The following is a 109,577-nucleotide window of genomic DNA, read 5'->3' as shown; positions in this document are numbered from 1 at the left end:
ACCCTGAGCCTGACCTTAACCGATGGATCAGACAATACCAGCAATCCTGCGACTGCCACCATCCAGAAAGACGCCACAGCACCGGCTGGTTATAGCGCCAGTATCACGCCAGCGACTATTGATAAGAGCAATGAAGCTGCAGTGGGTATTCAGCTAAGCAATGCCGAGGTTGGCGCAACTTATAGTTACAGTATTAGCAGCAGTGGTGGCGGCACGGCGGTGACGGGCTCGGGCACAGTGAGTACTGCCTCTGCGTTAATCGGTGGAATTAATGCCACAGCACTGCCAGAAGGAACGCTGACGCTGACAGTGACGCTGACGGATGCAGCAGGCAATAGCGGCGATGCGAAAACAGCGACGGCGACAAAAAGTTATGCAGCAGCGCCAGTGATAACACAAGGCGAAGCTATAGCCGTCAGCATGAGTGAAGATGGCGCACCCAATGCCTTTAGTCTGACGCTCAATGCGACAGATGCAAATAGCAGCGACACTTTAAGCTGGAGCATCAAAACCGCAGCAGGCCATGGCGAGGCCAGTGTCAGCGGTGCAGGCAACAGCAAGGTCATCAGCTACGTACCGGATACTGACTTTAGTGGCAGCGACAGTTTTGAGGTGCAGGTGTCGGATGGTGCTCTGACTGACAGTATTGTAGTGAATGTTACTGTGGAAGCGAAAAATGATGCGCCAACACTCGCCGAGGAAAACTCCTGGCGGGTGATTGGAACTGCAGGCTTTTCAGCACAAGAAACCTATACCAACAGAATCGCTGTGTCTGCTTCAGGGAAAATTTATGTGGCGCACTTGTCGGCCGGCATACTCAGTATCAAAACATGGGAGCAAGGCCAATGGTTGCAGCTTGGTGAATCCTTAACAGCCTTTGGTCGTGAAGAAAGCTTGAGTTTGGCGTTGTCTCCTGATGCTGTCCCTTATGTGGGGTATGTTAGCAGCAATGGCACCACCGTGAGGCGTTTTAATGGCAGTGAGTGGGAGCTGGTTGGCATCGAAGGTATGAACAAAAATGCGACAGCAGTGCCGAAACTCATTGTTGAAGAGGATGGCATTCCATATGTGGCTTTCGTCAGTTCTCCAGTCAAAACTACCATAATGAAATTCACTGATGGTGCATGGACGCTGGCAGGGGAGCTGAATATGTCCAGGTCTTCCTTTGAGTTCGCGGTGGCGAAGGGTATTGCTTATCTGGCCTTTGGTGGTAACGGGGAGCCAGTGACAGTGACGGCTTTCGAGAATGGTGAGCCGTATTCATTAGGTCAGGAAGGTCTTAATAGTTATAACGTGAGCAGAAGGTCTCTGGCGACAGATGCCGATGGAAAGCCTTATCTGGCCGTATTTCACGTTGTGGAGCAGCGTGCAGAAATTACACTGTTGACATTGAATGCCAGTGAGCAGTGGCAGGCTGTAGGCCAGGCGTTGGAAGTCAATTACATTAACTCTATGCAGTTGGTTTTTGCAGCAGACAATACCCCTTGTTTGGGTATTGTTGCTGGTGGTGGAACTGCGGTTGTGAGGCAACGTGACGGCAAGATGGAGCAAGTGGGTGAGTCAGATTTTTATGTTGGTAGTAGCGGCAGTTTTAGTCTGGCGCTTGGGGCCGACGGCACGCCTTATGTGGCGTATCAGGACAGGGCCACTAACAATAAAACGACAGTGCAGACTTATGGTATTGCCGAGCTTGGCTCCGAATTGTATGTGAGTGAAGATGCAAAAGCCTTGCAGTTGTTAAAGGGCATTACTCTTTCTGATGCAGAGGGTGATGCCATTACTTTAACCCTATCTCTGTCAGACACCAAAGCAGGCACGATATCTGGCACAGCTTCAGGTAATGCAACCCTAGCTTACAACAAAGACACTGGTGTACTGACACTAACCGGCACTGTGGCTGATGTAAATGCCAGCCTGGCCAGCATAGTCTTTAGCCCTGCTGCCAATTATTCCGGTAGCTTTAACTTTACACTGGAATTGTCAGATGGTCAGGCAGCTATCAGTAAAGTAACCACCTCTGTAGTGGTGGCTAAGGTGAACGATGCGCCCGTGATTACAGGTGCGCCACAGACCTCGGTTAATGAAGATGAACCCTATAGCTTCACCCCGGCTGCCACTGATGTGGACGGCGACAAGCTGACCTACGGTATCAGCAATAAACCAGTCTGGGCCGAGTTTGACGCCAGCACTGGTAAGCTCAGCGGCACGCCGGGAAATGAGCATGTTGGGACTACTCAAAATATTGGGATTAGTGTAACAGATGGCGCATTCACAGTTTATTTGCGCTCATTTAACCTGACCGTAGTGAATGTGAATGATGCTCCGGTCTTTACCGCCATACCTAATATCACTCTGAACGAAAACGAGGATCTGACTTATACGCTGGATTTGTCGTCTTACCTGACAGACGCAGATGGGGATGAGCTGAGTCTGAGCATATCGGATAGCATCAATCAGTTGGCTAGTGAGTACTCTTTTGATGGTATGAAACTAGAGATGAACTTTGATGGGGTCAAATCGGGTTCGGTTGATGTAAGTCTTTCTGCGGCAGATGGCAAGGGGGGCTCCGCCACTACAACATTTAAGCTGACCGTGGTTGCAGAAAACGACATTCCTGTCGTCGAAGGCACGCCTGAATCGGTAGAGATGAATAGCTCTCAAGTGAAGGCCGTGTCATTGGTAGGACTGGTCAGTGATGAAGAAAGTAGCTTTGGTCGTGGTTTAACCCTGACAGCACAGGATTGGTCGTACGGCACCATCACAGAAAAAGATGGCATTCTAACGTTAAAAAGCAATGCTGACGCCAACGGCCAACAAAGAGTGAATTTGACACTGACCGATTCTGGCACAGCTAGCAACGAGGATAACAAAGCCAGTGTTCAGATTGAATTAGAGATCAGGGTCAACTTAGTTCAGCCATCGCTTGCCCTTACCGGGTCTTGCATTACAGAGTTGAAGGTCTATCTAAGCCGGCCTTTTGAATTGGATTTAAACAGTTGCTTTAAGGGGCCTGTGGGTCAGCAACTTTCAATGAGTGCTGTCTCGACAAAACCTGCGGCAGTGCAGGTATCCATCGATGCTGTCAGCAACAAGCTGACTTTAACAGGCAGCAAAGCTGGCGAACTGGCTACTGTCACAGTAACCGCTGCGACGACCACAGGAGCTACGCAAGATCTGATCATGGCTGTTCAGGTTGTGGATGCTGTTGCACCAGTGATCTCAAAGCTTGAGCGGGTGGAATTAAATACCACAGGTACTCTGACAGTAGTGACAGAGCTGCAATTGCTGGAAAAAGTTGAAGGCAATAGCCTGTTGGAGAAAAAACAAAACCTGGTGCAAAGCGGCACTGGTATCCCGGTGATCTCGAAGATAAACGGACATGCGAGGGGCTCTGCAGAGTGGCACAAACGTGTGTCCGCCAGCGGTGAGCTACTGCTTGGGTCGGGGAACCATACCATTACCTGGCAACTGACCGATGTGGCTGGTGGGAAATCAACAGAAGTGCAGCAAGAACTATGGTTATGGCCGCAACTGTCAGTTTCTTTAGATAAAAGCGAAGTGGTTTATCCAGGTGACTTTGATATCACTTATTCACTTGATGGGCAATTACCAACGGATCCTGATTTTTCTACTCAGAGAAGGAATAACCTACGCTCATTTCTGGGAACTGGATTCTTATCAGGAAGCTGTATCGACTATGGCTATTATGTGATTTCGACAGATTCGGAGGCTTATGACAAAGGTAGAACCTATAGCCCGCCCATTCTAACTCGCGGCAGCGGTTTCGGATCTAAGCCAACAACTGATATCAGTTGCAATGCATCGCTGACCGTCTTCGGCTATACGGCATACAGAAACAGGCATCCGGATCCGGAGTCCAGTGCTGTGAGTGTGACTATTAAACCTGAGGCTAAAGCAAATCAACCGATATCAGCAGTAATACAGTTCAAATCTTCACTTGTGCTAAGTGGAGTTACTTCTACCGAACTTGATGTGGCTGATAATTCAGCAGTGTTCAACACCTCTGTAATGACGCTCCTTGGAATTACTTCTGATGATATTAGCACTACAACTGGCATCTCAGGGTCAAGAGTCTCTATCAGTAGCCTGACATCAGGACTGTCTCTATCTGCTCCGACAGAACAAGTGGGTTTGACTGATGTGGTCAGTTATCCGGTGACATTGATTAAAACGGACCAAGGCTATCAATTACAGCTGCCTGATGGGTTAGAGCCAGGCGTTTACCAGCTGGCTCTGGAGTATAGCAATGAGTATGGCCAAAAAGGCAGCAGCAACTTAGTGTTGTCTGTGGTGGAGAGTCTGCCTGAACTGCTGCCAACCAATGATACAGATAGTGATGGCCTGCTGGATACCGAAGAGGGACTGCGGGATAGTAATGGTAACGGTATTGTCGATTATCTTGATCTCAATACGCTAGCGTCACAATTGCAATTAAGCCTGCAAGACAATGCTGCGTTGCAATGTCAGGCAGGCCGGTTATGCGCTTTGGGTGCTTATGCCCTGGCAGCAGGAGCTGATGGTGCTGCGTTGACACAGACGGAATGGCAACTGGTCAGTAATGTAGGGCCAGATGAAGATTATCAGCCAGTCAGCGACATTTTTGACTTTGTTATCAGACAGTTACCTTCAGTAGGTAGCAGTACTGCTGTGGTGCTACCGTTATCGCAGCCTGTGCCAGCCGGCGCTGTGTACCGTAAGTTTGCCAATGGTCAGTGGAACAGCTTTGTCGAAGATGAGCTGAACCAGCTGCATTCAGCACCTTCAAATGCAGCCGGGGCTTGCCCGTCGCCACGTTCGCCAGCCTATCGGCCGGGGTTGAATGCAGGTGATTATTGTATGCAGCTGACACTGCAAGACGGTGGCCCAAATGATGCTGACGGTATTGCCAATGGTGAAATTTTTGACCCGGGTGTGTTGGCACTGCAGGGCAATCAATTACCAGAGCCGCAAGCGGATGTTTTAACGCTGAAATTAAACAGCAGCGGTGTAATCAACCTGCTGGCGAATGACACAGATCCGGACGGTGACACGCTGGAGCTGACAAATGTCCGGGGTTTCAGCGGCACTCTGCAGTTTAGTGCGGATGGTTTGGTGCAACTGAGCCCACCGCAGGATTTTGTCGGTACTCTGAGTTTCAGCTATCAGGTTGCTGACAGCGAAGGGGCATTGGCTGAATCGACACTCGAAGTGACTATCAGTCCTAACTCCTTGCCTGTTGGGGTGGCTGATATCGCCAGAACGACCAATAACGTCACTATTACTATAGATGTACTGGCTAACGACACTGACGCGGATGGTGACCGCCTATCCCTTCAAAGTGGCAGTGCTGGCGAGGGGCAGGTGCTGGTAGTGGATAACAAATTACGATATGTGCCCAAAGCAGGCTTTGTCGGAACTGATACGGTCAGTTATCGTGTTGCCGACGAATGGCAGGGGGTGGCTGAAGGTAGCTTAACGGTTACGGTTGAGGCATATCCTGAAGTTGAGCCGCAGACTAAATCCAGTGGTGCTGGTATCGGCGGATTAATGCTCGGCTTACTAGCCGCGGCTGCCTGGCGGCGTAAAACCTATCAGCGCTGTGGAGCTCTGCGCTGATAGGTCAGTTGATGTTTGATGTAGTCACGATGCGCTGATGATCAGCGCATCGTGACAAATTCCTCGGCAGAAGTTGGATGTATCGCCACGCAGTTATCAAAGTCAGCTTTGGTGGCGCCCATTTTGATCGCCACGCCAAAACCCTGCAGCATTTCATCCGCGCCAAAACCTATCACATGCAAACCTACCACTTTTTCGGTTGGGCCAGCACAGACTAGTTTCATCCGTGTTAGTTGACGGTGTTGGGTTAAAGCCGTGTACATTGCGGCAAATTCGCTGCGGTAGACTTTAACCTCGCTGTCACCAAACTGTTGACGGGCTTCGTCTTCGCTAAGGCCTACAGTGCCGATAGGAGGATGCGAAAATACCACGGTTGGCACTGTGTGGTAATCCAGTTTGCTGTCGGGTTTGTTGTTAAATAACCGCTCGGACAAACGCCGTCCCGCGGCGACCGCGACCGGTGTTAACGCTAAGCGACCTGTATTATCGCCTACTGCGTAAATGCCCGGCACATTGGTATTCTGATACTCGTCGGTTGGGATATAGCCCTGGCTGTCTAACTTCACCCCAGCCTTTTCTAGCTGCAGCTTGTCATTGGCTGGCTCGCGGCCTATAGCCCAAATCAGACAATCCACACTAAGACTGCCACCAGTGGAAAGCTGGACAGTTAAAGAGCCATCAGCGTTTTTACTGACGGAGCTGACTTCAGTGTGCGGATGCAGTTTCGGGCCCTCTTTGGCCATCAGTTCAACCAAGGTGTCGGACAGCATCGAATCGAAGCTGCGCAGAGGTTTGTCTTTGCGCACTAGTAAATGAGTTTCGCTGCCTAAGGCTTGCATCACACCGGCAATTTCTACCGCTATATAACCAGCCCCTACAACAGCTACCCGCTTGGGCTGGCTTTGCAAGGCAAAAAAGCCGTCACTGTCGATGCCAAGTTCCGCACCTGGTATCTCGGGACGCACGGGGCGACCACCTGTGGCTATGGTAATATGGCCGGCACTGTAGAGTTTGCCATCCACTTCTACTGTGTTTTGATCAACAAAACGGGCAAAACCCCGAATCACTGTTACCCCATTTTTGGCCAGCACTCTGTCGTAAGAGGCATGAATACGCGAGATGTAAGCTTCGCGGCTTTCGACCAATTTACTCCAATTTAACGCAGGCATTTGTACATCTAAACCATAATCCGGCGCATATTTAAAGGCATCTGCAATTTGCCCGGCAAACCACATGGCTTTTTTCGGCACGCAACCCACATTAACGCAGGTGCCACCTAAATACTTAGCTTCGATAATGGCACATTTCTGGCCATGACTGGCTGCTCTGTTGGCGCTGGCAATACCGCCACTGCCGCCACCTATGGCGATGTAATCAAAATGTTCAGTCATGCTCGGATTTCCACAGAAAGAAGAATTGAACTGGTTATATGGCGTCTGACCGGTGAACTCAAGTCAATTTGCGATAAAGTCAGTACGGACGCACAGAAAATGCTTGAGAACAGCAAAAAAGCCCCAATACTGCTGTTATAAAAGCTGAGACGAGAGCAATCATGACCCAAGCCTTACCTGTATTTAGTCAAATAGAGCCATCACAAATCAAAGCCCGTGTAGAGCAACTGATCGCGGCATGCACTGCAGATATCGAAGCCGTTGTGCAACAGCCGCACCCAAGCTGGCAGTCGTTGATTATCGCGCTGGAGGACAACAGCGATGAGCTCAGCAAATTCTGGTCGCCCGTGTCGCATTTAAACTCGGTAAAAAATAGCCCCGAACTACGGGAAGCTTATGAAAGCTGCCTGCCGCTGTTGTCTGATTTCAGCACTTATGTCGGCCAGCACGAAGGTTTGTATCAGGCCTATTTAAAACTGTCGCAAAGTGCGGAATACGCCACTTTAACTACAGCCCAGCAAAAAGTGATTCAAAACGCATTGCGCGATTTTAAGCTGTCCGGTATTGGTTTATCCGACGAGAAAAAACAGCGCTACGGCGAAATTCAAAGTCGTTTATCTGACCTGGCCTCCAGTTTTTCTAACAATACGCTGGATGCGACTCAAGCCTGGTTTAAACATATTGAAGACGAAAGCCTGCTGGCTGGTTTACCTGAAGATGCCAAATTAGCAGCGGCTGAAGCGGCAGAGCAAAAAGAACTGTCCGGCTGGGTGTTTACGCTGGAATTCCCAAGTTATATCGCCATTATGACCTATGCCGACAATAGCGATTTACGCGCTGAGTTGTATCAGGCCTATTGCACCCGCGCTTCAGACGAGGGCCCAACAGCGGGCCAGTTTGATAACAGCACCATTATTGAAGAAACCTTAGCCTTGCGACACGAATTAGCGCAGTTGCTGGATTTTAATAATGCAGCCGAAGAATCATTGGCGACCAAAATGGCCGAAAGCCCGGCTCAGGTGCTGGAGTTTTTAGCCGATTTAGCCCGTCGTGCTAAACCTCAGGCATTGCAGGATCTGGCCGAACTCAAAGCTTTTGTCAAAGCTGAATTTGGCGTGGACGAGTTAAACGCCTGGGATGTGACCTATTACTCTGAGAAGCTAAAACAAGCCAAATATTCTATTTCTGACGAAGCTCTGCGGCCTTATTTCCCGGAAACCAAAGTAGTGCCGGGTTTATTCAGCGTGCTGAATAAATTATTTGGCATCCGTGTGCAAAAGCGCGAAGGGGTGGATGTCTGGCATCCGGATGTGAGTTTTTACGATATTTTTGATGCCAAAGGCGAGCTGCGTGGCAGTTTTTATCTGGATTTATATGCCCGGGCGAAAAAACGCGGTGGGGCCTGGATGGACGATTGTCAGGGCCGGCGCTGGAAAGCCGATGGCAGCTTGCAACATCCGGTGGCTTATTTAACCTGTAACTTTAATAAGCCAGTAGGCGGCAAACCTGCGTTGTTTACTCATGACGAAGTGGTGACTTTATTCCACGAATTTGGCCATGGTTTACACCATATGCTAACGCAAGTGGATGCCTCTGCCGTCGCGGGCATCAGTGGCGTAGCCTGGGATGCGGTGGAATTGCCCAGCCAGTTTTTAGAAAACTGGTGCTGGCAGCCAGAAGCTTTGACGTTAATTTCCGGTCATTACCAGACAGGCGAAGCGTTACCCCAGGATATGCTGGACAAAATGCTGGCGGCAAAAAACTTCCAGTCGGCGCTATTTTTGGTGCGTCAGCTCGAGTTTGCCTTGTTTGATTTCCGTTTACATGCCGAATATGACCCGGCCTTGGGTGGCCGTGTGCAGCAGATCCTGGACGATGTCCGCCAGCAGGTGTCTGTGATTATTCCGCCACGGTTTAACCGCTTCCAGCATGGGTTTAGCCATATTTTTGCTGGTGGTTATGCCGCAGGTTATTACAGCTACTTATGGGCTGAGGTGCTGTCTGCTGATGCCTTTGGCCGCTTTGAAGAAGAAGGTATTTTTAATCCGGCTGTGGGTCAGGACTTCCTGCACTGCATTCTGGAAAAGGGCGGTAGTGCCGAACCCATGGAACTGTTTAAAGCTTTCCGTGGCCGCGAACCTTCTAATGCGGCGTTGTTGCGGCATATGGGTATAGCAGCCTGAGGGTCTAATCAGCTTTAGCCTTTGTTGTTGATTTAGGAAAATGTTCTATAGTTAGCCTTCGCAACAGACAAAGGCGAAGGCGATGAAGATTAAACCATTGATAAAAAAGCTCGGCCAGAATCCCTGGTTGAATATGCTGATCTTTGTGGTACTGCTGATCTCGGCTGGCAACGAAATCTGGCAAAGTATTCAGCAGTTTGAGTTGGGGGCTCATCATGGCGTCTTTTTATATGCACTGATGCAGTGCCTGAAAACTCTGCCTGATTTATTTGAACCCTTAGAATCACTGCAAGGCAAAGAGTCAGAACGTTAAACCCTGTGTGGTCGGCAGTACAATCCAAAGTGAAAAAGGTGATAGAACGGATGGCATATCCAGAGCAGTTTTCCATTATTTATCAACGAGCTGCCGAGCGTAAAGGCGGTAAAGCGGCATTGCAGTCTCTGTTAACTAAACCCCGCACTGCAGCGCAATTGCAGCAACTGACCGACGCTGACTGTTTAAGTGAGTTCAGTAAGAAAATTTTTCAGTCTGGTTTCGTCTGGTCTGTGGTGGAGAAAAAGTGGCCGGGTTTTGAAGAGGTATTTTTTGGTTTTGAACCGGAGAAAATGCTGCTGATGAGCGATGAAATGCTGGCAGCCAAAGCAACTGACCCCCGTATTATCCGCAATGCAACTAAAGTGTTTGCAATACGGGATAATGCATTGATGATACAGCAAGTCGCTGATCAATATGGCAGCTTTGGTGCCTTTTTAGCGCAGTGGCCGGGTGAGGATATCATTGGTTTATGGGGATATCTGAAGAAGCATGGCGCTCGTCTTGGAGGCAACACAGGAGCTTATGCCTTGCGTATGCTGGGCAAAGATACCTTTATCATCAGTCAGGATTTGGAAGCTTATCTGCGCAATGTTGGTGTGATTGAGGGGGGCTTAAGCAGTCAGAAAAATCAGAAAGCCATCCAGCATCAATTTAATCTGTGGCAACAGCAGTCGGGTTTAAGTTTGCAGGAAATCAGCAAAGTGGTCGCCTTTAGTTGTGGTGATAACTATGTGGGTTTACAGAGGTAGCCGAAGAGAGTTGAAGCGCTGTCCCTTTAATAACTTGTTACAACTTTGATTCAGATGTAACTCATTGCTTGGTTACTACTCAGCAAGCTCCATGTTAACTTGGTGTATTGAACACGAAAAAACAAGGAGCCCCCTATGCTGGAAATTAAAGGCCTGACTAAAACTTACGACAACGGCGTCAAAGCGCTGAATAATGTCAATTTATCCATCAGCAAAGGTATGTTTGGCTTGCTGGGCCCAAATGGTGCCGGCAAATCGTCGCTGATGCGCACTATCGCTACTTTGCAACAGCCTGACAGTGGCAGTATTGTATTTAATGGCATAGACGTATTAAAAGACCCGCAAGCGCTGCGTAAAACATTAGGTTATTTACCGCAGGATTTCAGTGTCTATCCCCGTATCAGTGCCTTTGATCTGTTAGACCATCTGGCTGTGCTAAAAGGCTTTACTGAGAAAAAACAGCGAAAAGAGCTGGTTGAAGGATTGCTGGCTCATACCAACTTATTCCAGCACAAAGACAAAGCCGTCAGTGGTTTTTCCGGTGGCATGCGCCAGCGTTTTGGTATAGCTCAGGCTTTGTTGGGCAATCCGGATCTGTTGATTGTCGACGAACCTACAGCAGGGTTAGATCCGGAAGAACGCAACAGATTTCATAACTTGCTGGTGAGCCTGGGTGAAGAAAAAGTCATTATTTTATCCACCCACATAGTGGATGATGTGGCTGAGCTTTGTCCTGCTATGGCGGTGCTCTCTGGTGGACAGATTTTATTGCAGGGCAATCCGCTGGATTTGATTCAGCAGGTCAGTGGCCACATCTGGACTAAAACCGTATCTCAGCAAGAGGCGGCAGAGCTGGAAAAAATATTACCCGTGATCTCCAAACGCTTATTTGCAGGTCGTACTGTATTGAATGTATACGCAGAGCAGGCGCCAGAGGGGTTTGTGGCCACAGCGGCTGGCCTTGAAGATGTGTACTTCTCCTGTTTATCGAACCATCGCTCAGCACAAGCTGCAGCTTAGGAGAGGTTATGTTTGCTCTGATGACCCGTTTTGAGCTGCGTTATTACCTGCGTCAGCCCTCTTTTTATGTCGTAAGTTTATTGTTGTTTTTAATCAGCTTTTTGTCTGTTGCCTCAGACAATGTCAGTATAGGTGGCGGCGGTGAAGTATTTAAAAATGGTCCTTATGCCATAGGCCAAACCTTGTTGACCTTAAGCATCTTTGCCATGTTTCTGGTGGTGAATTTTGTTGGCAGCAGCGCAGTGCGAAATCAGCAACATCAGATGGAAGAGCTGATTTACACTAAACCTGTATCGCCTTTTGCTTACCAGTTCGGTCGCTTTTTTGGTAGCTATCTGGTAGTGCTGTTGGTCTATATCGCTGTACCTTTGGGTATGCTGCTGGCGAGTTTTATGCCCTGGGTCGATGCCAGTCGTTTTGGACCTACTGATCTTTGGTTTTACGCTTACAACTATCTGGTGTTATCGGTTCCCAGCTTTTTTATTATCTCCGCGCTGTTTTATGCCATAGCGACACGGTTCCGTTCTATGATGGCGTTGTACCTGATCGCTGTTGTTTTGCTGGTGTTGTATATAGTTTCCGGTGCCGTAGCGCGTCTACCTGAATACCGGGCTTTATCCGCTTTGTTAGATCCTTTTGGTTTACGCACCTTTTTTGATCTGACCCGCTACTGGACTATCCAGGAGAAAAATACCCTGCTGGTGAGTTTTGAGGGCGTGTTATTGCAAAACCGGCTGTTATGGTCGGGTATTGCTGTGATTTTACTGGCGTTTTCCGGCTTATTTAAACTGCCGAAACTGGACCGCAAAGACAGCAAAAAAGCGAAAAAAATCACATTAAAACAACCCGAACTTTCACTGGAAAATTTACAGAAAAAAGCTTCTGCCACTGCGCTTTTGCCCGCTTTTATGGTCCGGCTGAAGTTTGAAGTGAAACAAGTGTTGTTCACCGCACCTTTTATTATCCTGGGTTTAATTACTGTGGCTCAACTGATAGGCCCATTGTTTGCTGATATTGGCTGGTATGGCACCTCAAGCTGGCCTCTGACTCAGACCATGGTGGACCATATCATAGGCTCAATCAGCTTACTGATGATTATTGTCATCGTTTATTACAGTGCTGAGGTGGTGTGGCGTGAACGTAACTCAGGTATGGGCGATATTATCGACACTATGCCAGTGCCCAACTTAACCTTTTGGACCGCCAAGCTTATGGCGATGGTCCTGGTGATGGCTGCCTTGCTCCTTATTGGTATCGTCACCACTATGGGTTATCAGTTGATTAAAGGTATCGAGGATTTCGAGGTAAGCCAATACCTGATCCGTCTTGGTTTTTTTGTATTGCTGCCTCTGGTGATGAGCGCAGTGCTGGCGTTTTTCCTGCAGGTACTGAGCCCGAATAAATTTGTCGGTATGGGGCTTTTTGTCGGTTACTTCTTAAGTTCACTGGTGATGGCATCCTGGGGGCTCGGTCATAGCCTGTATAACTTTGGTAATTCGCCTGCTTTAGGTTTTTCTGATTTAAATCAGTATGGCAACAGATTAACCACCCATTCGGTTTACATGCTGTACTGGGGCGCTATCAGTACCATCTTATTTGTACTGGGTTACGGTTTGTATCACAGAGGCCCGTTGCAAAGCCTGAAACTGCGCTGGAGCAAGCTGGGTTATCACCTGGGACAAACCGGCAAAGTGGTGATTGCCGCTTCAGCACTGATCGCGGTGGGGACTGGTGCTTTTATCTACCAGCAAACCATTCTGCTCAACAATTACGTTACAGCAGATGAAATCACAGACCTACAAGCCGACTACGAAAAAGCCTTTATTCAGTACGCCAACTTGCCAGCTCTGGTCACAACAGAGGTGAAAGCACAGATTGATCTGTTTCCTTCTGAGCAAAAAGTGCAGGCCCGGCTGCAAATCCAGTGGCAAAACAAGTCACAACAGCCGATCGAAAAAGTACTGGTGAACTGGCCGGAAAATACAGAACACCTGAGCATTGGCATAGAGGGGGCTCGTTTAAGTGAGCGGGATACGAAGTTCCGGACTTCGTGGCTGACATTCAATCCGGCAGTTGCACCTGGCGCCAAAGTCGCAGGAGTTATTGAATTAACCCGCGAATCCAAGGGCTTACGTGAAACCGGCTACGATGTGACAGTCGTTGAAAATGGTACTTTTATTAACAACTGGGAGCTGCTACCGACTTTTGGTTATCAGGACCGTTTCGAATTGCAGGACAGGCACGAACGCCTGAAGCGTGATTTAGAGCCAAATGAGCGTGCCAATAAACTGGAAGATTCGAAGTTTTATACGCAGAACTTCTTTGGCCCGGACGGTGATTTTATTCAGTTTGACGCCACTATCTCGACAGAAGCCGATCAGGTGGCGTTAACACCTGGCTATTTACAGAAACAATGGCAACAGGATGGCCGTAATTACTTCCATTACAAAATGGATCAGCCGATGGTCAATTTCTATTCCATTAGCTCAGGCCGTTATGAAGTGAAAAAAGCACAGCACAATGGTGTGGCTATTGAGGTGTATTACCACAAAGGCCACCCATGGAATGTCGATCGAATGATTGAGTCGGTGAAAGACTCGATTGATTACTTTACTGCGGCGTTTGGCCCTTATCAGCATAAGCAACTACGTATTATTGAGTTCCCGGGTTATCGTAGTTTTGCCCAGAGTTTTGCCAACACAGTGCCTTACTCTGAGCAAATAGGCTTTATTACTGATCTGCGCGACCCTGAGAATATCGACCCTGTGTATTACGTTACTGCGCACGAAGTGGCCCACCAATGGTGGGGGCATCAGGTCGGTGCTGCCGATGTACAAGGCAGTGCGGTGATCTCAGAGAGCCTGTCGCAGTATGCCGCTTTGATGGTGATGGAGAAAAAATACGGTGCGGATAAAATCCGTAAGTTCCTGAAAATCGAGCTGGACCGTTATTTACAGGGCCGTTCAACTGAGCGTATCGGAGAGCAACCTTTATTGCGCTCTGAGGGTCAGGGTTATATCCATTACCAAAAAGGCTCAGTAGTGATGATGGCGATTAAAGACCGTTTAGGTGAAGAGCGCTTAAATGCCAACTTAAAGGCCTTTAACGAACGCTATCGCTATCGTAACGACCCTTTCCCAACCACTTTGGATTTGGTCAGTTATTTAAGTCAGAACACAACGGCGGAAGAAAAGGCTTTTATTGATGACTTATTTAATAACATCACCTTGTATGATTTAAGGGTGAAAGACGCCAAAGTGACAGAACTGGCTGATGGTAAGTTCCAACTGAATTTGATTTTACATGCTGACAAGTTGGTCGCTGATGAAAAAGGCACAGAAACAACTCAGGCATTAGCAGAGCAAATCGATATTGGAGTCTTCAGCGTTGACCCGGATCAAATCAGTGGGGAAAGTGGCGTGATTTACCTGAAGAAACATCAGTTGCTGACAGGTGAAAACAGCATTGAGCTGGTGCTGGAACAGAAGCCGCTTTATGTCGGTGTGGATCCTTTTGTCCGTCTGATCGACCGTGACGGCGCAGATAATATCCGCAAGCTGTAAATTAGAGCAGATCTTTAATTCGGGTCAGAGTAAAATTAAATTCTGAATTTAATGAAAACTGACCCGAATGAAGGGCTTATGCCAGGCACCTGTTTTTATACATCTCCTGATTTCCCGCCTGCTCTTGCAGTTGGTTTGCAACAGAACTTCGGCTTATTGGCCACAGAGTCGCCACGAGGCTGGTATTTATGCTGGACAGGCGATGCTTTGGTGCTACGCAACACCGAGCTGAATAAGCAAGGCGATATCCTGGTCGACTTTGCCAGTGGTGCTGCTACCTACAGACGTAAGTTTGGTGGTGGTAAAAGTGAAGCCATAGCCAAAGCTGTAGGTTTAACCAAAAAACCGGGTTTAACCGTAGTAGACGCCACCGCAGGTTTAGGCCGCGATGCTCTAGTGCTGGCCAGTCTGGGCGCCAAAGTGACCTTAGTCGAGCGTCAGCCCGCAGTAGCGGCATTATTGGCCGATGGTTTACGTCGTGCAAGTCTGGATCCGGATTTAGCACACTGGTTACCAGAACGTATGCAACTGGTGTTTGCGCCGTCACAGCAGGCGTTAACCCAATTGCCTGTGCCGGACGTAGTGTATTTAGATCCTATGTTTCCGGCTCGTGAAAAGTCGGCTTTGGTGAAAAAAGAAATGCAGGCTTTTCATCAGGTGGTTGGCACAGATGAAGATGCAGATGCCTTGTTTCCGCTGGCCTGGCAACTGGCCAGCAAAAGAGTAGTGGTGAAACGGCCTGGTTATGCCGGGTTTTTAGCAGGGCAAAAGCCCAGTATGCAGATCGAAGGCAAAAACAATAGATTTGATGTGTATGTCAAAGCAGCCCTGGATTAACTCAATCAACAGGAATAACTGAATTAGCTGGATAAAAAGGGATAGATTGATGATCAAGATTGGCGATACCTTACCCAACGTAACTTTTGCACGTTTAACTGACAATGGTCCGGTGAACCTGACTACGGCGGAAGTATTTAAAGGCGAAAAAGTGCTGCTGTTTGCCGTACCAGGCGCTTTTACTCCAACCTGCAGCGCAGCTCATTTACCGGGTTTTATCGAGCATGCTCAGCAGTTTTTTGATAAAGGTGTCGACCGTATTATCTGTACCTCGGTCAATGACGCCTACGTAATGGATGCCTGGGGCAAGGCGCATAACGCCACTGACATCGTATTTTTAGCTGACGGTGCAGGCAAGTTTGCCAAAGCCATTGGCTTGGATACAGATACCGGTGATTTTGGTGGTGTGCGCTCCAGACGTTACGCTATGGTGGTCGATAATGCCGTGGTGACAGCGCTGAATGTCGATGAGCCGAAGCAGTTTGAAGTCAGCAAAGCTGAAGTGATGTTAGAGCTGGTTTAAACCAGCTCCAAAGCCGTTTTTATTGAAGGCCAGACTTCATCAGCGCTGGCCTGGTCTTCTGCTGTTAAACTTTGGCCTGATAACACCAACACTTTGCGGCCAACACCAGCGGCTTGTGCCGCTTGCATATCAGCTTTTTTATCACCCAGCATCAGGCTTTGGCTCGGATCAATCTGATATTTCTCTATGGCTTGTAATAACATGCCCGGCGCAGGTTTACGGCAATCACAGTCGATTTGATAAGGCGGATTGGCATTGACCGGATGATGAGGGCAAAAAAACACATCGGTCAGAGTGACGCCATGAGCCTCAAACTGAGCTTTCATCCAGTCGGTTAAGGCATGAAATTGCTGCTCATTATAATAACCGCGGCCTATACCAGATTGGTTGGTCACTACGACCAGTAAATAACCCCGTTGCTGCAAATGACGGCAGGCGTCAAACACACCGTCGATAAACTCGAACTGTGAAGGCTCACTGACATAACCGTGGTCGATATTAATCACACCGTCTCTGTCCAGAAAGGCGGCTTTTTGCTTTTGCTTCATAGTTGCTGCTCAGTAACAACTTTATCGAACATAGCAGTCACAGCTTCTACAGTTATTTTTTGCATAATATCGCTGCCTTTGACGCGGGTGCCCCATTTTAATTCTGCCGCGGTTTTGCCCTGCTGCGCCAGCAAGGACTGGTGATAGACCTCGACCACATACTGGCGGAATAAATAGGGCCCGGTGCGATCCGGATTACTGTGGCCATACAAACCTATCACCGGAGTGCCTACAGCCACCGCCATATGCGCAGGGCCAGTGTCGGGCGCTAAGACTACACTGGCGTGTTTTAATAACGCCAGTAGCTGTTTTAAATTGGTTTTGCCGGTCAGATCTGTGATCGGCTGCTGGGCTGAGGCCAAAATAGCCTGACTTAAATTGCGCTCCAGCTCTGTCGGGCCACCGCATAAAATCACCGCAAAACCCTTGGTATGGGCATAATCGGCCAAAGCCGCATAACGTTCTGGTAACCAGTTGCGTTCAGCTTTAGAAGCGGCTGGGCTGATGATCAACACTCGTGAGTTGCCAGTGGCTGCCAGTTGCTGTTTAGCCCATAACTCGTCGGCTTCAGGTATAGGCAATTGCCATGTTGGAGTTGTGCCAAGCTGTTGTTCTGTCACGCCAATAGCTTTGGCAAACTGGCGAAAACCATCCAGTACATGGCGGCGTGGTGCTGGCTCAATACGGTGGCGCATAAAAAGCGCATGTAACTCTTTGGCTGTGTGCCAGTCAAACCCTATCTTTTTACGGGCCTTGATACAAAGTGAAGCGACATTCGCGCGAAAGGCCACCTGCATATGCAACAGCACGTCAAAATAGTCGTGTTTTAAATCCTGCTTGAGCTGGCTGTAGGCGGCTTTGCCCAGCTTTTTATCAAAAACGACAAAACGCACACCGGGTAAACCCTCCAGCAAACGGGCTTCGACTTTGCCAATGATCCAGGTGATCTGCGCTTGTGGATGCTGACGCTGAATAGATTGCACCACAGAGACAGCATTGCAGACATCGCCAATGGCGGATAAACGCAGAATACAAATAGATTGAATAGGCTGCGACAAATCAGTGAGTTCCCTGTAAATCCTGAATTTTCCGGATCACTTTGCTGGTGGAGCGGCCATCCACAAAGGTCAGCACCTGCACTTCACCGCCGTTTGCTATAACCACGTCCGCACCTACTATGGTTTCGATACTGTAGTCACCACCTTTGACTAAAACGTCAGGCAAAATAGTGCTGATTAATTTCAGCGGCGTGTCGTTTTCGGCAAGGTCATCACCAAAAGGTACCACCCAGTCAACACTGGCCAAACTTGCCAGCACTGTGGCACGGTCTTCTAAGCTATTGATAGGACGCTGTTCGCCTTTTAAGCGGCGCACTGAAGCATCTGAATTCAGGCCTACCACTAAACGGTCACCCAAAGCCTTAGCCTGAGCTAAATAACGCACATGGCCAGCGTGTAAAATATCAAAGCAGCCGTTGGTGAAAACTATTCGCTCGCCGTTTTGACGGGCAAACTGAATATGCTGCAGCACTTTGTCAAAAGGCGTCTGGTAAAAATCGCCCTGACGGAATAAATCTTTATTCAGCTTAGCGGCCAGCTCTTCAGGAGAAACTGTCGCCGCTCCTACTTTACCGACCACTATGCCAGCCGCCAGGTTCGCTAACTGAGTGGCATCATGCAGCGGCATACCTGCGCTTAACATCACAGCTAAGGTGGCGATGACGGTATCGCCAGCACCTGTCACATCACTGACTTCCAGCACCTGGGCCGGGAAGTGATGATGCTCGGTAGCGGTAATCAGGCTCATGCCTTGTTCGCTGCGGGTTAATAAAATCGAAGCTAAACCGGCTTTTTGCATCAGCTCACGGGCTGAACTGAGCATTTCTTCTACAGAGCCTGTTTTGCCGCCTGCGGTTTTAAATTCACCTAAATTGGGTGTAATTACATCAGCACCGGCATACACAGACAAATCGGCTTGCTTGGGGTCCACCAATACAGTTTTGCCCGCCGCTTTGGCCAGTTGGATCATTTTAGAAATCTGCTGCAACGAGCCTTTGTTGTAATCACTGAACAGGATCACATCGTAGTTTTGATACACAGCAGCAAATCGCTCTGCCAGGAGTTCAGCATCGTCGCTACTGAACATTTCTTCCTGATCCAGCCGCACTATTTGCTGTTGGCGCGACACCACCCGCATTTTGGCGATGGTAGGTTTATGACTTTGGCTCAAAAGCTCAGAGTGAATTTGTTCACCGGCCAGCAGTTGCTGCAACGATTCGCCCGCGCTGTCGTGACCAATAATACCTAATAAGCCTACTTTACCGTCCAGATGGGCGATATTACGTGCCACGTTGGCAGCGCCACCGGCTTTGTCTTCTATTTTGCTGATTTTCACCACAGGCACAGGGGCTTCAGGCGATATACGCTGCGAGTCGCCATTAAAATAGCGGTCCAGCATCACATCACCTACCACCAGCACAGACGCAGAAGACAAATTTTGCAGCAGGCTTAAATTGATCATTAGTGAGTACCTACGATAGCCATGTCTAAAGCTTCACAGAGCCAGTGACCAATAAACATATGCACTTCCTGAATGCGGGCGGTTTCGTCGTTTTTGACGATAATAGCCAGCTTAGCGATGTCTTTGACTAAACCCCCATCACGGCCTGTTAGAGCAACAGTAAAAGCACCTAAATCATTGGCGGCTTTTAACGCCAAGTTGATATTTGGGCTTTTGCCTGAAGTTGTCAGGCCAATTACCACGTCTTGTGGCCGCACTAAACCTAACACCTGGCGCTCAAATACGCTGTCAAAATGGTAGTCGTTTGCATGAGCTGTCAGAATAGAAGTGTCTGTGGTTAAGGCAATGGAAGCCAGCGGGCCACGTTCTGCTTTGTAACGCACCATAAACTCAGCGGCTAAATGCTGACTGTCGGCCGCGCTGCCGCCATTACCCATCCATACTACTTTGCCGCCTTGTTTTAAGCAGTTCTGTACTGCTTCTAACAGTTGCATGGCTTGCTCATGATAGGCTTCCACTGTGGCAAAGGCGTCACGGTGACGTTTTAAACTATCTAAAAAGCTCTGTTTTAAACTGGGTTTTAAATCTGACATAGGAGGCTCTGTTTAGCGCTGTGATTAAAGGCATTTTAACGGATCTTGTTTATTGCAAAAGAACTTTTTATCCATAGGCTCTGTCTTCAGGGCTATTGCTGGAAAAAAAGCTCTGTCTTTAGAAGGCGTTCAGGTAAAATCGTTGCACAGAAGCAGAATAAAGTGGAAGAAAAACATGGGACAGTTTGCAGGATACCCAATCTGGTTAATTAATCTGGATTCCAACCCTGAGCGTTATGAATCAGCCAAAAAGCAGCTGCATAAGCTGGGTTTGGAAGCAGAACGCTTCAGCGCTATTTATGGCAAAAACCTGAGCCAGGCTGAAGTGGCCGCTTGTTATGATCCTGCGTTAAACCAGAAGAAATTCCGCCGTCCTTTGTCGCCAGGCGAAATTGGCTGTTATTTAAGTCACCGCACTTTATGGCAGCGTATGGTGGATGAAAATATCGCCATGGCCTTTATTCTGGAAGACGATATAGATTTAGAGCCTGAATTTCTGACTGTGCTTACAAAAATTACCCAATTAAAACACTGGGATATGATCAAATTAGCCGATGACAGAGCAGGCACTGGCGAGCAGAAAAAAGACCTGGGTGATGGTTATACCTTGGTGAATTTTGCCAAAGTGCCGAACTGCACTACGGGTTATGCTTTAACGCTGCAAGGTGCAAAAAAGCTGCTGAGCCGGCCAAAGTTTTTCCGTCCTGTGGATGTGGATCTGCAGTTTTACCCCGAGCTAAACCTGACGGTGTATTCGATGTTGCCTTACCGTTTATGGTCGGCCAGCCGTTTTGAAAGCGAAATCGACAAAATGAGTGGCGGTACCCGCAAAGGTGGTACTTCGTTTTGGCGCAATCTGAAATACAGGTTCCAGCTAAAATCTATCCGCAGTAATCATCTGTCCGGTGATCTGTCACAGGTGCAATTTACGCCAGCCCAACAGGACGAGGTTTAAGCATGCGCAGCCGTAAAATTTCCTGTTTTGTGATTTCCTGCAATGAAGAAGACCGGATTGAAGCTTGTTTACAGTCGTTGGCGGGTTGGGTTGACCAACTGATAGTGGTCGACTCCGGCAGTAAAGACAGAACAGTAGAAATAGCAGAAAAATACGCTGACAAAGTTTATCAAACCGACTGGCCTGGCTTTGGCCCACAACGTAACCGCGCTTTAGCCTGGTGTGAACATGATTGGGTATTAAGCATAGATGCTGACGAAGTATTAACGCCTGAACTGAAAGTGGAAATTGATCAGGTTCTGTCAGAACCCGAGCTGGACGCCAACTTTATCAAAATGCCATGGCACACCTACTTTTTTGGCAAGTTGCTGAAACATGGTCGTTACTCCACTCCTCAAGGCAAATTGTTTTTAAAAACAGGTGCTAGTTTTAAAGACCGTCAGGTGCATGAAACCCTGTTATTGCCTTATGAAAAAGTGCGGGTACTAAAATCGGCCATTATTCACCATAGCTGGCGCAGTTATCAGCATTGTCAGGAAAAGCATGTGAAATATGCTTGTTTGGGCGCTGAAGATAAATTTGCCCGTGGTAAAAAAGCCAGTTTGGGTTTTGCTATTTTGCGCTTTTTCACCGATTTTATTCAGCAGTATGTGCTGCGTTTGGGTTTCCTCGACGGCTGGCGTGGTTTACTGATGGCTATAGTGCTGGGCCAGTATGCGTTCCATAAATACGCCGCTTTAGCCACTATGGTGGCTGATAAAAAAGCAAAACAAATGAAAGGCTAATAGCAGTTTGGTGTTGAGAATTTTCAGCTAAAGCTCATAGAACTCTTTCAATGAAAATACTACATGTGATGATTAGCCGTCTTTCATTGCCGCCGCGAGATTATGGCGGCACTGAGCGTATTGTTTGGGGTTTACTTATGGCGCAGCAGGCTGCAGGCCATGAAGTGCGCTTATTGTGGGGCAATGCTGCTGACTTACCCAAAAACGCCACGCGTTTTGACGCCACTAAATCTATGCGCGAGCAAATTGGTAGCTGGCCTGACATAGTGCATTTTCATCAGCCTTTTACCGGTGAGCTGGATGTGCCTTATATCAGCACAGAGCATGGCAATGCCGAAGGACCACGCAGTTATGGTCAGAATACGGTGTTTTTAAGTGCCCGTCATGCCGCCAATCATAACGCTGAGTGTTATGTGCATAACGGTTTGGACTGGACTGAATATGGCCAGCCTCATTTAGGCAAAGCGCAAAATTATTTCCATTTTTTGGGCAAAGCCAAATGGCCGATTAAAAATCTCTCCGGCGCAGTGGCGGTATCCAAACAAGCCAAAGCTAAGCTGCATGTGTTAGGTGGTATGCGTTTTAGCTTAAGCAGTCGTGGTTTTTACTTTCACCCTGATCTACATTGTCGCTTTCATGGCATGGTGGGAGGAGAGAAAAAAAACCAGTTAGTGCGTCAGTCCCAGGGGCTGATTTTTCCAGTGCGCTGGCATGAGCCTTTTGGTCTGGCCATTATTGAATCTTTGTATCTGGGTGCTCCTGTATTTGCCACTCCTTACGGCGCTATACCTGAAATTATTAACCGCACTGATATTGGTTTTTTGTCGATCAGCTATACCGAATTGGCTGATGCAGTGCACAGTGTTCACAAGTACGACAGAGAAGCATGTCATCAGTATGCAAAAAACCGCTTTGACCATTTGACTATGGCAGCGGCTTACCAGCAGTGTTACGACAAAGTGATAGGCGGTGCTGTTTTGAATAAAAAGGCGCCCTACTGTGAACAAAGTTGGCACCAGTTGCTGCCTGTAACGGAATAACAAACTTGAAAAAGCACAACTCGATCTGGTTCTTGCTTGGACGCTGTGGGTATTCAGTACTGTTGCTGCTGCTTACTCCCTTCGTGTTGCTGTATCTGCTGCTGCGCTCACGCAAAGACCCAGCCTACCGCCAGCGTTTTGCCGAGCGTTTTGCGCTGAAGCTGCCAGCAGCTTCCGCCAAAGACGGCATAGTGTTGCATACAGTTTCAGTGGGCGAGTTTAACGCGGCCAAGCCTTTGATTAAAAAGCTGTTATTGCAGTATCCGCATTTGCCTCTGATTATTACCTGCACCACACCTACAGCTTCTTCTGCTATCCAAAAATTACAGGCGGAGCAGAGGGAATTGGGCAGAACTGTTGAACATTGTTACCTGCCTTTTGATTACCCTGTGCTGATGCGTCTTTGGCTGAGATGGATGCAGCCGCAGTTGTTGCTGATTTTAGAAACTGAGCTTTGGCCTAATTTGGTCGCGAATTGCCAAGCGCTGTCTATTCCGACTTTAATCGTCAATGCCCGTTTATCGGCCCGTTCAGCCAAAGGCTACCGGCGTTTTAGCGCTCTCACTCAACCTATGCTGCAGAACATCAGTCAAATTCTGACGCAGGACAAAAACAGCGCCCGCCGGTTTTTGGCCCTGGGTGCAAAACATGTGCAAGTTGCGGGTAACTTAAAATTTGAACTGGATGTGCCAAAAAGCAGCACTCAACTGGCGCAGAGTTTAAAACCTTTGTTGCAAGGCCGGACAGTCTGGGTGGCGGGCAGCACTCATGCCGGTGAAGATGAGCTGCTTATTCAGGCGTATCAGCAGTTAAAAGTGCAGTTCCCACAGTTGTTGCTGGTGCTGGTACCACGACATCCAGAGCGTTTTGATTTGGTCGCTCAGTTGTTACAACAGCAGCAGTTGAAGTTTGTCCGTCGCAGCCTGAATGGTTTACCAGATGCCAGTACTGAAGTGTGGCTTGGCGATTCAATGGGCGAGTTATTAAGCTGGTATCAATTGGCCGATTTTGTTTTTATCGGCGGCAGCCTGATTGAACGGGGTGGTCATAATCCGCTGGAAGCTATGGCCTTTGGCAAAGCCGTATTATCCGGTCCTTATGTATTTAATTTCCAACTGGTGTTTCAGTTACTGCAACAGCAACAGGCTTATTTTCAGGTCAACACAGTGGTGGATCTGGTCAGCACTGTGACTCAACTGATGCAGCAACCAAAACTTGCCATTCAAACTGGCGAAAAAGGCTTAAAACTTTATCAGCAGCAACAAGGTGCTGTGGCGCGGATTGTGGCTCAGGTCAGCAATTTATTACCTAGGGCTGATATCAAAAAGTTAAACCTAGGCAATAGATTAGCCTGGTTTGACCCGCACTTTTATCCGAACTTTGAGTTGGCTTATTTTCAGCCTGATCACTGGCAACAGCAGGGCTTGGTCACAGGCCAATCCAAAGGCCGTAATACGGTCTGGTTTGTGCGTGATGCCGAAGGGAAAGAGGCGGTGCTACGGCATTACTACCGTGGCGGTTTAGTGGGTAAAATCAACAAAGACAAGTTTTGGCCGGAAGCCCCAGGCCAAAGCCGGGCTATGGCGGAATTCGGTTTACTTTGGCAAATGCGCTTATGGGGGTTGCCTGTGCCACGGCCTTGCGCTGCTTTGTATCAAAAACATGGTTTTAGCTTTGGTTTTTATACTTATAGTGCTGATATTTTGATTGAACGTATCCCAGGCACCACAGATCTGGCGCATCTGTTGCAACAGCGGCCTTTAACTGACACCGAATGGCAACAGCTTGGTGCCTTAATAGCCCGCTTTCATCAGCATCAGGTCTATCACTCCGATTTAAACTGCCACAATATTCTGCTGGACAGCCAGGGCCAGTTTTGGCTGATCGACTTTGATAAATGCGCTATTCGCACAGCGGCCGATTATCCGGATCAAAGCTGGAAAACACAGAATCTGCAGCGTCTGTTACGCTCACTGAATAAAGAACAACAGCAACTGCCAGTGTTTCATTGGCAGCAAGACCAATTCGCCGCGCTGGAGCTGGGTTATCAGCAACAGCGGCAAAAACCAGATCCAATACAGAGTACAAATTAATGCAGCAGTGGGACGTGATAGTGATAGGCGCAGGCGCCGCAGGTTTATTTTGCGCTATTGAAGCGGCCAAAAGAGGCCGTAAAACCCTGGTGCTGGATAACGGTAAACGTATAGGCCGTAAAATTCTGATGTCTGGTGGTGGCCGTTGTAACTTCACCAATATCTACGCCAGCCCGGCCAATTATTTATCGCAAAACCCGCATTTTTGTAAGTCGGCGCTAAGCCGTTATACCCAATGGGATTTTATCGCTTTGGTGCAGCAATACGGCATTGCTTATCACGAAAAAACGCTGGGCCAGCTATTTTGTGACGACAGCGCCAAAGATATTGTCGATATGCTGCAACAAGAATGCGACAAAGCGGGCGTGTCTATTGCGCTGCAACAAGACATTCAAAACGTCAGTTTTGCCGATGGGGTTTATACAGTCACAACGCCGCAACTTAGCCGTAGCTGTCAGAGCTTAGTGGTGGCTTGCGGCGGTTTAAGTCTGCCGAATTTAGGTGCTACTGCTTATGGTTTTCAACTGGCGGAGCAGTTTGGTTTAAATGTATTGCCAGTGCGTGCAGCTTTAGTACCACTGACTTGGCAACCAGCCGACAAAGCTGTATTTGAAGAAATCAGTGGTGTGTCGTTGCCTGTTACGGCGCAAGCCAATGATGTGGTGTTCCCGGAAGATATGTTGTTTACTCACAGAGGCTTAAGTGGCCCGGCTATTTTACAAATTTCCAGCTACTGGCAACCGGGTGACGAGCTGATTATTAACTTAGCGCCGCAGCAGGATTTAAACGCATTCCTGCTGGAGCAACAGCAAAAACACCCGGAGCAGGAACTTAAAACTATCCTGTCGCGCCTGCTGCCTAAACGTTTAGTCGAAAAACTGCTGGAGCTGAATCTGTTTCAAAATCAGCCCATTAAAGCGCTGCAAGGTAAAGCTATCCAGCGTTTAGCTGACAGCCTGACCCATTATGTGTTTAAACCCAACGGTACCGAAGGCTACCGCACCGCCGAAGTGACTTTAGGTGGGGTCGACACCAACGAACTTTCGTCCAAAACCATGGAAGCGAAAAAGCAGCCTGGCCTGTATTTTATCGGCGAAGTGGTAGATGTCACCGGCTGGTTAGGGGGCTATAACTTCCAGTGGGCTTGGGCCTCAGGTTGGGTAGCGGGGCAGTATTGTTAGTTGTTGTGTACTGACAATAAAGTTGAGCCTTAGACTAGCTCTGCAGAGCTGACTGAAATTCCTACTAACGATTTTCGTAATACCGATGGCACCAATAGCGGTTTGACCTTGCCTTCATTTCAGGGCAGTGTAAAGGCAAGATAATTCAGCAGGAGAACCTAAGGATGTTCAAATTAAAGTTGGGATTGGTGGCCGGATTGGCTTTCACTTGCCTGGATAGCGTGGCGGCAGAGCCACTACAGCCATCGCAAATTGTGACTCAGGCCCAAGCCAAAGCTGAAAAGGGGGATGGTTATGTGTTTTATAGCTATTTCACTAAGCCTACTTTTGGTACTCAGGATGCGTTGACTGGGGTGGCTGTAATTGAGCCAGGGAAAGAGATCCATCCTCCTCATATTCATGCTGAAGAAGAGTATTTGATGGTGATTGAAGGGGAGGGCGTCTGGTCACTGAAGGACAAAGACATTCCAGCGAAAGCCGGTGATATTTTATATGCAGCGCCCTGGGATTCGCATGGCATCCGCAATACAGGCAATAAACCGCTCAAGTTTGTTGTGATGAAATGGCATAGCAAAGGCCTGCCAGTGCCTGCAGAGCTTGCCGCTCAGAAACCTTAATCAGCAGACGAAAAGCCGGTCAAGCAAGACCGGCTTTGTCGTATGGGTTTAGCCTTTTGACACGGTAAGTTTGTCTACTACACCCACCACATCTTTGGTGTTTTTGGCTTTGGCGATGGCCAGATCTTTTTCCGCATCTGAGTCCACAGTGCCGCTTAGTGTAACTACACTGTTGCTTACATCCACGTCAATGCTGGTGCCACTGGTTTCTGGTTCAAACAGCAAACTGGTTTTCACCACAGTGGCAATTTTTGCATCTTTTAACGCACTGATGGCTTTGGGGTCTGTGTTGCGCTTACCATCATTTTTCACTATCAGTTGGTTTTCGACTGAGCTGACGCCGTCCAATCCTGCCACCAGCTCTGCAGCTAAGGCTTTATCGACATCGCTCTCTACTTCACCAGTTAAGGTAACTACACCGTTTTTCACATCAGTGTCGATGGTAAAAGCATTCAGGTTGCCGTTCAGTAACAAGGTGGTTTCGGCTTTGCCGTCTATCCAGGCATCTTTTGCGCCATCTTTCCAGTCGTTGGCAGCCATCGCGGATAGCGAAGCCAGAGTTAGAGTCATCATCAGGGCTAATGTTGGGTGTTTCATCATGTCACTCCTTTTGTTAGTGAGACCATGAGTGATTGCCAATTTAATGCCAAAATTTAACTCCATGATATTTAAAGGATATATTGGTGGGTTCATTGGGTGTTAATTTTTTGTTTGTAAATTTGTCTTAGCGATAGGTAAAAGTTTCATAGCTGATCAGCGGGGGCTGAACTCTGCCAGTTGGTCTGCTGCTATTTGCAAACTGGCAGTAAAATGCAGCAAGCTATGCTGATACAGGCCCAAATCCAGCTTTCTGATCACGGCTTTTTGCAGTTGCAGTTGTTTAACGAGTTGGTGCTGTATAGTGGATAGTGAGGCAGGGCTGCGTTTGTTGTCATACCAGGCACCAAGTTCATCCCATGCTGTCATCGCCTGTAAAGCTTTACACTGTGACTGTGCTGCAGGTAGCAAATACAACATGTGTTGATGTAGCTCTGCTAAGGCACAAAAGTGTCGGCGCAGATTGTGGTGGTCTGTGGTCTCTGCGTGATGCTGATAAAATCGTCTGGCTTTGCTGAATAACAGGCGAAAAGCAGCGATCAGTGCTGTCTGAGTCGCGTTTCTGGTTAGATGCGGTGAGCTTTGTGGCATGGCGTCGGTACCCATAGCTGTTAACACTTTGTGGATTCATTATCAATTCATGTACCAAGATGTAACTTCATGATCTAACCATGTTTTTGAATTTTTAGGTCCGGGAAGCTGAGCGCCGATCGGTAAGTTTTACTCAGGACTCCTGTTAAATTTACAGTCAGCACGCTCTAACTATGGAAAGTATCTATGACCCAGCCTGTTTTGTTCCTGCACCTTCAGGATGCTGAATTAACCAGCCAGTTGTTGCGCTCGGATGTAGTCCGGCGTTTTGTAATTTATAAAAGTCAGTCGGACCAGTGTTGGGTAGAACAATTGCTCAGACAACGCTGTGATTTAGCTTTTATTGAAGTCGACAACACAGAAGCTGCGCAATACGAGCTGTTACAGCAGAGCAACAGATTGGCTGAAATCGACTTTATCCTGATCAGCAAAGGCATTCCGGATTTAGCTGTGGACCATTTGATGCGCTCCGGCGCTGGTTATCACTTCCGTCAGCCGCTGGATCTGGCTGCAGTACTGGATGCGGTGCAGGATTTTTACCAGCAGTTATCATCGGTCACGGTCAAACGCAAAGTTCAGAGCAGTGATCTGGATCAGTTTGGATTATTGGTGGGATCGTCTGCCGCTATGCTGAGATTGTACAAAACCGTGCGCAAAGTGGCGGTGACCGAAGCCAATGTGTTGATTGTAGGTGAAAGTGGCACTGGCAAAGAGCTGGTCGCCAATACGCTGCATTTGGCCAGTCACAGGGCCGATCAATCTTTTGTCGCCATCAATTGTGGCGCCTTGAGTTCGGAGTTGATTGACAGCGAACTTTTTGGTCATGTCAAAGGCTCTTTCACCGGTGCTTTGCGCGATCATCAAGGGGTATTTGCTCAGGCTGAACATGGCACTTTGTTTTTGGATGAGGTGACAGAAATGCCGCTGGAGCAGCAGGTGAAATTACTGCGGGTGCTGGAGAGTGGTGAATACCGACCGGTGGGTAGTGATAAAGTGTGCAGGGCCAATGTCCGGGTCATAGCCGCAACCAACCGTGATCCGCTGCAGGCTGTAGCTGATGGGGTGTTACGGGAAGACTTGTATTTCAGGTTATCGCAGTTCCCGGTGAAAGTGCCGGCGTTGTGCGAGCGCGAAGGCGATATCAGCGGTTTAGCACAGCATTTTCTGGCTTACTGTAATGCCCGTGAACAACAACAGAAGCAGTTGTCTGATGCGGCCCTGACGGTGATCAGGCGGCATAGCTGGCCTGGTAATGTGCGTGAGTTGAAACATGCGGTGGAACGGGCTTTTATTCTGGCCGACCGTCTGATAGAACCAGAACATCTGCTGCTGGAACGGGCTACGCCTGGTGTGGCTGCTGATATTCCAGCCGATATGCCGCTGGATGAGCTGGAAAAAGCCGCTATTTTGGCAGCATTAGAGCGCAATGGTGGCAACAAAACCGACACCGCGGAACAATTGGGGATCAGTGTAAAAACCTTGTATAACAAACTGGAAAAATACCAGCAGCAACGCTGAAGTTCTGTCTTCAGCGGCAAAGAAAAGGGGCGGTCAGGCCGCCCCAGTGGATTAACAGTCTTTATCTTCGGCGTCAGTCTTTTCTTTGGCCGCTTCACACAACTCTTTGGCTTTTTCTGCAGTTTTGTCCGCAGCATCTTCCATTGCATCCGCAGTTTTATCTGCTGCGTCTTCCAGCTTCTCGCCAGCTTGTTCAGCCTTTTCTTCAACCTGAGCTTTCAGTGCGTCCATTTTGTCTTCAGCTTTTTCAGCATCGTTTTCGCTACAAGCCACAACAGAGGTTGCTAACATGACTGCCAACGCCAGTTTAAACAATGAGTTTTGAGTTTTCATTCCATGCTCCTTTAGCCCTTTGGGGCTGATTACAATTTAGGGGTTTTGCCACGCAATGCATTCGCGACTAGTGAAATAACCAGCAAGACCACAAAAATCATAAAAATAATTTTTGCTATACCTGCTGCAGCGCCTGCAATGCCAGCAAAACCCAATATACCGGCCACTATGGCCACAATAAAAAAGGTTAAAGCCCAGCCTAACATAGTTACTCCCCGGTGCGTCAGCACCCAGTTAAAAGTGCTTTTGCATTAGTTGAAGGTACTTTGTACGTTAAGCCAGCATCATGCCAATATCAGGTTTTACACTTTAAGTTACTGTTATCGCTTATTTTATACAAGATTTATGAACGCAAGCTGTCTTAGCCCTGTGTTTAGCTGATGGTAAAATTTACAGGTCTGGCAGTAACAGTTGCAGGGTAGCGTTGAAGCCTGAAGCTACTGCAACTCAATTCGTGGCATAATCCCCACTGTATAAAAGTATGATCATGAGTAAGCAATGGCAAAAAAACTAAGTGTGGTGCAACTAAAACAACAAGCCAATGTGTTGAAATCACTGGAAGTTGTGGAGCAGGCTGCTGCACCGCTTTATCCGGATTTTGTCGGCTGTTGGTTCAGTATGGAGTTTGAAAACTTTCCTGCGTCCTTGCTGGTGCGTTGTCAGTTCAACTCCGAAGCTGCTCTGGCTGTAGCACAGCAGCAAAAGTTGGATCTGTATTTTCAGAAACAGATCCATAAACAATTGTTTAAATGCGGCATTTTAGTCAAAGACATTAAAAAACATGTGGTATTGACCACATTATCCCCAGATGATTAAGCCGTGAAACAAAAGCCTGCTTTGGCTGCCCGTCAATTTGAGGTAGCATAAACGCCATTTGGTTTTAAAAAACTTGGCGTATGACGGCTGATTTTGTGTTTCCTGTCTCAGCAGAGCAGTTACAACTCTGGTTTCACCCTGCCACCTTTCACAAGGCTCGGGCTTATTTTCTGGCCGGAAAAGTGGTGCAGCTAGATTACGAGCCTGATTTTTCACAAATCCGCAGTCAGGTTTGGGGCGATGGTTTTAGCCCTTTTAAACAGCTTATTTCGATCTCTGAGCGCGATGGGCAACTGCAACTGACCGATTCCTGCACCTGCTCTGAAGGCAACAGATGCAAACATGTGCTGGCGGCTTTGCTGAAACTGAAACATCAGCTCGATCAGTTGCAACAAAAAGCGGTGCAACAACCAGTACGGCAACTCAATCAATGGTTTAGCGAAGCCGAACAATTTAATCCGCCAAGCCAAACCACGCAGGCTGACGAGACAGTGCTGTATGAATTGCGCCCCAGTAGCTTAGGGTTGCAGTTACTGCCCAAACGCGTGAAACAAGCTAAAAATGGCAGTTACAGCAAAGGTAAAATTATTGCGCAAAGCGAGCTGGCCGGGCAGGTCAGGCCACTCTGGCTGGCCGAAGATGACTACAGACTATTGCAGCAGTTTTTTGCCTTTGATTTACGCCGTCAGGCCTTACTGGAAGATCAGTGGGGTTATCAGTTGCTACTTAAACTGCTCGATACGGGCCGTTGTGTGCTGGATGAAGAGCGCCGGGACTTGATCTGGGGCGAGACGCTGCCACTGCAATTACGTTGGTTAAAAAGCAAAGCGGGTTGGCAGTTATTACAACTGATGCCTAAAGACCGTGAACTGGAACTGGTGTACACAGACCCGCCTTGTTACCTCGACTTAGTCAACAATCAGCTTGGTTTACTGCAAAGCGACATCACGGGCCGTGAGTTGAAACTCTTAATGCGGATGCCACCCGTGCCTGCTGCGGTATTGCAGGACAGCATGAAACGGCTGCAGCAGATTTTCCCCAGCCTCAATTTGCCTGTGCCGGACGACAGTGCGGTGCAAAAAATTGAAAGCAAACCTGTGCCTGTGTTGCAGCTAAAAATGCTGACGCAAAAAAACAAAGTCAGCAAAGCTGTGGCCCTGCTCCAGATGGCCTATGGCCCGCATGTATTGCCATTGGATGTACAACAATCCCAAACTCAGTTGCAACTGGATAACCAGATTGTTTTTATCCGCCGCGACCGGGACAGTGAAATCAAAGCGCTAGAAACTCTGTCGCAGTATGGTTTGCGTTCAGTGCCAGTTGAGCCGTCAACTACACCCTATTTTGACTGTGGCGAGGGGCCGGAAAACCCGCTGTTATGGCAACCTTTATTGCAGGCTATTCCCGAGCTCAAACAACAAGGTTGGCGGATAGAACAGGACAAAGCCTTTAATCAGGCGGTGATCCACGCCAAAGCTTATCTGGAAGTGACAGACAAACACAGTGGCGGTTTTGGTTTGGCGATTCAGGTCGAAATTGATGGCCAGCAAATTCCGCTCTTACCTTTAATCACGCAGTGGTTACGTAGTTATGGTTTGCCTGCGGCCGATCAAACCTTATGGCTGAGTTTACCTCAAGGCAAATTACCTTTGCCGGTCAGCCTGATCCAGCCTTTGATCGACACCATAGTTGAACTCTTGAACCTGAAAAAAGCACCCAGCGAAATAGAATTACCGGATTACAAAGCGGCTTTATTGCCAGGCCCTGGTGCTGAAGAGATCCGTTATTTAAATGCAGGTCGATTGCAGCAGTTGGTGACTCAACTGCAGCATTTTGATGGGATTGAGGATATTGCAGCGCCTGTTGGTTTAAAAGCCCAGCTGCGGCCTTATCAGCAGCAGGGCTTAAGCTGGCTCTGTTTCCTGCGCCGTTTTGGTTTGGGTGGCATTCTGGCCGACGATATGGGCTTGGGGAAAACAGTACAAACGCTGGCCTTTTTGCTGCATCAGCAAGAGTCGGGGTTATTAAAGCATCCGGCTTTAATCGTCTGTCCTACCAGTTTATTGGGCAACTGGGCGCAGGAAGCGGCCCGTTTTGCCCCTTCACTGAAAGTGCTGACTTTATATGGCCCTAAACGTCAGGCGCTGTTTGACCAGCTGGAAAACTACGATTTGATAGTCACCAGCTATCCACTGTTGGTGCGGGATTTAGCCTACTACCAAACCCATCATTTTAGCCTGATGGCTTTGGATGAAGCTCAGCATATTAAAAATGCCGGTTCGCAGTCGGCGCAAAGTGCACGCCTGGTCAAAGCCGACTTTAAGCTGGCGCTCACAGGCACGCCACTGGAAAACCATTTGGGCGAACTCAAAGCCTTATTTGATTTTGTCTTACCGGGTTTATTGGGCACTGAAGCCCGGTTCCAGCAGGTGTTTCGCAAACCCATCGAAAAATCAGCCGATGCAGAAAGGGCTCATGCGCTGCGTCAGCGGATTGCTCCTTTTATGTTACGCCGCACTAAAAAGCAGGTTGCGACTGAATTACCGGACAAAACCGAAATTCTGCAGTTGCTGGAGATGGAGTCGGATCAGCGCAACCTGTACGAAAGCATCCGTTTAATTATGGAAACCAAAGTGCGGGAACTGTTTTTGCGCAAAGGCGTTGCGGCCAGTCAGATGGAGTATTTGGACGCGCTGTTAAAGCTGCGTCAGGCTTGTTGTGATGCACGCTTATTGCCGATAGAACAGGCACAGTTGGTGCAGAATAATGCCAAGTTGCAGTGGCTGCGTGATACCTTACCCGAAATGATTGAAGAAGGTCGTAAGGTGCTGATCTTCAGCCAGTTCTCCAGCATGCTAAGCCTGATAGAGCAAGAACTACAGTATCTGGATATCAGCTACAGTAAGCTGACAGGTCAGACCAAAAAACGGCAGGAGCAAATAGACGAATTCCAACAGGGGAACAATTCTGTATTTTTAATCAGCTTAAAAGCCGGTGGCACAGGTTTAAACCTGACCGCCGCTGATACTGTCATCCACTACGACCCCTGGTGGAATCCGGCCGCTGAAAATCAGGCAACAGACCGCGCTTATCGGATAGGTCAGGACAAGCAGGTGTTTGTCTATAAACTGATTATCAGCAAAACTGTGGAAGAAAAAGTGCAGCAGTTACAGCAGTTTAAACAAGGGCTGGCGGATCAGATATTTAGTCTGGGTCAAAGCCATATATGGCAGGGTGAGGCGCAGGATTTATTGGCGCTGTTTAGCGAAGACTAGTCTGCCCTTCGTACTTAACGCCGCAGCTTTGTTGACTGCGCGTTCTCGCCCCAGTCACATAGACTACTATGCTCCTGGGGTCTCGTACACTTGTCGTCTCGCTGCAACGCTAATTACTTTGGGCTGGTCGACTCTGCGCCGGTTAATTAGGGTGAGGATAATGGGAAAAAAGTTATGAAGATCAGAGCTATATTATTTTCCCTGCTCTGTTGTGTCAGCACTGTTGTACTGGCGGCTGAATCTTATGAGCGCATCGCGCCTTTGGTTGAAAAGGCGATAGCCGACAAGCAGTTACCGGGCGCTGTAGTGCTGGTGGGGCGTGGTGAACAGATCCTGTATCATCAGGCTTTTGGTTTTAAAACCTATTCGCCTGCCGCTGCTGTCACCACAGACACTGTGTTTGACTTAGCCTCCTTAACTAAACCTGTAGTGACTACCACCCTCATCATGCAACTGCTGGAGCAGGGCGAATTGCGTTTAACCGATCCTGTCGGCAAGTACCTGAAGCAGCTTAACAATGCTGAAGTGAAAAACATCACTGTGCTGCAATTGCTGACCCATAGTTCAGGTTTAGCCGATGGGTTTGACCGGCGTGAATTCTGGCAGGGCAAAGCAGGCTTAGAGCAACAACTGGCAAAGCTGAAGTTAAACACCAAACCGGATCAGCAGTTTATTTATTCAGACATAGGTTTTATTTTATTGGGCTTAGTGGTTGAGCAAATCACCGGCCAGCCATTACATCTATTAGCAGAACAACGCATTTTCCAGCCTTTACAGATGAAAGACAGCCGCTATTTGCCTCTGGATCAGCCGTCACAACAGAGTGCTTATCTGCAACGTATAGCCCCAACCGAACACCTGAGAGGGGATGCGGATTATCAAAAGCTGCTGCCGAATTATGCTCAGCCTTATTTACAGGCTGTGGTACACGACCCAACAGCGCTACGTTTAAATGGGGTTGCAGGCCATGCCGGAGTTTTTGGTACGGCAAAGGATATCGCCTTATTTGCTCAAATGCTGTTAAACGGCGGTGAGTTAAAAGGCCAAAGACTCTTATCACCACTGGCAGTGCAACGTTTACTCACTCCGGTGGTGATTGGCAACCAAAGCCGGGCTTTAGGCTGGGATATGCAAACAGCTTATTCAGCACCTAAAGGGGATTTATGGCCAGCAGGCTCTTTTGGTCACACAGGTTTTACCGGCACCAGTATCTGGATAGACCCAGCCAGCCGCACCTACGTTATTTTGTTATCAAATCGTGTGCACCCCAACCGCACCGGCTCCATCACCGACCTGCGCGCTAAACTGGCGAATATAGTGGCTGCTGGTATTGGGTTTTGAGTTTGTGTTGATAGTGCGAAGGATGAGTAGTATTGCGCAACTACCCTGACTATCATGGTAGATAAAGGGTGGCTGAAATTAGCAACCTATGTCTTAAACCGGAGTTTAAAATGGAAAAAATGACCAGATGTCCTACCCATCCCGGCGTTGTTTTTAGGGTCACTATTTTAGAAGAACATGGCATATCTGTAACCAAAGCAGCCAAAGCTCTTGGCTTGTCACGTACAACGATGAGTAACTTCTGTCATGGTCACACTCCCTGCACACCAGAGATTGCTCAACGTATCGCGTTATCTATAGATAGTAATGTGGCTGTGTGGATCAATCTGCAAGCTCAGTACGATGCATGGTTTGCTGAAAACCGCGAAAAACCTCATGTCGAGAAGTTGCTTACGACTGCAGCTTGATTATTTCACCACACTCAAAAAATAATTTGAGTAATCACTTTAAACACCAACCCAATCCCAACCAAAAATACCACTGGTCTGGCTGCTGCTTTAGCCTGAAGTTGTAGCTATTTGTTAAAAAATAAGGCGGCTGGAAATTCAAACACAACACTCTGATTTTGCCGCTTAATCTGCGTCATTTGCGAAAAATCGGCCATTGCATTGTCATTGATCTGTTCTATCTTGTACTGGGATTTGTAACTTGGCATCACGGAAATGATGCAAATAAAACAATAAATTTACAAAGACAAGAGCAAGGACAAACGAATGAAACTACTGAAAATGGCGGCTGCCGGCTTGGCGCTGCTGAGCTTACCGCTTTCTGCTGCATTAAATGGCCATCCTGTGGTGTTGGTGCACGGCTTTCAGCCCGGTAATTTAGCCGAGCGGCCTGTAGGGGCTGATGTAACCAGTAATGGCGCCGACTATTGGGCTGGTTTTTGGTTAAGCCGCGCCGATGCGCGTATCGACTGGCCATCGCAAGAACGTATCACAGGCAAAATTGCCACCGACTATGTCTGGCCTAAATTGCAACAGCTATCCCGCTCCGGTCTCTGCAACAGCGGTTGTATTTTTGTCAGCCACTCGACAGGGGATTTAGTCACCCGTTATATCATCGATAATCAGGCTTTATGGCTGAAAAACGCTGGCTTACAGCCGCTGAATATTATCGCCAGCTTTGACTTTGCTGGCGCTGGTGGCGGAGTAGAACTGGCCGACCTCGCCGTTAATGTAGCCGGAGGTGGTAGCTGGACAGATGCAGCCTTACGGGCCGCTTTATCTTTATGGTTAGGCCAAATACCCACGCCTTCCAACATTGGCGTACTGAATGATTTGCGGGTTAATACAGCGCGTCAGTTGGCAAGTTTCCCTACCAGCCGGGTGCCTCGTTTACGTTTTGCCGGAGCAGGTTCTGACTTCTTAAATGCCACAGGACCATTTTTACCCGGTACAGACGATGGCGTGGTCGCCAGCCATTCCAGTTGTGGTGCTTCTGCTGTCGGCTCTTTTGACAGCTGCAGTGCAAGCGTGGCTTTTGATGGCAAACTGGCTAGTCAAAGCACTGGCGTTAAGGGTTTTATGCCTTATCACTATCCTATGCTGATGGGCAATGACTATAGCCACAGTGGCCTGATTGAAGACAGCCGCGACGGTGAAGTGACAGCTGCTAATGCCAGAGCCACTTATTTAAACGCTGAGGCTTTGCAGTTCCAGACCTATCAACAATCAAGAGGCTGGTGGGTGTTTGCCTCTAATTATTTATTAGTCACAGGCTCAGATCGCCAGAGTATGTCGTCTTTAGTCAGTCAGGCCGCTGATTAATGCACAAGAAAGTATTGGTTAGTCTGCTGCTGGTGCTGATAGCACTGGCGGCTTTTTGGTTTTGGCCTGAAGCTGAAACTGCTGTGGTGGCGGTGGATAAACCACAGCCTGATGCTGTTGCTGAACCTCAGCAAAAAGCTGTTGTGCAAACTGCCGCACCAGTGCAAATGGATCAGTATCAGCAACAAGAATTGCAGCAAAGTTTTAGCTTGTTATCGCAAGCTTATGCGGCTGAACTCAGCTACCCAGCCTATTCCAGGCCTTTAACTCCGGCCGATCATCAACTGCTGAACCCCAATCACTTTGACACTGTGGCCTTGCCGCTGGAAGGTGGTGCCAGCGCCAGTCTGGTGTTGCCTAAATACCGCTTTACCTACCCGGACGCTGTCGAATTTAAACTGGTGATGCATGGCCTGTCAGCACAGCAAGTCAAAGCCGAATTACGTGAGCAGCAAAGCGGCAAAGTGTTGGCGCAGGCCGATTTAACTGCAGGTGCAGATTCTGCTGAATGGGCACATCAGTTTGAGGCCAGAGAAAACTGGGACGGCGCTATGGAACTGGTGGTGCTGTTTGAGGCGCAAGGCAAAACCCAACAACTGCAAACAGGGCTGGATTACAGCGATCCGGTGGCCACTATCACAGGCATTGGCAGCAGCAGTTCGCGTGGCCCTGACTTAGTGATCCCTGTAGAGCTGGAGGTAAAAAAAGCCGGTATGTACCGCTTAAGAGCCAATTTATTTACTGAAAATAAACAGCCTTTAGCTGTGCTGACAGCTGAAGAACAGTTAACCGAGGGTTCAGCCAAGCTCGAGCTGCGGGCTTTTAAACAGGTATTGCAGCAACAAGGCGGGCCTTATTGGCTTGGTACTTTTGTGTTGGAATTACGCTCCGCCATGCCGGGCGAAGCCAACAGATACGGCGACAGCAAAGAGCCAGGATTTGTGGTGGAGGCCATCAACTTTGGTCAGTTGAGCGATGAACCTTTTGTACTTAGTGACGAAGAAAAACAACGGCTGGAGTTTTTACAGCAGATGGCTGGAGCGAAGTAGCGAAGCCTTAATTATTTTAAAAAATCCGTCTGCAATAATAAAAGTTAATTCTGTCCCAAAAATTAATATTCTTAAGTGATTGAACTACCATCTAAAACACTTTAGCTTGGGGTTTAAAGGTTGCTTGGTGTTGGTGGAAATTAATACTTGCTTGCCTTTCGACAAACTATTTTTATACATGCTGAGATTTAGGGAAAAGCAATGGCAGAAGAAAAATACATAGGCTACATCAAATATGAAGGCGAGCTTGTTAAAGACGGTCTGATGGATGCGAGGCGTCAGGCTAAATCATTACTTGCTTTCGACTCAGCAGTTCGCTATTTCATCGCTAAACAAGCCCCAGATTTTAGAAACTTGGATTTTGAAATTCCAGTAAGAGTTCGTAAAGGGTCATGGGAGGCGCTAATTCCAGAGACTGTTGCAGGGTGGGTTCAGGCTGGATTAGGTGTAGTTGCTACGGCCTATTTCACAAAAGCAGCTCAGAAAATGGCAGAAAAAGATTTTGCTGATTATGGAATAACTGATCTTTTTCGAAAAGCTGTTGAGGCAATCAAGTGGTTTGTTCGTATCGGTAAACATATGGGTGATGTGGCCATTCGTGAATTTAAAAACGTTAAATTCACAGATGACCGGTCTATGATTGGTATCATAAATGAGAATGGTGAAACTCTTTTTGTACCGAAATACATATTAGATCTTTATGTGAATACAAATCCTAAGCTGATTGAGGATCTAGCTACTAACGTCCAAGAGGGGAGGAATTTAGCCATTGGCTCGGTACAAAATGGTGTGGTTGATGAGGAAACGATAGGCCCAGCTGACAAAAAAATCTTTTGTGACGAGGATGACGAACCCGAAGATGTGTTATTTCCAGAGCTTGTTCATGGAGATTATGTTGCTCTAGAAGGAGAGGTTACGCGAGAGAACAAGATGTCAAACTCGATGGGCTTTAAGTACAACGAGCATGTTCTGACTGCATATCCAGAGGTGGGGAGCATAGTTCGTTACAAGCCATTGCTATTCTTGAAATGCCGTCTCTATGGCACTGTCAGCCGCCTTGATGAAAAGGGACGAATCGGAGCAAGACGACCAAAATTGTATTTCTCAAACCTTGAACCATTGGAAGAACAGAGTATTAACTTAGATTTATTTGATTAAGTGCACTTAAACCCAACTCACTACACAGGACTGCTTTTATGAAAACCGGAGCTCAACTAGTGGCTGAGGCCAAAACGAAAATTCAGGAACTGACGGTACAGCAACTGGCGGCTTTGCTGCAAAGCAGTCAGGCCCGCATTATTGATGTGCGGGAGCCTGCCGAGTTTGCCGCTGGTCATATCCCTGGCTCGGTCAATATGCCGCGCGGTGTATTGGAAATGCAATTACCACAACACCCTGCTGTAGCGCAGCAGAAGGATGCGGTGTTGGCGTTAACTGAACTGGCTGCTGAGCCTTTGTATTTAATTTGCCGCTCTGGTGCCCGCTCGGCCTTGGCTGCTGAGTCTTTGCAACGTATGGGGTTTCGTGACATTTACTCCATAGCAGGTGGAATACAGGCCTGGGCAGACAGTGGTTTACCGGTCCGGCAGTAAACCAGGGGCTGAGCACCGCCATAGACTTTAGTCGCATTCCCCCGCAGATGGTTTGACAGTTGCTTACATAACAGAAACACTGCCAGAAGCGAAATAACGCAGTGCTGACAGCTCTGCTATGTTTTCTTTTGCCAGTAAGTCTTCTGGCCTGCGTCGAATGGGAAGTCGTTATGGAACATCTGCGTGCTGCAATAGTTTTTGTCGGGCTCTGGTTAGTGGTTCAACTGTTGTATCTGTGGTTGCAGCTCAATAGCTGGTTGCTGGTGCTGTTGAATCTGTTGGCAGTGACAGGGTTCCTGTTGTGGACCAGCCGGAAAAAAGCGCCAGTTCAGGCTGTCGCGCAGTCCAATGCGCTGGCCGACAGTGCTCATCATATTACCGAAGCTACATCCAAAATGGCGATAGGTGCAGCAGAAGTTTCCTTTTATATCGACGGTTTAATTAAAGATATCAAACACAGCAGCGACGATTGCGGCCAGATTGGCAGCGCTGCAACAGGCTTAACCGATACCAGCGGTCAACTGACAGATAACCTGCAGCAAATCAGCCATAGCATTACTCATACGGCCAATGCGTGCAGCACAGCCGATCAGCGACTGCAAAAAAGTGTGGATAATATCAATCAGTTAGCTAATGCAGTCAGTGATGCAGCGGCCCAATTGGAACAACTCAAAGGCAGTGCCGACGATATTCAGCGTATTACTGAAGTGATCACAGATGTGGCCAATCAAACCAACTTATTGGCATTAAATGCGGCTATTGAAGCCGCCCGTGCCGGCGAACAAGGCCGTGGTTTTGCTGTAGTGGCGGATGAAGTGCGGTCTTTGGCAGGCAAAACCTCAGAAGCAACCAAAGACATAGCAAAAATGCTGGCTGATATTCGCAGCCAAAGTGAACAAACCGCTGCAGTGATGACCCAATTGGTGCAGTTAAGTGCTGATGTGCAGCAGGAATTGCAGTCTGTAGCGGCAGGCTTTAACGGCATCAATACCGAAGTGGGGCAAGTGTCTGCTGCGCTGGAGCAAATAGAGCAGGTCAGTACTGGATTGGAAAATACCAGCCAGCAATTGGGCCAGTCGATTCAGAGTATTAATAAAGCCTTGTCGGCGATAGAACACAAAGGCAGCACAGTGGCGGATCAGGCCATTGAATTGTCGGTAGAAACTGAAAGTATTTATCGCGAACTCAGTACAGTCACCAATCAGAGTTTCTTTAACCCTGTACTGAAAGAAGCGCAGCAAGCCGCTGCGGCCATTGGGGCTTTATTTGAAAAAGCTCTTAGTGACGGCAAGCTTACAGAACAACAGTTATTTGCTGAGCAGTATCAGCCTATTGCTAATACTAATCCGCAAAAATTCCATACCGCTTATGACAGTTTTACCGACCAGTTTTTCCCTTTGATCCAGGAGCCTATTTTGGAGCGTCACAGCAATGTGTTGTACGCTGGCGGTGTTGATCGCAAAGGCTATTTCCCGACCCACAATAAAAAATACAGTCAGGCCTTAACCGGCAACTACGAAAAAGACTTACTGCAAAACCGCACCAAACGTATCTTTAGCGACCGCACCGGTAGCCGTTGTGGCAGTAATACCCAGCCTATGCTGTTGCAAACCTATAAGCGGGATACCGGCGAAATTTTGCATGATTTGTCGGTGCCTATTCTGGTGAAAGGCCGGCATTGGGGCGGGTTTAGAATAGGCTTTAGGAGAGTGTGAAAAAAGTCTTGATCGTGACAGATGGTCAGCCAGAACAAGTTGCTCAGAGCGGTTTATTGCTGTTACCTGAGCAGGCCTCTTACTTCACCGCCATTTTTATCGACTTGGCTGGTGGGCGCAGAAGGCTAATGCTATGCCAAAATGAGTAGGGGGCTGAAAATGACTACCTATAACCCACAGCCAGTGCATTTTACTGACGCCGCAATCTCATAACTCATTAACCTAAACCCCATCCCCTCAAACTGCCAGAATTTTGCCTGAATATCTGGCTGAATCATTTGTTGGATCAGTAACATAGCTTGTATCGAACCTATGATGCCAAGCAAAGGCGCTAACACCCCTAAGCTACTGCAATTGCCGGATTGATCGGTTAAATCCGGGAATAAACAGCGATAGCAGGGGCTTGGGCTCTGGGCAAAAGGCCAGAGCATCAACTGGCCTTGTTGGCCTATAGCGGCCGCGCTAATCAGGCTGATTTGATGTTGCTGACAGAGCTTGTTGATAAGCTTTCGGCTTTGGAAATTGTCGGTACAGTCCAGCACCCAGTCGGCCTTTGCCAATAACTCATTGGCATTGTCGGCGCTAAAATACTGTTCAATAGCGGCGATCTGCACATAAGGATTGAGCTGTTTCAGTTGGCGCGCTGCTATTTTGGCTTTGTTCATGCCTTTGTCGCTGTCACGGAATAAAACCTGCCGTTGCAGGTTGGATAATTCTACTTTGTCGCCATCGACTAAAGTAAGCTGGCCCAGGCCGGACGACACCAGATACTGACTGGCAGCATGGCCTAAACCACCACAGCCTATCAGCACTACTTGGCTTTGTTTTAGCTTGAGCTGAGCGGCTTCGCCAAAATCGGGCAACATCAACTGGCGGCTATAACGGATAAATTCTAAATCAGTAAGCATGCTGTGCCTCCGTTATAAATTGCTGCATCTGTTGCACCCAAAGTTTGGGATCTGTGGCCTGAGCAAAAGCCTGTACCACAGCTAAGTGCCTGATACCCGTTGCCAGCACAGCTTTGGCATTGCTTTCATTAATGCCACCAATAGCGACCAGCGGAATATCGGGGAATAAGGCGGGATAACGAGCCAGTTTTTGCAGGCCCTGTAACTTACCGGTCATTTCTTTGGTTTGGGTGGCAAAAATGGCACCTATCGCCAGATAACTGGGCTGGAGTTGCTGCGCTCTTAATAGTTTATAAAAACCATGGCTGGATACACCCAGCCGCAGTCCTGCTTGTTGCAAAGCTGCTAAGTTGGCGCTGTTGATATCTTCCTGACCTAAATGTACGCCATAAGCGCCGAGTTCCAGCGCCAGTTGCCAGTGATCGTTAATAAATAGCTGAACATCAGGGTGCTGACAAAGCTGGATGGCTTGTTGGATTTGTTGGCGTAGCTGCTGCGGATTTGTGCTTTTAATCCGTAACTGCAGGGTTTTTACTCCTGCAACTAAAGCCCTTTCCAGTTCTGCTACTGAAGGCACTATCACATACAAAACTAAAGCCGCTTTGAGGGGCGCAAAGGCCTGAGCTGGCGGCAGCAGCTTGTCAGTGAGCAACTCTGGTAAATACTCCGGCTTAGCTGGAAAACCCCAGTGGCCCAAAGTACCTGAACACTCTGTGATGGCAACTGGCTGGCTTAAGCCTTGATTGATATAAGTTTTAGCCACTACAAAAGCATCTTCCAGTGCATAACCTAAAGCCAAAGCTGCCGCCAAAGCACTGCTTAAACAACAGCCTGTGCCGTGGTTAAAATGGTGTTGTTGGCGGGTGCTGCTCAGACGGATGTAGTTGGTATAAGCCGGATAGCCGAGATAGCGAAAATTTTCGCTAATAAAAAGCAGATCTGTGCAAAGAGTAGCCTCCGCATGGCCGCCTTTCACCAGTACTGCTTTTACTCCGGTGTTTAATAGCAGCTTTACCGCCTGCTCAGTATCCGGGCTTTGAGTAAGAGCTTCCAACTCCTGCAGATTGGGGGTTAACAGATCAATGTGTGGCAATAAATGCTGGACCACCGCCTGATATAAATCGGGTTCAGCCATTGTTGAACCTGAACTGCTGATAGCAACAGGGTCATACATCACCAGTAAGTCAGGCAGGCTTTTTCTAAGCTGCTGTAAAAAATCAGCCAGCCATAACACCTGAGCAGCATTGACCAGCAGCCCAATTTTAATCACCGAAGGCTTAGCATCTTTGAGTAAAGCCATAGCTTGTAGGTGCAGCAACTCAACATAAACCGCCATACAGGCATCGACACCAGAGCTGTGCTGGGCGGTAATAGCTGTAACTAAAGTGCATAAGTGCAAGGGCTGCTCTGGCGTGGAAAAACTCTGAATAGTTTTTAAGTCGGCCTGAATACCAGCGCCCGCGCTATTGTCTGAACCTGCAATACTCCAAATCACAGCGGTGTTATTGACTTGAGTCATAGCGCCTCCTGCAACCAAAACGGCATACCAAGCACAGGAGTCGAAGGGCTGGCGAAATCCTGTTTCGGCATAGCACCGGCTAAAAATGCAGAGCGTCCTGCAGCGACTGCCTGTGAAAAAGCCAAAGCCATCAATACAGGATCTTTGGCTAAAGCCACGGCAGAATTCAGTAATACGCCATCAAAACCCATTTCCATCACCTGACAGGCATGGCTGGGTACACCTAAACCTGCATCCACTATTAAAGTGGCGTCCGGCAAACGTTCTCGTAAAGTGCGCAGCGCATAAGGGTTGAGCACACCCAAACCTGAACCTATAGGCGCAGCCCAGGGCATCAGCACTTTGCAGCCCAGTTCATACAACCTTTTGCATAACACTAAATCGTCGGTGCAATAGGGCAATACCTCAAAACCATCGGCCAGTAGGTGTTCGGCTGCTTGCAGCAATAACATCGGCTCGGGCTGCAGGTTGTAGTCATCGCCTATCAGCTCCAGTTTTATCCAGTTGGTTTGGAATATCTCCCTCGACATTTGCGCCAAAGTCACAGCTTGTTGCACTGAATGGCAACCTGCGGTATTGGGCAATAACTGTAACTTTAACTCGCGTATCAGTTGCCAGAACTGCTCACCGCCTTGCTGTTCTGGCGCCTGGCGACGCAAGCTTAAGGTTACAGCTTCGCAGCCACTTTGTTGCAGGGCTTGCTGCATCAAGGCCGGGCTAGGATACAAGGCGCTGCCTAAAATCAGCCTGCTGTTAAGCTGAGTACCGTAGATATTAAAATCTGAGTGCATACTTAACCTCCGGCTATAGGGCTGACAATATCCAACTGATCACCGGCTTGAAGCACTGTGTTTGGATACTGATTTGCCGCAATAAAACAGCCATTTAATGCCACTGCAAAAGGGGATTTAAAACGTGGTAGTAGATGGCTTAACTGGTTGGAGTCTAGGCTTTCTTTTTTGCCATTAAGCCAGATGCTTAGCTCTGTTTTCATCTGTTCAGCCATAACACAGCTCCTTTGCTTCACTAAGTTGTAGCAACGCCTGCTCGACCACTTGTTCAGCCAAAGCCGGGCCCAATAAATAGCCGTGACGGTATAAGCCATTGACCCGAATCAGACCTGGCTGGTCTGAAATCACTGGTCTGTTATCCGGCAAAGCAGGGCGGGCCGAAGCCTGTACGCTAAAAATTTCTGCCTCAGCAAAAGCAGGGTCGACTGAATACAAGGCCGAAAGCAGTTCCAAAGTCGAACGCACCGAAGGACCGGATTGATCGGCTGATTCCAGCTCTGTCGCGCCCACCACAAAAAGTCCTTCGCCTTTAGGTGCGACATACAGCGCATAACGCGGATGGAATAACCGTACAGGACGGCTAAGTTGTACTGCCGGTGCTTTAACTCTTAGCACTTCACCTCGTACAGGCCGTAATTGAGGCAACTCAGTGGCCGCACCTAAACCCCGGCAATCAATAACCAGATCGGCGTGTTGCAACTTGCCATTACACCAAAGCTCGTCGCCTTTAAACTCAACAGAAGATTGAGCCTCCAGCGCTACACCACGTTGCTGCAATAACTGCAGGGCATGCTGTAAAAACGCCTGATTATTGAGCTGTCCTTCACCCGGCAAAAAACAACCATGCTGAAAACGCCCGGCCAGCGAAGGCTCAAGTGTGGTCAGTTCAGTTTTAGTCAGCCATTTGGGTGGATAGTTGGGCTGGGTTTTAATTTGGCTGACCAAATGCAGTAACAGGTGCTGTTGCTGTGGGTGCGCCAGCAGCAAAGCCCCTTGCTGTTGCAGGCCAAAATCCGGCAGTTGCTGTTGCAGCTGTTGCCAGAGCTGCATACTGCGATAGCCGAGCTCGACTAAATCCTGTTCTAAAAGCACAGATTCAGCCAAAGGCGACAGCATAGCGGCAGCGGCAAAAGCAGCTTTGGGTTGATAGAGCTCTTGGTCAGGGCTAAAACTCCCCTTTTCCAGCAGGCGAATTCGGGCTGGCTTTGGCCAAAGTCCGGGTTCGGACAAAGCCAAAGCGCATAAACGACCCATTAAACCGCCGCCCAGAATAAGCAGCGTCGGGCTCATAGTTGCGGCTCCTCCAGCTTGGTATCTGTGCCGTGGTAAAGCTCTGCACCCGACTGACGGAACTGCTGCGCCTTTTTCTGCATTTCTGCCTGTTGCTGCGCTGCATCCAACTGCTTTACCTCAATGCTGGCGGCATAGTCGCGCACATCCTGACTGATTTTCATCGAACAAAACTTCGGGCCACACATAGAACAAAAGTGCGCGACTTTGCCGGATTCCTGGGGCAGAGTTTGGTCGTGATAAGAGCGGGCGCGTTCCGGGTCTAAACTTAAATTAAACTGATCCTGCCAGCGAAACTCAAAACGGGCTTTGGATAACGCATCATCGCGAATTTGTGCACCCGGATGACCTTTGGCCAAATCGGCAGCGTGGGCGGCTATTTTGTAAGCAATCAAACCTTCCTTGACATCGTTTTTATCAGGTAAACCCAAATGCTCCTTTGGCGTGACATAACAGAGCATAGCGCAGCCATACCAGCCAATCTGAGCAGCACCAATGGCGGACGTCAGATGATCGTAACCCGGCGCTATATCTGTGGTCAGGGGGCCTAAGGTATAAAAAGGCGCTTCGGCGCAGTACTCCAACTGCAACTGCATATTTTCACGAATAAGCTGCATAGGCACATGACCAGGGCCTTCCACCATCACCTGCACCTCTTTAGCCCAGGCGCGGTGCGTTAGTTCACCTAAGGTTTTCAGCTCAGCAAACTGAGCTTCGTCATTGGCATCGGCAATAGAACCAGGACGTAGGCCATCCCCCAGACTAAAGCTGATATCGTAAGCGCGCATAATGTCGCAGATATCGTCAAAGTGTTGATATAAAAAGTTTTCTTTATGATGCGCCAGACACCATTTGGCCATAATAGAACCGCCACGGGATACTATGCCGGTCAGGCGTTTGGCCGTCATAGGCACGTAAGCTAGGCGCACTCCGGCGTGAATCGTAAAATAGTCCACCCCTTGTTCGGCCTGTTCAATTAAGGTGTCGCGGAATAAGTCCCAGCTTAGGTCTTCGGCTATACCACCGACTTTTTCCAGCGCCTGATACAAAGGTACAGTGCCAATAGGCACAGGGCTGTTGCGGATAATCCATTCGCGGGTTTGATGAATATAACGGCCAGTGGATAAATCCATCACTGTATCAGCGCCCCAGCGTGTGGCCCACAGCAGCTTTTCCACTTCTTCTTCAATGGACGAACTAACGGCTGAATTGCCGATGTTGGCGTTCACTTTCACCAGAAAGTTACGGCCAATAATCATAGGTTCAATTTCAGGGTGATTGATATTGGCAGGTAAAATGGCGCGACCAGCCGCTATTTCCTGCCGGACAAATTCAGCGGTAATTTGTTTGGGTAAGTTGGCACCAAAACTCTGGCCCGGATGCTGGGTTCTATGCTGAGTTCGGGCTTCAGTAGTTGCAGCCAGATTAGCGCGGCTTAAGTTTTCCCGAATGGCCACGTATTCCATTTCCGGAGTAATAATGCCACGACGGGCATAAGCCAACTGTGTCACTGCCACACCAGCTTTGGCTTTGCGTTTTTCTGTTAAAGCTTCAAATCTTAAGCTTTGCAGGCTGTCATCCAGCCACTGTTCTTTGCTGTAGACAGAACCGAAGTCTGTCACCAGCTCCGTATCGCCACGCTGTTTGATCCAGTCGGTACGAAGGGCTGGCAAACCTTTACGGATATCAATTTGAGCATCAGGGCAGGAATAAGGGCCGGACGTGTCGTAGACCCGAACTGGTGCATTGGGCTGAAATAACGGATTATCTTTGCTGCCACCAATTAAACTCGGCTGCAGTTCAATTTCACGCATGCCGACTTTCACGCCCGGCAATTCACCTTCGATATAGACCTTGCGGCTGGCGGGATAAGGTTGGCCCTGAAACTGCTGAATAAATTGTTCGGCAGCAGCGCGGGTGGCGCGACGGTTTTGATTTTCTGACATATAAACTCCGGTGAAATAATTAAATAGTTAATTTTCAACAGAGCTTGGGAAAAGCGTGGACAGCCATCAACAGATGAGCCGAATGAGTGCGCCAACAGGCAGACGGCTCACCGCCGCTGTTGGCGCTCTTGTTTCCCTCCGCAGGTATTATCCTGTTCAGGTTCCACGGATTCCGCCCAGGGGCGGTCTCAGCTGACAAACCAGGTTTGTGCAGCACTCCGACAAGCTAAGTGTGACCAGCATAAACAGCTTTTTTTCGGACGGCAAGGGGGAATTGGTGGATGTGTTGTTTCTAACTTGTGTTTTTTGTGAGCTAATGTGTGGCAATTATTGACTTAACGTATCCCTAAAAACAGGGGTAAAAACATAGTTTTCTGTTCCCCAGTGTCCTGAGTAAAACTCAGATCTTATGCGACTTAATCGAAAGCTCAAAACCACAGGCATGGGCATATTTCACCAGCGTAGACCAGCTCGGGTTAGAGTTACCTTTTTCTAAGCGGCTGATATTGCTCTTTTGTGTCTGCATCCTTTGTGCAACCTGTTCTTGTGTGAGCCCGGCTTGAGTGCGCATGGAGAGGAGTTGATCAATAAAGTTAAATTCAGCGTCCAACTGCTCGTATTCAGCTTTCACTTCCGGATTATCTAAAGCACGTTGTTTTAGTTTTTGCAGACTCATAACTGTTGAACCTCTTTTTGTCGTTCGCGGGCAAGTTCCAGCTCATTTTTCGGTGTTTTTTGAGACTTTTTTACAAAGGCATGCAACACATAGATATGCTTGCCTTTTAAGTAACAAAATAACCCGCGCCCAATCCCTTCCTGGGCTTTAGCTCGTATTTCAAATAAGCCATTGCCCATAGATTCCGTATGCGGTGGGTTCAGATTTGCTCCATGTTTTTCCATTAACTCTAATAGCTTAATCATCCTTGCCTGAATTTTGGCTGGCATGTCGAGGATCTGCTCTTCTACGCCAGCATAAAAATCAATTTTCCAACTCATAGGTAATCTCTACCTTGTTATCTTATATGATAACTTTTGTTGTCGTTATTGTCCACAATTTGTACGTCAAGTGTCCATGTACTAAGCTTAGCTACAATACGAAAACATAGAGTAGATTCACTACTGGTAGTGATGAGAGGTCTTATTTCGGTAATGCCACAAGAAGATCCTGCCAATTTATGCTAATTTGCCTGCGGTTCTCATTTTGAAAAGACTTGCTTTTGGACAGACGTCATTTTTTAGCTTTAAGTAGCACTATAGCTTTAGCCACTGTCGCCGGCTGCCAGTCTGGCCCGGCCAGAGCTTTGCCCGACCCCGATGACTGGCAACAGCTCAAAGCCAGTTTTTCCGGTCAGTTATTATTTCCTTCCGATGCTGGTTTTAGTCGGTTTTATAAAGCGGCCAACTCGCGTTATGACAGCATTACTCCTGCGGTGATAGCCCGCTGCGCTAATACTTCAGATGTGCAGCAGATTTTAGCTTTTGCCCGCAAGTTTCAGTTACCGATCACAGGCCGTAGCGGCGGCCATAACTATGCCGGTTACTCGAGCACTAAAGGCATTTTGCTGGATTTAGCTTTAATGGCCGATATTCAGCATGAAGCCGAAGACGACACGGCTTGGATAGGAGCCGGGGCTAAGCTCGGTGATATCTATGATCAGTTAAGTAAAAAAGGCCGCTCTATTCCGGGAGGCAGTTGTGTCGGTGTAGGTATTGCCGGTTTAACTTTGGGTGGTGGTTTTGGCATAGCCGATCGTTTATACGGTTTGACTTGTGATGCGCTGCTGGAAGCCGAAGTTGTCACTGTAGATGGCGAAGTGCTGCGTTGTAATGAGCAACAAAACGCGGATTTATTTTGGGGTTTAAGAGGAGGCGGTGGTGGCCAGTTTGGCATAGTCACCCGGCTGAAGTTTCAAACCTTTGCCACGGCCGATATCTTAAGTTGCCATGCTTATTTCGCGTTAAAAGATGCATTGCCTGTATTGAATTTATGGCAACACTGGAGTCATCAGTTACCCGAAGCTTTATGGTCTCAGGCGGCTTTATGGTGGCGTGGTGAACCAGATCATGAACCCCAATTGCAAATCCGGGTCACCAGTTTAGGCCAGATTAAATTGCTGCAGCAGCAATGGGTGAATTGGTTAAGGCGTTTGCCAGTGCAACCTGTAGAGCAGGATGTGGTGCTGCATAATTATCGCGAATATATGCTGACTGACTGTGCGGGTTTGGAGATGCCAGAGTGCAAACTACCGCATCAATCAGAGCAAGCCAAACTCAAGCGTGTGGCTATGGCGGGCAGTTCTGACTTTTTTAATCAAGTCATTAGCAGAGCGGGATTAGAAGCTTTATTGGGGCAAGTGCAGCAGCGCCAGCAACAAGGTTTATCCGGCGGTATTTTACTGACGCTGATGGGCGGTGCTATCAGTTCTGTGCCTGCCGATCACACGGCTTTTGCCCACAGAGATGCACTTTTTAGCGCTCAGTATCTGGTGAGCCGTCCTGTCGGGGCTGATGAAAAGTTAATGCAAGGTGCGGCGCTGTGGGTCAACCATATGCGTACTGTGATGAAGCCCTATAGTACGGGTGGTGCCTATTTAAATTACACCGACGCTTTGATTAAAAACTGGTCTGAGGCTTATTATGGTCGTCACTACGAAAAACTGCAGCAACTCAAAGGCCGTTACGACCCTGAGCAGCTACTGCGATTTGCTCAAGGCATAAAGCCAGCTTAAGAGACAAAGGATAAAACCAATGAGATATAAGGTACTGATTTTATTTTTATCTTTGGGCGCTGTAGTGGTGCAGGCTGAAACATCAATCGACAGCACAGATTTTGTGCCTGACGGCGTTTTTCACGCCAGCATAGAAGGTCCTGCCACAGACAAAAACGGTTATTTGTATGCAGTGAACTATGGTGTTGAAGGCACCATTGGCAAAATCAGCCCTCAAGGTGAGGTGAGTTTAGCTCTGACCCTGCCCAAAGGCAGTATTGGCAACGGTATTCGTTTTGACCAAAAAGGCCTGATGTATATAGCCGATTATACTGGCCACAACATCTGGCGTTACGACGGTAAGAAGCTGCAATTACATGCGCATCAGCCCTTGATGTTTCAGCCCAACGATTTAACCATAGCGGCGAATGGCGTTATTTTTGCCAGTGATCCGGATTGGAAAAATCGCAGAGGGCAGTTGTGGCGCATTGAAACTGATGGCAGTTCCAGTCTGGTTGAAAAAGATATGGGTACCACCAACGGCGTGGAAATTAGTCCAGACCAAACCCGTCTTTATGTCAACGAGAGCGCGCAGCGCAGAGTCTGGGTCTACGATTTAGATGAGCAACTCAACGCCAGTAATAAAAGAGTACTGATCCAATTTCCAGATTTTGGTTTAGACGGTATGCGTGCCGATAGCCAAGGTAATTTATACATAGCCCGTTATGGCAAAGGTGTGGTTGCCAAAGTCAGCCCTGATGGCAAATTGCTACGGGAATATCAGCTAAAGGGTGAGTTTCCGACCAACGTCACTTTTTCACAAAAAGATCCGACATTACTCTATGTCACTATGCAAAAACGTGGCGCGATAGAGCTGATTAAGTTGGATCCGGCTGAATAATACCTCTGTACTTTTGTGGACTTTGGCCAAAATGCTGGGAAAAACGTGCGCTAAAGGCAGAAGCTGACTGATAGCCGCATTCCAGCGCTATGTGTTGCACAGACAGGTTGGAAAACAGCACTAAAGTGCGGCTGTGCTGCATACGTAAAGTGGTTAAATACTGCCCAGGGTTCTTACCAACCTGCTGACGAAACAACAGTTTAAATTGACTTAAACTCAAATTGGCTTTACTGGCAAGCAAAGGTAAATCTAACTCATCTGCCAGATGCTCCTGCATATACAGCAAAGCTTGCCGCACTCTTTTATCCACAGCAGGTGCTGGCTGTTCTGTTTCCAGCAGTTGCAGGAAAAACTGCTGTGCTGCTGGCAACAGTTGTTGATCCTGCTCTATCAACAACGCCTCCAATACCAATAAGTATGGCTGGATCCGGGCTGACAGTTGAAACACAGGTTGAGCTAACTGCAGCAAATGTGCAGGCAAATGCAGTAAATCTGCGACTAAAAATCGACATTGTTCAGCGGCTGAAAAACCATGTTCTGTGCCTGCCGGGATCACCAGACATTCTGCTGCACCTACCTGAAATTGTTGCTGATTAATGAGCAAATCGAGCCGGCCAGACAGAGGCAACACCAGTTGATGGTGATCATGGCTGTGGCTTTGCGGTTCAGGACTATAGGCGCGAATCGATAGTCTCATCATACGAGACGCTGCCGCTTTGTTGATTGCGCCATCTGACCCCAGTCACGGAGGTTAACTATGCCCATCGGTATTTATTCATTTGTCGCCGCGCTGCAACATCAATTATTTTTAGAATAAGTTTTAGCATGGGTTACCGGAAATAAACGGTCGTAACCGTAGTTATACAGGTAGGTGTACAACAAAAACACGACAAAAATCAAGGCTTCACGCCACAAGGCCTGGGCCAGATTAAAGTCCAGCAGCCATAAGGTCAAAGGAATGCTGATTGCTGCCCCTGCCAGTTCATAACTGACACAATGCAAAAGCCGCACTTTGCCTGCTTTGACTAAAGAGCCAGTGGCTCGCCATAAGAAATAATCAAATACTTTGGTGTGAGTTAAGGTCAATAAAAATACGGTACAGGAGCTCAACAGTGAAAACGCCGATGCACGGCCAACAGCCGTATCGGCTGCAGCCAGAGTGCATAAAGTACGTAAAACTATGGCGCCGCATTCGTAAGCCAAAGCATGACGAAACCAATCCAACTTGTTTCGCATCAGCATACCTCTCGACTACACAAAGCAGTAGTCTAGAGGATTTGTGTGCGATACATACCAGCCAAAAGCTTGAGGTATAACGCAAAAAGCTGCTTTTCAGCAGCTTTTACGGCAGCAGAATTTAATTAATGCACCTGATAGTGGCGACAGAAAAAGTCGATGACTTTGTCCGGATCTGGCCGGGTTCTCATATTGTGTCTTAACGCCAGGCCTGTGGCTAAGGCGCGTAGCGTTACATCCAGAGGGGCTCCCGCTGGTTTTTCAATCTGGTAGTTCTGGAACAAAAAGTTAAGTGCTGCGCCGGCATAAGAGTTGACTGGGTGCGAAGGCAGCAAACGCAGTTCCTGAAGACGGACTCCAAGTTCACGCATTCTTTGTAGGCGGCTGGCTTCGTTCATTTCTGTCTCCTGATCAAAAGCAGTGAAAGCTGATACCTATATATCTGCCGTGATCAGAAAAGCTTTAGCTCAACAGGGCTGAGACTACTAGCAAAAATCATTGGATGATGCTGTTGGAAAACGCCGCCATGAATCGGAATACCCGACAGAGGGGAGGTCTTGGAGGTACCCATGCTCTGTGGCGGCTTTCAAAAACCCCGTTCCGCGGGAATGACTACGAAACGGGGAAAACCAGGAAGAAAACATACGTCAACGACCAGAGTAAACTGGTCGCTAAGGTCTATCAGGCATACATACGGTCAAAAATATTCAAAAAGGTCGGCGCTTTTTCAATATGAACCGGGATATGCAGACGGCTGGCGATATCGCTTGCGGAGATCACGCCACGGATATGGTGCGATTCAGTATCTATCACTAAGCAGTACTGCTCACCATTATGTTGCAGCGTGTTCAACACATCACCTATGGTGCAGTGTTTGATTTGCTCATAAGCTAAGGCTTTGATTTCTGAACGCGGGCGCATTAAGTCTGCCACTGTCAGATCAGTGCGGTTGACGCCTTTGCCTAAACGCTGCAATACATTTTGGATAGACAACTGTTCGTAGCTGATTAAACCAACCAGTTCCTGGTTGGCGTCTATCACCAGTTTTAGCTTGGTATGCTCATGATTCATCATATCCTCTGCTTCGACAGCACAGGTATTGGCATCAATCATCATGGGGCTATTCGTTTTAAAGTCAGACACAAAGTCCAGCGCTGCTGAATTTAAATTGGCTTCAGCAAATTCGGCTGGTTGAACTAAATGGTCTATTGCATCAACGTTGAATAAATTTAACTTTTTCATAGAAACCTCTCGTCAGTCCGCTCAGAGGCAGCGAAACTGAAATCAATACAATGGATGTCGTCAGATAGTGACTATAAAGCCGGAAACTCTGACAATTTCAATGATTTAAGAGAGGTGTACTGGCGGTGCACGGGCTGCGTAGCAGCTTTTTTGCGTCGTACTGAATTGGTTTTGGCTGTGCTGATAAGCGCTGCCAGATGCTAACGGGAATTCGAAACTATTCCAGCAGACCGGACTTTTCTCATCATCACCTGAAGTTTCTGTCGAATCGACAGTGGAATGTGTGACTGCGGCAACCAGAGCCAGACTGAAGTTTTTATTCGGTTGTTGTAAATCTACCCAACTGCTGGATGCAGAATGGCTTACCGTTGGGAACAGTAAACTCAGGTAAAACAACACTGCGATAAAACTTAAATACTTCATCTTTCGCGTCCGGTCAGGACCAAAACAGCTTGGCCTTTATCTGACTATAGCAGCAGTGTTTTTTAAAATGCAAATAAAAAAATGAAAAAAATGAAAATAACAGGCTCACTGATTGCCACTTTATTTGCGTCAGATCAATAAAAACCTGTTATTTTTTAAGCAGAAAGGCTTGATTTTACCCTGTTATAAAAACTTCATTCCTTGTTTTAATAACCACGCGACCAAAGTTAAAGTTAAAAAACCAGCCAGATATAAAATAACAAACCACTGGGTTTGAGATAATTTTTTCCCGCTCAATTTCATCAGTACCCCTCCTGATAATCTTCCACTTTACCGGCAAAAATTTTGTAACCCCATAGCGTATAAGCGCAAATCAGCGGTACAAAAATGAAGATACCAGGCAACATAAAGATCAGGCTGCTATCTGGTGCCGCAGCCTGCATATAAGTCAGTTGGCGTGGTAACAGATAAGGGAATACGCTGACCAGCAAGCCAACAAAGGCCAGCAGGAATAATCCGGACGCCAGCCAGAACGGCCGCTCTTCATGGCGTTCATGCACTGCAGTTTCCGCTTGAAGGCTGCGATGAACCCGGCCTAAATCGCGGAATAATAAACGGGCGGCAAGCACCGACAACAGAGGCAGTGGGATTAACCATAAAGCGTGCCAGCCGCCAAACCAACGAGCCCGGATCTCCGGCTCAATCCAGACCGTCCACAAGCTGACTAGCAGCATGGATAACATGACCATCAGTAACAAACGCTGGCCATAACGCGCCGCTTTTTGTTGCAGTTCACCGCGGCTTTTCATCACCAGATAGCAACAGGCCAGCAGGGCGTAGCCTGCCATAACCGCTAGACCACAAAACAGACTAAAGGGACTCAACCAATTGAAACTGGACTGATTGATAAAGTCTGCCGGCACACCTTGTACCAGGGTTCCCAGCATCAGGCCCTGACAAAAAGCAGCCAGACTGGAGCCTGCAGCGAAGGCCATATTCCAGTATCTTTTTGAAGTATCTGATTTAAAACGATATTCAAAAGCTACGCCGCGGAAAATCAAACCAATTAACATCAGTATGATTGGCAGATAAAAGGTAGAGGTGATCGCAGCGTAAGCCGCCGGAAAAGCGCCAAATAAAATCACGCCACCAAACACCAACCAGGTTTCATTGCCATCCCAGACATGGGCAATCGACCGCATCAAATGATCATGTTCTGCGTCTGTATTAAACCAGGGGTATAAAATACCTATACCTAAGTCAAAGCCATCCAATAACACGTACATCAGGATAGCAAAGCCAAGTAGCAGCAAATAAAACAAGCCTAAACTCAGTTCCAGCTCCATTAGTTGGCTCCTTTGGTTGATGATGGGTCGGTATCAGTCGCTAAAGCTTTGGTAAAAGACAGGGCATAACCTGATGCCTTCACTCCAATGCGTTGTTGTTCCAGTTGCTCGATCGGCGCCGGACCTTTTTTGATCAACTTGCGCATAAAGTACAGATAAACACCAAACAGCAGGCTGTAGGTCAGGACAAACAGAGTCAGAGAGAACAAAACACGTTCTGCAGGCAGAGGACTGACAATCTCGCTGGTACGCACCAGACCATAAATAATCCAGGGCTGACGGCCTATTTCTACTACATACCAGCCTGCCAGCACGGCAATGACACCTGTTGGCGCCATAAAGCTTACGGGCAGGAGGAACCAGTGACTCTGATACAAAGTGCCACGCCAGCGCAGATAAGCTCCGATCAAGGCAACACCTATCATCAGTACACCTATGCCGACCATAATGCGGAAGCTAAAGAACACCATGGGGACATGAGGCCTGTCTTCAGGCGGTACTGATTTTAAGCCTTGCAGCTCACCCTGCCAGTCATGAGTTAAAATCAGACTGGCAAGACCGGGTATTGCCACTTCATAATGGTTGCCTTCAGCCTTCATATCTGGCACTGCAAACAGCAACAGCGGCACGTTACTTTCTTTTTCGGCCCAAATTCCTTCCATCGCCGCCAGTTTCACCGGCTGATGTTCTTTGACATTAAGGCCATGCAAATCACCTACCCAGGCTTGCAGTGGGGTCAGTACCAGAGCAAACCACAGCATCATCGACAGCCCTTTACGGCCAAACTCCTGATGCTGGCCTTTGCGTAAATACCAGGCGTGAGTCGCCATCACGACAAAAGTAGCAGTGATAAAAGCGGCCAGCAGCATGTGGGTAAAACGATAAGGCATCGACGGGTTAAAAATCACGTCAAACCAACTGACCACCTCAAATTTTCCGTCGACTATTTGATGGCCCTGAGGAGTCTGCATCCAGGAGTTCGCCGCGATAATCCAGAAGGCCGAGATCCAGGTGCCTACAGCCACAGTGACTGTGGCGAAAAAGTGCATTTTGGCGCTGACCCGTTGCCAGCCAAACAGCATGACCCCTAAAAAACCTGCCTCAAGGAAAAATGCGGTCAGTACTTCGTAAGCCATCAAAGGTCCAAGTACAGCACCGGCTATTTCTGAAAATTTGGAGAAGTTGGTACCAAACTCGTAAGACAGCACTATGCCGGACACCACACCCATACCGAAGGTGATGGCAAAAGGTTTGATCCAGAACTTAGCCAATTGCAGATACTGGGGGTTACCGGTTTTCAGCCATAAGCCTTCCCAGATCGCTATCAAGGTAGCTAAACCTATGGTGATAGAAGGGAAAATAATATGGAAGCTTACGGTAAAGGCAAACTGTATTCGTGAGAGGATACTGACATCAAGTTCCATCACAAACTCCTTATTTTCCGGCTTTGAACCGGCTCAGCGCTGAAGGCACAAGTGCCACAGACAACAACAGCAACATGGTCAGCAGTTCGGCAGCAAGAATAGACAGGTCTGGCATAATGTTCTCTTTGTTGACAAGTTATACAGCAACAGTGCTGCTGCTCTTTGTAGTGCCAGAATCAGGCCATAATTTTTATTCTATGTAACATAATGATTTTGAAGGAATAAAATTATAAATTTGCAGTGAGTGTTAACTTCATTTACGATTTTAGCACGAATAGGTGACAACTAAGTTTACGGTAGGCTATGGATTTGATTTTAGCGTTTGAGCTGATGATGCTTGTCACCAGTGCGTGCGCCGGACTGATGTCAGGCTGGCTGTGGTGGCATTCGCGCTACCAACAAACCCTGGCTGGTTTGGCTGGCTTTGGTGCCATGATGGCGCTCTGGTGTTTAGGCCATGTATTTGTGATCCATGACCAGCCGCAACTGGGTCGTTATCTGTTGTTGGCGAATCCATTGATGCCAACATTTTTCCTGCATTTTGCTTTAAGGTTTGTTGAGCAGGATAAAGTGCGCGCCCCCTGGTTAAGCTGGGCACGACGCCATATCGGCTGGTTGTATTTTCTGACTGCGGTGGTGGTGTTGCTGAGCTGGAGTCTGGATGCCGGTGACGTGCTGCAAAGTGCGGCTTTGGGTCAGGTTTTTGTCTTTCACTCTTATGGCTTTTTAAACCTGTTATACACAGTTGCACTGGGTATTCTGGCACATGCGGTGTTGTGGTTTGGCTGGCGTTATCATCAGGGCAATAAAAAACGCTCTATTGTCGCTATGTTTTTAGCCGGAGGCTGGGGTTTATTGCTGGCGACTCCTGTGGTGTTTCCTTCGTTTGGGCTGGACTGGTTTCCTTATCCTATGTTGTTGTTGCCAACTTATCCGGTGTTGCTGGTGTACGGCGTAGTGCGTTATCAGATGCTGGCGGTGAACGCGCTGGCGAACCGGGCTTTGCTCTGGTTAGTGATGTCCTTGTTATTGCTACTGTTAATGGCGTTGGTCAGCTCTGTATTTGGCCAGTTGGGAATGCAGGCATTGGCCAGCGTGCCAGGCTGGCAGTTGTGGTTGTATTCCAGTTTGGTGCTGCTACTGACCGCAGCCTGTTACCGGCCCGTTGCCCGACTGGCGGAACGGTTAATTTACCCCGGTGCCACTTTGGATCAGACTCTGATCAATACCTGGCGCCAGCAATTGAGCTCATGTCAGAACTGGAGTGGGCTCAGCGAAAAATCAGCGCAACTGCTGTCTGCAGCGTTAAAGCAAAAAGTGCAGGTTGAATTGCCAGCAGCCTCCGCAGAGCCGGTGATCGATAGTCAGCTAAAAATTCGATGTTACCCTCAAAGTGGACGTTGGCAGGTGGAGCTGCTGGGCTGGGACGATATGACGCCTGGTATTCGTTTAGTGGCCCAGGTGTTTGGTTCTTTGCTTGGCAGCAGTTGTGAACTGTTGGCGCAGTCGCTACAACTGGCGGAAGCAGAAAAACAGCAACTGGCGCAACAACATTTGGTTGAAATGGGCGCTTTGGCGGCGTCTATGGCACATGAGCTGCGTAATCCGCTGAATATTATTTCGATGGCATCTGCTGGGGTAGATGCAGAACTACGCGGCCATATTCAGCTCCAGCTCAAAAGAGCTGATCGGCTGATTTCCGATATGCTGGTGTACTCAGGCCGTCTGCAACTGCAATACAGCCAGATTGAATTGGAACCTTTGCTACAAAGCTTATTGCAGCAATTTGACTGGCAACAGGTCAAGCTGGAGCTGGAGGTACCATCCGGTCTGATCGTATCGGCCGACCAACACAGAGTGCAGCAGGTGTTTTTAAACTTGTTTGATAATGCCAATGCTTTTCTGCGCAATCAGGCCAATGCCACCTTGAAGGTTGAAGTCACGTTAAGCGGCGGTTTTATCCGGGTACGGGTTCATAATAATGGTCCGGCCCTGGATGCCAGTTTAACCACAGCACAATTGTTCCGGCCTTTTATCAGTAAACGCAGCGGCGGCAGTGGCCTGGGCCTTGCGATAGTGAAACGTATTATGGATGCCCATCAGGGCCAGATCTGTTTTCGTACCGATTTGGGTTGGCCTGTCAGTTTTGAACTTTTGTTTCCAAAGGATTCCCCAGATGTTTAATGCAACAACGCCGCATCCGGCGCGTATTCTGATTGTGGATGATGAACCAGCTTTTCGCTTACTGGCCGAACGTTTTTTGCAACAACAGGGCTATCAGGTGGCTGGTGCTGCTAATCTGGACGACACCCGAAGTAAATTACAGCAGTTTGACGCCGACTTGATTTTGCTTGATTTGGCTTTGCCTCCGGCCTTTGACCCTGCGGCCACACTGGCTGCTGTCCCCGAGTTTTCCAGCCGGCCTGTGATTATTTTAACCGGCCACGCTGAACGCGAGCTGGCGTTGCAAGCCATAGCACAAGGTGCCTGGGATTTTATTGCCAAACCAATAGATCCAGAGTTATTGGCGGTGGTGGTCAAACGCGCTATCACCAAACATCAGTTAGAAAAGGAAGTCCGACAGTTAAAGCAGGGCTTACAACAACAAAGTTTTTTGCCGAAGTTAGCCGGGCATTCGCGGCATATGGAAACAGTTCGTACCTTAGTACAACGTATAGCGCCGACGGAGGTCCGGGTGCTGGTTACAGGCCCTTCTGGTACAGGCAAAGAAGTGATTTCGCGCGCTTTGCATGAATTAAGTCCACGCGCCGACAAGGCTTTTGTCTCGGTACACTGTGGCGCTATCCCGGCGGATTTACTGGAAAGTGAGCTGTTTGGTTACGTCAAAGGTGCTTTTACCGGCGCAGACAAAGACCGGCAAGGCCTGTTAAAGCTGGCCGATGGCGGTACTTTGTTTCTTGATGAGATAGGCGAAATGCCGCTGCCGATGCAGGTAAAGTTGTTACGGGTATTACAGGAAGGCACCTTTTACCCTGTAGGGGGGCGTGAGCAGCAAAAAATTGATATCCGCTTAGTGTCGGCAACCAATGCCAATCTGCCGGACCTGGTCAAACAGGGCAAGTTTCGTGAAGATCTGTATTACCGGATCAAAGGCGTGACTATTGAGACTGTCGCTCTGGATGAGCGGCGCGAAGATATTCCACTGCTGATCCAGTTTTTTTTGGAACAGCTTAGTGTGCAGTATGGGCAGAAACTGCAACTGGAATCTGCTGCTATCAGTTGGTTTTTACAAAAGCACTGGCCTGGCAATGTACGTGAATTAAAGAACACGCTGGAAAGTGTCGCTGCTATAGCTCAGCAAGGTGTGATCCGACTTGCCGATATTCAGCTGTTGCATCTGGAGCATCAAACCAGAGAAACTGACCCCGAACTGGAACCCGGAGCGGATTTAAGTAGTCTGGATGAGCAGGTCAAAGCCCTGGAGATCCGTTTGATCCAGCAGGCCATGGTCCAGTGTCATGGCAATAAGAGTCAGGCGTCCCGGGCCTTGGGTATTTCTCGTCAGGGCTTGCTGAAAAAAATTGAGCGATATGGGCTGACTGAATTGGGTGATGATTAAATCAATCTATACTCAATGAGTTAGCGAATAGGAGTACCAGCTATGACAGATGCTATTGCGCATGGAAAATTCAGTGTAACCCCGCAGGGGCAGGTGTTATTGTGCGAAATTCAGGGCGCCTGGAATAAACAGGGCTCAGCACAGCTAATTGAGGATGTAAAAGCTGTGGTACAAGGATTTGCCGGTAAAAACTGGGCGCGCGTGATGGATATGCAAGGCTGGGAACTGGCCACCCCGGACGCTATCAGTATGATGACAGACTTCAGTACCTGGGAAGATCAGCATGGTTGTGTACTGCGTTGTTTTATCGGTTTAAACCCAATCCAACAGCAGTTGTTGGAAATGAAGTATCAGCACTCCCACAAACCCCAACATTTTAGCCATACGGATACAGCGCTCAGCTACGCTAAACAATTTTTGCAGCGGCTTTGACCCCCTTCCTGACAACGGATACAAAGCAAAAGCCGAGCTGGAGATAGTTATTGCTCTGTCATTCAGCCTGCTTTACAGTCATGTAATGATGATGTAAATAAGACTTTGCTATGAATGAGTTAAAACAGACAGCACAACGGACTGATTTGGCGGCAGACGTTGCTATCCCTATTTACGGTCCGAAAATGGATCAGCAGTCTGATGCTGAGCTGAGAACTGTTAGTCGATTCTTTCTCAAGCACCCAAGTTTAGTGTTGACCTTTGGCTATTTAATCGCCAGTGTCATGGGGCTGATTTTTACTCTTGCTCTGCTGGATGAGTTTGAGTTTTATGTTTTGCCTTATCTGGAACTCACAGACTTTTTATTGGCTGCCATTGCTCATCCTAAAACCATTTTGAATTTAATCATCGGTACTGTTTCTGTGATTGTTGTGCTCTGGATTGACCGCCAGTGCCGGAAAAAATATCTCAAATACGCCCTGTGGATTGATAAGTCTTACCGGTCGACACCATTGTTACCAAATTGGGTTGTGGGCGTTTTTACTTTTGTATTTTATCTGTATTTTGCCAGTACTCATCAGGTTCCAAAAATCGCTCAGGCGATTAAAACTCACCAAACTGAACAGTATCAACTTAGCCTGATTTATCCGATCCAACCCGGTGGTAAAGAAATACGGCAATTAAACCAGGTACAGATTATTACCCGTACCGTGGCCTATTTATGGATTTATCATCAGGATCAGGTCAAGCTGATCCCCCATGCCAATGTGGCCGCTCTAATTCCTGTTTTGCATAAAGAGCTGGATAAAAAACCTGAAGCAAAAGCAGAACCAGCTACAGCCACTAAAACGCCGGTCAGACAACCAACTGCGGCTCCGGTGAAAAGTTAAGGCTTATTCAGCAAAAGCAGCGTAATAAGCTTTAGTCAGCACTTTTTCCAAAGCGGCAAGCGTGGCTTGTTTAATTGGCATATTTTCTTTGCTGAGCTCGTAATCCAGTCGGGCGATTTGAGCTTTGTGATGACGCATCATAGGTGGGGTTTCGCTGTGCAGGCTTTGTTCTGTGGCTATCACTGCTTCAGGTTCATCGGCTCGTATCACTTTGCAAATCGATAACAAGACTTCGCCTGAACGACCACTGTAGCCCGCGGCACCAAACATCCGGCAGACGGCGGGACGGTAAGGGTAAACACCACACTGGCCACTTTTACGATCGTCAGAGCTGGCCTGATAGAAAAAACAGCCTTCGGCGGTATGCTGCTGCAAAGCCTCCAATGTGCTTTCGGCAATACCCTGATCATACAAATGCAAAGCCAAAGGCAACATTTCCAGTACTGACGCTTCAATACCCGGATGCAGACAACATTGACCACAGCCACTGCGGCAAAACAACTTACGATCGTTTTGATAACGACTGTAAGTCTGAGCAATTTCGTCGTTGAGGATCATCAGTTGAGAAGCGGTATCGCGTAGCTGTTGCATAGGTGCTCCGAACAAACAGCATTACCCCTGTGGGGCGGGGCGCTATTGTAATGATAGCTATTAAGACTCAGCAATAGGGCTCTGAAAATATATCCCTTCGTACTTGAAACTGTAGCTTTGTTAGCTTGGCGCGCTCGCCCCAGTCACATCGATAAACTATGCTCCTGGGGTCTCACGCACTGGTCGCCTCACTGCAACTGCAATGAGTTTGGCGAGCGGTGAGGCTTAGTCCTGCTGATATAAAGGACGGGGTTTGGCCAGGCCATAGCCCTGCGCGAAGTCGATGCCCATTTCGGTGAGCTTGTGACAAATCTCCATATTTTCAACATATTCGGCTACGGTTTGGATCTGCATCGCTCTGGCAATGTCGTGGATAGACTGCACTATGGCGCAATCAAAGGGATCGATCAGCAAGTCGCGGACAAAGCTGCCATCGATTTTGACAAAGTCGACCGGGAAGTTTTTCAGATAACCATAAGACGAAAATCCACTGCCGAAGTCGTCTAAAGCAAACTTACAGCCCAGTTGCCTGAAGTGGGAGATAAAATCCAGCGTCTGGTGCACATTTAAAATCGCCATACTCTCGGTGATTTCAAAACAGATCTTACTAAAAGGGATCTGGTACTCGCGAAATAAGGAACTGACATAAGCTTTAAACAGCGGATCTGTTAACGAAGCGCCGGATAAGTTGATATTCGCCAGACTGAGCTCTGCCAGATGGGCAGGTTGTTGGGCCAGCCAGCGGAAGTAGTTGCGGATCACCCAGCGATCGATTTGTGGCATCAGGCCATAACGTTCGGCAGAGCTTAAGAAATTCCCCGGTGCGATTAACCCCTGTTCAGGTAAAGATAAACGCAATAGTAACTCATAGTGCAAGCCTGGCAGGTCCTGTTGAATGGCGCGGATAGGCTGCATAAAAAGCACAAAATTATCTTGTTCCAGCGCTTGCCTTAAGGTTTTTAACCACTGAATTTCAGATTGGTGGCGCTGTAATTCTTCATCGTCGGCATTGAACATATGAATACGGTTACGGCCTTTTTCTTTGGCAACAAAGCAGGCGGAGTCTGCTTGTTTCAGCCAATGTTCAGTGCTTTGATTACCGTCAGAGTTCTCTGCCAGGCCTATACTGACACTGATGCTGAAGACACTGTCCTGCCAGATGAAGCGGAATTCTTTCACTGTATCCAGCAACTGATGGGCAATAGCAAAAGCTTCATTGCTGCTCAAATGAGGCAGCAATACCACAAACTCATCACTTTCCAGCCGTGCCAAAATACCTCTGTCATGCAACACCCGCTGCATTTGGTTACTGATCTGACATAACAAGGCATCTCCGGCTCTGTGATCGCAGGTGGTATTAATCAGTTTAAACTGGTCAATGTCCAAATAGAGCAAGGTCGCCTGATGGCCAAAACGCAATATGTGCTCTAACTGTTCAATAAAATAATGTCTGTTATACAAAGAGGTCAGCGGGTCGTGGGTCGCCAGATAAGCCAGTTGTTCGGTATTTTGTTTATGCGCGGTAATGTCCACGATCGAACCATGCACATAAGCACTATGTTCGCCGTCACCTTTAGCCAACCGGGCCGACATCAGAGCCCAAAAGGCCGAACCATCAGCACGTAAACCTTTGATTTCAAAATTCTTGTTGTCTCCAAGTTGCAACTGTTTCAGCATCTGTACCCTGTCATCCGGGTTGGCGTAATAGCGAACCATGCCGGTTTTGGCGACATCCTGTTGCATTTGTTGTAGGTTTTGATAGCCCAGCATCGTCAGTAATGCTTGATTGGCGGTGATGAGCTGACCTTGTAAGGTGCTGGTGAACATACCTTCTACGGCATTGTGGTAAATGTCGTAATACTGCTGCAAATGGGCGTTAGCCTGGTGCTGGTGCTCGATACTTTGCTCGGCCTTGGCGTTGATATTTTGCAATAAACTAAAGCTCATCAATGCCATGCTGCCAGTCATCGCCATCAGCAACAGATACTGCCAGGCCTGAGCTGCAGGTAAATAGCCTATTTGTGACAGCGCTAATATCAGGATACAACCAAAGAAAAAAGCCCAGCCGACGGCAAAGGTTTTGGCGGCGCGATCACCTCGGATCGCATGCATCAGCGCAAACAATGTATTAACGCCCAGACAGAGCGCGGTTACAACCAGCAAGCCCCAAAATCGAAGCTGGCTGTTGGCATAAAGTGGACTGAACAGCAATAACAATGCGCTGACTAAGCAAAGGTAAAAACCAAAACGTCCGAGAATGTTGCCTTGCTGCTGACGCAAGTGCCAGTTAAAGAGGGTCAGACAGGCGAAGGTGGCCCCGGCCGCAACATACAAAATGGCCTGATTGATTTCAGGATAATCGGGCCAAAGCATCGCAAAAGCCAGGCCGTTGAGTATTGCCAGTACTAAAGCGCAATGAATAAAGAAACCGGCATAATACAAATACAGTCGCTGTTGCAGCGAGAAATACAAAAACAGGTTGTAGAGCGCCATCAGCAATAACACGCCACACAACAGTCCATCCAGAATATTTTTATACAACTGGTCCAATACAAAATCATTGTTCTGCCATAAGGTCAGCTCAGCGGGCGCGATAGCGGCATCCTGCACTTTAATAAATAAGTCCAGTTCCTGATCTGGTGCAAAATCGAGGGGAAAGGCGAAGCTACGATAGGCGAGGGCGCGTTGATAAAAAGGCACAGAGGCCCCTGTGCTGCTTAACAGTTGCAGTTCGTTTTTCACTCTGTTGTAGCTATACACCTGCACGACGTCAGCCAGTGGGAAATCGTAGTGCACAATGGTTTGAATGGCAGTCTGGCCTGTGTAATGCAAACGGGTAAATAACCAAAGCGACTGGTCGGTACTTTGCAAAGACTTTTTGTATTCGCTGACCAGCCGAAAGGCATGATGCCGCTCCGGGTCAAAAATCAGTTCTTCCAGCGGCAGAGCTTTATGAGTCTGCTGAAAATACAAATTAGGGCCCAGCTCAACACGAGTAAGCTGTTTATCAAAACGATTAACCTGAGCATGAAAGGCAAAAGCACTATGGCAACAGAGCAGCAGCAGAAACCACCAGAGCTTTATTCCATGCTGCAGTTTTACCGACATTTAATCTCCAAGCTACTGAATTCTTTTGCTAATTCTGACAGTAGCATAGCGCTGCCCCCACTGTCAGCTGTGACCCAAAAACTTTCACTATAGTCTTCGTAACAAAACGTAAATGACTCTCCTGCAAAACTGAATGCCAATTCCACTCTGTCGGCACCATAACAAAAGCTACCGGTTTTGACGGCACTTTGTGCAAACCACAACCTACACTGTTGCACCTGCTCAAAGCGCAGTGGCCACAAAGGGGTCAGTCGTAGCTGTGCCTGTTCAATTTGTACAATAAAACCATTGCTTGTTTCGCTATTCATCAGATATCCGTTAACTGCTGCAGGAAATTGTCATTGCTTTGCCCCAAGCGGGCGGCGGGGCTGCAAAGGCGTCTTTGCCGGGCTTTTCGTGATAGGGGTGCTGCAATACCTGCATCAGGTCATGCAAGGGGGTTGTATCGCCTTGTTCGGCCGCTGTGATCGCCTGCTGAGCTAAGTAATTCCGCAGAATATACAAAGGGTTGATGCTATTCATCAGACTTTTACGTTCAGCGGCACTGCTGTTTTCCTTAGTCAGACGGGCACGGTACAGGCTGGCCCACTGATCAAAAGCGGCGACATCCAACATATGATCGCGGACAGAAGAGCCCAGAGCATCGTCCGAAAAATCAGCCAGACGGCGAAAGCTTAACGTGTAATCCTGCTGCTGTTGCTGCAATAGTGCCAGCCATTGGCCGATCAGGGCCCGGTCTGTAGGCTGCTGTGTTGTAAGTCCGAGTTTTTTGCCCATTAAAGCCATGTAATGACGGACTAAAGTTGGCTCATACAACCCCAATGCAGCGCGTAAGTCCTCGACTTCAATCAGAGGCGATAAAGCATGCGCCAACGCGTTCAAATTCCACAAACCTATACCGGGCTGTTCGTCAAAGGCATAACGGCCACTGTGATCGGAGTGATTACAGATATAACCCGGCTGATAGTCGTCTAAAAAGGCATAAGGACCATAATCAAAGCTGATGCCCAAAATCGACATATTGTCGGTATTCATCACTCCGTGATTAAAACCGACAGCTTGCCAGTGGCTGATCAGTTCTGCGGTACGGATCACAACCTGTTGCAGCATAGCCAAAGCCGGATGTGCTGCGTTCAGGCATTCAGGGAAATGCTGTTGCAGCGTAAAGTCGACCAGCCGTTTTAACTGGGTTTTATCGCCAGTATAAAAACAGTGCTCAAAATGACCAAAGCGGATATGACTGGGGCAGACCCGGATAATCATCGCCCCTTGTTCTATGGTTTCCCGTTGCACTGGCTCGTTGCTGCCAACCAGACTCAGAGCCCTGCTGCTGGGTATACCTAAATGAAACATAGCTTCGGACGCTAAAAATTCGCGAATGCTGGAGCGCAGCACAGCCCGGCCATCACCAAAACGCGAATAAGGCGTGCGGCCAGCTCCTTTTAAATGCAGGTCGTAACTTTTGCCATCAGCGCCTTGGACATCACCCAACAACAAACCCCGGCCATCGCCTAATTCAGGGTTGTATTGACCAAACTGATGACCGGCATATTTTTGCGCTATTGGCTTGCTGCCTTCAAACAGCTTTTTGCCACTTAAGTAGTAGGCCGCATCAGGCTGCTGAAAAAATTCAGCAGGGATCTTCAATAAAGCCGCAGTATCAGCACTATAGGCTAAGAGTTTTGGCTCTGCGAAAGGGGTTACTGCAACTGCGCTGACTAAATCAGGCAACGCTGAGGCGTAGGTCGAATTGAACAGAAGTGACATAACAAATCCCAAAACGGCAATGGCCCATTGTCGTCGCTGTGTGCCGTTAGCTCAAGCGCTTTCTGGAGTATTGATTTTACTGAATTTCAGTCTCTGACTTGTATAAACAAGTACTTAGGTCTTTAATGGAAAAAACATAGTAAAAATAAACCAAAGTCTAGCATCAGGGAGAATAACAAGAATGCGATCTATATCTTTGAGCATAGTGGTTTTAGTTGGATTGTCTGCCCAGGTTTCAGCGCAGGATACCACCGCAGGAAAAAGTAAAGCGGCAGTCTGTTCGGCTTGCCATGGTGCTGAAGGCATTTCAGTCTTACCGGATTATCCTAATCTGGCTGGTCAGAAACAGAAGTATCTGGAACTCTCGATCAAAGCGTACCGGGATGGCGGACGTAAACATGCCGTGATGTCCCCTATGGCTGCAGGTTTGTCTGATGCAGATATTCTGGATATAGCAGCGTATTTTGCCGCTTTGCCAGCTCAGTCGCCCGCTAAATAATCACTGATTAAATCAAGGAAATCAGCGCCGTACCGTCCTAATTTGGTTTGGCCTACACCACTGATGGCTAAAAACTGCTGGCTATTGGTGGGGCAGGCCTGCGCCATTTCTATCAGTGTCGCATCCGAGAACACCACAAATGGGGGCACGTCGTCGCGTTCTGCTATGGCTTTACGTAATACTTTTAACCGGGCAAACAGCTTACGGTCATAGTTTTGTGGTGCTGTGGTTTTACTGCTACTGGCTTTGCTTTGCGCCAGACGAGGCACAGCCAGTTGCAGTGTTTGTTCAGCACGTAATACAGCCCGGGCGGCTTCTTGCAGCTTCAGCACTGAATGCTGGCTGATATCCTGCTGTAATAAACCACAATGTACTAATTGGCGCAAAATACTCAGCCAATAATCGTGCGATTGATCTTTGCCTATGCCATAAGTCGAGAGTTTGTCGTGCCCCAACTCCTGAATGCGGCTGGTCTGACTGCCCCGCAGTACATCAATGACATGATTCATGCCAAAGCTTTGATTAACCCGATAGACGCAGGACAACGCCTTTCTGGCCAGTTCGGTCGCATCAAATTGTTTCGGTGGGTCTATACAGACATCACAGTTGCCGCAGGGTTTTTGGCTGGATTCACCAAAATAATTCAGCAGCACTAAACGCCTGCAGGTTTGCGCCTGAGCAAAAGCTGCCATTTGATTAAAGCGCTGTAACGCGACTTCGGTTCTGCTGTTGTTTTCGTCTTGTTCTATCCAGTTACGCATCCGGGCTATATCGGCAGGGTCGACCAGCATTAAAGCTTCAGCGGCAACACCATCCCGGCCAGCCCGGCCTGTTTCCTGATAATAAGCCTCAATAGTGCGGGGTAATTCGAAGTGGATGACAAAACGAATATTGGACTTATTTACGCCCATGCCAAAAGCCACAGTGGCGATAATCAGTTGGATCTGATCTTTCTTAAAGGCTTCCTGCACCGCATTACGTTGTTCATTGGTCAAACCGGCATGATAAGCCGCGACCTGAAAACCTTTGCCTGCCAGTTGCTCGGTCAGTTCATCCACTTTACGGCGTGAGGCACAATAAATGATGCCGCTTTGTTGTTCCTGTTGTTTCAGGTAATTGACCACCTGTTCCAGCGGGCGGAATTTTTCCTGCACTGTATAGCGGATGTTGGGTCGGTCGAAGCTGCCCACTGAGACATAAGGCTGTTGTAAATTCAGTTGGCGACTGATGTCTTTTTGTGTAGCCGGGTCTGCTGTGGCGGTCAGCGCCATCATAGGCACCTGCGGGAAATAGTGCTTCAGTTGTGCCAGTTCAGTGTAATGCGGTCTGAAATCGTGACCCCATTGTGAAATACAGTGCGCTTCGTCTATGGCGAACAGGCTCACCCCCACCTCGGTAAGGCGCGCGATAAAATCCGGTTGCAACAGGCGTTCCGGCGCGACATACAGCAGTTTCAGTTGCTGCTGACGCAAGCGGCGGATCACTTCCTGAATTTCTTCCCGGCTTTGGCTGCTGTTAATAAATTCAGCCGCTATACCGTTGGCCTGTAAGGCGTCAACCTGATCTTTCATCAGCGACATTAAAGGCGAAACCACCACAGTGACATAAGGCAAAAGCAAAGCAGGTAACTGATAGCACAGCGATTTTCCGCCCCCTGTTGGCATCAGCACAAAGGTGTCCTGACCGCTCAGGCAAGCCTGGATCACCTCCAGTTGTCCGTGACGGAACTGGCTGTAACCAAAAGCTTGTTTTAAGGTGTCGAACACTAGTTGTGGCAAAGGGCGGTGCTGCATTATGAAAAAACTGGCGCATTGTAATCTGTCTTAAGCATTGTGTCATGGGCTCTGCTGGGATAGATTGTCAACTGCTCTTACCAGTGAAATTGAGGATCTTATGCACGCCGACCAGTTATTGCCTTTTATTGCTGAGACTTTTGATCAAATGCCGTTTAACAGACTGTTAGGTTTAAAAGTGACCCGTTTTGATGAACAACAAGCTGAAGTGCGGTTTGACTGGGCCAATCAATTGGTAGGCAATCCGGTGCAGCAAATTTTACATGGAGGGGTGATAGCTTCAGTGCTGGATGTGGTCGGCGGTTTGATGGCTGTGTCCAGTGCTTTAAGTCGTTTAGGCGATATTGCAGATGCTGAACTGGCAGAGAAGCTCGGCAAAATGAGCACTATAGATATTCGGACTGACTATTTACGGCCTGGTCGGGGTCAGCAGTTTATTGCCACAGCCCAGGTGATCCGCACTGGCAATAAAGTCTGTGTTTGCCGGATGGAGTTACACAACGAGCAGGGTATTCATATCGCCTTAGGCACTGGTACTTATCTGGTGGGATAATTCGCAGTGCCGGGCAGATTTACTCTGCTTTTGGCTCTACGGTGACCGCTTTGACTTCTTCCGCTTCGCCCTGAGTCACAACGATTTCAATCCGGCGGTTTTTTGCTCTGTTTTCCGGGCTGTTGTTGTCCACTAAAGGTTTAGTGTCGGCTCGTCCTTGCGCAATGATACGGTTTGGCTGCAGCCCCTTATTCTTTAACATCTCCTGCACTATGGCCACAGCCCGCAAGGAGGACAGCTCCCAGTTGTTTTTATACAGGCTGTCAAATTCCTGCAGATTGTCGGTGTGACCTGTGACTACTATGGTGCCGGGAATATCTTTTAATACATTCGCTATTTCATCGATCAGCGGTGCCAATCGCGGTTGTAAAAAGGCTGAGCCTGCCGGGAACAACGTCGTATCTGTAATACGGATCAGCAGTTGCTGGCCCAGTTGTTCAACTTCCACTCTTTTGTTTTGGAACTGTTTTTGCAGTTTTCCCAGCATTTCTTTTTGATCTTTACGTTTGCTGACCATAGCCGCAGACTGATTTTTTTGCAGATCTTCAGGCGCATTGATTTCGGCATTACCAGCGTTCAAATCAATAGCCACTTCCGGGATCAGGCTTTCTTTAGTACTTTCCGGCAGGTCTTGTTTATTTTCTTCTTTTTTCTCGACCTGAGACTTTTGCTCTACTTCTAAAATACCTGTCCCCCCTTCCAGCACTGGGTTTCCTGCAGGACGGCTGATTAAACCCACTTTGCCCATAGAATCCATAAAGGCCTTGACCATGGCATTGTATTCGGACTGCTTGGCCATAGCGAAAGAGTAGAGCACCACAAAAAGAGCGAACAGCAATGTCATATAGTCGGCGTAGGATACCAACCAGCGTTCATGGTTCTCTGGCGGTTCAGGCTTTTTCTTTTTCATCATGATGCTCGCCGGTAAACGCCGCTAAGCGAATTTGCAATTGTTGAGGAGATAAACCGTCGGCAATGATCACAATGCCGGTCAGGGTCATAATTTTATAATTCCGGATCTGGCTGGCAAATAACTTGTAGCGGTTACCAAAAGGTAAAAACATCAGGTTGGCAAAAGCGACGCCATAAATGGTCGCAACAAAAGCAACAGCTATACCGCCACCTAATTCATCAGGTTTATCCAATAACCCCATAGCGTGAATTAACCCTAGTACAGCCCCTACTATGCCCATAGTTGGCGCATAACCGCCCATGGCTTCGTAGAACTTTACCGTGTGCTCAATTTCTTCCTGTTCCATCTCGATTTCCTGTTCCAGGGTTTCGAGAATGTAATCTTTGTCAAAACCATCCACCAGCATAGCTATGCCCCGTTTCAGGAAAGGATCGTCCAGGCTATCGAGTTTTTCTTCCAGCGCCAAAAAGCCACCTTTGCGGGCCTGCGATGCCATATCCTGCAGTAATAGGCTTCGTTCCTGCATATCCAGCCGAAGTGGAACAATAAGCCAGATAAAACGTTTACCGGCTTCAATGACGACGTGAAAAGGGAACTGAGTTAAAGCAGCACCAAAAGTGGCGCCTATCACTATTAAAAACGCTGGCAGATTGAGCAGGGCGCCCGGATGTCCACCCTCCAGTAAGTTCCCGCCAATAATACAGATCAGCGCGACAATAATACCGATAAAACTCATTGCTTTATCCTATGGCTGTTTTTCACTCAGAATAGCGGTTCTGCTTGCTTGGGGGCAATGCTGATCCCGACTTTTATTTTTAGCATTTTGCTATTTTATTGATAGATTTCAGCCTGTTTTGATTAGTTTGCGGCCAGGAGTCAAAGACCGGGCTGAAGATGCCTTACCTTTGCAGCAGGGCTCACGTACAATGCGCGCCATCAAACCGGAGCAGTCCGGCGGTTCAGGGGGATACGAATGACTTTAAGTCCAGCGCAAAAACTCGGTGGTGCTTTTGCTGCCGGTGCTTATACCTTGTGGGGGATAGCGCCCCTGTATTTTAAACAAATCGATTTTGTGCCAGCGCAGGAGATACTGATCCACCGTGTGGTCTGGTCTTTTGTACTGCTGGTGCTGATTGTGTTTGCAATGCAGCAGTGGAGCAAAGTGCAGCAGATTTTAGTTCAGCCCAAACTGGTGCTGGCCCTTTTGGGCACATCGCTGATTTTAGGCGGCAATTGGGGGTTATTTATCTGGGCTGTGAACAACCATCATATGCTGGATGCCAGCTTAGGCTATTACATCAACCCTTTGCTCAACGTGCTGCTGGGCATGTTTTTTCTTGGCGAGCGTTTGCGTAAGTTTCAATGGCTGGCTTTATCGCTGGTTGTGACGGGTGTGGTGATCCAACTGGTCACTTTTGGTTCTGTGCCCTGGATAGCCTTAACTCTGGCCAGTACTTTTGCACTTTATGGTTTGTTCCGCAAAAAGCTGGCGATTGATGCCATTACCGGACTTTTTATTGAATCGCTGTTGTTATTACCTTTGGCCTTGTATTACTGGTGGCAGTTTGCCGACAGCAGTGCGGTGAATTTAGTTGAAAACAGTTGGAGCTTAAATCTGTGGCTGATGGCGGCAGGTTTTGTTACCACTGTGCCTTTGTTGCTGTTTATTGCTGCGGCGAAACGGCTGCAACTCTCGACTATGGGCTTTTTTCAGTACATAGGCCCAAGTTTTATGTTTGTGTTTGGCGTCTGGTTGTACAACGAGCCGTTAACTGCAGCCAAGCTGGTGACCTTTGGTTTTATCTGGCTGGCACTGATTGTCTATTCAGTGGATGCCTATCTGGCACTTCGGAAAAAAACCGTAGTTCAGGTCATTGAATAGGGCGGGCCTTTCAGTTCTATCCTATTGCCTTCGGGGTCCTGAATATAAATGGATGGACCCTTGCCTTCAGCACCATAACGGGATTCAACCGGCCCTGGGCTGACGCCATGACGTTGCAGATAAAGCTGCAAGGCCGCAGCGTCAAAAGGTTCAATACGTAAACATAAATGATCCATATTGTGCCCTTCTGCCCCAGGTGCTTGGCCGCCTTGTTGGCCCAAAGGCTGATCGACAGGCACCAAATCAATCAGGCTGCTGCCCGCCCTTAATTGGTATAAGCCTAAGTCGGTTTCCTGCCGTTCCAGAGTGCAGCCCAGTACCCGCTGGTAGAAGTCCAACATCAGTTGCAGATCGCTGACCCGCAACACTACATGGTCGAGCTGTATAATACAAAACATTGAGGGCTCCTCTGCTTAACTGGCCAGCATCAACAGCTTCAGGCCTGAGCGTAGATTTCTTTAAAGCCTAACCAACGACGAATCAACGGCGGGCAGTTTTGTGGGTAGTGCTGCCACAGCAGCGCAGCAGCTTGCTGAGCAGCCGGGATGAAGTGCGCATCCCGGCTTAGATCGGCAATGCGGTAGCTGACCTGGCCCGTTTGTTTAGTGCCCAAGAGTTCACCCGGCCCACGAATTTCTAAATCCCGTTGTGCTATGACAAAGCCATCATTACTTTCCCTCAGCACCGCCAGGCGCGCCTGAGCTGTTGAGGATAAAGGGGCGTGATACAAAAGCACACAATGCGAAACTGCACTACCACGACCAACCCGGCCTCTGAGCTGATGCAACTGAGCTAACCCCAGGCGCTCCGGGTTTTCGATAATCATTAAGCTGGCGTTGGGTACGTCTACGCCCACTTCAATCACAGTAGTGGCGACCAATAAATCCAGTTTACCTGCTTTAAAATCGGCCATCACTTGCTGCTTTTCCGCCGCTTTTAAGCGGCCATGCACCAAACCAATTCGCAAATCCGGTAATGCGGCCGTGAGTTCGACCGCTGTCATTTCTGCAGCCTGACATTGCAGTTGCTCTGACTCTTCAATCAAAGTACAGACCCAATAGGCCTGACGACCTTCATTTTGCACGGCCTGACGCACTCGTTCTGTGACTTCGCCACGGCGACTATCGGGCAACACCACAGTGGTGACCGGAGTACGGCCCGGCGGTAACTCATCAATCACCGAGGTATCTAAATCGGCATAAGCCGTCATAGCTAAGGTGCGGGGGATAGGGGTGGCGGTCATCACCAGTTGATGTGGATAAAAACCAGTATCGGCACCTTTTTCCCGCAGCTCCAGCCGCTGATGGACACCAAATCTGTGCTGCTCGTCGATAATGACTAAGGCCAGTTGTTGAAACTGCACCTGCTGCTGAAACAGGGCATGAGTGCCAATCACCATTTGCGCTTCGCCGCTTTGAACAGCGGCCAGTTGTTGCTGCTTTTGTTTGGCAGAGGCTTTACCGGCCAGCCAGGCAATCTGATACCCCAAAGGCTCCAGCCAGGCTTTGAAGGTCGTGGCGTGCTGCTCGGCTAATAATTCTGTGGGAGCCATCAGCGCTACCTGAGCGCCACGGCTTAACACTGTTAAAGCGGCCAACGCGGCCACTAAAGTTTTACCCGACCCTACGTCTCCCTGGACCAAACGCAACATGGGTTCGGTTTGGGCTAAATCATGACGTATTTCACAGATCACCCGCTGTTGTGCTTGAGTAGGAGCAAAAGGTAACGCCTGTAGAAATTTTTGATTCTGACTCTGATCCACTACAAAGCTGCGGCCTTGTTGTACCCGGCATTGCTGGCGTAATTGCAGCATCGACAACTGCTGCGCGACCAGCTCTTCAAAAATCAGCCGTTGCTGTGCTGGATGTTGGCCTTGTTCCAGCAGTTGCAATGAGGCATCAGGGGGAGGTCGGTGTAAATAAAATAATGCGTCAGACAAAGACCAGCTATTCTGACCCAGCACCGGCGACAGATATTCAGTCGGGCTGCTGCGTTGTAACACCTGTAAGGCCGCATCAGTTAAATTGCGCCAGCTATTTTGTTTTAGTCCTTCAGTGCTGGGATAAACCGGGGTCAGGGTTTCGGCTACATCCTGTTCAAAGCCGTCTTTTACTACTTTGTATTCAGGATGCATCATTTCAAAACCGCGCATCCCGCGTTTCACTTCACCAAAGACTCTTAAGGTGACTCCGGGCGTAACGGCATTTTTTTGCGCTGCGTTAAAATGGAAAAAACGTAAGGTTAAATGACCTGAGCCATCCCGGATAGACACCAGCCAGCTACGTCTTTTACCAAAGGTAATTTCACTGCTGATGACTTCGCCCTGCACTGTGGCTGTTTGCTGTGGCCACAAATCCGCTATGGGGTAGAGACGGGTACGGTCTTCGTAACGTAACGGCAAGTGAAAGAGTAAGTCCTGCACACTCTGGATACCCAGCTTATGCAGCAGCGCGCTGACTTTGGCGCCAACTCCTTTGAGCTGGCTGACGGATAGGCTGTCCAGTGCTGTTACTGTCAAGAGAGAGACCAAACTAAGTGACTGATAGCAGACAGTTTAACCTGTGATTGTCACAGGGCATAGCCAGAGTGCTACAGGAACTGTATTTAAGGCTGCTTTTTAGGTCCGGCCCCATCATCAGCCAGATAGGTTGGACCGTGTTTGAGTGGATCAAAGGCGTAGAGTTTTTTCACAGTACCGTCTTTGACCATCGACTCAATGGCGTGTTCGATCCGGTCTTTCAGTGCCAGATGTGGGCTCTTTTTTGATAAGCCAATATTGATAAAACGTTTTTCTACCACAGAAAAATCCACAGGCGCCCGTTTAAACTGAAAATGTAGCTCTTTGTGGTCGGCAATCACATCCAAAGAGCTTTGAGTCGGCACCACCAAAGCATCGACCCGACCACGTTGCAGCATTTCAAAACCTGTTTCTATGCTGTCAATTTCGACATGACGTTTGGAGGTTTTGATCAGTTGCATCAGGCTGGGGTGATAAGTGTAATTGCGCACCGTCGCCAGGCTTAACGACTCCAACTGATTAAAACTACGGATGTGGCGCTTATCGTCGCCTTTTAAATACAGCGACTCAGGGATACGTTCGTTGTAGGGGATCAGGTGGATAAACTCAGCCCGCTCATCGGTATAGTTCAGATTGCTCATTAAATCCGCTTCACCGGTTTGCATCTGGCGAAAACAGCGGGCAGACGGCGTTTTGGGACTGAATTTGAGTTGGAAGCCAGCGCGTTTGGCCAGTTCCTGCATCAAATCGACAGAGGGACCGTAGGGCGTTTTGCCTGTTTCATAGGCATGAAAACGCGAGAAATGATCCAAACACCAGGTTAACACTGGTGTTTCCGCAGCAACGGCCAGCCTGGGTAAGGCCAGCAGCACAATACAACACAGGATCTTAGTCACTCAGTTTGCCTTCATTAGACAGGAGCTGTTGTTTTCCCTGTTAGTTGGTCGATGGCACTTCCATTACGCCATCAATTTCAATCTGAGCGCCACGGGGTAAAGCACTGACTTGCACAGCGGCACGGGCCGGGTATGGCGCACTGAAATGTTGGCTCATAATTTGGTTGACGGTAGCGAAATTGGATAAGTCCGTCAGGAAGATATTCACCTTGACCATATCATTTAAGCTGCCACCAGCGGCCTGACATACGGCGGCCAGGTTATGAAACACTTGCTGAGTTTGTTCTGCGAAGTTTTCAGACACCATCTGCATGGTCTCTGGTACTAAAGGGATCTGACCAGATAAATACACTGTGGTGCCAATTTTGACAGCCTGGCTGTAGGTGCCAATAGCAGCAGGGGCTTTATCTGTACTGATGATCACTTTTGACATAACACTTATTTCCTTCTGTAAACTTTAAGCACTTCAGGCAAAACGCGGATTTTACGCATCACGTTGGCTAAATTAATCCGGTCACGCACAGACAGGGTGATTTTGATCACGTATTCGCCTGTGTCTCTATCGTCGGTCGACAAGTCCTGAATATTGGAATCCTGCGAGGCTATCACTGTCGTGAGTTTAGCCAGCACGCCGGGTTGGTTGACGATAAAAACCCGGATATCACATAAAAATTGTTTGTCGCCGGTTTTATCCCATTTTACCGGGAAGTATTTACCCGGCTCTTTTTCCCAGCCCCGAATATTACGGCATTCCACACGGTGCACGTTCAGGCCTTTGCCCGGCGTGGCGTTGGCAGCAATTTCATCACCCGGAATAGGGCGGCAACATTTGGCGAAGGTCAGTAACATACCTTCAGAGCCAATAATAAAAGCTTTGGTTTTTTGGTTGGCCGGATTTTCTGCAGGTAAAGCCTCTTCACCGGATTCAAAGCCACCCAACAGGCGACGTGCCACAGCAATAGGCAACTGGTTACCTAAACCAATTTCCACTAAAAGCTCGTCCAGCGATTTTTGCGTGGTACTTTGTAGCACCTGCTCAATACGTTCTGCTGGAATAGATTCCAGTTTGACGTCACCCAAAGCTGAAGTCAGTAAACGGCGACCCAAACCTACAGCTTCGCTTAATTGCTGCTTTTTCAGATAGTTACGAATACCTAAAATAGCGCGGCTGGTGACTACATGGTTCAGCCAGTTGGCATTAGGTTTACCGCCTGGACTGGTAATAATTTCTACCGTCTGACCGGTTTCTAACGGTTTATTCAGTGGATAAGGTTTGCGATCCACCCGAGCGCCCACACACTTATTGCCTATGTCAGTATGCACTGTGTAGGCAAAATCGACTGCATTGGCGCCTATAGGTAATTCAACAATCTGCCCTTTAGGACTGAATACATACAGCTCGTCCGGGTAGAGTTCAGATTTGACGTTTTCAACAAATTCATAGGTATTGCCTGAGCTTTGTTGCAGCTCTAACAAACTTTGCATCCAGCGCTGGGCGCGGATTTGTGCTGTGGTATTTTTGTTTTCGCCTGCGCCTTTGTACGACCAATGGGCGGCTATCCCTTTGTCCGCCATTTCATCCATCTCGCGGGTACGCATCTGAATTTCCACCGGAATACCGTGTGGACCAATCAAAGAGGTGTGCAGGGACTGGTAACCGTTTTGTTTCGGAATAGCAATGTAGTCTTTAAAACGGCTTTCTATCGGCTTAAACAGGTTGTGTACTACGCCTAACACGCGATAGCAGTTGTCTATGCTGTTGATAATGACCCTAAAGCCATAAATATCCATCACATCGTTAAACATCAGCTCTTTGCTTTTCATCTTACGATAGATGCTGTACAGATGTTTTTCACGGCCTGCCACCTCGGCTTCAATACCTGCTGCTTTGATCCGCTGTTCTATTTCTGTTTGGATTTTTTCAATGATTTCTTTGCGATTACCGCGGGCCTGCTTGACGGCTGTTTCCAGCGCGCGATAGCGCATCGGGTATAAAGCGCGGAAGCCCCAGTTTTCCAGCTCGTTTTTAATATTATGAATACCCAAACGATTGGCGATAGGAGCGTAGAGCTCTAAGGTCTCACGGGCGATACGACGGCGCTTTTCTGGTTTGAGTGCACCTATGGTGCGCATATTATGAGTACGGTCGGCCAGTTTAATCAGGATAACGCGGATATCCTGCGTCATTGCCATAAACATTTTTTGCAGGTTGGTAACTTCGAACTCTTTGATATCTTTAAATTTTACTTTGTCGAGTTTGCTAACGCCCTGCACCAATTCAGCGACGGTTTCGCCGAAGAGCCGGCTTAAATCTTCTTTACTGACGGGGGTGTCTTCAATTACATCATGCAGTAGGGCAGCCATCAGAGTTTCGTGATCCATGCGCATTTCGGCGAGGATACTGGCTACAGCGACCGGGTGAGTAATGTAAGGTTCACCGCTGGAACGAACTTGCGGCTCATGCGCGTCGCGGGCTACTACATAAGCCTGTTGTACCAGAGCAACCTGCTCAGGCGGCAGGTAAGCGCTGATTTGATTTTTCAGGCCTTCAAACAAATACATCCGAAACTCCCCAATACGCACAACGCTTTGGCGTGTTCCTTTGAATATACGTGGATTTCGAGCTATTGCCAACGGCCGGATACCGTTGGCACAGGAAGGAACTCAGATTATTCGTCAGAACCAATAATCGCAGCTACTGCCGCCATTTCAGAGGCTTCTTGCTGTAACTGTTCACGACGTTCCTGCTGGTCCAGAATACTGTTGGTGATAAAACCTTTTTCGATTTCACGTAAGGCTACTACAGTGGCTTTGTCGTTTTCCGGGTCAACCATGGCTTCTTTACCTTCAACAGCCAGTTGACGGGCACGACGTGAGGCCACCAGAATTAAATCAAAGCGGTTACCAATTTTATTTACTGCATCTTCAACTGTTACGCGAGCCATCTGCCACTCCGGTTAATCTGGATCTGAATAAAGACCGCATAGTCTACTCTATTTCGTTTCGTTCGCCAACAGGCCAGCAAGTAACTTCTGTTGCCGTATGGCTTGTTTGGTTTGTCTTAAGCGCTGTGTCTGGATAATGCCGGAAAACTGCTGCAACGCCAGCTCCAGATCATCATTCACCACCCAATAATCGTATTCGCTGGCATGACTGATTTCATCCCTGGCTTTGGCCATGCGGCCTGCGATCACGTCGGCGCTATCCTGACCACGTTGATTCAAGCGTTGCTCTAACGCTTGAACACTGGGGGGCAAAATAAAAATACTGGTGACAAAAGGCAGTTGCTGTTTGATCTGGCGGGCACCTTGCCAGTCGATATCCAAAAATACATCTATGCCTTGCGCAAGTTTGTCGGCTAAAGCAGCTTTGGAGGTGCCGTAGTAATTGCCAAACACTTCCGCCCACTCAATAAACTGCTTATCTGCAATCAATTGTTTAAAGTTCGTTACGTCGGTGAAATGGTACTGCACACCATCGCTCTCGCCTGGGCGAGGCGAGCGGGTGGTGTGCGAGACACTCAGTTGCATGTCAGCATGTTGTGTTAAAAGCGCATTGATTAGCGTGGATTTTCCTGCCCCGCTTGGCGCTGAAATAATAAATAAGTTACCTAATAAGTCCTGCATGCTATGCCACCTTCGCAATCAAAAGGCGATTTTAGCCTTGTCAGTCGCTGGCTGCAAACAAGGTCTGGTATCGCTTCAGGATTTCTTTTTCGCTTTGACGGATAAAGTTAAACTGAATTTGGCCATTAATTCGTCACCATGCAAGGAAGGGCAGGTGACATCAATAGTCACAGCCTGATTAATCCGCTCACCTGTGTCTAAAGATTGCTGAATCATCTGGTCTATTAAAGCGCCGTCGTTGCTGATGAAGTGGATGGCCGCCTCCGGGCGTTTTAAAAATTCACCCTGCACATCTTTAAAGGCAAAGTGAATGTTGAGTTTTTTTTGACGGGCTTTGTAAAAGACTAAAAACGCACCGGCTAAATCGGCGCCTATAGCTAAAGCGCCAAAATAAATGCTACCCAGATGGTTTTTAGTGTGGCGATGATGAGGCATTCGGATCACAGTGCGCTCATCTGTTAATTCCAGGATTTTTGGTTTGCAAAAACCTATCAGCGGAATATAACGGAATCCAAACCACCAGAGTTGTAAGTTGGCTTTAGTTAAGGCGTTCATGCATTTTAGCTCCAGAATTTAACTGGTCGGAGCTTATCATTCTGGTAGTGATAGTGCGAGTTTTTGCTGCCATTGTCGCTCAAAGTTGGCTTTCGCTTGTTGGCGTTGTTCTGTGCACCAGACCATTTGCCTGCTATCGCGCACGCCAAAACATGCTTTAGGCTCCGCATAATACTGCAGCCAGGCCTGTAATTTTTTCCCCTGATAAGGCGCTTTGACTGAAACTGAGCTGACATAAAGCTGAGGGCCTTTGGCTATGGCTGCCAATGAGTCCGGTGCAGTTTTGGCCGTTTTTTTCATCTTTACTTTGCCGGGCAACGAAGTCGTGACAGGCTTTTGACAAAACTTGTCCAGTTGTTTTTCGAGTTGGCGTTGGCTGAGATGCAGGTGTTCTGCTTCCTTAAGGCTGTAGCCTGAGTTGATTTTCTGTTCCAGTTGCTGGAGTTGGGTTGCTGCTTTGAGACAGTCAGTTTCAGGCCATTGCTCCTGAGCAGACAGGCCAAAGCTGCAGCACACTACTATTATCAGAAGCGGTTTCATCCCGAACTCCGTCTGTTAATGGATGGTTAAATAATTATAGCTGTTGTTTTTTATTTTACCGAGGTGGCGCAGGTAGTTCGCGCGGGTATGTCGGCTGGTCTGCTTTTTTTTGCGCCTGACCGCATTGACTGATCCTTTGTGGAACCCAATTCGTTTAGCTTGTCATAAAGCCACAAAATATTGAATCAACAGAGAAAACAGCACTGTCGCTTTGGCCGCTGTCCATGATGCTCAGTGGTGGTCGCAGGCTGTTTTTGTTTAAGAATACAACGGAGTTTTTGCATGAAACTGGTCAAGCTAGTGATGATATCCGGCCTTTGGCTGAGCTGTGCTGCAATAGCGCAACAAGGTCCGGCTGTGCCGGTGAAAACGGCGGTAGTGCAACAGCAGACTGTGCCTGTCTGGATCAGAGCCATAGGGCAAGTGAAAGCTCAGCAAAGCGTGGAGATCCGTCCCCAGGTCGATGGTATTTTGCAACGTATTCTGGTGGAAGAAGGGCAATTGGTCAAAGCCGGTGACTTACTGGCGGTGATTGATGATCGCAGCATCAGAGCGGCCTACGAACAAGCCAAAGCTCAGTTGGCGGTCGTTCAGGCGCAATTGGATGTGGCCCGACTGGATTTAAAACGCTATCAGAACTTGCGTAAAGACCAGGCGGTGTCGGCGCAGATGGCCGATCAGCAACAAGCCACAGTGCAGCAATTAGAGGCACAATTGCGCAGTGTCCAGGCGACCATCAATGCGCAGCAGGTGGAGTTGTCTTACACCCAAATTTTGTCGCCTATTTCAGGTCAGGTAGGGATCCGTAATGTCGATGCTGGTAACTATGTCAGAACCAGCGACACCAATAGTTTGTTTTCCGTAGTGCAGTTGGACCCTATCAGTATTGAAATTGCCTTACCGCAGTCGCGTTTGCCTGAACTGCAACAACTGACCCAACAAATCAGACAAAAACAAACTGTACCTGTGCTGGCCTACTTAAAAGAAGGTGCTGACCCTCTGGCACAAGGTCAACTCACAGTGGTGGATAACAGGGTGGCGTCAGCCACTGGCACGATCAGAGTAAAAGCAGATTTTGCCAACCCGGATGCGGCTTTGTGGCCCAGTCAGTCTGTGGTGATTGCGTTGCAAAGCAGAGTATTGGAGCAGGCATTAACTATCCCGGCCAAAGCTTTGCAGCAGGGGCCTGAAGGGGCCTTCGTCTGGTTAGAGGAGCAGGGGAAAGCGACCACTGCCGCAGTAGATGTTGTATTACAGGATAAAAATCAGGTGGTGGTGACAGGGGTGAGTGCCGGCCAACAGGTGATAGTGGACGGTCAGAGCCGTTTACGTAAAGGCACCGAGCTGAAAATTTTAACTGAAACACCCCAAACCGCGGCTGTGGAGTAACAACAGATGAAAAGCCGTAGCGTATTTGCCTGGTGCATGGATCACCCGATAGGTACAGTTTTACTCACTTTCGCCCTGGTATTGTTAGGGGTATTGGCTTTCCCGCGGTTATCCGTTGCACCTTTGCCCGAAGCTGATTTTCCTACCATTCAGGTGAATGCCCGTTTGCCTGGCGCCAGTGCTGAGACTATGGCATCCGCCGTGGCCACGCCTTTGGAAGTGGCGTTAAGTTCAGTGCCTGGTATTACCGAAATGACCTCAAGCAGTGCTTTGGGGTCTGTTGAAATTACTTTGCAATTCGTGCTGGAGAAGGATATCGACAGTGCCGCGCAGGAAGTTCAGGCGGCACTGAATCAGGCAGCAGGCCGTTTGCCTGACATGCCCAATTTACCGACCTGGCGTAAGGTGAACCCGGCTGACAGTCCTATTCTGATTATTGGTGTAACCTCGGAAACCTTATCCCGCACTGAAATTAGCGATCTGGCTGAGACTGTGTTAGCGCGCCAGATGACGCAGATTAATGGCGTGGGTGAAGTTTTTATCGGTGGTCAGCAAAAACCTGCGATTCGAATTCAGGCTAAACCTGAAGTCTTGGCTGCTGCAGGTTTAACTTTGGCTGATATTCGTGCCGCAGTGCAACGTGCCAGCGTCAACTTACCGAAGGGGGCTTTGTTTGGGGACAACAGAGTGTCCACTTTAGCCGTGAATGATCAGATTTTTTCTGCCGATGAGTATGCCAACCTGATTGTCAGTTATAACGACGGTGCTCCTGTTTATTTGCGTGATGTTGCCAGCGTGAAACTGGGCGCGGAAAACGATTTTGTACAGATTTGGCCCAATGGTGAATCAGGGGTTGCTCTGATTATCCGTCGTCAGCCCGGCGCCAATATAGTGGCGACAGCGGATGCGATACGAGCTGCTTTACCTCAACTCACAGCAGCCTTGCCTGCCGATGTCAAAGTGGAAGTCTTTAACGACAGAACCCGGACTATCCGCTCGTCACTGGCTGAAGTTGAGCTCACCTTAGCTATCGCTATAGTACTGGTTATCGCCGTGATGGCTGCGTTTTTACGCCAGTGGTCTGCTACCTTAATCGTCTCCGCGGTATTGGGTGTATCTCTGGTTGGAACCTGCGCTTTTATGTATCTGGCAGGCTTTAGCTTGAATAACCTGACGCTAGTGGCCATTGTGATTGCAGTAGGTTTTATTGTCGATGACGCCATAGTGGTGATTGAAAATATTCATAGGCATTTAGAGGCGGGCGAGAGCAAACGAGTGGCTGCACTGAAAGGCGCCGAAGAAATAGGTTTTACTGTAGTGTCGATCAGCGTGTCTTTAGTGGCGGCCTTTATTCCGCTGCTGTTTATGGGCGGCATTATCGGCAAGTTGTTTTTAGAGTTTTCGTTAACGGCTACCGCCGCTATTTTAATTTCCGTGGTGGTGTGTTTAACCCTGGCACCGACTTTAGCCTCGCTTTTTATGGATAAAGCACCTGCTCACGACCCAAACAAGCCGGGCTTTTTTGACCGTTTGGTGACGCGTTACGACAAAGTGCTGAGCTGGGCTTTGGATCATCAAAAGACGATGCTTGTGGTATTTCTCCTGACCGTAGCCGGCAGTGTCGCTAGTTTTATCGCGATCCCCAAGGGATTTTTCCCATTGCAGGATACCGGTTTTGTCATAGGGATCACCCAAGCGGCCTCTGATATTCCTTACGAAGACATGATTGCTAAACATAAGCAAATGGAAGAGATTTTAAAAAATGATCCGGATATCACAGGCTTTAACCATGCGGTTGGTGGCAACAATTCCACCGGATCCGGCCGGGTTTGGGTGGTATTAAGCGACCCGGATGACAGGGATGCCAGTGCCAGTGAAATTATCGACAGGTTAAGACCACAGTTCGCCCAAATCCCTGGTTTTCAGGTGTTTTTGCGGGCAGCACAAGATATTAATCTGGGAGCAGGCCCTGGGCGTGCTCAATACAGTTATGTGCTCAAAGCCCTGAGCAGTGACGAGCTGGCAACCTGGACTCAGGCTTTAACGGCAAAACTGCGGCAAAATCCGATGTTTACCGACTTATCCAACGACCTGCAGTGGGATGCGAACATCATCAGGCTGGAATTGGACCGACAGGAAGCTGCACGTTTAGGTTTTGCCGCTGCTGAATTGGATCAGGCTTTGTATGATGCGTTTGGTCAGCGCCAAATCAACGAGTATCAGACTGAAACCAATCAATACAATGTGATATTGGAGTTGGATCCGGAGCAACGTGGTACAGCCGAGAGCCTGAATTACTTCCACTTACGTTCACCTACCACAGGGGAGATGGTGCCGTTATTGGCTTTTGCCAAAGTGTTACCTGCCACCAACGGTCCTGTGGTGATCGCGCACAATGGGATGCAACCGGCGGCGAATTTGTCCTTTAACCTGGCTGCAGGTGTGGCGTTAGGGGATGCAGTAAAAGCTCTGGAGCAGGCACGCGAAGAATTACAAATGCCAGCTTCAGTGTCTGGTTCTTTCCAGGGCGCGGCACAGGCTTTTCAGGATTCTTTGGCGACTCAACCTCTGCTGATTTTTACTGCCTTGTTAGCAGTTTATATTATCTTGGGCGTGTTGTACGAAAGTTTTGTTCATCCGCTGACTATTTTGTCCACCTTGCCTTCGGCTGCGATAGGGGCCATTTTATTGCTCTGGGCCTGGCAACTGGATTTCTCCATTATGGCGCTGATCGGCATTATTCTGCTGATCGGTATAGTGAAGAAAAACGGTATTCTGATGGTCGACTTTGCGTTGCAAGCCCAGCGGGAACAGGGCTTATCTGCAAAAGATGCTATCCATCAGGCCTGTTTAGTGCGGTTCCGTCCTATTATGATGACCACCTTAGCCGCTATTTTGGGCGCGGTGCCTCTAATGATGGGCTTTGGTACCGGCGCAGAATTACGTGTGCCTTTAGGTGTGGCGGTAGTGGGAGGACTGGCTTTTAGCCAGGTGCTGACTCTTCTGACGACTCCAGTGGTATTTCTTGCACTGGATAAAGCCTTTTTACAAAAGAAATAACTGATCAGGGCAGAGTAAAATGCGGCCAGCGGCCTGGATTTTACTCTGCTTCTTACCCTCTGATGGCGCTATCATTTCTAATGCATTTCTTTTTTCCTTTCCTGCTTCGGTTTAAAAGTAACCAAAAACAGGCTGAAAATCCGCCTGAAATTTAAGTAGTCATCTGTCGTGAAAGATCAGGATCCCAACTTGTTTTGACAAAAAAGATTTAAATAATGGTTGCGCAATCATTTTTCTGGGGCTAATTTATCGCCCAGGCTTAGCCTTGGCATAAAAATTAAGCAACAGATGTCTTTCTGAATAAGGTTTTGTTCGGATTATTTATTGCTTGAACTCATGCTCATTAAAAAAATTAACAGGTGTTAGCGCTGTCAAGTTGGCAGAGATAAGAAATAGATCGGGACAGGGGAATTCAAGTGAAAGTATTAAAGTTAAAACCATCTTACCTACTTACCACACTGGCGCTTTGCAGTGCTTTTGGTGTGGCTGCACAAGTGGCTGAAACAACTAAAGCCAGCGATGGTAAAGATGATGAAGGCCGTGCTATTGAAGTCATTCAAATTAGCGCGACCAAAAGGGTAACTACCCTACGTGAAACTCCGCTGGCGGTCACTGCCTTTGACCAGAAAACTCTGGACGAAAACCATGTGGCACAGTTGGATGATTTACAGGGCATAGTGCCCAGCTTACAAATAGCCCAAAACGGCACACAAAATACCCCTATGGTCTATGTGCGTGGTATTGGTTCTTCTGATCAGACTGAAAGCGGTGACCCTGCTGTTGCTTTTCACATTGATGGTATTTACTCAGCCCGCTCGCAAGGCGCTTCAGCTTTGATGTTTGACTTAGAAGGTGCTGAAATTTTACGTGGTCCACAAGGCACTTTATTTGGTCGTAATGCCACCGGTGGTGTAGTGAACTTACATACCGCCAAAGCCCGTCTGGATGGTTTTGATGCCAATGCTGAAATCACTTTAGGCAACTACGACCGCCGCGCGACCCGCGCTATGGTCAATATTCCATTAAGCGACACTTTAGCCGTTCGTGTTGCCGCCGCTATGGACCAATCTGAAGGTGTGGTGGATTTCCTGCCGGGTTCAGCCATGGGTGAAAAATACGGTTCTACTGACTTAGCCGCTGCGCGTTTCAGTGCTTTTTACCAGCCATCTGACAAGTTTGACCTCACTTTCTCCTACGAAAACTTTACCGACAATGGCACGGGCAATATTCCAACCGTTACTGGTGGTTCGGATCGCCGCTCTTATGTACAAGAGCCAGGTTTTAACGATGCAAGCAGCGACAGCTTCCGCACCCGAATCAATTACAACTTCGACTCAGGCCAGCAGCTGGCGTACATAGGTGGCTACACTGATACATCCCGTGTGTCGGTATGGGACAGAACCTGGAGCCTGGAAAAGTACGAGTGGGGTGGTTGTGTTGAATGTGATCACGAAGCCACTCAACACGAATTACAGTTCAAAAACGATGACGCTGAGCGTTTACAGTGGATGGTGGGTTACTTCTACTTCAAAGAAAACAACAGCACTATTTTTGACATAGTACACCCTGATGTGGATTACGAAGGGGGCACCACACCAAACAAAAACTTATGGTCCACCTACCGTCAGCCAGACCGCGGTTTAGAGTCGAACAGTATTTATGCGCAGTCGACTTATAAACTGACGGACGACTGGCGTGTCAGTGCCGGCTTACGTTACACCAACGATAAACGTTGGGACAAAGGTGGCCGTAACATCATGTGTCCTGACGTAAAACGTACTGAAGTCATGGACCCTAACCAGGATCATGTAGGTTATATGGATCCGGATGGTATTTTGAATGGTCTTGGCCCAAACAAAAACCTGGTGCAACCTGGCCAATGTTGGGTTGATACCTACAACGACACCAGCCCGGAGTGGAGCAAAACCACTGGTATGGCTCGTCTGGAATGGGACATGACAGATGATGTGATGTTCTACAGCTCCTACGCCACTGGCTTTAAGTCCGGTACTATTCAGGACGGTAATAAATACACTGGGACTGGTCCATTCACCCAGGCGGACCTGGACGCCATTATTGCCTCCAACAATAACGAAGCTGCTGGCACTGCGGCTTATGTAGCGCCGGAAGAAAACACCAGTATTGAATTGGGTATGAAAGGTTTATTCCTCGACGGCACTTTGCAGTTATTTGCTGCGCTGTTTAGCACTGAATACACTGACTTACAGGTCACCAGTAACGTCGTCACCAACACAGGGGCTGACTTACTGCGTAAAACCAACGCCGGTAAAGCCACTATTAATGGTTTGGAGTTAGAAGCGCGCTGGTTAGTGACTGAAAATGGCGAGTTCAGTGGTTCTATGTCTGTGCTGGATGCCACTTACGATGAATTCCTGACCACAGATTCTAAATATGGTCGTGATGGTTTAGCTTTTAATCCGTCTGCAGGAAACCCTGCTTTGCCTAACCTGCTGGATTTCAGCGGTAATCATTTAGTGATGGCGCCGGAATTTTCAACTTCGGTCAATTACGAACATTTTGTCGGTCTGGAAAGCGGCGCGACGTTAAAGCCACGTATTCGTGTCGGTTACACCAGCGAAGTATGGTTTGACCCGGCGAACCGTGGTGACAGACCTGAAGGTTTTAAAAATCTGCCTTACGCTGCTGATATCGACCGTCAGGATGCCTATACCAAAGTGGATTTAAGCCTGACGTTCGAACCTTCAGAAGGCAACTGGTCCACCGAAGCTTTCATTAATAACGTGACGGATCGTGATATCAAGAGCGATCAAGGCCGTACTCACGGTGACGCAGTACCTAACTTTATGTGGCAGGCGCCTCGTACCTTTGGTGTACGTTTTAACGTCGCTTTTGAGTAACTGATGCTGTAGGGGCGATCTTTAGGATCGCCAGTTCCTGGTCTGAATTGATCGCGAGTTGTGTTGATAACGTCAACAAAGCTGCAGATCCAGACATGAAGTGAACATGAAGTTTTACCCTTGTCTCCCGGACTTGTGCGAGTCTGGGTTCTCCCGGTAATTGAGGGTGTTAGTACCAGCTTCGGCTGGTACTTTTTTATTCGCATGAAGGCAGAAAACGCCTAAAAATATGTCTGAAACCATCTCTAAAATCATACGAGCAAACTAATTCGGGTATTAAGTCGAAGCGCGTTCCACAATGCGGTAGCCTATATCTATCGGGGACCTATGGTGTTTATCTTGGCCTTGAGCAGACATCAGCAATTCAACCGCTTGTTGACCCATTTCAAAACGCGGCGAGGCCACGCTGGTGATCGCAGGTTCGACTAAAGCTGACGCTTCCAAATCGTTAAAACCACAAATGGCAATATCGGACGGAACTTTCAGGTTCATACGTTTGCTTTCAAACAAAGCACCCAGCGCCAAATCATCATTACAACAGAACACCGCATCACACTGGCCTTGCGATTCCGCCATTACAGCCTGCAACAATTGACCACCTAAACGTATCGATGAAGACTGAGTGGTGGTGACCACATAACTCTGACAAGGCTGATGAAAATCCGCGATTGCCTTTTTAAAACCGGCTAAACGTTGCTGAGTACGGGTATCCATGCGTGCGCCCAAAAAGCCCAGTTTGCGATAGCCTTTTTGTAGCAAGTGGTTGGTGATATCCACACCGGCGTTAAAGTGTGAAAAGCCGATATTCATATCAATAGGGCTGTCGCTGAGTTCCATCAACTGAACTATCGGAATACCGGATTGTTTCAGTAATTTGCGGGCGTAATCGGTTTGATCTGTGCCTGTTAAGATAAAACCTTCAGGTGACTGACTGAGTAAAGTGGCGATCAGCTTTTCTTCTTCCAAAGGCGAATAATGACAATCACCTAATACCACCTGCAGATGATGTTGTTTCACCGCACTATAAATACCCTGCAAAACATCATTAAACACTATGTTAGATAATGACGGAATGATAACCGCTATCACACCTGAGCGACGGGACGCTAAAGCACTGGCGGCATGGTTACGGATATAACCAATTTCATGCACCGCCTGTTCCACTTTGGCCCGTAGTTTCTCTGAGACTTTATCGGGATTGCTTAGCACGCGCGACACAGTAATGGCACTGACACCTGCTACTTTCGCCACATCTTTCAGGTTAGGTTTTTTATTCATCGCACCATTCTCTTTATTTTTAAAAAACAATAACTGAAAGCTATGTTTGAGTCAAAATGGTTGCGCTATCATTTTATCTGAATTAAGCTGAGGCCACATTTTTATCGAAGGTGTGATCGTATCTGATGCAACAGGATCTAACAGCTCAGCAGCAGGCAAGCAAGGCAGCAGAATGCCAAAGTCTAATCATTATGGGGGTGGCTGGCAGCGGCAAATCGACGCTGGCTTTGCGCCTTGCAGAGCAATTAGGCTGGCATTATCTCGAGGGGGATGATTTTCATAGCCTTGAAGCCAAACAAATGATGGCGTCAGGCACGCCTATTACCAGCGAAATGCGTGACCAATGGGTTGGCCGTTTATGTGCTGCCTTACAAGACTGCGTCGCCAAACAACTCCCAGCGGTATTGAGTTACTCAGGTTTAATCCGCAAGCATCGTGAACGTATTCGTCAGGCGGCAGCTAATCCACAATTTGTGTATTTACAAGGCAGTGCTGAATTGCTGGCGCAGCGGCTGGCGCAGCGGCAAAACCATTTTATGCCTGTGTCTATGCTGCAAAGCCAATTGGCCACTATGGAGCCCGTGGATCAGGAAGCCGATGTGCTGTGTCTGGATATCGGCCACAGCGTGAATGAACTGATGCTCCAGATCATTCTGAAAATACAACAACGATTTTAAAAGGTGCACATCACCAGGTGGCGTGCGTTCCATCTATTTCACTAATTAAAACAACAGAACAACGACAGGGTGACAAAGTGACAACAGAAACTGCGGTACCTCAACACCGGCTCAAGCTGAGTGAAAAACTCGGTTATGGCGTCGGCGATATGGGGTTTAATTTCTACTGGGCTAATATTTCGGCCTTTTTACTGATTTTTTACACCGACGTCTTCGGTATTTCAGCGGCCGCTGCCGGCACTATGATGCTGATCACCAAAATCATCGATGCCTTTACCGATCCTATGATGGGCGCTATAGCGGACAGAACCAAAACCCGGATGGGCAAATTCCGGCCTTATTTACTGTGGCTGGCTTTGCCTTTGGCTGGTGCTGGTGTGTTGACGTATAGCACACCGGATTTAGGGCCGGATGGCAAGCTGGTGTGGGCCTACTGCACCTACAGTCTTTTGATGCTGATTTACACCGCCATCAATATTCCTTACTCCGCGTTGTCTGGCGTAATGACCCGCAATAGTCAGGACAGAACCACTTTAGTCAGCTTCCGTTTTATTGGCGGTTTTACCGGCGGTATTCTGGTGACTTATTTAACCCCTAAACTGGTGGTGTTATTAGGCCAGGGTGATGAAGTGTTAGGTTGGCAGTTGACCATGGGTGTGTTTGGTATAGCGGCCGCCTTATTGTTTTTATTCACTTTTGCCAGCACCAAAGAGCGTATTCAACCGGTCAGCGAAAACAACAGCGATGTGCTGCAGGATTTAAAGGATTTAAAAAACAACAAACCCTGGCTGGTGCTGTTTAGCCTGGCGCTGATCATTATGATCACCATCACCATGCGTGCCAGCAGCGGTACTTATTACTTTAAATACTATGTGATGCGGCCAGAACTGGTTGGCGAGTTTTTATCTTCTTATATGTTTGCTTTGGCTGTAGGCGCGGCCTCTACCCCTTTAATGACCAGGTTTATCGATAAAAAGCCATTGATGATGCTGTTGATGAGCCTGGCCGGACTGTTTTCTATCAGCCTGTTTTTTGTGCCTGCTGACGAGATAGGCTTAATTTTTGCCATCAACCTGGCGATAGGTTTTGTGTTGGGGCCTAAATCGCCTTTAGCCTTTTCTATGTATGCCGACACTGCAGATTACAACGAATGGCGCACTGGCCGTCGTGCTACAGCTATGACCTTTTCCGCCGCTACCTTTTCACAAAAACTTGGTGGCGCTATTGCCTCCGCTGCGATTGGCTGGTTATTGGCGCTGATAGGTTATGTCGCCAATGCGGAACAAAGCGCAGGCTCACAGATGGGCATTTTATTGATGGTGTCGGTGATCCCGGGCTTAGTGGCTTTATTGGCTGCTTTTGTGATGCGCTTTTACCATTTAGATGAAAAACAATTGCTGACCATTCAACAGGAACTGGATCAGCGTAAAACAGCACCTGTTACAAACATGGCAGCAGTCGGAGTGTCGGAGTAATGATGAAGAAGTTGATGCAAGCCACAGAAAACGGCCAGCGTTATGAATTGTACAGCGCCACTGCGATGCCACAGGCTGCGGGCTTTTTATGGAACAAGGTGATGATGATCCAGCAAAACTGCCGTGGTTATGCCACAGCGCAGTTTATGCAGCCAGAACCTGCTAAATATGCCCATGCGCCGAACTTAGAAGCCAAAACCTTTATGCAGCCGGAGCAGCCTTATTACGCTCATCATCCGGGCCGTTTTGTGTATATCAAAGATGAAAACAGCGGTGAAATCTGGTCTGTGCCTTATGAGCCGGTGCGTAAAGAAGCCCAACACTTTGTGTTTTCAGCAGGCCAGTCGGACATCCGCTGGCAACTGACGCTGGACTGTGGTTTAACGGTGGAATGGCTGCTGACCTTAACACCAGAGCAACCACTGGAGTTATGGCAACTGACGGTACGTAACGATTCAGCTCAGAGCCGTGCTTTAAGCCTATATCCTTATTTCCCGGTTGGTTATATGTCCTGGATGAACCAGTCTGGCCGTTATGATGCGGATTTAAAAGCCATTATCTGCTCATCAGTCACGCCTTATCAAAAGTACCCTGATTACTTTAAAAACAAATTCTTAAAAGACAAAACCTTCTTGTTGGCCGAGCGCACACCGGATTTCTGGGAAGTGAATCAGCAAGCATTTGAAGGCCAGGGCGGTTTACACGCGCCTTCTGCTGTGCAACAGCAGTGTTTAGCTTGTGGTGATTCAGACTACGAAACCCCAGCTTGTGTAATGCAGTACAGACTGTCTTTAGCCGCAGGCCAAACCGAGCAATACCGTTTTGTGTTTGGCCCGGCGTACGACAAAGCAGAAGTGGCGCACATTCGTCAGCAAGTGTTTGGCACGCCAGAGAGCTTCGGCCACATTCAACAGGCTTATGCCGCTTATGTAGCCCAGGCTGTGCCTTGTCTGGAAATCGACACGCCGGACCAGGAGCTAAATAACTATGTCAACCACTGGCTGGCGCGTCAGGTGTATTACCATGGCGACGTCAACCGCTTAACCACAGATCCGCAAACCCGTAATTATCTGCAGGATAATATGGGCATGAGCTATCTGGCTCCGGCAATAGCCCGCAAAGCTTTTTTAACGGCGCTGTCGCAGCAACATCTGTCAGGTGAAATGCCGGACGGTATCCTGCTGCACAAAGACGCCGAACTGAAATACATCAATCAGGTGCCACATACCGACCAATGTGTCTGGTTACCTGTCTGTATCAGCGCTTATCTGGCCGAAACCAATGACTACGCGCTTTTAAGCGAAAAAGTAGCCTATAAAGACTCGGCCGAACAACACACAGTAGCCGAACATATCCACCGCGCTATGGGCTGGTTATGGCTGAAAAAAGACCAGCGCTGCTTAAGTTACATTGAGCAGGGCGACTGGTGTGACCCGATGAATATGGTGGGTTACAAAGGCAAAGGTGTATCGGGCTGGTTGAGCCTGGCTGCAGCTTATGCGCTGAAGGTGTGGGCGCAAATTTGCCGCGACGCCGGTCAGACAGAGCATGTGGCTTTGTATGAAGAGCAGGCAGCCGCTTTTAACGCCGCAGTGAATCAGTATTTATGGGACGGCAACTGGTATGGCCGTGGTATCACAGACGATAACGTGGTGTTTGGCATCAGCAAAGATACCGAAGGCCGTATTTATCTGAACCCACAAAGCTGGGCTTTATTAAGCGGCGCTGCCAACAGCGAACAACAGCAGCAACTGTTAAAAGCCGTAGAGCAGCAATTGCATACGCCTTATGGTCCGCAAATGCTAGCGCCTGCTTATACCGCTATGCGTGAAGACGTGGGCCGTGTTACCCAGAAATATCCGGGTTCGGCAGAAAATGGCTCAGTCTATAACCACGCTGCGGCTTTTTATCTGTTCGCTTTGTATCAGGTGAATCAAGCCGACAAAGCCTATCAGGTATTAAAACAAATGCTGCCATCGGACGATCCACAGGATCAGTTACAACGGGGCCAGTTGCCGGTATTTATTCCAAATTATTACCGTGGCGCATACCAGACCTTACCACGCACTGCAGGCCGCTCCAGCCAGTTATTTAATACAGGCACTGTGCACTGGGTATACCGTTGTTTGGTCGAAGGTTTGTTTGGTGTGAAGGGCGACCAACAAGGTTTAACTTTGGCACCTCAACTACCAGCCAGTTGGAGCAAAGCCTCTGTGTTACGCCGTTTCCGTGGTGCAGACTTTCATATCCGGTTTGAACGTGTTGCTGGTGTCAAAGCTGCAACACTCTGGCTGGATGGTGTGCAGCAGGCGGAGTTGGCGGTACGTAATATCGCAGCAGGCCAAAGTTATCAGTTACTGGTGCAATTACCGCTGTAACGCAGTGTGGGAAGAGCAAAAAGGCAAAGGGATAAATAAAAGGAATAGCTATGATCCGTATAGGTTTATTAGGTGCAGCACGTATTGCCGATCGGGCTATCATCCAGCCTGCTGCCTTGCGCTCTGATGTAGTCATTGCAGCAGTGGCTGCATCGAATCTTGAAAAAGCTCAGGCTTTTGCCCAGCAGTTTGATATAGAACTGGCTTTAGGCAGTTATGACGAGCTATTGGCCCGTGATGATATCGACCTGATTTACAACGCTTTACCACCGTCTTTGCATGCCCAGTGGTCCATTAAAGCTTTGCAACAAGGCAAACATGTGTTGTGCGAAAAGCCTTTTGCCATGGACGCCGAAGAAGCCAAAGCCATGGTAGCGGCTGCAGAGTCTAGTGGCCGTTTACTGATTGAAGGCTATCACTACCGCTTTCATCCGGTGTTTGCGGAAGTAGAGCGGCTATTAAAGAGTGGCGAGCTTGGCTCTATCCACACAGTGCGCAGCAATTTTTCAGTGCGTATTGCCGAAACACCAGGTTCTTTGCGCCACAACGTGCCTTTAGGTGGCGGCGCTTTAATGGATTTAGGCTGCTACCCACTGCACTGGTTACGCACTTTATTTGGCGGTTCACCGCAGATTTTATGGGCCGGTGCCATTTGCCCTAAACCCCAACTGGATAGTAACTTCGAGCTACGTTTACAGTTTCCGAATGGCCCTTTGGCCTATGTTGGCTGCGCTATGAGCGAACATTTAGGCCGCCACCACGATGCGTCTTTGTATCTTGAGGGTGACAAAGGCCAACTGGAAGTCTTGAACCTGGTTGCTCCTCATCAGGGCCACAAGTTATGTCTGACCAAAGACGGCCAAAGCCAGGACTATCAGCTACAGGGCGACACCACCTACGACCACCAACTGGCGCACGTCGTCGCTTGCATCAAAGGCGAAATCAAACCGCTGACAGGTGGCCGCGACGCCATAGAGCAGATGCAACTGATTGATGATGCGTATAAAGCGGCGGGGTTGGTGCCGAGGGGCAGTGTCGCTGCTGAAACCGCATAAGCTGGTCTGGCATAGAGTAGGTGAAATAGGGAACTTCACAGAAAAGTTGCTTGTGTATGCGAAAAATCTGATACTCCAATTTTATGGTCGGCTCTGAAGGCATCAGGCTGGCACTACCATGATCAAGGCACAGAGCCTGCAGGGATGAGTTCTGTGGCACGCAGGTTGTCAATTGCAGCTTAAGCATCTGAGTTTTTTTGTTATTGTAAACGCGGCTATGCTGTGCGCTTTGCCGCTAAAGGCTTCAGAGCATTACAGTGATCATGAATTATTCTGTTTTAGTCTGCCGAAAAACACCGACTGTTTACTTGAGTTGCAGCGTCAGTTACAACAGCAGCCTGTAGGTAGTAAAGACTGGTACAAGCTCGAGTCTTACCTGCTGGATTATTACTACGACAAAATCGACTTCACCAGCTTAAAGCTGCAGGCTGAGATGTTGCTGCAACGTCAGGATGTGCCCTCTGTTGTATTGGCTCAACTGTATTTTTACTACGCCAAAACCCTGATGCATTTTAACCAACCGCAGCAGGCTGAAGCTTATGGCTTAAAAGCTGCACAGCTGGTTACTGAATTGTACAAATCTTTTGGTAACCCACTGAGATTGGTGGAACTTGCTAACTTACAAAAAACGCTGGGCCAACATGACCTTGCCGTCCAGACTTTGTCTGAAGCTGAACACAGGGCAGGCAATAGCCAGGATCCTATTTTCTGGTTTGAGCTGAACAGCAATAAGGCGTTAATTACGGACAGCACCCAATCCTTTGCAGAATCTTTGCTCTACCGGCAGCGCGCTTTAGCTGCAATTTTGCCGACAGAGCACCATGTAAAAATTGTGGTAGCTCTTGGTAATCTGGCCCGTACCGAGCAGTTGCTGGGGCGCTATAAAGCGGCGTTAGGCCATTACCAACAGTCATTGGCTTATATGTCCAAAAATGCAGACCCGCAAAATTGGAGCATTTTCCATGTCCGGCTGGCAGAGATTGCGCTTCAGCTTAACAACCCCGAACTCTCCAGAGAATACATGCAGCAAATTGATAGCACACTGTTGGGGCAAACACACAGGCTTGTTTACCAACAACTGCAGCAGAAATTGGCGCAGTACCACAAGAAAAAACCAGCCGGGGTTTAGCCACAGCTGGTTGTTTATCTTTCTGGTATCAGATTGAGCTAGTTATTCAATATTCTGGATCTGCTCCCGCATCTGTTCGATTAAAACCTTCAGCTCCACCGCTGTATTGGTGATCTCGGTTGAGATGGCTTTAGAGGACAAGGTGTTCGCTTCGCGGTTGAATTCCTGCATCATAAAATCAAGGCGGCGGCCTATGGCTCCGCCTTGTTTCAGGCTGTGGCGGGTTTCTTTGATATGAGCGTCTAAACGGTCCAACTCTTCTGCCACGTCAGATTTCTGGGCTAAAAAGGCCATTTCCTGCTCGAGGCGGTTTTGGTCCAGTTCGGCTTTTACTTCCTGCAGGCGGTTGAGCATTTTGTCGCGTTGCCATTGCAGAGCTTGAGGTAAATGGGTGCGTAAAGTGCTGACATGAGTGGCGATTTGATCCAGACGGTCGCGGATCATTTGCTCTATCGCTGCACCTTCACGGCCACGGCCTGCTACAAAGTCGACTAAGGCGGCGTCAAAGGCGGCCATCAGTTCGGCTTGTAAGCTGTCGATGTCCTCTTCCTGAGTTTCCATCACACCAGGCCAGCGCAGAATATCGACCACGTTAAGCTGGGCTTTGCCGCTTTGCTCGGCCAGAGCACTTGCGCTTTGCATCAATTGTTTGGCTAAAGCTTCGTTAATTTTTAACTCACCGGCTGTGCTTGCCGCGCTGTATTTCAGGTTGATTTCCAGTTTGCCGCGGTGCAGTTTCTGCCGCAGTTTGTCGCGTAATAACCCTTCTAAGCAACGAAACTGTTCTGGCAGGCGGAAATAGCTTTCCAGATAACGCTGGTTAACGGAGCGGATTTCCCAAACGGCATTGCCCCAACTGGCACGAATTTCGTGGCGGGCATAAGCGGTCATACTGTGGATCATAATGAGGTCCTGAACTGCAAAATAAAACCGAGTATACCCGTCTTAATTGAAGCTGCAACTTTGTTGGCTGCGTTGAGCTGGTGCAGAGTTCAAACGCCTTGCCGCATTTACTTAGCGTATAGATGGCACAGCAAGGCTGAAATCCCTATAATGAAGCACTTTTAATCTCAGGTTGAGGCTTCACCATGCGTCCTAGTGGCAGAACAGCGAGTCAAATTCGTCCTATTACTTTCACCCGTCAATTTACGGCTCATGCTGAAGGTTCAGTATTGGTTGAGTTTGGTAACACCAAAGTTATTTGTACTGCCAGCGTGATTGAAGGTGTGCCACGTTTTATGAAAGGCCAGGGCAAAGGCTGGATCACTGCTGAATATGGCATGTTGCCACGCGCTACTCATACCCGTAACGAGCGCGAAGCAGCCAAAGGCAAGCAAGGCGGCCGCACTATGGAAATTCAGCGTCTGATTGGCCGCGCTTTACGCACTGCTGTGGATTTAAAACTGCTGGGTGAAAACACTATTACCATTGACTGTGACGTGATCCAGGCTGATGGGGGTACCCGCACGGCTTCTATCAGCGGTGCTTGTGTGGCTTTAGTGGATGCGCTGAATTTTATGCGCGCTAAAGGTTTGATCAAAACCAACCCGTTGAATTTTATGGTCGCTGCAGTTTCTGTGGGTGTTTATAAAGGCACTGCTGTAGCAGATTTAGACTACGCCGAAGATTCAAACGCTGAAACCGATATGAATATCGTCATGACTGAAACTGGCAAAATCATCGAAATTCAGGGCACGGCCGAAGAGGCGCCATTTAGCTTTGAAGAAATGCAGCAGATGATGGAATTAGGCAAACATGCCATCCGCGAAATTATCGATGAACAAAAACGAGTGCTGGCGTAAGAGGTTCAGATGAAACAGTTTCAAATAGACTTTATTGAATTTGCCTTGTCGCGTCAGGTATTGAAGTTTGGCAGTTTTACACTGAAATCCGGCCGTACCAGCCCGTACTTTTTTAACGCAGGTTTATTTAATACAGGCGGCGATTTAGCCCGTTTAGGCCGGTTTTATGCCGCGGCTTTAGAAGATGCTGGTGTAGAGTTTGACCTGCTGTTTGGCCCTGCTTACAAAGGTATTCCTATAGCAACTACTACGGCTGTGGCTTTGTTTGATCAGTACGGCAAAGATGTGCCTTATTGCTTCAACCGCAAAGAAGCCAAAACCCATGGTGAAGGCGGCAACTTAGTGGGTTCGCCTTTACAGGGCAAAGTGATGCTGGTGGATGATGTGATCACGGCCGGTACTGCGATTCGTGAATCGATGCAGCTTATTCAGGCTCAGGGTGCCAGTTTAAGTGGTGTGCTGATTGCGCTTGATCGTCAGGAAAAAGGTCAGGGCGAACTTTCTGCTATTCAGGAAGTCGAACGCGACTTTGGCACTCGAGTGGTGTCTATCATTTGTTTAAACGACTTAATCAACTACCTGCAAGGCAAACCAGAGCTGGCGCAGTATTTAGACGCTGTGTCTGCTTACCGTGCCCAATATGGTGTGAGCTAGGCTGTATTTAAGGACAAGCTATGAGCAAGCCAAACGGCACAGGTTTTGGACGTATTATTAAAGCTGCGGATTGTAGCCGTAAAGGTTTCGCCGCAGCCTGGGTGAACGAAGCCGCCTTTCGTCAGGAAGCTGGCCTTACTTTAGCTGCCATTCCTTTTGCCTGGTATTTAGCGGCTGATTTTGGTCACTTTGCTATTTTGATGGGGGTTTGGTTACTGGTGATTATTGTTGAGTTACTCAACTCAGCCATTGAAGCCTTAACCGACCGGGTCAGTCTAGAGCGGCACGAATTATCAGGCCGGGCTAAAGATATGGGCTCAGCCGCCGTGACTTCGGCGCTTGTCTTTGTTGCCTTAGTTTGGGCAGCCGCTATCTGGCAAAAGTTTAGTTAACCCTTCGTACTTGTCGCCTCGCCACAACTCCAATTACTTTGGCTTAATGGTTTTGTTTGAGTGAGCTGTGTTTAAACAGAAAACAAAAAACCGGTCAACTTTAAACTGACCGGTTTTTTTTATCTCTGGCTCTTAAACAGCAAGTTTTAAACCGTGAATAAGGTTTTCTGCAGCAAAGCCCATTGGTTAGGCCACTGCGCTGTTGGCAAACGGGCAAAACCTGAGCGGACAAATTGCTGCATTTTGCCTTCACAAATACCCAGCAACAGGTTGGCTAAATCACCTTCATCGACAGGAAAACTTTTTCCTTCCCGTAACTTACGTTCGCGTAAACATTGTTTGAGCTGAGTTTCCAGCTTTTCATACAAGGCGCTGATGCGCTCCTGCAAACGCTCCTGTTCACCCTGTAAGGCATCGCCGGTCAGAATACGGCAGATACCTGGGTTACGCTCGGCGAAAATCAGCAATAACTGCATTATAAGTTCGATACGCTGCTCGGTTTGTTTGTGCTCCTGCACTATCGCATTAATACGCGACAACAAGGTGTCTTCAATAAAGTCGATTAAACCTTCAAACATCCGGGCTTTGCTGGGGAAATGCCGGTACAAAGCCGCTTCAGATACACCCACCTGAGCTGCCAAAGCTGCTGTGGTGATACGCTGGCCCGCATGGCTTTGCAGCATAGCGGCCAGGGCCTGCAAAATATCTTCTTTGCGGTTGGGACGTTTTGTCGTTGCCATGGATATCCTTGTCACTAATTACTGACGGCCAGAGTGACCAAATCCACCTTCGCCCCGGTCTGAAGCGTCAAAATCAGAAACTATGTTAAATTCTGTCTGTACCACAGGCATAAAGACCAACTGAGCTATACGATCGCCGGGGTTAATAGTGAAGTGTTCCTGCGAACGGTTCCACATAGACACCATCAACTGGCCCTGATAATCAGAGTCGATTAAACCCACTAAGTTACCCAGCACTATGCCGTGTTTATGACCTAAACCAGAACGTGGCAGTATAGTGGCGCATAAATTTGCGTCACCAATATGAATAGCTAAACCTGTAGGGATCAAAGTGGTTTGGCCCGGTGCCAGTTGTACTTCTGCATCCAGACAAGCCCGCAAATCTAAACCAGCGCTGCCCGGTGTGGCATAAGCCGGTAATGGGAATTCAGTGCCGATACGTGGGTCGAGAATTTTTAAATCAATGGCTTTTTTCATGCAGATAACGCTCGTTAATCAATAAAAGAAGTTGCTGTGCCAGCTCTGTTTTGGCTTGTAAGCCAAACTGCTGTTCGCCGTCGGCCCAAAATACAGTGAGAGCATTTTGTTCGCTGTTAAAGCCCTGGTTCGATAGGGACACGTCGTTGGCGCAAATCAAGTCCAGTTTTTTCTTCACCAGTTTCTGGCGGGCATAATTAGCCACATCCTGAGTTTCAGCAGCAAAACCTACAGTAAAAGGACGTTGTGAGGTTAATGCAGCCACAGCGGCAATAATGTCCGGGTTTTTCACCAGCGTCAGGCTGGTGCTATCGTCGCTGGTTTTTTTCAGTTTCTGTGTCGCTACCTGCGCCACTTTATAATCTGCTACTGCAGCGCAGCCAATAAAGATGTGTGCGCTGATCGCCTGCTCTAATGCGACCTGATACATCTGGTCGGCTGTGACCACGTCAATACGTTTTACGCCTGCAGGTGTTGCAAGCTGCACTGGCCCTGCTATTAACGTGACCTGTGCACCCAATTGCACCGCGGCTTCAGCTAAAGCAAAACCCATTTTGCCTGAACTGTGGTTAGAGATATAACGCACAGGGTCTATTGGCTCGCGGGTCGGGCCAGCAGTAATCACCAGTGATACCCCCTCTAAAGGCAACACTTTAGGCGCAAAATGCTCAAGGACTAAATCCACCAGTTGCAAAGGTTCTAACATCCGGCCCATACCGACATCACCACAGGCTTGTTCACCTGCTGCTGGCCCCCAGATGTAAAAATTACGTGTCTTTAATGTGTCTATATTGTGTTTGGTGGCTATATTTTTATACATCTGCTGATTCATCGCAGGGGCTACAGCGACAGGGGCATCGGTTGCCAGCACACAAGTGCTTAATAAGTCGTTGGCCAGACCATGGGCTAAGCGGGCAATTAAATCAGCCGAAGCTGGAGCTATCAGTAATAAATCGGCCCATTTGGCCAGCTCTATATGGCCCATAGCGGCTTCGGCAGCAGGGTCGAGCAGACTGTTGGCCACCGGATGACCGGATAAGGCCTGCAAGGTTAAAGGCGTAATAAATTCGCACGCTGCGTCGGTTTGAATGACCCGTACTTCAGCGCCTCGTTCTTTCAGACGGCGAATTAAGTCGGCACTTTTGTAAGCGGCAATGCCACCGCTAATGCCTAATAAAATGCGTTTTCCTGAGAGTAATAGTGCCATGTCTGTCGCAGCAAAAAGGGGTTAAGTGGGCGTTAAGATAACACGGAAAGATGAAGGAAAACAAAAACTCAAGGAGGCGAAGATGAGTATAAAAAGCTGGCCTGAAGGTGAAAGGCCAAGAGAAAAACTGCTGGCACATGGCGCAGAACATTTATCGGACGGCGAATTGCTGGCTATTTTTTTACGTACTGGTGTGGCCGGTATGGATGCGGTGGAATTGTCCCGCACTTTATTGCATCAGTTTGGTGGTTTGCGGCCTTTATTAGCCGCCAGTCAGGCAGACTTTTGCAAAGGCCATGGTTTAGGTCAGGCAAAATATGTGCAATTACAGGCAGTTATGGAACTAAGCCGACGCTATCTGGTGCAAAGCATGCAACGCGATACTGTCTTTACTGAACCTGCTTTGGTGAAGCGGTATTTACAACAAAGTTTAGCGGCACAAAAACGCGAAGTTTTTATGTTGTTGTATTTGGACAGCCAGCACCGGCTGATTTGCGCCGAACCGTTATTTTTCGGCACTATTGATGCATCTCCGGTGTATCCGCGTATTGTAGTTCAGAGTGCTTTAGCGCATAATGCCGCCGCCGTTATTTTGGCTCACAATCATCCATCCGGAGTTGCAGAGCCGAGCCGTGCCGATCGGGTGATAACGGAACGCCTGACTCAAGCCATGTCTCTGGTTGACATCAAGTTGCTGGATCATTTTGTGGTAGGTGATGCAGAGGTTATTTCCTTTGCCGAACGCGGCTGGCTATAAAGGTCTGAAGTTTGGATGTGCAAACGATCGCCTGAACCGTACAGATTTGCTTGAATTTGATCAGGCTTTCGTGTATAAATTGCGCCCTTTCAGAAATCCGGGGCATTCTTCTTGGCCAGAAGGATGAACGAAGCTCGAGCTGAAGTAATTTTGGAGAAACATTGACATGTCTAGAGTGTGCCAAATCACTGGTAAGGGTCCGATGGTAGGTAACCGTCGTTCACACGCCAACAACGCAACTAAGCGCCGTTTCCTGCCTAACCTGCAAACTCACCGTTTCTGGGTTGAAAGCGAAAACCGTTTTGTGACTTTACGTATTTCTACTCGTGGTATGCGTATCATCGACAAAAATGGTATCGATACTGTTTTAGCCGATCTGCGTGCTAAAGGTCAGAAGGTTTAAGGAATTAAATTATGCGCGATAAAATTCGTTTAGTTTCTTCTGCTGGTACTGGCTTCTTCTACACAACAACGAAGAACAAACGCACCATGCCAGAAAAAATGGAAATCAAAAAGTTCGATCCTAAAGTGCGCAAGCACGTGATTTTCAAAGAAGCGAAAATCAAGTAATTGAACTGAAAAAACCCGACGCAAGTCGGGTTTTTTACTCTCAGTGTTCTGCGATCTATCTCGTTCTTCTGGTTGTTCCGCCTGTCTCTGGTTTACACTGCGGTTTTTCTTCTGCCTCGGTTTTAATTTTTATGATCCGTTTAAGTCAAAAAGGCTGGAATAACGTCATGATTTACACAGTGGTGATTTTAGTCGCCCTGTTTGTCGGTTTACCTGAGTACGTAAAACAAACTCGTAATGAACCTCAGCCTCAACTGATTTCTTCAAGTCAGGTGCTATTGGCTTTGCATTTTCCCAAACATCAGATTGAGCGGGCCGGGCCAAGCTGGCGCTCACAACCTGCGGTATTCAACGAAGCCCAATTGAGCACTTTGTTGCAGCACTGGCAGCAAGCCTCGTTGCCAGAAAAGTCGCCGCTGAACCCGATCAATCCCGTACTAGTGACTGAAGTGTCAGTTTGGTTAACGGGCAAACCTGCACGGCAGCGTTGGCAGTTGTATCAGGCTGGTCAGTATTATTGGTTAAAAGCAGTTGACGCTGATTCGTGGTACCGCTTGCCAGAAGGTCAGGCTGACTTATTGTTCCCATCTGTTTTACGTTGAGGCTGTTATGCCAGAATTACCAGAAGTTGAAGTCTCCCGTTTAGGTATTAGCCCCCATCTGCAGCAGCAACATATTGAAAAAGTGGTGGTGCGACAGCGCCAGTTGCGTTGGTGGATACCTGATGACGTATTGGACATTAAGCAACAACCTGTGCTTGATGTGACAAGACGGGCGAAATACCTGCTGATTCATTTGCCGGACGGCGAATTGATTATCCATCTGGGGATGTCAGGTCATTTGAAAGTGGTGCCGCAGAGTACTCCAGCCAGTAAACACGATCATGTAGATATTTATCTAAGTAATGGCTTTATGCTGCGCCTAAACGACACCCGACGTTTTGGTGCCGTGTTATGGCAGCCAAAAGACACACTGCATCCCTTGATGACCAACCTGGGCCCTGAGCCTTTGTTGGGGGATTTCCATGCGCAGATGTTACTGGCTGCTTGCCAAAAACGCAGCAGCGCCATCAAACTGGTATTGATGGATAATCATGTGGTGGTTGGGGTGGGGAATATTTATGCCAATGAAGCCTTGTTCCAGGCGGGTATTCATCCCAAAATGCCAGCCAATCAACTGACCGCAGAACAAGCCGAACTATTGGTGCAGGTGGTGAAACAAATTTTGGCGAAGGCTATTACTCAGGGCGGCACGACTTTAAAAGACTTTAGTCAAACAGACGGTAAGCCGGGCTATTTTGCCCAGCAGTTGTTGGTGTATGGTCGTGGCGGTGAGGCGTGTTTCAGTTGTCAGACTGAACTGAAAGAAATACGGTTAGGTCAGCGCAGTACCGTTTATTGCCCACAATGTCAGAACGAAGACTAGAAACTTTGTTTGGCCAGTATCCGCCATTCCACCCCGGATAAATCATCGTCACCACCAAAGGCTTTGGTGAGATCTATATGGATCATAGTGCCACGGCTGCTGTGACTGGACAGTAGCCGTATACCAGCCCCGACCCCATACAAAGTTTGAACGCCTGAACTGCCCGGTAAATCCGGGTTGTCCCCCCAGGTGCGACCCATGTCGGCAAAAGTGGCGTAACCTACATCAAAAATCTGTGCTATGGACAGATTGCTGTAATAGCGATATTCCATAGTAGCCAGCGCCAGACGTTCGCCGGTTTGATAATACAGAGGGAAAGCCCGCAGGCCTGTGTCGCCGCCTAAACTCAGGCGCTCGTCACGAAATAAATCATGGCCGTACTGGTACGTCAGTTGACCAACCAGACTATGCTGCGGATCAAACTTGTGAATGAGCATCAGATGAGTTTTGACTAAAGTCTGGCTGATGTCGGCTTGCTCCAGTTGACTGGCTGAGGCTGAGGTCAGCAAATAGTGATCTGCGCTCAGCTCTGTTGCTTTGTGCGCCGATGCCGTCACTTGCCAACCTTTGTCATCGGCGCCCAGCATCGGCGCCAAATAGGCCAGTTTGACGTCCGCCTGCCAGCCTAAATTAATATCTTCTACCCGGTTAAACTGGTAGATATTAAACATTTGCCGGTAATCGGACTGCAAATACTGCCAGGCTAGCCAAAACTGGGACAAATCGCGTTTATCCGGCTTACCAAATAAGGTATCCGCAGTTTCCTCAAACTGCACTTCATTATGGGTTGCGCCCATGAAAATACGTTGCACCCATAGATCAGCCGCTGCAACTTTTATCCCCCCCTGAACATCAAAAAACCTCTTTTGTTTCTGAAATTCATTGGCTTCGTCGCCAAGCAGGTATTCATTAATGTCCTGACTGTCCTGATCCAGAGTTAAAGCAAAAGACCAGGGCGCACTGAGGCGATAAAAAGGCTTTTCGACAGCAATTAAATAGGATTCCCCATCAGATTTATCCGCGTATCGGGTATTTAACCCCCAGTGACTGCCAAACATATTAGGTGAGCGGAAATTCAGTAAGTAGCTGGTACGTTCGCTGTCGTGTTCATAATCCAGATTAATTTGGTTCCCTGTACCAAACAGGTTGTCTTCGGCCAAGCCAAAAGTAGAGCGGCTCTCACCACCTTCGCGGCTGGCGGATACTTTGGGTAATAACGACCAGTTATCCCAACTACTGATGGTCACTATCACCTGCTGATCCGGACATTGATGAGTCACTCGCACCTCAACCTTACGCAGGTAACGTCTGGTGCGTAATAAACGTTCAGTTTCTGCCAGACTATCCGCATCCAATGCATCACCAGTTTTAAACAACACATCTTCCTGTAGTGTTGCTTCGGTGGTAATGATGTGAGTGCGGTTAGCAAAGCGGTGAAACCAGTAGGTGTTGGGTTGCTCTAAATCAAACACATCGTTGCGGATAAAACGGACTTCCCTGATTGTTTTTCCAGTGTAGAGCTGAAAGTCAGAGGGATCTTGAACGGGGGTACAAAGCTCTGAGGCTTGCAAAGGATGATTCAGACTAAGCACAACCAGTGCAAAAGTGGCTGTCAGTGATTTGAGTAAAATACTGCTATACATCTTCAACACGACAAGATCCATTTCTGTTGATAGGGTTTTATCATGACACAATTTACAACAAGAGCTAGCGGAAAAGACTGAGAACATAGCCTGTCCTCAGTCAAAACAAATCAATACATTTATTTTGAAGCGGCTTTAATGGCGGCAATCTGACTGTCAGATAAGCGGACTACGCTACCTGGATAAGGTTTACCCATAGGGTAATCCCACTCTTTTGGCCGTGACGCTGCAACCACTTGCTTAAATGCATCGCAGACCTTCTTGGACGGTTCGTCACCAAGCTTTTTTGCATAAGCTTCCAGCATTCGGCTATCCACACCCTCATTCGACAGCACACAATAACCTTCAGTCGAGTACACCACTTCTTCTTCCGCTGCTACCGCAGATACAGTTCCCAAACAAAGTAGAGCAATACAGATTTTATTTATGTTTTTCATATGAGTCCTTGATTTAACTGCACTTACCAGAACAGTTGGTAAGCAAATTTAACTTTAGGACAGTTTCAGCGCTTTGCCAGTTTATCTCTGGATCTTCTGCTCTGGCTCATTGCGCAGTAAAGCCAAAGTATTCTGGCTCAGACTGAGCTCCCGTTGTGGAAATGGCAAGTCAATCCCCTGCTGGTCAAAGGCCTGTTTGATCTCTTCCAGTAAACAAGTGCGTAACTCTCTGTAGTTTTCTTTTCTGGTCCAGACCGAAAATTGTAAGTCCAGTGACGACTCGGCAAAGCTTAAAAACTGAAATACAGGAACAGGTTCATCCAGACTCAAAGGATTTTGCTCTGCAACTTTTAGCAAAACTTGCCTGACCTGATTGATATTTTCTTTGTAGGCTACACCGATTTTCAGATCCAGCCGACGGATAGGGAAACGGGTTAAGTTGATGACTTCTGTTTTAATCAGGCTTTCATTGGGAATACGGACAAAAAGGTTATCGAAGGTCCGTAATTTAATAGACAGCAGGTCAATCGATAGAATTTCCCCCGTAGTGTTACCGACCTGAATAGTATCGCCGATCTGAAACGGTCGTTCGCCAATCAAAAACAAACCACTGATCAGGTTCGATACTGAGGTTTGCGATGCAAAACCAATAGCCACGGACAACACCCCGGCCGCGCCCAGTAATACCCCTAAATTAAAGCCTAATTGTTTTAATCCACTGGCAACAAAGAGCGCCAACACCAGCCAGTACACCAAACGGCGACTTAAACTGGCATGATGAGGGCTAAAACGTTTTAGGCAGACTTTGTAAACAGCGCGGGATAATAAACTGGCCGCTAAAAAGCCGATAATAAACAGCAAACCAGCCTGCATCAAAGAGAGAAATTTGTCTGAATCCAGATAGTTAATGATCAGATCAATCATAAAGCACCTCGGTTGGCTGCATGAGTAAATAAATCACTGAAAGCGCGGAACAGGCCATGTTTTTCCATATGCAAACGGGGTTTAGCTAGTCGTTCAGCACCATCAAACCCAGCAGGCATCTTTTTACTGATCTGCAGTCGACTGAGTTCCGCATCGTCCTGATGATCCAACAGCACCTGATCTGTCCATAAACTGCCGTCGGTCAGACCGTATAAAGATAAATAAGGGATGGGTAAACTAAGCTTTTCGATACTCATCATCCGGCTGGAGTTATTTTTCACTGTGACAGGGGTCACAGCTTTGTGCACTCGCCGTGGTAACTCCTCTTTACTGTGTCTGGCCTGAGTTTTATCGGCATAACAGAGTTCACCCACCTGGGTATTGGGGCCAAACCAGGTGTCGGATAAACGTTGGCTTTGCACTTCCTGCAACATTAAATCCGGTTGCTGCAGTTCAATCCGGATGCTGACAGGACTACTGATATAGAACGTCACTTGTTCACCGGATGGTATATACACAGGTTGATGCGTTTTTACCACCACTGGCCGATCTGCCAATACAGGTTTCAAACAAAACTGTAGCGGCTCGTTCTCAAAGACGAAACGACTGGCCAAACGATGCTGTGGCCACTGTGGCAGCAGTTCAGCTTCCAGCTCCTGATGTTCTGCTTGTGCCAGTAGTTCAGTCGACAGCCGCCACTCTCCGGCTTTACGCTGTAAAAAAATCAGTAAAGGTCCCAGTTGAATTTTGCAGCTTTGCTCGTTGAGTAATGTTTGAGGTTGCCACCACAACGCCTTGTTTTCGGCAAACATATTCTGTCCTTTGGGCGGGCAGGTGTTGGTCGAACGAAATCACACACTTCTGCCGCTATTAAGTTGAGGTTAAGTGGTTACAGGAGTAAAATGATGCTTGTTTTTCGCTGTATCAGCAATAAGTTAAGCTGATATTCCTCTGCAATAACCAAGGAGAGTTCCGTTTTTATGGACGTACCCAGTCACAGGCTTAGCCTGACATACAACTTAACCCTGTAGTTTTGCTGTAGAGCACTGGTTTGTCTGAACCTTGCGACTACGGCCCGTAGTTCGAGGTGAAAACATGGAAGCCTTAGTTCTGATCCATACCTTACGTGCTGCTCTGGAGAGCGGTGATTTTTCTGTCTTATCCGTGCGTTTGGCTGATACCCACGCCGCCGACTTAGCGGGTGCTTTGGCTGAGTTTTCCACTGCGCATCAGTGGCAACTGTTAAGTTGCTTTGGGTTAAGTACACAAGCCGAAGTGTTCAGTTATTTACCCGAAGAGCAGCAGGTAGAACTGGCACATACAGTACGTCGGCAAGATTTTACCGCTGTGATTCGTCAAATGTCGTCGGATGAACGAGCTGACTTGTTCAACAAACTGTCCGATGCGCAAAAACAAGCTTTGTTACCCGCGTTGGCGCAAGCCGAACGTGATGACATCCTGAGCTTGTCCTCGTACTCTGAAGGCACAGCGGGTGCCATTATGAGTTCGGATTACGCTATGTTGTCGCCGGACTTAACTGTCACTCAAGCTATAGAGGTGCTGCGCAACGAAGCGCCAGATAAAGAAACCATTTATCTGTCTTATGTGGTCGATCAGGACCGCATTTTAATTGGTGCTCTGTCGTTGCGTGAGTTAATTTTGGCGCCCACCCATGCATTGGTCGATGATGTGATGAAACACGACCCTATCCATGTCAAAGTGGATACGGAGCAGGAAGAAGTCGCGTCATTGGTGGCCAAATACGACTTAATCGCTATTCCTGTGGTGAATGCGCAAGGACAGTTAGTAGGGATTGTCACCCACGATGACGCGATGGACGTCGCTGCCGCTGAAGCGACGGAAGACTTTCACAAAACCGCCACTATCGGCAAGCTCGAAGGCAGTGTCAAAGATGCCAAAATCAGTTTGTTGTATCGCAAGCGTGTGGTCTGGCTGGTGGTGCTGGTGTTTGGCAATATCTTTTCTGGCGCAGGTTTAGCGGCTTTTGAACAGATTATTTCACAGCACATTGCTTTGCTGTTTTTCCTACCGTTACTGATTGCCAGCAGCGGTAATGCCGGTGCTCAATCCGGCACCTTGATGGTGCGGGCTTTAGCCACGGGTGATATAAAATTACGCCACTGGGGCAAAATGCTCGGCAAAGAAGTACTGGTGGCGGGTTTGTTAGGTTTGACCATGGCGCTTGCTGTGTATGCGCTGGGTTAC

Annotated in this window: 100 protein-coding genes and 1 riboswitch; of the genes, 51 read left to right on the top strand and 49 right to left on the bottom strand. The window is 48.2% G+C overall.

The features are described 5' to 3' along the window. Positions 1-5,616, top strand: a 5,616-nt coding sequence (locus tag SD53_RS03840; protein WP_046518898.1) for an Ig-like domain-containing protein, incomplete at its 5' end; no start/stop codon positions are given. A gap of 41 nt (positions 5,617-5,657) precedes the next feature. On the opposite strand, the gene gorA is transcribed toward SD53_RS03840, so the two are convergent. Further along, positions 5,658-7,007, bottom strand: a complete 1,350-nt coding sequence (gene gorA / locus SD53_RS03835; protein ID WP_046518897.1) for a glutathione-disulfide reductase — start codon at positions 7,005-7,007, stop codon at positions 5,658-5,660. A gap of 161 nt (positions 7,008-7,168) precedes the next feature. Here gorA and prlC point away from each other — a divergent pair, with 161 nt between their 5' ends. The 7 genes from prlC to SD53_RS03800 all read left to right on the top strand — a co-directional run bounded on the left by prlC (position 7,169) and on the right by SD53_RS03800 (position 16,198). Then, a complete protein-coding gene (gene prlC / locus SD53_RS03830; RefSeq protein WP_046518896.1) occupies positions 7,169-9,190 on the top strand; it encodes an oligopeptidase A in 2,022 nt (673 codons plus the stop codon). Positions 9,191-9,272: 82 nt separating this feature from the next. Beyond that, positions 9,273-9,503: a hypothetical protein gene (locus tag SD53_RS03825; protein ID WP_046518895.1), complete on the top strand. Its 231-nt coding sequence runs from the start codon at positions 9,273-9,275 to the stop codon at positions 9,501-9,503. A 50-nt stretch (positions 9,504-9,553) separates the two neighbouring features. Beyond that, complete coding sequence (locus SD53_RS03820; protein ID WP_046518894.1) at positions 9,554-10,255, top strand: DNA-3-methyladenine glycosylase I; 702 nt, start codon at positions 9,554-9,556, stop codon at positions 10,253-10,255. 135 nt (positions 10,256-10,390) lie between these two features. Next, entirely contained in the window at positions 10,391-11,275 is an 885-nt protein-coding gene (locus SD53_RS03815) for an ABC transporter ATP-binding protein (RefSeq protein WP_046518893.1), read from the top strand. An 8-nt stretch (positions 11,276-11,283) separates the two neighbouring features. Further along, a complete protein-coding gene (locus tag SD53_RS03810) occupies positions 11,284-14,838 on the top strand; it encodes an ABC transporter permease/M1 family aminopeptidase (protein ID WP_046518892.1) in 3,555 nt (1,184 codons plus the stop codon). A gap of 78 nt (positions 14,839-14,916) precedes the next feature. Further along, entirely contained in the window at positions 14,917-15,675 is a 759-nt protein-coding gene (locus SD53_RS03805) for a class I SAM-dependent methyltransferase (RefSeq protein WP_046518891.1), read from the top strand. A gap of 49 nt (positions 15,676-15,724) precedes the next feature. Next, positions 15,725-16,198, top strand: coding sequence for a peroxiredoxin (locus tag SD53_RS03800; protein WP_046518890.1), 474 nt, complete (start codon positions 15,725-15,727; stop codon positions 16,196-16,198). Here the strand turns inward: SD53_RS03800 and gmhB are convergent. From gmhB to SD53_RS03780, 4 genes are read right to left on the bottom strand one after another with little or no spacing between them, the layout of a single operon-like run. Then, entirely contained in the window at positions 16,195-16,746 is a 552-nt protein-coding gene (gene gmhB / locus SD53_RS03795) for a D-glycero-beta-D-manno-heptose 1,7-bisphosphate 7-phosphatase (protein WP_046518889.1), read from the bottom strand. The genes SD53_RS03800 and gmhB overlap by 4 nt on opposite strands. After that, the gene (locus tag SD53_RS03790) at positions 16,743-17,804 is read right to left on the bottom strand and encodes a glycosyltransferase family 9 protein (protein ID WP_046518888.1); all 1,062 of its coding nucleotides are present in this window, start codon (positions 17,802-17,804) and stop codon (positions 16,743-16,745) included. Before SD53_RS03790 ends, gmhB begins: the two co-directional genes overlap by 4 nt. Before the next feature lies 1 nt (position 17,805). Next, positions 17,806-19,266 (bottom strand): bifunctional D-glycero-beta-D-manno-heptose-7-phosphate kinase/D-glycero-beta-D-manno-heptose 1-phosphate adenylyltransferase HldE, encoded by a 1,461-nt coding sequence (gene hldE, locus SD53_RS03785; RefSeq protein WP_206539892.1) that lies wholly within the window; start codon positions 19,264-19,266, stop codon positions 17,806-17,808. Beyond that, positions 19,266-19,859, bottom strand: a complete 594-nt coding sequence (locus SD53_RS03780; protein WP_046518887.1) for a D-sedoheptulose-7-phosphate isomerase — start codon at positions 19,857-19,859, stop codon at positions 19,266-19,268. Before SD53_RS03780 ends, hldE begins: the two co-directional genes overlap by 1 nt. A gap of 175 nt (positions 19,860-20,034) precedes the next feature. Between SD53_RS03780 and SD53_RS03775 the strand changes: the two genes are divergently transcribed. The 6 genes from SD53_RS03775 (at position 20,035) to SD53_RS03750 (ending at position 26,530) form a co-directional block, all read left to right on the top strand. Next, a complete protein-coding gene (locus tag SD53_RS03775; RefSeq protein ID WP_046518886.1) occupies positions 20,035-20,814 on the top strand; it encodes a glycosyltransferase family 25 protein in 780 nt (259 codons plus the stop codon). Positions 20,815-20,816: 2 nt separating this feature from the next. Continuing rightward, on the top strand, positions 20,817-21,599 hold the full coding sequence (locus tag SD53_RS03770; protein WP_046518885.1) for a glycosyltransferase family 2 protein: 783 nt from the start codon (positions 20,817-20,819) through the stop codon (positions 21,597-21,599). A 50-nt stretch (positions 21,600-21,649) separates the two neighbouring features. Continuing rightward, positions 21,650-22,639, top strand: a complete 990-nt coding sequence (locus tag SD53_RS03765) for a glycosyltransferase (protein ID WP_046518884.1) — start codon at positions 21,650-21,652, stop codon at positions 22,637-22,639. Positions 22,640-22,644: 5 nt separating this feature from the next. Beyond that, complete coding sequence (waaA, locus tag SD53_RS03760; RefSeq protein ID WP_241481745.1) at positions 22,645-24,732, top strand: lipid IV(A) 3-deoxy-D-manno-octulosonic acid transferase; 2,088 nt, start codon at positions 22,645-22,647, stop codon at positions 24,730-24,732. Next, the gene (locus SD53_RS03755) at positions 24,732-25,913 is read left to right on the top strand and encodes a BaiN/RdsA family NAD(P)/FAD-dependent oxidoreductase (RefSeq protein WP_046518883.1); all 1,182 of its coding nucleotides are present in this window, start codon (positions 24,732-24,734) and stop codon (positions 25,911-25,913) included. The genes waaA and SD53_RS03755 overlap by 1 nt, the downstream gene beginning before the upstream one ends. Before the next feature lie 164 nt (positions 25,914-26,077). Next, entirely contained in the window at positions 26,078-26,530 is a 453-nt protein-coding gene (locus SD53_RS03750) for a cupin domain-containing protein (protein ID WP_046518882.1), read from the top strand. 48 nt (positions 26,531-26,578) lie between these two features. Here the strand turns inward: SD53_RS03750 and SD53_RS03745 are convergent, their stop codons facing one another. Both SD53_RS03745 and SD53_RS03740 read right to left on the bottom strand, forming a co-directional pair. Next, the gene (locus SD53_RS03745; protein ID WP_046518881.1) at positions 26,579-27,127 is read right to left on the bottom strand and encodes a BON domain-containing protein; all 549 of its coding nucleotides are present in this window, start codon (positions 27,125-27,127) and stop codon (positions 26,579-26,581) included. Between the two features lie 156 nt (positions 27,128-27,283). After that, on the bottom strand, positions 27,284-27,745 hold the full coding sequence (locus SD53_RS03740; protein ID WP_125060847.1) for a hypothetical protein: 462 nt from the start codon (positions 27,743-27,745) through the stop codon (positions 27,284-27,286). A gap of 159 nt (positions 27,746-27,904) precedes the next feature. Here SD53_RS03740 and SD53_RS03735 point away from each other — a divergent pair, with 159 nt between their 5' ends. Continuing rightward, positions 27,905-29,236: a sigma-54 interaction domain-containing protein gene (locus tag SD53_RS03735; RefSeq protein ID WP_046518879.1), complete on the top strand. Its 1,332-nt coding sequence runs from the start codon at positions 27,905-27,907 to the stop codon at positions 29,234-29,236. Positions 29,237-29,287: 51 nt separating this feature from the next. Here the strand turns inward: SD53_RS03735 and SD53_RS03730 are convergent, their stop codons facing one another. After that, positions 29,288-29,569 carry a hypothetical protein gene (locus SD53_RS03730; protein ID WP_046518878.1) on the bottom strand — a complete coding sequence of 94 codons (282 nt, stop codon included), beginning with the start codon at positions 29,567-29,569 and terminating at the stop codon, positions 29,288-29,290. A 29-nt stretch (positions 29,570-29,598) separates the two neighbouring features. Further along, positions 29,599-29,775: a DUF1328 family protein gene (locus SD53_RS18170; RefSeq protein ID WP_046518877.1), complete on the bottom strand. Its 177-nt coding sequence runs from the start codon at positions 29,773-29,775 to the stop codon at positions 29,599-29,601. Between the two features lie 292 nt (positions 29,776-30,067). Here SD53_RS18170 and SD53_RS03720 point away from each other — a divergent pair, with 292 nt between their 5' ends. From SD53_RS03720 to SD53_RS18625, 10 genes are all read left to right on the top strand, one after another. After that, positions 30,068-30,385 (top strand): hypothetical protein, encoded by a 318-nt coding sequence (locus SD53_RS03720; protein ID WP_046518876.1) that lies wholly within the window; start codon positions 30,068-30,070, stop codon positions 30,383-30,385. A gap of 80 nt (positions 30,386-30,465) precedes the next feature. Further along, the gene (locus SD53_RS03715) at positions 30,466-33,660 is read left to right on the top strand and encodes a DEAD/DEAH box helicase (protein ID WP_046518875.1); all 3,195 of its coding nucleotides are present in this window, start codon (positions 30,466-30,468) and stop codon (positions 33,658-33,660) included. A gap of 174 nt (positions 33,661-33,834) precedes the next feature. Then, positions 33,835-35,001: a serine hydrolase domain-containing protein gene (locus SD53_RS03710; RefSeq protein ID WP_046518874.1), complete on the top strand. Its 1,167-nt coding sequence runs from the start codon at positions 33,835-33,837 to the stop codon at positions 34,999-35,001. Between the two features lie 110 nt (positions 35,002-35,111). Continuing rightward, a complete protein-coding gene (locus SD53_RS03705; protein ID WP_052749242.1) occupies positions 35,112-35,408 on the top strand; it encodes a HigA family addiction module antitoxin in 297 nt (98 codons plus the stop codon). 306 nt (positions 35,409-35,714) lie between these two features. Beyond that, positions 35,715-36,770 (top strand): hypothetical protein, encoded by a 1,056-nt coding sequence (locus SD53_RS03700; RefSeq protein ID WP_046518873.1) that lies wholly within the window; start codon positions 35,715-35,717, stop codon positions 36,768-36,770. Next, complete coding sequence (locus SD53_RS03695) at positions 36,770-37,819, top strand: hypothetical protein (RefSeq protein ID WP_046518872.1); 1,050 nt, start codon at positions 36,770-36,772, stop codon at positions 37,817-37,819. Before SD53_RS03700 ends, SD53_RS03695 begins: the two co-directional genes overlap by 1 nt. Before the next feature lie 201 nt (positions 37,820-38,020). Further along, positions 38,021-38,977 carry a hypothetical protein gene (locus SD53_RS03690; protein WP_046518871.1) on the top strand — a complete coding sequence of 319 codons (957 nt, stop codon included), beginning with the start codon at positions 38,021-38,023 and terminating at the stop codon, positions 38,975-38,977. 38 nt (positions 38,978-39,015) lie between these two features. After that, positions 39,016-39,411, top strand: coding sequence for a rhodanese-like domain-containing protein (locus SD53_RS03685; RefSeq protein WP_046518870.1), 396 nt, complete (start codon positions 39,016-39,018; stop codon positions 39,409-39,411). Positions 39,412-39,581: 170 nt separating this feature from the next. Beyond that, positions 39,582-41,126 (top strand): methyl-accepting chemotaxis protein, encoded by a 1,545-nt coding sequence (locus SD53_RS03680; protein WP_046518869.1) that lies wholly within the window; start codon positions 39,582-39,584, stop codon positions 41,124-41,126. Beyond that, the gene (locus tag SD53_RS18625; RefSeq protein WP_157850006.1) at positions 41,123-41,275 is read left to right on the top strand and encodes a hypothetical protein; all 153 of its coding nucleotides are present in this window, start codon (positions 41,123-41,125) and stop codon (positions 41,273-41,275) included. Before SD53_RS03680 ends, SD53_RS18625 begins: the two co-directional genes overlap by 4 nt. An 18-nt stretch (positions 41,276-41,293) precedes the next feature. On the opposite strand, the gene SD53_RS03675 is transcribed toward SD53_RS18625, so the two are convergent. The 8 genes from SD53_RS03675 to SD53_RS03640 all read right to left on the bottom strand — a co-directional run bounded on the left by SD53_RS03675 (position 41,294) and on the right by SD53_RS03640 (position 48,576). Then, positions 41,294-42,034: a HesA/MoeB/ThiF family protein gene (locus SD53_RS03675; RefSeq protein ID WP_046518868.1), complete on the bottom strand. Its 741-nt coding sequence runs from the start codon at positions 42,032-42,034 to the stop codon at positions 41,294-41,296. After that, a complete protein-coding gene (thiE, locus tag SD53_RS03670) occupies positions 42,024-43,553 on the bottom strand; it encodes a thiamine phosphate synthase (RefSeq protein ID WP_046518867.1) in 1,530 nt (509 codons plus the stop codon). Before thiE ends, SD53_RS03675 begins: the two co-directional genes overlap by 11 nt. Further along, positions 43,550-44,344: a thiazole synthase gene (locus SD53_RS03665; RefSeq protein ID WP_046518866.1), complete on the bottom strand. Its 795-nt coding sequence runs from the start codon at positions 44,342-44,344 to the stop codon at positions 43,550-43,552. The genes thiE and SD53_RS03665 overlap by 4 nt, the downstream gene beginning before the upstream one ends. A gap of 2 nt (positions 44,345-44,346) precedes the next feature. Further along, positions 44,347-44,559 carry a sulfur carrier protein ThiS gene (gene thiS / locus SD53_RS18240; protein ID WP_052749241.1) on the bottom strand — a complete coding sequence of 71 codons (213 nt, stop codon included), beginning with the start codon at positions 44,557-44,559 and terminating at the stop codon, positions 44,347-44,349. Continuing rightward, positions 44,552-45,634, bottom strand: coding sequence for an FAD-dependent oxidoreductase (locus SD53_RS03655; protein WP_046518865.1), 1,083 nt, complete (start codon positions 45,632-45,634; stop codon positions 44,552-44,554). The genes thiS and SD53_RS03655 overlap by 8 nt, the downstream gene beginning before the upstream one ends. Beyond that, complete coding sequence (thiC, locus tag SD53_RS03650) at positions 45,631-47,580, bottom strand: phosphomethylpyrimidine synthase ThiC (protein ID WP_046518864.1); 1,950 nt, start codon at positions 47,578-47,580, stop codon at positions 45,631-45,633. The genes SD53_RS03655 and thiC overlap by 4 nt, the downstream gene beginning before the upstream one ends. 115 nt (positions 47,581-47,695) lie before the next feature. Next, a riboswitch (TPP riboswitch) is annotated at positions 47,696-47,811 on the bottom strand. A gap of 169 nt (positions 47,812-47,980) precedes the next feature. After that, positions 47,981-48,256 carry a helix-turn-helix domain-containing protein gene (locus tag SD53_RS03645; RefSeq protein WP_046518863.1) on the bottom strand — a complete coding sequence of 92 codons (276 nt, stop codon included), beginning with the start codon at positions 48,254-48,256 and terminating at the stop codon, positions 47,981-47,983. Continuing rightward, a complete protein-coding gene (locus SD53_RS03640) occupies positions 48,253-48,576 on the bottom strand; it encodes a type II toxin-antitoxin system RelE/ParE family toxin (RefSeq protein ID WP_046518862.1) in 324 nt (107 codons plus the stop codon). Before SD53_RS03640 ends, SD53_RS03645 begins: the two co-directional genes overlap by 4 nt. Before the next feature lie 221 nt (positions 48,577-48,797). Between SD53_RS03640 and SD53_RS03635 the strand changes: the two genes are divergently transcribed. Together SD53_RS03635 and SD53_RS03630 are read left to right on the top strand one after the other, a co-directional pair. After that, positions 48,798-50,309 carry an FAD-binding oxidoreductase gene (locus tag SD53_RS03635; protein WP_046518861.1) on the top strand — a complete coding sequence of 504 codons (1,512 nt, stop codon included), beginning with the start codon at positions 48,798-48,800 and terminating at the stop codon, positions 50,307-50,309. Between the two features lie 19 nt (positions 50,310-50,328). Continuing rightward, entirely contained in the window at positions 50,329-51,189 is an 861-nt protein-coding gene (locus SD53_RS03630; RefSeq protein ID WP_046518860.1) for an SMP-30/gluconolactonase/LRE family protein, read from the top strand. Here the strand turns inward: SD53_RS03630 and SD53_RS03625 are convergent. From SD53_RS03625 to SD53_RS03595, 7 genes are all read right to left on the bottom strand, one after another. Further along, a complete protein-coding gene (locus tag SD53_RS03625) occupies positions 51,167-51,889 on the bottom strand; it encodes a helix-turn-helix domain-containing protein (protein WP_046518859.1) in 723 nt (240 codons plus the stop codon). The genes SD53_RS03630 and SD53_RS03625 overlap by 23 nt on opposite strands. A gap of 98 nt (positions 51,890-51,987) precedes the next feature. Then, positions 51,988-52,425 (bottom strand): PACE efflux transporter, encoded by a 438-nt coding sequence (locus SD53_RS17920; RefSeq protein ID WP_052749239.1) that lies wholly within the window; start codon positions 52,423-52,425, stop codon positions 51,988-51,990. Positions 52,426-52,550: 125 nt separating this feature from the next. After that, the gene (locus SD53_RS03615; RefSeq protein WP_046518858.1) at positions 52,551-52,823 is read right to left on the bottom strand and encodes a hypothetical protein; all 273 of its coding nucleotides are present in this window, start codon (positions 52,821-52,823) and stop codon (positions 52,551-52,553) included. A 283-nt stretch (positions 52,824-53,106) separates the two neighbouring features. Beyond that, positions 53,107-53,667 carry a CBS domain-containing protein gene (locus SD53_RS03610; protein ID WP_046518857.1) on the bottom strand — a complete coding sequence of 187 codons (561 nt, stop codon included), beginning with the start codon at positions 53,665-53,667 and terminating at the stop codon, positions 53,107-53,109. 105 nt (positions 53,668-53,772) lie between these two features. Further along, complete coding sequence (locus tag SD53_RS03605) at positions 53,773-54,090, bottom strand: hypothetical protein (RefSeq protein WP_046518856.1); 318 nt, start codon at positions 54,088-54,090, stop codon at positions 53,773-53,775. 302 nt (positions 54,091-54,392) lie between these two features. Next, positions 54,393-55,436 (bottom strand): cytochrome d ubiquinol oxidase subunit II, encoded by a 1,044-nt coding sequence (cydB, locus tag SD53_RS03600; protein WP_106693128.1) that lies wholly within the window; start codon positions 55,434-55,436, stop codon positions 54,393-54,395. Continuing rightward, positions 55,436-56,860, bottom strand: a complete 1,425-nt coding sequence (locus SD53_RS03595; RefSeq protein WP_046518855.1) for a cytochrome ubiquinol oxidase subunit I — start codon at positions 56,858-56,860, stop codon at positions 55,436-55,438. The genes cydB and SD53_RS03595 overlap by 1 nt, the downstream gene beginning before the upstream one ends. 303 nt (positions 56,861-57,163) lie before the next feature. On the opposite strand from SD53_RS03595, the gene SD53_RS03590 reads away from it, so the two are divergent. The 4 genes from SD53_RS03590 (at position 57,164) to SD53_RS03575 (ending at position 61,762) form a co-directional block, all read left to right on the top strand. Continuing rightward, positions 57,164-59,044 (top strand): sensor histidine kinase, encoded by a 1,881-nt coding sequence (locus SD53_RS03590; protein WP_046518854.1) that lies wholly within the window; start codon positions 57,164-57,166, stop codon positions 59,042-59,044. Next, on the top strand, positions 59,037-60,440 hold the full coding sequence (locus SD53_RS03585; protein ID WP_046518853.1) for a sigma-54-dependent transcriptional regulator: 1,404 nt from the start codon (positions 59,037-59,039) through the stop codon (positions 60,438-60,440). Before SD53_RS03590 ends, SD53_RS03585 begins: the two co-directional genes overlap by 8 nt. Positions 60,441-60,482: 42 nt before the next feature. Continuing rightward, complete coding sequence (locus tag SD53_RS03580) at positions 60,483-60,872, top strand: hypothetical protein (RefSeq protein ID WP_046518852.1); 390 nt, start codon at positions 60,483-60,485, stop codon at positions 60,870-60,872. A 110-nt stretch (positions 60,873-60,982) separates the two neighbouring features. Further along, positions 60,983-61,762, top strand: a complete 780-nt coding sequence (locus SD53_RS03575) for a hypothetical protein (protein ID WP_046518851.1) — start codon at positions 60,983-60,985, stop codon at positions 61,760-61,762. A 3-nt stretch (positions 61,763-61,765) separates the two neighbouring features. Here the strand turns inward: SD53_RS03575 and SD53_RS03570 are convergent, their stop codons facing one another. From SD53_RS03570 to SD53_RS03555, 4 genes are all read right to left on the bottom strand, one after another. Next, on the bottom strand, positions 61,766-62,353 hold the full coding sequence (locus SD53_RS03570; protein ID WP_046518850.1) for a YkgJ family cysteine cluster protein: 588 nt from the start codon (positions 62,351-62,353) through the stop codon (positions 61,766-61,768). A 225-nt stretch (positions 62,354-62,578) separates the two neighbouring features. Then, entirely contained in the window at positions 62,579-65,461 is a 2,883-nt protein-coding gene (locus SD53_RS03565) for an EAL domain-containing protein (RefSeq protein ID WP_046518849.1), read from the bottom strand. Further along, positions 65,452-65,769, bottom strand: coding sequence for a DUF3630 family protein (locus tag SD53_RS03560; RefSeq protein ID WP_046518848.1), 318 nt, complete (start codon positions 65,767-65,769; stop codon positions 65,452-65,454). The genes SD53_RS03565 and SD53_RS03560 overlap by 10 nt, the downstream gene beginning before the upstream one ends. A 10-nt stretch (positions 65,770-65,779) precedes the next feature. Beyond that, positions 65,780-67,228, bottom strand: coding sequence for a protein adenylyltransferase SelO (locus SD53_RS03555; RefSeq protein ID WP_052749238.1), 1,449 nt, complete (start codon positions 67,226-67,228; stop codon positions 65,780-65,782). A 181-nt stretch (positions 67,229-67,409) separates the two neighbouring features. Here SD53_RS03555 and SD53_RS03550 point away from each other — a divergent pair, with 181 nt between their 5' ends. After that, complete coding sequence (locus tag SD53_RS03550; protein ID WP_046518847.1) at positions 67,410-67,727, top strand: c-type cytochrome; 318 nt, start codon at positions 67,410-67,412, stop codon at positions 67,725-67,727. On the opposite strand, the gene recQ is transcribed toward SD53_RS03550, so the two are convergent. After that, positions 67,709-69,520 carry a DNA helicase RecQ gene (gene recQ, locus SD53_RS03545; RefSeq protein ID WP_046518846.1) on the bottom strand — a complete coding sequence of 604 codons (1,812 nt, stop codon included), beginning with the start codon at positions 69,518-69,520 and terminating at the stop codon, positions 67,709-67,711. The two genes, SD53_RS03550 and recQ, sit on opposite strands and share 19 nt — an antisense overlap. A gap of 100 nt (positions 69,521-69,620) precedes the next feature. Between recQ and SD53_RS03540 the strand changes: the two genes are divergently transcribed. After that, positions 69,621-70,073 carry a thioesterase family protein gene (locus tag SD53_RS03540; protein WP_046518845.1) on the top strand — a complete coding sequence of 151 codons (453 nt, stop codon included), beginning with the start codon at positions 69,621-69,623 and terminating at the stop codon, positions 70,071-70,073. Positions 70,074-70,092: 19 nt separating this feature from the next. Here SD53_RS03540 and SD53_RS03535 read toward each other — a convergent pair whose 3' ends face one another. Both SD53_RS03535 and SD53_RS03530 read right to left on the bottom strand, forming a co-directional pair. Further along, positions 70,093-70,986, bottom strand: a complete 894-nt coding sequence (locus tag SD53_RS03535; RefSeq protein ID WP_046518844.1) for a MotB family protein — start codon at positions 70,984-70,986, stop codon at positions 70,093-70,095. Further along, positions 70,964-71,722, bottom strand: coding sequence for a flagellar motor protein (locus tag SD53_RS03530; protein WP_046518843.1), 759 nt, complete (start codon positions 71,720-71,722; stop codon positions 70,964-70,966). Before SD53_RS03530 ends, SD53_RS03535 begins: the two co-directional genes overlap by 23 nt. Before the next feature lie 237 nt (positions 71,723-71,959). Here SD53_RS03530 and rarD point away from each other — a divergent pair, with 237 nt between their 5' ends. Further along, positions 71,960-72,868, top strand: a complete 909-nt coding sequence (gene rarD, locus SD53_RS03525) for an EamA family transporter RarD (RefSeq protein WP_046518842.1) — start codon at positions 71,960-71,962, stop codon at positions 72,866-72,868. On the opposite strand, the gene SD53_RS03520 is transcribed toward rarD, so the two are convergent. The 9 genes from SD53_RS03520 to SD53_RS17915 form a co-directional block, all read right to left on the bottom strand. Continuing rightward, entirely contained in the window at positions 72,853-73,266 is a 414-nt protein-coding gene (locus tag SD53_RS03520; protein ID WP_046518841.1) for a VOC family protein, read from the bottom strand. The genes rarD and SD53_RS03520 overlap by 16 nt on opposite strands. 38 nt (positions 73,267-73,304) lie before the next feature. Beyond that, a complete protein-coding gene (gene recG, locus SD53_RS03515; protein ID WP_046518904.1) occupies positions 73,305-75,386 on the bottom strand; it encodes an ATP-dependent DNA helicase RecG in 2,082 nt (693 codons plus the stop codon). Between the two features lie 86 nt (positions 75,387-75,472). Then, positions 75,473-76,282, bottom strand: coding sequence for a substrate-binding periplasmic protein (locus SD53_RS03510; protein ID WP_052749237.1), 810 nt, complete (start codon positions 76,280-76,282; stop codon positions 75,473-75,475). A gap of 40 nt (positions 76,283-76,322) precedes the next feature. Next, positions 76,323-76,715 carry a RidA family protein gene (locus SD53_RS03505; RefSeq protein WP_046518840.1) on the bottom strand — a complete coding sequence of 131 codons (393 nt, stop codon included), beginning with the start codon at positions 76,713-76,715 and terminating at the stop codon, positions 76,323-76,325. A gap of 5 nt (positions 76,716-76,720) precedes the next feature. Beyond that, a complete protein-coding gene (gene spoT, locus SD53_RS03500; RefSeq protein WP_046518839.1) occupies positions 76,721-78,844 on the bottom strand; it encodes a bifunctional GTP diphosphokinase/guanosine-3',5'-bis pyrophosphate 3'-pyrophosphohydrolase in 2,124 nt (707 codons plus the stop codon). 107 nt (positions 78,845-78,951) lie between these two features. Then, positions 78,952-79,227 (bottom strand): DNA-directed RNA polymerase subunit omega, encoded by a 276-nt coding sequence (gene rpoZ / locus SD53_RS03495; RefSeq protein ID WP_046518838.1) that lies wholly within the window; start codon positions 79,225-79,227, stop codon positions 78,952-78,954. Between the two features lie 48 nt (positions 79,228-79,275). Then, positions 79,276-79,908: a guanylate kinase gene (gmk, locus tag SD53_RS03490; protein WP_046518837.1), complete on the bottom strand. Its 633-nt coding sequence runs from the start codon at positions 79,906-79,908 to the stop codon at positions 79,276-79,278. Between the two features lie 75 nt (positions 79,909-79,983). After that, positions 79,984-80,463 (bottom strand): PaaI family thioesterase, encoded by a 480-nt coding sequence (locus SD53_RS03485; protein WP_046518836.1) that lies wholly within the window; start codon positions 80,461-80,463, stop codon positions 79,984-79,986. A 36-nt stretch (positions 80,464-80,499) separates the two neighbouring features. Further along, positions 80,500-81,003 (bottom strand): hypothetical protein, encoded by a 504-nt coding sequence (locus SD53_RS17915; protein WP_052749236.1) that lies wholly within the window; start codon positions 81,001-81,003, stop codon positions 80,500-80,502. Positions 81,004-81,285: 282 nt separating this feature from the next. Here SD53_RS17915 and SD53_RS03475 point away from each other — a divergent pair, with 282 nt between their 5' ends. From SD53_RS03475 to SD53_RS03465, 3 genes are all read left to right on the top strand, one after another. Further along, on the top strand, positions 81,286-82,392 hold the full coding sequence (locus tag SD53_RS03475) for an efflux RND transporter periplasmic adaptor subunit (protein ID WP_052749235.1): 1,107 nt from the start codon (positions 81,286-81,288) through the stop codon (positions 82,390-82,392). A gap of 6 nt (positions 82,393-82,398) precedes the next feature. Beyond that, positions 82,399-85,452: a multidrug efflux RND transporter permease subunit gene (locus SD53_RS03470; RefSeq protein WP_046518835.1), complete on the top strand. Its 3,054-nt coding sequence runs from the start codon at positions 82,399-82,401 to the stop codon at positions 85,450-85,452. A gap of 416 nt (positions 85,453-85,868) precedes the next feature. Continuing rightward, entirely contained in the window at positions 85,869-88,331 is a 2,463-nt protein-coding gene (locus SD53_RS03465) for a TonB-dependent receptor (protein ID WP_046518834.1), read from the top strand. Positions 88,332-88,607: 276 nt separating this feature from the next. Here the strand turns inward: SD53_RS03465 and gntR are convergent, their stop codons facing one another. Beyond that, entirely contained in the window at positions 88,608-89,609 is a 1,002-nt protein-coding gene (gene gntR, locus SD53_RS03460; protein WP_046518833.1) for an HTH-type transcriptional regulator GntR, read from the bottom strand. Between the two features lie 125 nt (positions 89,610-89,734). On the opposite strand from gntR, the gene SD53_RS03455 reads away from it, so the two are divergent. The 5 genes from SD53_RS03455 (at position 89,735) to SD53_RS03435 (ending at position 96,323) form a co-directional block, all read left to right on the top strand. Further along, complete coding sequence (locus tag SD53_RS03455) at positions 89,735-90,286, top strand: gluconokinase (protein WP_046518832.1); 552 nt, start codon at positions 89,735-89,737, stop codon at positions 90,284-90,286. Positions 90,287-90,363: 77 nt separating this feature from the next. Beyond that, positions 90,364-91,761: an MFS transporter gene (locus tag SD53_RS03450; protein ID WP_046518831.1), complete on the top strand. Its 1,398-nt coding sequence runs from the start codon at positions 90,364-90,366 to the stop codon at positions 91,759-91,761. Between the two features lie 2 nt (positions 91,762-91,763). Further along, positions 91,764-94,139 (top strand): GH36-type glycosyl hydrolase domain-containing protein, encoded by a 2,376-nt coding sequence (locus SD53_RS03445; RefSeq protein WP_082101767.1) that lies wholly within the window; start codon positions 91,764-91,766, stop codon positions 94,137-94,139. 50 nt (positions 94,140-94,189) lie between these two features. Next, positions 94,190-95,194 carry a Gfo/Idh/MocA family protein gene (locus SD53_RS03440; RefSeq protein ID WP_046518830.1) on the top strand — a complete coding sequence of 335 codons (1,005 nt, stop codon included), beginning with the start codon at positions 94,190-94,192 and terminating at the stop codon, positions 95,192-95,194. Positions 95,195-95,366: 172 nt separating this feature from the next. After that, on the top strand, positions 95,367-96,323 hold the full coding sequence (locus SD53_RS03435) for a tetratricopeptide repeat protein (protein WP_046518829.1): 957 nt from the start codon (positions 95,367-95,369) through the stop codon (positions 96,321-96,323). A 42-nt stretch (positions 96,324-96,365) separates the two neighbouring features. On the opposite strand, the gene SD53_RS03430 is transcribed toward SD53_RS03435, so the two are convergent. After that, positions 96,366-97,226, bottom strand: a complete 861-nt coding sequence (locus SD53_RS03430) for a YicC/YloC family endoribonuclease (protein ID WP_046518828.1) — start codon at positions 97,224-97,226, stop codon at positions 96,366-96,368. A 185-nt stretch (positions 97,227-97,411) separates the two neighbouring features. Here SD53_RS03430 and rph point away from each other — a divergent pair, with 185 nt between their 5' ends. From rph to SD53_RS03415, 3 genes are read left to right on the top strand one after another with little or no spacing between them, the layout of a single operon-like run. Beyond that, positions 97,412-98,125: a ribonuclease PH gene (gene rph, locus SD53_RS03425; protein WP_046518827.1), complete on the top strand. Its 714-nt coding sequence runs from the start codon at positions 97,412-97,414 to the stop codon at positions 98,123-98,125. A 9-nt stretch (positions 98,126-98,134) separates the two neighbouring features. Next, positions 98,135-98,779, top strand: a complete 645-nt coding sequence (pyrE, locus tag SD53_RS03420; protein ID WP_046518826.1) for an orotate phosphoribosyltransferase — start codon at positions 98,135-98,137, stop codon at positions 98,777-98,779. A gap of 20 nt (positions 98,780-98,799) precedes the next feature. Next, positions 98,800-99,171 (top strand): diacylglycerol kinase, encoded by a 372-nt coding sequence (locus SD53_RS03415; protein ID WP_046518825.1) that lies wholly within the window; start codon positions 98,800-98,802, stop codon positions 99,169-99,171. Between the two features lie 146 nt (positions 99,172-99,317). On the opposite strand, the gene slmA is transcribed toward SD53_RS03415, so the two are convergent. Genes slmA through coaBC form a run of 3 tightly spaced genes read right to left on the bottom strand, consistent with a single transcriptional unit; the run spans position 99,318 to position 101,595 of the window. Next, positions 99,318-99,911, bottom strand: coding sequence for a nucleoid occlusion factor SlmA (gene slmA / locus SD53_RS03410; RefSeq protein WP_046518824.1), 594 nt, complete (start codon positions 99,909-99,911; stop codon positions 99,318-99,320). Between the two features lie 18 nt (positions 99,912-99,929). Beyond that, positions 99,930-100,388: a dUTP diphosphatase gene (gene dut, locus SD53_RS03405; protein WP_046518823.1), complete on the bottom strand. Its 459-nt coding sequence runs from the start codon at positions 100,386-100,388 to the stop codon at positions 99,930-99,932. After that, on the bottom strand, positions 100,372-101,595 hold the full coding sequence (coaBC, locus tag SD53_RS03400; protein WP_046518822.1) for a bifunctional phosphopantothenoylcysteine decarboxylase/phosphopantothenate--cysteine ligase CoaBC: 1,224 nt from the start codon (positions 101,593-101,595) through the stop codon (positions 100,372-100,374). The genes dut and coaBC overlap by 17 nt, the downstream gene beginning before the upstream one ends. An 82-nt stretch (positions 101,596-101,677) precedes the next feature. On the opposite strand from coaBC, the gene radC reads away from it, so the two are divergent. From radC to mutM, 5 genes are all read left to right on the top strand, one after another. Continuing rightward, a complete protein-coding gene (radC, locus tag SD53_RS03395) occupies positions 101,678-102,352 on the top strand; it encodes a RadC family protein (RefSeq protein WP_046518821.1) in 675 nt (224 codons plus the stop codon). 166 nt (positions 102,353-102,518) lie between these two features. Continuing rightward, positions 102,519-102,755 (top strand): 50S ribosomal protein L28, encoded by a 237-nt coding sequence (rpmB, locus tag SD53_RS03390; protein ID WP_008899984.1) that lies wholly within the window; start codon positions 102,519-102,521, stop codon positions 102,753-102,755. Between the two features lie 11 nt (positions 102,756-102,766). Continuing rightward, complete coding sequence (gene rpmG / locus SD53_RS03385; RefSeq protein WP_008219722.1) at positions 102,767-102,922, top strand: 50S ribosomal protein L33; 156 nt, start codon at positions 102,767-102,769, stop codon at positions 102,920-102,922. Positions 102,923-103,053: 131 nt separating this feature from the next. Beyond that, positions 103,054-103,524 carry a hypothetical protein gene (locus SD53_RS03380; RefSeq protein ID WP_046518820.1) on the top strand — a complete coding sequence of 157 codons (471 nt, stop codon included), beginning with the start codon at positions 103,054-103,056 and terminating at the stop codon, positions 103,522-103,524. Positions 103,525-103,531: 7 nt separating this feature from the next. Continuing rightward, the gene (gene mutM / locus SD53_RS03375; RefSeq protein WP_046518819.1) at positions 103,532-104,347 is read left to right on the top strand and encodes a bifunctional DNA-formamidopyrimidine glycosylase/DNA-(apurinic or apyrimidinic site) lyase; all 816 of its coding nucleotides are present in this window, start codon (positions 103,532-103,534) and stop codon (positions 104,345-104,347) included. Here the strand turns inward: mutM and SD53_RS03370 are convergent. From SD53_RS03370 to SD53_RS03355, 4 genes are all read right to left on the bottom strand, one after another. Beyond that, entirely contained in the window at positions 104,344-105,990 is a 1,647-nt protein-coding gene (locus SD53_RS03370; RefSeq protein ID WP_052749234.1) for a BamA/TamA family outer membrane protein, read from the bottom strand. The genes mutM and SD53_RS03370 overlap by 4 nt on opposite strands. A gap of 119 nt (positions 105,991-106,109) precedes the next feature. Then, positions 106,110-106,427: a hypothetical protein gene (locus SD53_RS03365; protein WP_046518818.1), complete on the bottom strand. Its 318-nt coding sequence runs from the start codon at positions 106,425-106,427 to the stop codon at positions 106,110-106,112. 81 nt (positions 106,428-106,508) lie between these two features. Further along, positions 106,509-107,351 (bottom strand): mechanosensitive ion channel family protein, encoded by an 843-nt coding sequence (locus SD53_RS03360; RefSeq protein ID WP_046518817.1) that lies wholly within the window; start codon positions 107,349-107,351, stop codon positions 106,509-106,511. After that, positions 107,348-108,163, bottom strand: coding sequence for a DUF432 domain-containing protein (locus SD53_RS03355; RefSeq protein WP_046518816.1), 816 nt, complete (start codon positions 108,161-108,163; stop codon positions 107,348-107,350). The genes SD53_RS03360 and SD53_RS03355 overlap by 4 nt, the downstream gene beginning before the upstream one ends. 283 nt (positions 108,164-108,446) lie before the next feature. On the opposite strand from SD53_RS03355, the gene mgtE reads away from it, so the two are divergent. Further along, a partial coding sequence (mgtE, locus tag SD53_RS03350) for a magnesium transporter (RefSeq protein ID WP_046518815.1) occupies positions 108,447-109,577 on the top strand: 1,131 nt, incomplete at its 3' end.

The organism is Rheinheimera mesophila, from assembly GCF_000986865.1.
GTDB lineage: Bacteria > Pseudomonadota > Gammaproteobacteria > Enterobacterales > Alteromonadaceae > Pararheinheimera > Pararheinheimera mesophila.
The sequence above is the reverse complement of the archived record's forward strand: the minus strand, read 5'-3'. Positions and strand labels throughout refer to the sequence as shown.

Excerpts from the sequence above, each read along its gene's own strand:
- gorA (WP_046518897.1), bottom strand. The coding sequence starts at position 7,007 with ATGACTGAACATTTTGATTACATCGCCATAGGTGGCGGCAGTGGCGGT.
- prlC (WP_046518896.1), top strand. The coding sequence starts at position 7,169 with ATGACCCAAGCCTTACCTGTATTTAGTCAAATAGAGCCATCACAAATC.
- SD53_RS03825 (WP_046518895.1), top strand. The coding sequence starts at position 9,273 with ATGAAGATTAAACCATTGATAAAAAAGCTCGGCCAGAATCCCTGGTTG.
- SD53_RS03820 (WP_046518894.1), top strand. The coding sequence starts at position 9,554 with ATGGCATATCCAGAGCAGTTTTCCATTATTTATCAACGAGCTGCCGAG.
- SD53_RS03815 (WP_046518893.1), top strand. The coding sequence starts at position 10,391 with ATGCTGGAAATTAAAGGCCTGACTAAAACTTACGACAACGGCGTCAAA.
- SD53_RS03810 (WP_046518892.1), top strand. The coding sequence starts at position 11,284 with ATGTTTGCTCTGATGACCCGTTTTGAGCTGCGTTATTACCTGCGTCAG.
- SD53_RS03805 (WP_046518891.1), top strand. The coding sequence starts at position 14,917 with ATGCCAGGCACCTGTTTTTATACATCTCCTGATTTCCCGCCTGCTCTT.
- SD53_RS03800 (WP_046518890.1), top strand. The coding sequence starts at position 15,725 with ATGATCAAGATTGGCGATACCTTACCCAACGTAACTTTTGCACGTTTA.
- gmhB (WP_046518889.1), bottom strand. The coding sequence starts at position 16,746 with ATGAAGCAAAAGCAAAAAGCCGCCTTTCTGGACAGAGACGGTGTGATT.
- hldE (WP_206539892.1), bottom strand. The coding sequence starts at position 19,266 with ATGATCAATTTAAGCCTGCTGCAAAATTTGTCTTCTGCGTCTGTGCTG.
- SD53_RS03780 (WP_046518887.1), bottom strand. The coding sequence starts at position 19,859 with ATGTCAGATTTAAAACCCAGTTTAAAACAGAGCTTTTTAGATAGTTTA.
- SD53_RS03775 (WP_046518886.1), top strand. The coding sequence starts at position 20,035 with ATGGGACAGTTTGCAGGATACCCAATCTGGTTAATTAATCTGGATTCC.
- SD53_RS03770 (WP_046518885.1), top strand. The coding sequence starts at position 20,817 with ATGCGCAGCCGTAAAATTTCCTGTTTTGTGATTTCCTGCAATGAAGAA.
- SD53_RS03765 (WP_046518884.1), top strand. The coding sequence starts at position 21,650 with ATGAAAATACTACATGTGATGATTAGCCGTCTTTCATTGCCGCCGCGA.
- SD53_RS03755 (WP_046518883.1), top strand. The coding sequence starts at position 24,732 with ATGCAGCAGTGGGACGTGATAGTGATAGGCGCAGGCGCCGCAGGTTTA.
- SD53_RS03750 (WP_046518882.1), top strand. The coding sequence starts at position 26,078 with ATGTTCAAATTAAAGTTGGGATTGGTGGCCGGATTGGCTTTCACTTGC.
- SD53_RS03745 (WP_046518881.1), bottom strand. The coding sequence starts at position 27,127 with ATGAAACACCCAACATTAGCCCTGATGATGACTCTAACTCTGGCTTCG.
- SD53_RS03735 (WP_046518879.1), top strand. The coding sequence starts at position 27,905 with ATGACCCAGCCTGTTTTGTTCCTGCACCTTCAGGATGCTGAATTAACC.
- SD53_RS03730 (WP_046518878.1), bottom strand. The coding sequence starts at position 29,569 with ATGAAAACTCAAAACTCATTGTTTAAACTGGCGTTGGCAGTCATGTTA.
- SD53_RS18170 (WP_046518877.1), bottom strand. The coding sequence starts at position 29,775 with ATGTTAGGCTGGGCTTTAACCTTTTTTATTGTGGCCATAGTGGCCGGT.
- SD53_RS03720 (WP_046518876.1), top strand. The coding sequence starts at position 30,068 with ATGGCAAAAAAACTAAGTGTGGTGCAACTAAAACAACAAGCCAATGTG.
- SD53_RS03715 (WP_046518875.1), top strand. The coding sequence starts at position 30,466 with ATGACGGCTGATTTTGTGTTTCCTGTCTCAGCAGAGCAGTTACAACTC.
- SD53_RS03710 (WP_046518874.1), top strand. The coding sequence starts at position 33,835 with ATGAAGATCAGAGCTATATTATTTTCCCTGCTCTGTTGTGTCAGCACT.
- SD53_RS03705 (WP_052749242.1), top strand. The coding sequence starts at position 35,112 with ATGGAAAAAATGACCAGATGTCCTACCCATCCCGGCGTTGTTTTTAGG.
- SD53_RS03700 (WP_046518873.1), top strand. The coding sequence starts at position 35,715 with ATGAAACTACTGAAAATGGCGGCTGCCGGCTTGGCGCTGCTGAGCTTA.
- SD53_RS03695 (WP_046518872.1), top strand. The coding sequence starts at position 36,770 with ATGCACAAGAAAGTATTGGTTAGTCTGCTGCTGGTGCTGATAGCACTG.
- SD53_RS03690 (WP_046518871.1), top strand. The coding sequence starts at position 38,021 with ATGGCAGAAGAAAAATACATAGGCTACATCAAATATGAAGGCGAGCTT.
- SD53_RS03685 (WP_046518870.1), top strand. The coding sequence starts at position 39,016 with ATGAAAACCGGAGCTCAACTAGTGGCTGAGGCCAAAACGAAAATTCAG.
- SD53_RS03680 (WP_046518869.1), top strand. The coding sequence starts at position 39,582 with ATGGAACATCTGCGTGCTGCAATAGTTTTTGTCGGGCTCTGGTTAGTG.
- SD53_RS03675 (WP_046518868.1), bottom strand. The coding sequence starts at position 42,034 with ATGCTTACTGATTTAGAATTTATCCGTTATAGCCGCCAGTTGATGTTG.
- thiE (WP_046518867.1), bottom strand. The coding sequence starts at position 43,553 with ATGACTCAAGTCAATAACACCGCTGTGATTTGGAGTATTGCAGGTTCA.
- SD53_RS03665 (WP_046518866.1), bottom strand. The coding sequence starts at position 44,344 with ATGCACTCAGATTTTAATATCTACGGTACTCAGCTTAACAGCAGGCTG.
- thiS (WP_052749241.1), bottom strand. The coding sequence starts at position 44,559 with ATGGCTGAACAGATGAAAACAGAGCTAAGCATCTGGCTTAATGGCAAA.
- SD53_RS03655 (WP_046518865.1), bottom strand. The coding sequence starts at position 45,634 with ATGAGCCCGACGCTGCTTATTCTGGGCGGCGGTTTAATGGGTCGTTTA.
- thiC (WP_046518864.1), bottom strand. The coding sequence starts at position 47,580 with ATGTCAGAAAATCAAAACCGTCGCGCCACCCGCGCTGCTGCCGAACAA.
- SD53_RS03645 (WP_046518863.1), bottom strand. The coding sequence starts at position 48,256 with ATGAGTCTGCAAAAACTAAAACAACGTGCTTTAGATAATCCGGAAGTG.
- SD53_RS03640 (WP_046518862.1), bottom strand. The coding sequence starts at position 48,576 with ATGAGTTGGAAAATTGATTTTTATGCTGGCGTAGAAGAGCAGATCCTC.
- SD53_RS03630 (WP_046518860.1), top strand. The coding sequence starts at position 50,329 with ATGAGATATAAGGTACTGATTTTATTTTTATCTTTGGGCGCTGTAGTG.
- SD53_RS03625 (WP_046518859.1), bottom strand. The coding sequence starts at position 51,889 with ATGATGAGACTATCGATTCGCGCCTATAGTCCTGAACCGCAAAGCCAC.
- SD53_RS17920 (WP_052749239.1), bottom strand. The coding sequence starts at position 52,425 with ATGCGAAACAAGTTGGATTGGTTTCGTCATGCTTTGGCTTACGAATGC.
- SD53_RS03615 (WP_046518858.1), bottom strand. The coding sequence starts at position 52,823 with ATGAACGAAGCCAGCCGCCTACAAAGAATGCGTGAACTTGGAGTCCGT.
- SD53_RS03610 (WP_046518857.1), bottom strand. The coding sequence starts at position 53,667 with ATGAAAAAGTTAAATTTATTCAACGTTGATGCAATAGACCATTTAGTT.
- SD53_RS03605 (WP_046518856.1), bottom strand. The coding sequence starts at position 54,090 with ATGAAGTATTTAAGTTTTATCGCAGTGTTGTTTTACCTGAGTTTACTG.
- cydB (WP_106693128.1), bottom strand. The coding sequence starts at position 55,436 with ATGGAGCTGGAACTGAGTTTAGGCTTGTTTTATTTGCTGCTACTTGGC.
- SD53_RS03595 (WP_046518855.1), bottom strand. The coding sequence starts at position 56,860 with ATGGAACTTGATGTCAGTATCCTCTCACGAATACAGTTTGCCTTTACC.
- SD53_RS03590 (WP_046518854.1), top strand. The coding sequence starts at position 57,164 with ATGGATTTGATTTTAGCGTTTGAGCTGATGATGCTTGTCACCAGTGCG.
- SD53_RS03585 (WP_046518853.1), top strand. The coding sequence starts at position 59,037 with ATGTTTAATGCAACAACGCCGCATCCGGCGCGTATTCTGATTGTGGAT.
- SD53_RS03580 (WP_046518852.1), top strand. The coding sequence starts at position 60,483 with ATGACAGATGCTATTGCGCATGGAAAATTCAGTGTAACCCCGCAGGGG.
- SD53_RS03575 (WP_046518851.1), top strand. The coding sequence starts at position 60,983 with ATGAATGAGTTAAAACAGACAGCACAACGGACTGATTTGGCGGCAGAC.
- SD53_RS03570 (WP_046518850.1), bottom strand. The coding sequence starts at position 62,353 with ATGCAACAGCTACGCGATACCGCTTCTCAACTGATGATCCTCAACGAC.
- SD53_RS03565 (WP_046518849.1), bottom strand. The coding sequence starts at position 65,461 with ATGTCGGTAAAACTGCAGCATGGAATAAAGCTCTGGTGGTTTCTGCTG.
- SD53_RS03560 (WP_046518848.1), bottom strand. The coding sequence starts at position 65,769 with ATGAATAGCGAAACAAGCAATGGTTTTATTGTACAAATTGAACAGGCA.
- SD53_RS03555 (WP_052749238.1), bottom strand. The coding sequence starts at position 67,228 with ATGTCACTTCTGTTCAATTCGACCTACGCCTCAGCGTTGCCTGATTTA.
- SD53_RS03550 (WP_046518847.1), top strand. The coding sequence starts at position 67,410 with ATGCGATCTATATCTTTGAGCATAGTGGTTTTAGTTGGATTGTCTGCC.
- recQ (WP_046518846.1), bottom strand. The coding sequence starts at position 69,520 with ATGCAGCACCGCCCTTTGCCACAACTAGTGTTCGACACCTTAAAACAA.
- SD53_RS03540 (WP_046518845.1), top strand. The coding sequence starts at position 69,621 with ATGCACGCCGACCAGTTATTGCCTTTTATTGCTGAGACTTTTGATCAA.
- SD53_RS03535 (WP_046518844.1), bottom strand. The coding sequence starts at position 70,986 with ATGATGAAAAAGAAAAAGCCTGAACCGCCAGAGAACCATGAACGCTGG.
- SD53_RS03530 (WP_046518843.1), bottom strand. The coding sequence starts at position 71,722 with ATGAGTTTTATCGGTATTATTGTCGCGCTGATCTGTATTATTGGCGGG.
- rarD (WP_046518842.1), top strand. The coding sequence starts at position 71,960 with ATGACTTTAAGTCCAGCGCAAAAACTCGGTGGTGCTTTTGCTGCCGGT.
- SD53_RS03520 (WP_046518841.1), bottom strand. The coding sequence starts at position 73,266 with ATGTTTTGTATTATACAGCTCGACCATGTAGTGTTGCGGGTCAGCGAT.
- SD53_RS03505 (WP_046518840.1), bottom strand. The coding sequence starts at position 76,715 with ATGTCAAAAGTGATCATCAGTACAGATAAAGCCCCTGCTGCTATTGGC.
- spoT (WP_046518839.1), bottom strand. The coding sequence starts at position 78,844 with ATGTATTTGTTTGAAGGCCTGAAAAATCAAATCAGCGCTTACCTGCCG.
- rpoZ (WP_046518838.1), bottom strand. The coding sequence starts at position 79,227 with ATGGCTCGCGTAACAGTTGAAGATGCAGTAAATAAAATTGGTAACCGC.
- gmk (WP_046518837.1), bottom strand. The coding sequence starts at position 79,908 with ATGCAGGACTTATTAGGTAACTTATTTATTATTTCAGCGCCAAGCGGG.
- SD53_RS03485 (WP_046518836.1), bottom strand. The coding sequence starts at position 80,463 with ATGAACGCCTTAACTAAAGCCAACTTACAACTCTGGTGGTTTGGATTC.
- SD53_RS17915 (WP_052749236.1), bottom strand. The coding sequence starts at position 81,003 with ATGAAACCGCTTCTGATAATAGTAGTGTGCTGCAGCTTTGGCCTGTCT.
- SD53_RS03475 (WP_052749235.1), top strand. The coding sequence starts at position 81,286 with ATGAAACTGGTCAAGCTAGTGATGATATCCGGCCTTTGGCTGAGCTGT.
- SD53_RS03470 (WP_046518835.1), top strand. The coding sequence starts at position 82,399 with ATGAAAAGCCGTAGCGTATTTGCCTGGTGCATGGATCACCCGATAGGT.
- gntR (WP_046518833.1), bottom strand. The coding sequence starts at position 89,609 with ATGAATAAAAAACCTAACCTGAAAGATGTGGCGAAAGTAGCAGGTGTC.
- SD53_RS03455 (WP_046518832.1), top strand. The coding sequence starts at position 89,735 with ATGCAACAGGATCTAACAGCTCAGCAGCAGGCAAGCAAGGCAGCAGAA.
- SD53_RS03445 (WP_082101767.1), top strand. The coding sequence starts at position 91,764 with ATGAAGAAGTTGATGCAAGCCACAGAAAACGGCCAGCGTTATGAATTG.
- SD53_RS03440 (WP_046518830.1), top strand. The coding sequence starts at position 94,190 with ATGATCCGTATAGGTTTATTAGGTGCAGCACGTATTGCCGATCGGGCT.
- SD53_RS03430 (WP_046518828.1), bottom strand. The coding sequence starts at position 97,226 with ATGATCCACAGTATGACCGCTTATGCCCGCCACGAAATTCGTGCCAGT.
- rph (WP_046518827.1), top strand. The coding sequence starts at position 97,412 with ATGCGTCCTAGTGGCAGAACAGCGAGTCAAATTCGTCCTATTACTTTC.
- pyrE (WP_046518826.1), top strand. The coding sequence starts at position 98,135 with ATGAAACAGTTTCAAATAGACTTTATTGAATTTGCCTTGTCGCGTCAG.
- SD53_RS03415 (WP_046518825.1), top strand. The coding sequence starts at position 98,800 with ATGAGCAAGCCAAACGGCACAGGTTTTGGACGTATTATTAAAGCTGCG.
- slmA (WP_046518824.1), bottom strand. The coding sequence starts at position 99,911 with ATGGCAACGACAAAACGTCCCAACCGCAAAGAAGATATTTTGCAGGCC.
- dut (WP_046518823.1), bottom strand. The coding sequence starts at position 100,388 with ATGAAAAAAGCCATTGATTTAAAAATTCTCGACCCACGTATCGGCACT.
- coaBC (WP_046518822.1), bottom strand. The coding sequence starts at position 101,595 with ATGGCACTATTACTCTCAGGAAAACGCATTTTATTAGGCATTAGCGGT.
- radC (WP_046518821.1), top strand. The coding sequence starts at position 101,678 with ATGAGTATAAAAAGCTGGCCTGAAGGTGAAAGGCCAAGAGAAAAACTG.
- rpmB (WP_008899984.1), top strand. The coding sequence starts at position 102,519 with ATGTCTAGAGTGTGCCAAATCACTGGTAAGGGTCCGATGGTAGGTAAC.
- rpmG (WP_008219722.1), top strand. The coding sequence starts at position 102,767 with ATGCGCGATAAAATTCGTTTAGTTTCTTCTGCTGGTACTGGCTTCTTC.
- SD53_RS03380 (WP_046518820.1), top strand. The coding sequence starts at position 103,054 with ATGATCCGTTTAAGTCAAAAAGGCTGGAATAACGTCATGATTTACACA.
- mutM (WP_046518819.1), top strand. The coding sequence starts at position 103,532 with ATGCCAGAATTACCAGAAGTTGAAGTCTCCCGTTTAGGTATTAGCCCC.
- SD53_RS03370 (WP_052749234.1), bottom strand. The coding sequence starts at position 105,990 with ATGTATAGCAGTATTTTACTCAAATCACTGACAGCCACTTTTGCACTG.
- SD53_RS03365 (WP_046518818.1), bottom strand. The coding sequence starts at position 106,427 with ATGAAAAACATAAATAAAATCTGTATTGCTCTACTTTGTTTGGGAACT.
- SD53_RS03360 (WP_046518817.1), bottom strand. The coding sequence starts at position 107,351 with ATGATTGATCTGATCATTAACTATCTGGATTCAGACAAATTTCTCTCT.
- SD53_RS03355 (WP_046518816.1), bottom strand. The coding sequence starts at position 108,163 with ATGTTTGCCGAAAACAAGGCGTTGTGGTGGCAACCTCAAACATTACTC.